The organism is Deinococcus multiflagellatus (assembly GCF_020166415.1).
Taxonomy (GTDB): Bacteria; Deinococcota; Deinococci; order Deinococcales; family Deinococcaceae; genus Deinococcus; species Deinococcus multiflagellatus.
This window is the reverse complement of sequence record NZ_JAIQXV010000001.1, coordinates 223,956-336,500: the sequence shown is the minus strand read 5'-3', so window position 1 is coordinate 336,500 and position 112,545 is coordinate 223,956. Positions and strand designations below refer to the sequence as shown.

At 68.9% G+C, this 112,545-nt stretch carries 103 protein-coding genes (2 of these 103 running past the window's edge); 48 read left to right on the top strand and 55 right to left on the bottom strand.

The features are described from left to right. The 3 genes from miaA to K7W41_RS01575 form a co-directional block, all read left to right on the top strand. A protein-coding gene (miaA, locus tag K7W41_RS01585; protein WP_224604021.1) for a tRNA (adenosine(37)-N6)-dimethylallyltransferase MiaA crosses the window boundary here: on the top strand, positions 1–629 show its 3' portion. It extends 271 nt beyond the left edge of the window; only the last 629 of its 900 coding nucleotides appear in the window; the start codon falls outside the window, past its left edge; it ends in the stop codon at positions 627–629. Between the two features lie 130 nt (positions 630–759). Then, positions 760–2,001, top strand: coding sequence for a glucose-1-phosphate adenylyltransferase (gene glgC, locus K7W41_RS01580; protein WP_224604018.1), 1,242 nt, complete (start codon positions 760–762; stop codon positions 1,999–2,001). Between the two features lie 143 nt (positions 2,002–2,144). Then, the gene (locus K7W41_RS01575) at positions 2,145–3,896 is read left to right on the top strand and encodes a YncE family protein (RefSeq protein ID WP_224604016.1); all 1,752 of its coding nucleotides are present in this window, start codon (positions 2,145–2,147) and stop codon (positions 3,894–3,896) included. A gap of 161 nt (positions 3,897–4,057) precedes the next feature. On the opposite strand, the gene K7W41_RS01570 is transcribed toward K7W41_RS01575, so the two are convergent. Next, on the bottom strand, positions 4,058–5,704 hold the full coding sequence (locus tag K7W41_RS01570; protein WP_224604012.1) for a methylmalonyl-CoA mutase family protein: 1,647 nt from the start codon (positions 5,702–5,704) through the stop codon (positions 4,058–4,060). Positions 5,705–6,144: 440 nt separating this feature from the next. Between K7W41_RS01570 and K7W41_RS01565 the strand changes: the two genes are divergently transcribed. From K7W41_RS01565 to recQ, 5 genes are all read left to right on the top strand, one after another. Further along, positions 6,145–7,443, top strand: a complete 1,299-nt coding sequence (locus K7W41_RS01565; RefSeq protein WP_224604010.1) for an AI-2E family transporter — start codon at positions 6,145–6,147, stop codon at positions 7,441–7,443. Positions 7,444–7,588: 145 nt separating this feature from the next. Then, a complete protein-coding gene (gene typA / locus K7W41_RS01560; RefSeq protein WP_224604008.1) occupies positions 7,589–9,370 on the top strand; it encodes a translational GTPase TypA in 1,782 nt (593 codons plus the stop codon). A gap of 103 nt (positions 9,371–9,473) precedes the next feature. Further along, positions 9,474–9,986: a GNAT family N-acetyltransferase gene (locus tag K7W41_RS01555; protein WP_224604004.1), complete on the top strand. Its 513-nt coding sequence runs from the start codon at positions 9,474–9,476 to the stop codon at positions 9,984–9,986. Positions 9,987–10,315: 329 nt separating this feature from the next. Further along, complete coding sequence (locus K7W41_RS01550; protein WP_224604002.1) at positions 10,316–11,245, top strand: hypothetical protein; 930 nt, start codon at positions 10,316–10,318, stop codon at positions 11,243–11,245. 259 nt (positions 11,246–11,504) lie between these two features. After that, on the top strand, positions 11,505–13,688 hold the full coding sequence (gene recQ, locus K7W41_RS01545; RefSeq protein ID WP_224603999.1) for a DNA helicase RecQ: 2,184 nt from the start codon (positions 11,505–11,507) through the stop codon (positions 13,686–13,688). A gap of 234 nt (positions 13,689–13,922) precedes the next feature. On the opposite strand, the gene K7W41_RS01540 is transcribed toward recQ, so the two are convergent. From K7W41_RS01540 to K7W41_RS01530, 3 genes are read right to left on the bottom strand one after another with little or no spacing between them, the layout of a single operon-like run. Further along, positions 13,923–14,270: a DUF1622 domain-containing protein gene (locus K7W41_RS01540; protein ID WP_263489483.1), complete on the bottom strand. Its 348-nt coding sequence runs from the start codon at positions 14,268–14,270 to the stop codon at positions 13,923–13,925. Positions 14,271–14,272: 2 nt separating this feature from the next. Beyond that, a complete protein-coding gene (locus K7W41_RS01535) occupies positions 14,273–15,067 on the bottom strand; it encodes a Cof-type HAD-IIB family hydrolase (RefSeq protein WP_224603995.1) in 795 nt (264 codons plus the stop codon). Positions 15,068–15,091: 24 nt separating this feature from the next. After that, on the bottom strand, positions 15,092–16,000 hold the full coding sequence (locus K7W41_RS01530; protein ID WP_221088846.1) for a PhzF family phenazine biosynthesis isomerase: 909 nt from the start codon (positions 15,998–16,000) through the stop codon (positions 15,092–15,094). A gap of 204 nt (positions 16,001–16,204) precedes the next feature. Here K7W41_RS01530 and K7W41_RS01525 point away from each other — a divergent pair, with 204 nt between their 5' ends. Both K7W41_RS01525 and K7W41_RS01520 read left to right on the top strand, forming a co-directional pair. Continuing rightward, positions 16,205–17,107: a PRC and DUF2382 domain-containing protein gene (locus K7W41_RS01525; protein WP_224603994.1), complete on the top strand. Its 903-nt coding sequence runs from the start codon at positions 16,205–16,207 to the stop codon at positions 17,105–17,107. 45 nt (positions 17,108–17,152) lie between these two features. Continuing rightward, on the top strand, positions 17,153–17,575 hold the full coding sequence (locus K7W41_RS01520) for a DUF2382 domain-containing protein (RefSeq protein ID WP_224603993.1): 423 nt from the start codon (positions 17,153–17,155) through the stop codon (positions 17,573–17,575). A 61-nt stretch (positions 17,576–17,636) separates the two neighbouring features. Here K7W41_RS01520 and asnS read toward each other — a convergent pair whose 3' ends face one another. The 8 genes from asnS to K7W41_RS01480 form a co-directional block, all read right to left on the bottom strand. After that, complete coding sequence (gene asnS, locus K7W41_RS01515) at positions 17,637–18,974, bottom strand: asparagine--tRNA ligase (protein ID WP_224604556.1); 1,338 nt, start codon at positions 18,972–18,974, stop codon at positions 17,637–17,639. 281 nt (positions 18,975–19,255) lie between these two features. After that, on the bottom strand, positions 19,256–21,040 hold the full coding sequence (locus K7W41_RS01510) for a chitinase (protein WP_224603992.1): 1,785 nt from the start codon (positions 21,038–21,040) through the stop codon (positions 19,256–19,258). Positions 21,041–21,339: 299 nt separating this feature from the next. Beyond that, a complete protein-coding gene (locus K7W41_RS01505; protein ID WP_224603991.1) occupies positions 21,340–21,963 on the bottom strand; it encodes a cyclodeaminase/cyclohydrolase family protein in 624 nt (207 codons plus the stop codon). 439 nt (positions 21,964–22,402) lie between these two features. Further along, on the bottom strand, positions 22,403–23,137 hold the full coding sequence (gene tpiA, locus K7W41_RS01500) for a triose-phosphate isomerase (protein WP_224603990.1): 735 nt from the start codon (positions 23,135–23,137) through the stop codon (positions 22,403–22,405). Positions 23,138–23,219: 82 nt separating this feature from the next. After that, entirely contained in the window at positions 23,220–24,392 is a 1,173-nt protein-coding gene (locus K7W41_RS01495) for a phosphoglycerate kinase (RefSeq protein ID WP_224603989.1), read from the bottom strand. An 88-nt stretch (positions 24,393–24,480) separates the two neighbouring features. After that, positions 24,481–25,473 carry a type I glyceraldehyde-3-phosphate dehydrogenase gene (gap, locus tag K7W41_RS01490; RefSeq protein ID WP_224603987.1) on the bottom strand — a complete coding sequence of 331 codons (993 nt, stop codon included), beginning with the start codon at positions 25,471–25,473 and terminating at the stop codon, positions 24,481–24,483. Between the two features lie 128 nt (positions 25,474–25,601). Beyond that, positions 25,602–26,051, bottom strand: a complete 450-nt coding sequence (locus K7W41_RS01485; protein ID WP_224603985.1) for a hypothetical protein — start codon at positions 26,049–26,051, stop codon at positions 25,602–25,604. A gap of 4 nt (positions 26,052–26,055) precedes the next feature. Continuing rightward, positions 26,056–26,595, bottom strand: a complete 540-nt coding sequence (locus tag K7W41_RS01480) for a YceI family protein (RefSeq protein WP_224603983.1) — start codon at positions 26,593–26,595, stop codon at positions 26,056–26,058. A 282-nt stretch (positions 26,596–26,877) separates the two neighbouring features. On the opposite strand from K7W41_RS01480, the gene K7W41_RS01475 reads away from it, so the two are divergent. Both K7W41_RS01475 and K7W41_RS01470 read left to right on the top strand, forming a co-directional pair. Then, positions 26,878–27,195, top strand: a complete 318-nt coding sequence (locus K7W41_RS01475) for a hypothetical protein (RefSeq protein ID WP_224603980.1) — start codon at positions 26,878–26,880, stop codon at positions 27,193–27,195. Positions 27,196–27,293: 98 nt separating this feature from the next. After that, positions 27,294–29,327: a hypothetical protein gene (locus K7W41_RS01470; RefSeq protein WP_224603978.1), complete on the top strand. Its 2,034-nt coding sequence runs from the start codon at positions 27,294–27,296 to the stop codon at positions 29,325–29,327. A 273-nt stretch (positions 29,328–29,600) separates the two neighbouring features. Here K7W41_RS01470 and chrA read toward each other — a convergent pair whose 3' ends face one another. Genes chrA through K7W41_RS01455 form a run of 3 tightly spaced genes read right to left on the bottom strand, consistent with a single transcriptional unit; the run spans position 29,601 to position 31,948 of the window. Beyond that, complete coding sequence (gene chrA, locus K7W41_RS01465; RefSeq protein WP_318010886.1) at positions 29,601–30,830, bottom strand: chromate efflux transporter; 1,230 nt, start codon at positions 30,828–30,830, stop codon at positions 29,601–29,603. Continuing rightward, positions 30,814–31,485 (bottom strand): MIP/aquaporin family protein, encoded by a 672-nt coding sequence (locus K7W41_RS01460; RefSeq protein WP_224603975.1) that lies wholly within the window; start codon positions 31,483–31,485, stop codon positions 30,814–30,816. Before K7W41_RS01460 ends, chrA begins: the two co-directional genes overlap by 17 nt. A gap of 1 nt (position 31,486) precedes the next feature. Further along, positions 31,487–31,948: an arsenate reductase ArsC gene (locus K7W41_RS01455; protein WP_224603972.1), complete on the bottom strand. Its 462-nt coding sequence runs from the start codon at positions 31,946–31,948 to the stop codon at positions 31,487–31,489. Positions 31,949–32,179: 231 nt separating this feature from the next. Between K7W41_RS01455 and K7W41_RS01450 the strand changes: the two genes are divergently transcribed. Continuing rightward, complete coding sequence (locus tag K7W41_RS01450) at positions 32,180–33,586, top strand: aspartate kinase (protein WP_224603970.1); 1,407 nt, start codon at positions 32,180–32,182, stop codon at positions 33,584–33,586. 318 nt (positions 33,587–33,904) lie between these two features. On the opposite strand, the gene K7W41_RS01445 is transcribed toward K7W41_RS01450, so the two are convergent. Further along, positions 33,905–34,612, bottom strand: a complete 708-nt coding sequence (locus tag K7W41_RS01445) for a phosphatase PAP2 family protein (protein WP_224603968.1) — start codon at positions 34,610–34,612, stop codon at positions 33,905–33,907. Positions 34,613–34,824: 212 nt separating this feature from the next. Between K7W41_RS01445 and K7W41_RS01440 the strand changes: the two genes are divergently transcribed. Then, the gene (locus tag K7W41_RS01440) at positions 34,825–34,986 is read left to right on the top strand and encodes a hypothetical protein (protein WP_224603967.1); all 162 of its coding nucleotides are present in this window, start codon (positions 34,825–34,827) and stop codon (positions 34,984–34,986) included. A 94-nt stretch (positions 34,987–35,080) separates the two neighbouring features. On the opposite strand, the gene K7W41_RS01435 is transcribed toward K7W41_RS01440, so the two are convergent. Continuing rightward, complete coding sequence (locus K7W41_RS01435) at positions 35,081–36,325, bottom strand: M12 family metallopeptidase (RefSeq protein WP_224603966.1); 1,245 nt, start codon at positions 36,323–36,325, stop codon at positions 35,081–35,083. Positions 36,326–36,964: 639 nt separating this feature from the next. Beyond that, positions 36,965–38,818 carry an excinuclease ABC subunit UvrC gene (gene uvrC, locus K7W41_RS01430; RefSeq protein WP_224603965.1) on the bottom strand — a complete coding sequence of 618 codons (1,854 nt, stop codon included), beginning with the start codon at positions 38,816–38,818 and terminating at the stop codon, positions 36,965–36,967. Between the two features lie 121 nt (positions 38,819–38,939). Here uvrC and K7W41_RS01425 point away from each other — a divergent pair, with 121 nt between their 5' ends. The 3 genes from K7W41_RS01425 (at position 38,940) to K7W41_RS01415 (ending at position 40,919) form a co-directional block, all read left to right on the top strand. Beyond that, positions 38,940–39,350 carry an Rrf2 family transcriptional regulator gene (locus tag K7W41_RS01425; RefSeq protein WP_224603964.1) on the top strand — a complete coding sequence of 137 codons (411 nt, stop codon included), beginning with the start codon at positions 38,940–38,942 and terminating at the stop codon, positions 39,348–39,350. Positions 39,351–39,413: 63 nt separating this feature from the next. After that, positions 39,414–40,274, top strand: a complete 861-nt coding sequence (locus K7W41_RS01420; protein WP_224603963.1) for an SDR family oxidoreductase — start codon at positions 39,414–39,416, stop codon at positions 40,272–40,274. A 60-nt stretch (positions 40,275–40,334) separates the two neighbouring features. After that, complete coding sequence (locus K7W41_RS01415) at positions 40,335–40,919, top strand: histidine phosphatase family protein (protein WP_224603962.1); 585 nt, start codon at positions 40,335–40,337, stop codon at positions 40,917–40,919. Between the two features lie 69 nt (positions 40,920–40,988). On the opposite strand, the gene K7W41_RS01410 is transcribed toward K7W41_RS01415, so the two are convergent. From K7W41_RS01410 to K7W41_RS01400, 3 genes are read right to left on the bottom strand one after another with little or no spacing between them, the layout of a single operon-like run. Further along, the gene (locus tag K7W41_RS01410; protein WP_224603961.1) at positions 40,989–42,197 is read right to left on the bottom strand and encodes a Gfo/Idh/MocA family protein; all 1,209 of its coding nucleotides are present in this window, start codon (positions 42,195–42,197) and stop codon (positions 40,989–40,991) included. Continuing rightward, positions 42,194–43,222: a dipeptide epimerase gene (locus K7W41_RS01405; protein ID WP_224603959.1), complete on the bottom strand. Its 1,029-nt coding sequence runs from the start codon at positions 43,220–43,222 to the stop codon at positions 42,194–42,196. Before K7W41_RS01405 ends, K7W41_RS01410 begins: the two co-directional genes overlap by 4 nt. Further along, entirely contained in the window at positions 43,210–44,085 is an 876-nt protein-coding gene (locus tag K7W41_RS01400) for a C40 family peptidase (protein WP_318010885.1), read from the bottom strand. Before K7W41_RS01400 ends, K7W41_RS01405 begins: the two co-directional genes overlap by 13 nt. 264 nt (positions 44,086–44,349) lie before the next feature. Here K7W41_RS01400 and K7W41_RS01395 point away from each other — a divergent pair, with 264 nt between their 5' ends. Further along, positions 44,350–45,408, top strand: coding sequence for an SGNH/GDSL hydrolase family protein (locus tag K7W41_RS01395; protein ID WP_224603957.1), 1,059 nt, complete (start codon positions 44,350–44,352; stop codon positions 45,406–45,408). Between the two features lie 7 nt (positions 45,409–45,415). On the opposite strand, the gene K7W41_RS01390 is transcribed toward K7W41_RS01395, so the two are convergent. Next, positions 45,416–46,399 carry a dipeptidase gene (locus K7W41_RS01390; protein WP_224604553.1) on the bottom strand — a complete coding sequence of 328 codons (984 nt, stop codon included), beginning with the start codon at positions 46,397–46,399 and terminating at the stop codon, positions 45,416–45,418. A 5-nt stretch (positions 46,400–46,404) separates the two neighbouring features. Next, the gene (locus tag K7W41_RS01385) at positions 46,405–47,091 is read right to left on the bottom strand and encodes an HAD family hydrolase (protein WP_224603955.1); all 687 of its coding nucleotides are present in this window, start codon (positions 47,089–47,091) and stop codon (positions 46,405–46,407) included. Between the two features lie 207 nt (positions 47,092–47,298). On the opposite strand from K7W41_RS01385, the gene K7W41_RS01380 reads away from it, so the two are divergent. Continuing rightward, on the top strand, positions 47,299–48,444 hold the full coding sequence (locus K7W41_RS01380) for an aminotransferase class V-fold PLP-dependent enzyme (protein WP_224603953.1): 1,146 nt from the start codon (positions 47,299–47,301) through the stop codon (positions 48,442–48,444). Positions 48,445–48,511: 67 nt separating this feature from the next. Here K7W41_RS01380 and K7W41_RS01375 read toward each other — a convergent pair whose 3' ends face one another. Continuing rightward, a complete protein-coding gene (locus tag K7W41_RS01375; RefSeq protein ID WP_224604552.1) occupies positions 48,512–49,216 on the bottom strand; it encodes a metallophosphoesterase family protein in 705 nt (234 codons plus the stop codon). A gap of 145 nt (positions 49,217–49,361) precedes the next feature. Between K7W41_RS01375 and lnt the strand changes: the two genes are divergently transcribed. Beyond that, positions 49,362–50,825 carry an apolipoprotein N-acyltransferase gene (lnt, locus tag K7W41_RS01370; RefSeq protein ID WP_224603952.1) on the top strand — a complete coding sequence of 488 codons (1,464 nt, stop codon included), beginning with the start codon at positions 49,362–49,364 and terminating at the stop codon, positions 50,823–50,825. Here the strand turns inward: lnt and K7W41_RS01365 are convergent. From K7W41_RS01365 to K7W41_RS01355, 3 genes are all read right to left on the bottom strand, one after another. Next, positions 50,822–51,868 carry a tyrosine-type recombinase/integrase gene (locus K7W41_RS01365; RefSeq protein WP_224603951.1) on the bottom strand — a complete coding sequence of 349 codons (1,047 nt, stop codon included), beginning with the start codon at positions 51,866–51,868 and terminating at the stop codon, positions 50,822–50,824. The genes lnt and K7W41_RS01365 overlap by 4 nt on opposite strands. A gap of 9 nt (positions 51,869–51,877) precedes the next feature. After that, on the bottom strand, positions 51,878–52,147 hold the full coding sequence (locus K7W41_RS23770) for an HNH endonuclease (protein WP_224603950.1): 270 nt from the start codon (positions 52,145–52,147) through the stop codon (positions 51,878–51,880). Positions 52,148–52,469: 322 nt separating this feature from the next. Next, the gene (locus tag K7W41_RS01355; RefSeq protein WP_224603949.1) at positions 52,470–53,426 is read right to left on the bottom strand and encodes a diacylglycerol/lipid kinase family protein; all 957 of its coding nucleotides are present in this window, start codon (positions 53,424–53,426) and stop codon (positions 52,470–52,472) included. A 35-nt stretch (positions 53,427–53,461) separates the two neighbouring features. Between K7W41_RS01355 and K7W41_RS01350 the strand changes: the two genes are divergently transcribed. The 4 genes from K7W41_RS01350 to aspS (K7W41_RS01335) all read left to right on the top strand — a co-directional run bounded on the left by K7W41_RS01350 (position 53,462) and on the right by aspS (K7W41_RS01335) (position 57,884). Continuing rightward, entirely contained in the window at positions 53,462–53,827 is a 366-nt protein-coding gene (locus K7W41_RS01350) for an IPT/TIG domain-containing protein (RefSeq protein ID WP_224603948.1), read from the top strand. A gap of 69 nt (positions 53,828–53,896) precedes the next feature. Continuing rightward, positions 53,897–54,763: a metallophosphoesterase gene (locus tag K7W41_RS01345; protein ID WP_224603947.1), complete on the top strand. Its 867-nt coding sequence runs from the start codon at positions 53,897–53,899 to the stop codon at positions 54,761–54,763. 71 nt (positions 54,764–54,834) lie between these two features. After that, the gene (gene hisS / locus K7W41_RS01340) at positions 54,835–56,154 is read left to right on the top strand and encodes a histidine--tRNA ligase (RefSeq protein WP_224603946.1); all 1,320 of its coding nucleotides are present in this window, start codon (positions 54,835–54,837) and stop codon (positions 56,152–56,154) included. Then, positions 56,151–57,884 (top strand): aspartate--tRNA ligase, encoded by a 1,734-nt coding sequence (aspS, locus tag K7W41_RS01335; RefSeq protein WP_224603945.1) that lies wholly within the window; start codon positions 56,151–56,153, stop codon positions 57,882–57,884. The genes hisS and aspS (K7W41_RS01335) overlap by 4 nt, the downstream gene beginning before the upstream one ends. Before the next feature lie 83 nt (positions 57,885–57,967). On the opposite strand, the gene K7W41_RS01330 is transcribed toward aspS (K7W41_RS01335), so the two are convergent. The 8 genes from K7W41_RS01330 to fsa form a co-directional block, all read right to left on the bottom strand. Next, positions 57,968–58,714 (bottom strand): alpha/beta fold hydrolase, encoded by a 747-nt coding sequence (locus tag K7W41_RS01330; protein ID WP_224603944.1) that lies wholly within the window; start codon positions 58,712–58,714, stop codon positions 57,968–57,970. Continuing rightward, positions 58,711–59,472, bottom strand: a complete 762-nt coding sequence (locus K7W41_RS01325) for an alpha/beta fold hydrolase (protein ID WP_224603943.1) — start codon at positions 59,470–59,472, stop codon at positions 58,711–58,713. The genes K7W41_RS01330 and K7W41_RS01325 overlap by 4 nt, the downstream gene beginning before the upstream one ends. Positions 59,473–59,746: 274 nt before the next feature. Then, the gene (gene pdxT / locus K7W41_RS01320; RefSeq protein WP_224603941.1) at positions 59,747–60,355 is read right to left on the bottom strand and encodes a pyridoxal 5'-phosphate synthase glutaminase subunit PdxT; all 609 of its coding nucleotides are present in this window, start codon (positions 60,353–60,355) and stop codon (positions 59,747–59,749) included. 2 nt (positions 60,356–60,357) lie between these two features. Further along, positions 60,358–61,248, bottom strand: coding sequence for a pyridoxal 5'-phosphate synthase lyase subunit PdxS (gene pdxS / locus K7W41_RS01315; RefSeq protein WP_224603939.1), 891 nt, complete (start codon positions 61,246–61,248; stop codon positions 60,358–60,360). Positions 61,249–61,333: 85 nt separating this feature from the next. After that, positions 61,334–61,738 carry a response regulator gene (locus K7W41_RS01310; protein ID WP_224603938.1) on the bottom strand — a complete coding sequence of 135 codons (405 nt, stop codon included), beginning with the start codon at positions 61,736–61,738 and terminating at the stop codon, positions 61,334–61,336. Beyond that, positions 61,735–63,084 (bottom strand): peptidoglycan DD-metalloendopeptidase family protein, encoded by a 1,350-nt coding sequence (locus tag K7W41_RS01305; protein ID WP_224603937.1) that lies wholly within the window; start codon positions 63,082–63,084, stop codon positions 61,735–61,737. The genes K7W41_RS01310 and K7W41_RS01305 overlap by 4 nt, the downstream gene beginning before the upstream one ends. A 34-nt stretch (positions 63,085–63,118) precedes the next feature. Next, a complete protein-coding gene (gene rho / locus K7W41_RS01300; RefSeq protein ID WP_449508524.1) occupies positions 63,119–64,393 on the bottom strand; it encodes a transcription termination factor Rho in 1,275 nt (424 codons plus the stop codon). After that, positions 64,390–65,115, bottom strand: a complete 726-nt coding sequence (fsa, locus tag K7W41_RS01295) for a fructose-6-phosphate aldolase (protein ID WP_224603936.1) — start codon at positions 65,113–65,115, stop codon at positions 64,390–64,392. Before fsa ends, rho begins: the two co-directional genes overlap by 4 nt. A gap of 578 nt (positions 65,116–65,693) precedes the next feature. On the opposite strand from fsa, the gene ileS reads away from it, so the two are divergent. After that, a complete protein-coding gene (gene ileS, locus K7W41_RS01290; protein WP_224603935.1) occupies positions 65,694–68,867 on the top strand; it encodes an isoleucine--tRNA ligase in 3,174 nt (1,057 codons plus the stop codon). Positions 68,868–69,151: 284 nt separating this feature from the next. Here the strand turns inward: ileS and K7W41_RS01285 are convergent, their stop codons facing one another. Beyond that, a complete protein-coding gene (locus tag K7W41_RS01285; RefSeq protein ID WP_224603933.1) occupies positions 69,152–69,994 on the bottom strand; it encodes a DegV family protein in 843 nt (280 codons plus the stop codon). Positions 69,995–70,236: 242 nt separating this feature from the next. Here K7W41_RS01285 and bshA point away from each other — a divergent pair, with 242 nt between their 5' ends. Beyond that, positions 70,237–71,355 (top strand): N-acetyl-alpha-D-glucosaminyl L-malate synthase BshA, encoded by a 1,119-nt coding sequence (gene bshA, locus K7W41_RS01280; protein WP_224603931.1) that lies wholly within the window; start codon positions 70,237–70,239, stop codon positions 71,353–71,355. 165 nt (positions 71,356–71,520) lie between these two features. Here the strand turns inward: bshA and K7W41_RS01275 are convergent, their stop codons facing one another. The 3 genes from K7W41_RS01275 to sucC all read right to left on the bottom strand — a co-directional run bounded on the left by K7W41_RS01275 (position 71,521) and on the right by sucC (position 74,264). Next, positions 71,521–72,087 (bottom strand): hypothetical protein, encoded by a 567-nt coding sequence (locus tag K7W41_RS01275; protein WP_224603930.1) that lies wholly within the window; start codon positions 72,085–72,087, stop codon positions 71,521–71,523. 126 nt (positions 72,088–72,213) lie between these two features. Continuing rightward, positions 72,214–73,119 carry a succinate--CoA ligase subunit alpha gene (gene sucD / locus K7W41_RS01270; RefSeq protein ID WP_224603929.1) on the bottom strand — a complete coding sequence of 302 codons (906 nt, stop codon included), beginning with the start codon at positions 73,117–73,119 and terminating at the stop codon, positions 72,214–72,216. Further along, entirely contained in the window at positions 73,119–74,264 is a 1,146-nt protein-coding gene (sucC, locus tag K7W41_RS01265; RefSeq protein ID WP_221088796.1) for an ADP-forming succinate--CoA ligase subunit beta, read from the bottom strand. The genes sucD and sucC overlap by 1 nt, the downstream gene beginning before the upstream one ends. A gap of 163 nt (positions 74,265–74,427) precedes the next feature. On the opposite strand from sucC, the gene K7W41_RS01260 reads away from it, so the two are divergent. From K7W41_RS01260 to K7W41_RS01245, 4 genes are all read left to right on the top strand, one after another. Next, positions 74,428–75,477, top strand: a complete 1,050-nt coding sequence (locus K7W41_RS01260) for a M24 family metallopeptidase (RefSeq protein ID WP_224603928.1) — start codon at positions 74,428–74,430, stop codon at positions 75,475–75,477. After that, the gene (locus K7W41_RS01255; RefSeq protein ID WP_224603927.1) at positions 75,474–76,004 is read left to right on the top strand and encodes an RlpA-like double-psi beta-barrel domain-containing protein; all 531 of its coding nucleotides are present in this window, start codon (positions 75,474–75,476) and stop codon (positions 76,002–76,004) included. The genes K7W41_RS01260 and K7W41_RS01255 overlap by 4 nt, the downstream gene beginning before the upstream one ends. Positions 76,005–76,103: 99 nt before the next feature. Further along, the gene (locus K7W41_RS01250) at positions 76,104–76,559 is read left to right on the top strand and encodes a YbjN domain-containing protein (protein WP_221088793.1); all 456 of its coding nucleotides are present in this window, start codon (positions 76,104–76,106) and stop codon (positions 76,557–76,559) included. Positions 76,560–76,760: 201 nt separating this feature from the next. Next, positions 76,761–77,897 carry an acyl-CoA dehydrogenase family protein gene (locus tag K7W41_RS01245; RefSeq protein ID WP_224603926.1) on the top strand — a complete coding sequence of 379 codons (1,137 nt, stop codon included), beginning with the start codon at positions 76,761–76,763 and terminating at the stop codon, positions 77,895–77,897. A gap of 203 nt (positions 77,898–78,100) precedes the next feature. Here K7W41_RS01245 and K7W41_RS01240 read toward each other — a convergent pair whose 3' ends face one another. Continuing rightward, entirely contained in the window at positions 78,101–78,574 is a 474-nt protein-coding gene (locus tag K7W41_RS01240; RefSeq protein ID WP_224603925.1) for a hypothetical protein, read from the bottom strand. A 132-nt stretch (positions 78,575–78,706) separates the two neighbouring features. Here K7W41_RS01240 and K7W41_RS01235 point away from each other — a divergent pair, with 132 nt between their 5' ends. From K7W41_RS01235 to argC, 3 genes are all read left to right on the top strand, one after another. Then, a complete protein-coding gene (locus tag K7W41_RS01235; protein ID WP_224603924.1) occupies positions 78,707–79,054 on the top strand; it encodes a hypothetical protein in 348 nt (115 codons plus the stop codon). Positions 79,055–79,180: 126 nt separating this feature from the next. Then, complete coding sequence (secD, locus tag K7W41_RS01230; protein ID WP_224603923.1) at positions 79,181–81,472, top strand: protein translocase subunit SecD; 2,292 nt, start codon at positions 79,181–79,183, stop codon at positions 81,470–81,472. A 114-nt stretch (positions 81,473–81,586) separates the two neighbouring features. Beyond that, positions 81,587–82,636: an N-acetyl-gamma-glutamyl-phosphate reductase gene (gene argC / locus K7W41_RS01225; RefSeq protein ID WP_224603921.1), complete on the top strand. Its 1,050-nt coding sequence runs from the start codon at positions 81,587–81,589 to the stop codon at positions 82,634–82,636. Positions 82,637–82,699: 63 nt separating this feature from the next. On the opposite strand, the gene K7W41_RS01220 is transcribed toward argC, so the two are convergent. Both K7W41_RS01220 and K7W41_RS01215 read right to left on the bottom strand, forming a co-directional pair. Then, a complete protein-coding gene (locus K7W41_RS01220) occupies positions 82,700–83,545 on the bottom strand; it encodes an MBL fold metallo-hydrolase (RefSeq protein WP_224603919.1) in 846 nt (281 codons plus the stop codon). Positions 83,546–83,606: 61 nt separating this feature from the next. After that, positions 83,607–84,041: a damage-inducible protein DinB gene (locus K7W41_RS01215; protein ID WP_224603917.1), complete on the bottom strand. Its 435-nt coding sequence runs from the start codon at positions 84,039–84,041 to the stop codon at positions 83,607–83,609. Positions 84,042–84,214: 173 nt separating this feature from the next. Between K7W41_RS01215 and K7W41_RS01210 the strand changes: the two genes are divergently transcribed. Further along, positions 84,215–84,682: a response regulator gene (locus K7W41_RS01210; RefSeq protein ID WP_224603915.1), complete on the top strand. Its 468-nt coding sequence runs from the start codon at positions 84,215–84,217 to the stop codon at positions 84,680–84,682. Positions 84,683–84,799: 117 nt separating this feature from the next. Here K7W41_RS01210 and K7W41_RS01205 read toward each other — a convergent pair whose 3' ends face one another. Further along, entirely contained in the window at positions 84,800–85,942 is a 1,143-nt protein-coding gene (locus tag K7W41_RS01205; protein WP_224603912.1) for a hypothetical protein, read from the bottom strand. Beyond that, a complete protein-coding gene (locus K7W41_RS01200) occupies positions 85,939–86,742 on the bottom strand; it encodes a TrmH family RNA methyltransferase (RefSeq protein WP_224603910.1) in 804 nt (267 codons plus the stop codon). The genes K7W41_RS01205 and K7W41_RS01200 overlap by 4 nt, the downstream gene beginning before the upstream one ends. A gap of 66 nt (positions 86,743–86,808) precedes the next feature. Here K7W41_RS01200 and K7W41_RS01195 point away from each other — a divergent pair, with 66 nt between their 5' ends. From K7W41_RS01195 to K7W41_RS01180, 4 genes are all read left to right on the top strand, one after another. Further along, complete coding sequence (locus K7W41_RS01195; RefSeq protein ID WP_224603909.1) at positions 86,809–87,219, top strand: YchJ family protein; 411 nt, start codon at positions 86,809–86,811, stop codon at positions 87,217–87,219. 8 nt (positions 87,220–87,227) lie between these two features. Further along, positions 87,228–88,160 (top strand): prohibitin family protein, encoded by a 933-nt coding sequence (locus K7W41_RS01190; protein ID WP_224603908.1) that lies wholly within the window; start codon positions 87,228–87,230, stop codon positions 88,158–88,160. Between the two features lie 3 nt (positions 88,161–88,163). Next, entirely contained in the window at positions 88,164–88,709 is a 546-nt protein-coding gene (locus K7W41_RS01185) for a hypothetical protein (protein ID WP_224603907.1), read from the top strand. A 227-nt stretch (positions 88,710–88,936) separates the two neighbouring features. Then, on the top strand, positions 88,937–89,821 hold the full coding sequence (locus K7W41_RS01180) for an NAD(P)-dependent oxidoreductase (RefSeq protein WP_224603906.1): 885 nt from the start codon (positions 88,937–88,939) through the stop codon (positions 89,819–89,821). A 48-nt stretch (positions 89,822–89,869) separates the two neighbouring features. On the opposite strand, the gene K7W41_RS01175 is transcribed toward K7W41_RS01180, so the two are convergent. Then, on the bottom strand, positions 89,870–90,079 hold the full coding sequence (locus K7W41_RS01175) for a hypothetical protein (RefSeq protein ID WP_221088779.1): 210 nt from the start codon (positions 90,077–90,079) through the stop codon (positions 89,870–89,872). 366 nt (positions 90,080–90,445) lie between these two features. After that, positions 90,446–91,906 carry a glycoside hydrolase family 3 protein gene (locus K7W41_RS01170; RefSeq protein WP_318010884.1) on the bottom strand — a complete coding sequence of 487 codons (1,461 nt, stop codon included), beginning with the start codon at positions 91,904–91,906 and terminating at the stop codon, positions 90,446–90,448. Positions 91,907–92,747: 841 nt separating this feature from the next. Between K7W41_RS01170 and K7W41_RS01165 the strand changes: the two genes are divergently transcribed. The 5 genes from K7W41_RS01165 (at position 92,748) to K7W41_RS01145 (ending at position 98,172) form a co-directional block, all read left to right on the top strand. Beyond that, positions 92,748–93,044 carry an extracellular solute-binding protein gene (locus tag K7W41_RS01165; protein ID WP_224603905.1) on the top strand — a complete coding sequence of 99 codons (297 nt, stop codon included), beginning with the start codon at positions 92,748–92,750 and terminating at the stop codon, positions 93,042–93,044. A gap of 74 nt (positions 93,045–93,118) precedes the next feature. Then, the gene (locus K7W41_RS01160) at positions 93,119–93,739 is read left to right on the top strand and encodes a hypothetical protein (protein ID WP_224603904.1); all 621 of its coding nucleotides are present in this window, start codon (positions 93,119–93,121) and stop codon (positions 93,737–93,739) included. A 626-nt stretch (positions 93,740–94,365) separates the two neighbouring features. Continuing rightward, complete coding sequence (locus tag K7W41_RS01155) at positions 94,366–95,943, top strand: ABC transporter substrate-binding protein (RefSeq protein WP_224603903.1); 1,578 nt, start codon at positions 94,366–94,368, stop codon at positions 95,941–95,943. Between the two features lie 181 nt (positions 95,944–96,124). Then, on the top strand, positions 96,125–97,153 hold the full coding sequence (locus tag K7W41_RS01150; protein ID WP_224603901.1) for an ABC transporter permease: 1,029 nt from the start codon (positions 96,125–96,127) through the stop codon (positions 97,151–97,153). 17 nt (positions 97,154–97,170) lie between these two features. Next, positions 97,171–98,172, top strand: coding sequence for an ABC transporter permease (locus K7W41_RS01145; protein WP_224603898.1), 1,002 nt, complete (start codon positions 97,171–97,173; stop codon positions 98,170–98,172). An 84-nt stretch (positions 98,173–98,256) separates the two neighbouring features. Here K7W41_RS01145 and K7W41_RS01140 read toward each other — a convergent pair whose 3' ends face one another. From K7W41_RS01140 to K7W41_RS01115, 6 genes are all read right to left on the bottom strand, one after another. Next, positions 98,257–99,006, bottom strand: a complete 750-nt coding sequence (locus tag K7W41_RS01140) for a shikimate dehydrogenase (protein WP_224603894.1) — start codon at positions 99,004–99,006, stop codon at positions 98,257–98,259. Positions 99,007–99,329: 323 nt separating this feature from the next. Then, positions 99,330–100,460 (bottom strand): non-hydrolyzing UDP-N-acetylglucosamine 2-epimerase, encoded by a 1,131-nt coding sequence (gene wecB, locus K7W41_RS01135; protein WP_224603891.1) that lies wholly within the window; start codon positions 100,458–100,460, stop codon positions 99,330–99,332. Beyond that, positions 100,457–101,593: an MraY family glycosyltransferase gene (locus K7W41_RS01130; protein ID WP_224603888.1), complete on the bottom strand. Its 1,137-nt coding sequence runs from the start codon at positions 101,591–101,593 to the stop codon at positions 100,457–100,459. The genes wecB and K7W41_RS01130 overlap by 4 nt, the downstream gene beginning before the upstream one ends. A gap of 89 nt (positions 101,594–101,682) precedes the next feature. Beyond that, entirely contained in the window at positions 101,683–102,306 is a 624-nt protein-coding gene (gene upp, locus K7W41_RS01125) for a uracil phosphoribosyltransferase (RefSeq protein WP_224603885.1), read from the bottom strand. A gap of 25 nt (positions 102,307–102,331) precedes the next feature. Further along, positions 102,332–103,171, bottom strand: a complete 840-nt coding sequence (locus K7W41_RS01120) for an aminoglycoside phosphotransferase family protein (RefSeq protein ID WP_224603883.1) — start codon at positions 103,169–103,171, stop codon at positions 102,332–102,334. A gap of 25 nt (positions 103,172–103,196) precedes the next feature. Further along, a complete protein-coding gene (locus K7W41_RS01115; RefSeq protein ID WP_224603882.1) occupies positions 103,197–104,204 on the bottom strand; it encodes an HD domain-containing phosphohydrolase in 1,008 nt (335 codons plus the stop codon). 35 nt (positions 104,205–104,239) lie between these two features. Between K7W41_RS01115 and K7W41_RS01110 the strand changes: the two genes are divergently transcribed. Then, complete coding sequence (locus K7W41_RS01110) at positions 104,240–104,986, top strand: YkgJ family cysteine cluster protein (protein WP_224603881.1); 747 nt, start codon at positions 104,240–104,242, stop codon at positions 104,984–104,986. Here the strand turns inward: K7W41_RS01110 and K7W41_RS01105 are convergent. After that, on the bottom strand, positions 104,976–105,365 hold the full coding sequence (locus tag K7W41_RS01105) for a hypothetical protein (RefSeq protein WP_224603880.1): 390 nt from the start codon (positions 105,363–105,365) through the stop codon (positions 104,976–104,978). The genes K7W41_RS01110 and K7W41_RS01105 overlap by 11 nt on opposite strands. A 98-nt stretch (positions 105,366–105,463) precedes the next feature. Here K7W41_RS01105 and K7W41_RS01100 point away from each other — a divergent pair, with 98 nt between their 5' ends. Next, positions 105,464–106,528 (top strand): GGDEF domain-containing protein, encoded by a 1,065-nt coding sequence (locus K7W41_RS01100; RefSeq protein WP_224603879.1) that lies wholly within the window; start codon positions 105,464–105,466, stop codon positions 106,526–106,528. Positions 106,529–106,763: 235 nt separating this feature from the next. Next, positions 106,764–107,804, top strand: coding sequence for an EAL domain-containing protein (locus tag K7W41_RS01095; protein ID WP_224603878.1), 1,041 nt, complete (start codon positions 106,764–106,766; stop codon positions 107,802–107,804). Between the two features lie 332 nt (positions 107,805–108,136). On the opposite strand, the gene K7W41_RS01090 is transcribed toward K7W41_RS01095, so the two are convergent. Both K7W41_RS01090 and aspS (K7W41_RS01085) read right to left on the bottom strand, forming a co-directional pair. Next, positions 108,137–108,877 carry an alpha/beta hydrolase gene (locus K7W41_RS01090; RefSeq protein ID WP_224603877.1) on the bottom strand — a complete coding sequence of 247 codons (741 nt, stop codon included), beginning with the start codon at positions 108,875–108,877 and terminating at the stop codon, positions 108,137–108,139. Positions 108,878–109,063: 186 nt separating this feature from the next. Next, positions 109,064–110,368 (bottom strand): aspartate--tRNA(Asn) ligase, encoded by a 1,305-nt coding sequence (aspS, locus tag K7W41_RS01085; RefSeq protein WP_224603876.1) that lies wholly within the window; start codon positions 110,366–110,368, stop codon positions 109,064–109,066. Positions 110,369–110,776: 408 nt separating this feature from the next. Here aspS (K7W41_RS01085) and K7W41_RS01080 point away from each other — a divergent pair, with 408 nt between their 5' ends. Together K7W41_RS01080 and K7W41_RS01075 are read left to right on the top strand one after the other, a co-directional pair. Further along, a complete protein-coding gene (locus K7W41_RS01080; RefSeq protein ID WP_224603874.1) occupies positions 110,777–111,328 on the top strand; it encodes a TetR/AcrR family transcriptional regulator in 552 nt (183 codons plus the stop codon). After that, positions 111,316–112,545, top strand: partial view of an MFS transporter gene (locus K7W41_RS01075; protein ID WP_224603872.1) — the 5' portion only. Its footprint extends 30 nt past the window's final position; only the first 1,230 of its 1,260 coding nucleotides appear in the window; its start codon is at positions 111,316–111,318; the stop codon falls past the right edge of the window. The genes K7W41_RS01080 and K7W41_RS01075 overlap by 13 nt, the downstream gene beginning before the upstream one ends.

The window sequence follows — 112,545 nt, the reverse complement described above, 5'->3', positions numbered from 1 at the left end:
GCCGCACGCCGCTGATCGTGGGGGGCAGCGGCTTTTACCTCTCGGCCCTGGTGCGCGGCCTGCCCCTGACCCCGCCCAGCGACCCCAGGGCGCGCGCCGAGGTGGAAGCCGAACTGGCCGAGCGGGGCCTGGACGCCCTGCTGGCCGACATTGAACGCCGCCACCCCGCCGAGGCCGCCCGCCTGGAGCGCAACCCCCGCCGCGTGGTGCGCGCCGAGGAGATCTACCGCCGCACCGGCCGTTACCCCGGCGACTTCGGGCACCGCCCGCCCGCCTTTCCCTACGAGGTGCTGGCCTTCACGCGCCCCCCGGAAGAACTCGAAGCCCGCATGCACGCCCGGGTGCTGGCGATGTTTGACGCGGGCTGGGCCCGTGAAGCCGCGTGGCTGGCCGCGCAGGTGTCCCCAGACACCCAGCCGCGCCCCACCGTCTGGCAGGCCCTGGGCTACCACGAGGCCCTGGCGGTGGCGGGCGGGACCCTGGCGGTGCCAGAGGCCGCCGCGCAGATTGCCCTGGCCACCCGCCAGTACGCCAAACGCCAGCAGACCTTCATCCGCACGCAGCTGGGCGCGCCGCTGTTAAGTGAGGGTGAAGCGCGCCGGCATCTCTTCACCGGGTGGCCTCGTTAGCGTGGGGCACCATGTGCCTTTCTTCTCTTTTTGTGCGTTGTCCTTCTGCCTGCCCAGCCGGGCCCTCGCCCGCCGCCGCGCGCCTGGGTAGAGTGAGCCCGGGGCGCCCGGCGCTCCCTGGGGGGAAGGCATGAAACCAAGGGTTCTCGGCATGATTCTGGCAGGGGGGCAGGGGTCCAGGCTGGCCCCGCTGACCCAGAAGCGCAGCAAACCAGCCGTGCCATTCGGCAGCAAGTACCGGATCATCGACTTCGCCATCAACAACTTCATCAACTCGGGCGTGTTCTCGATCTACGTGCTTACCCAGTACAAGGCCCAGAGCCTCACCGAACACATCCAGCGCGGCTGGCGCTTCGGCACCTTCCTCAGCGACTACTTCATCACGCTGGTGCCCGCGCAGATGTACCGCATTGAGGAACTGGGGCCGGTGTGGTACCGGGGCACCGCCGACGCCGTGTACCAGAACATGCACCTCATTGACAACTACGAGGCCGATTACGTGGCCATTTTCAGCGGCGACCACATCTACAAGATGAACGTGGAGCACATGCTGCAAAAGCACATGGAGACCCGCGCGGACGTGACCATCGCCGCCTACCCCATGCCGCAGGCGCAGGCGCACCAGTTCGGCGTGATGCATGTGGACAGCAACTGGCGCGTGACCCAGTTTCTGGAAAAGCCCAAAGACCCCCCCAGCATCCCGGGCCAGGAGGGCACCAGCCTGACCAGCATGGGCAACTACATCTTCTCGCGCCGCGCGCTGGACGAGCTGCTGGAAACCAACATGGGCGAGGGCGAATCCGGCTTTGACTTCGGCGGCGACGTGATTCCCCGCGCGCTGTCTGACGGCTACACCGTCATGGCCTACGACTTTCACCGCAACCCCATTCCCGGCCAGGGCGGCCCCAACACCTACTGGCGCGACGTGGGGACCCTGGACGCCTACTACGAGGCCAACATGGACCTCGTGAGCGTGAACCCGGAATTTGACTTCTACAACCCGCAGTGGCCGCTGCGCACCAGCAGCGAATTCTCGCCGCCGGCCAAGTTCGTGCACGAGTCGGACGGCCGCAAGGGACAGGCGTTCAACTCCATCATGGCCGGCGGCGTGATCATCAGCGGCGGCACCGTGCGCGACAGTGTGCTGGGCCGCAACGTGCGCACCCACTCGTACTCGCTGGTGGAAAGCTGTGTGCTCTTCGATGAGGTCGAGGTGGGCCGCCACGCCCACCTGCGCCGCGTGATCGTGGACAAGAACGTGGTGGTGCCCCCGGGCGCCAAAATTGGCCTGAACCCAGAAGAGGACCGCGCCCGTGGCTTTACCGTGACCGACAGCGGCGTGACCGTCGTGCCCAAGAGTTACACCTTCTGACGGACGCAGCAGGCGTGCAGCGAGCGGCGCCTGCAGCCCGCGTCCCACCCACCCACCCCCCCCCAGGGCGCCGTTCTCCTCCGAGCGGCGCCCTGCGGCCATGCCTACCGCTCCACTCATGCCCATGCTCTATCCTGCCGCGCGTGATCCGGCGTTTCTGGACTGTCCTGGCCTTCTCGGTGGCCTCCCTGCCCCTGGCCGCTGCGGTTTCGCTCTCGCCCCGGAGCCTGCTGACGGTTCCCGGCGCTGCGCCGCTGGCCCTGGCCCCGGTGCCCGGCGGCGTGGTGGCCTGCCTGGGCGAGCGCCTGCTGCTGCTGGGCCCCGGCGGCGAGGTGCGCCGCAGCCTGCCTGTGGGCGCCCCCTGCGCCGGCCTGAGTGTCAGCCCCGGCGGAGCCTACGCCCTCACGCGCACCGGCACCCAGGTCAGTGTGTGGCGCCTGGGCGACGGCGTGCGCTTGGCCCGGCTGGACACGCCCGGCGTGACCGGCGCCGGCTTCAGCGGGCCCCAGGACCTCCTGATTGGCAGCGCGCAGGGCATTGAACGTGTCTCGCTGGCCAGCCTGGCCCGCTCGGCGCCCGCTGGTGAAGCGGTGGGCGCCCTGGTCACGGCCCCCGACGGCCTGCGCGCCGTGGTCACCCGCGCCGGGCGTGTGCAACTGCTGGACACCGCCACACTGGGCGTGCAGAGCGCCATGACCTGCGCGGCCCCCTGCACCCTGGGCCCCGTCACCTTCAGCGCCGATGGCCGCTCGGTCGCTGTGCAGGCTGGCGGCGAGCTGTATGCCCTGCGGGCGGGCTACCCGGCCTCGGTGGTGGTGCGCCGCGCCGAAGCCGGGGGCGCGGCCCTCTCTGGCCTGCCCCGCCGCGACGGCAGCGTGCTGGTGCTGCGTGCCGGGCAGCTGGAGGTGCGCGACCTGCAGACCGGCCACCGCGAACAGGTGCGCCCGCTATCGGGCCTGCAGCCGGCCCCCGTGGCCCTCACGCCCGCCGAACGGGTGCTGAGCGTGCAGGGCGGCGTGCTGCAGGACAGTGCCGCTGATCTGAGCGCCCCCCGCGCCCTCCTGACCCTGCCGGCGGCCCTCACCGGCGGCGGCCTGGACCCCGCCACCGGCGAGCCCCTGACCCTGCTGCCCGGCGGCGCCCTGACAGGCGGCCCCCGCGCCCTGGCCCAGAACGTGTTCGCCGTGCAGACCATGAACCGCTTCACCTGGCTGCTGACCGCCGACGGCAGCGGCGGCCTGGCCCTCAGGACCCTGAGCGGCGGGCGCCAGGGGACGGCCGCCGGCCTGCGCACCGCCACCCGCCTGAGCGTGAACCACTGGGGCAACCACGCCGCTGTCTGGGACGACGCGCGGCTGGTGGTCGTGGCCCAGAAGACCGGCAAGGCCGTGGCCTCGCTGGCCGTCCCGGGCGCCGCCCGCGTGACGGTGTCGCCGGACGCCACCCGCGCCTATGTGTTTCCGCGCACTGGCGACCCGGCGGTGGTCCTGACCGCCAACGCCAAACGCTTTGCCCTGCCCGTGCTGGCCGGCGCGCGCTATGCGGACGTGCAGATCAGCGGCCAGGGCCAGTTTGCCTACGTGAAGGCGGGCGGCGGCCTGGATCTGTACCGCCCCGGCCAGCGCTCGCCCTTCGCCGCCCTGCCCACCGCCAGCGACCGCGAAGGCGCTGTGCGCTACAGCCCCGACAGCCGCCTGCTGGCCGCCGTCACCCGCGCTGACGACGGCTGGCACCTGAGCCTGCTGGACACTGACACCGGCCGCGTGACCGCTGCAGGGCCCGTCCTGGCCGACCACCCTGCCTTCCTGGCCTGGAGCCCGGACAGCCGCCGCCTGACGGTGGGGGCGGGGCTGGGGACAGCGGTGAACAATGTGACGGTGTTTGATGTGCAATAGGGGGTGCGGGAGGCAGGCAGCGGTGCGCGGGACAAGCTAAGGCCCGCCGCGCTGCTGGGGCGAGCCCTTCTGCTTGCCCTCCGTTGCCCATTTCAACCACCCCAAACAAACGCGGTGCGCCCCGGGTTTCCCCGCGCACCGCGTCCTGCTCCCCGCTTCCCTTACACCACCGCAGGCTCCACGTACTCCCCGTACACTGTCTTCAGCACATCCATCTGCTCGCCCAGTGTGCAGTAGGCGTGGGCGCATTCCAGGAAGGCGGGCATGGAGTTCGCACCCGTCACAGCGGTGTCGCGCAGCGCAGCCAGGGCCGCTTCAACCCGCACGGGGTCACGCTCGCGGCGCACCTGGGCCAGGCGGGCTTCCTGCACGCGCTCCACTTCCGGGTCAATCAGCTGAATGGGCACTTCCACCGCGTCCTGCACGAAGTCGTTCACGCCCACGATGACGCGCTCCCCGCGCTCCACTTCCAGCTGGTAGCGGTAGGCGGCTTCCGCCATTTCCATCTGGAAAAAGCCGCTCTCAATGCCCGCTTCCACGCCGCCCATCATGCGAATCTGCTCGATGTAGCCCATCGCGGCGGCCTCAACGTCGTTCGTCAGCTTTTCCACGTAGTAGCTGCCCGCCAGCGGGTCCACCACGCCGGCCACGCCGGTTTCATAGGCGATGATCTGCTGCGTGCGCAGGGCGATGGTGGCCGCCTCTTCCGTGGGCAGGGCCAGCGCTTCGTCAAAGGAATCGGTGTGCAGGCTCTGGGTGCCGCCCAGCACGGCGGCCAGCGCCTGAATCGCCACGCGCGCAATGTTGTTCAGCGGCTGCTGCGCGGGCAGGGACACCCCAGCCGTCTGCGAGTGCGTGCGCAGCATCCACGACCGGGGGTTCTTCGCGCCGTAGCGGTCGCGCATCTGCCGCGCCCAGATCCGCCGGGCGGCGCGCAGCTTGGCAATTTCCTCGAAGAAGTCGTTGTGAATGTCCCAGAAGAAGCTGATACGCGGCGCGAACTCGTCAATGTTCAGCCCGCGTTCGAGCGCCTTTTCCACGTAGTGAAAGCCGTCGGCCAGGGTAAAGGCCAGCTCCTGCACGCCCGTGGCCCCCGCCTCGCGGATGTGATACCCGCTGACCGAGATGAAGTTCCACTTGGGTACCACCCTGGGGCCCCACTCGAAGGTGTCAATGACCAGCTTCACGCTGGGCGCAGGGGGGTAAATGAACTCTTTCTGGGCAATGAACTCTTTGAGAATGTCGTTCTGAATGGTGCCGCCCACCTGCCCCAGATCCTTGCCCTGCTTCTGCGCGTTGGCAATGTACATGGCCCAGATGGCATTGGCCGGGGAGTTGATGGTCATGGAGGTGGTCACGGCTGTGGGATCAATCCCCCGGAACAGAATTTCCATGTCCGCAAGGCTGCTCACCGCCACGCCGCACTTGCCCACCTCGCCCTTGGAGAAGGGGTGGTCGGAGTCGTAGCCCATCAGCGTGGGCAGGTCAAAGGCGGTGCTCAGGCCCGTCTGGCCGGCTTTCAGCAGCGCGTGAAAGCGCTCGTTCGTCTGTTCGGCGCTGCCGAAGCCCGCGAACATGCGCATGGTCCACAGCTTGCCCCGGTACACGCTGGGCTGCACGCCGCGCGTGTAGGGGAATTCGCCGGGGTAACCCAGGTCGCGCTCCGCGTCCCAGTCTTTCAGGTCGTCGGCCGTGTAAATCGGCTCGGGGTCCATGTCGGACAGGTTTTTAAAGTTGTACTTGCGCTCCGGGAATTTCTGGGTGGCCGGGCCGTACACGCTCTGCATCCACTCGTTCTTGCTTTTCATGGGGGCCTCCGGGGTGGGGGAAGAAGGCGAGGCAAACGCTCGTTAGGTACGCACAGGGTAGCAGAGGGGGTCTGGGGGGTGTCCGGACTGAAGGGGCGAGGCGAGGGCATGCCTCCAGGGTCGGGGGGAAGGGCCGCTCGGCCTCTGGCTGGGCCGGGTGGAGGAGAAGCGCGCGCTGCGATGACAGAGCAGCGCCACCCAGTCGCCTTATTGACGGGGTCTCCGGCCCCCAAGGCACAGGACGAGCCGGGACGCCGCCTGGGTCACCTTGCCCTCTGGGCTTCCTACGCGTCTTGCTACAGGCGCTTGCACACGCCCCATGCGAACATCCACCCAGGAACCCCCCCCGCTGCCCCGGCCCCCTCTCCCCATGAACTAAAGGCTCCGCCAAGCGCGGCCGTGGCGGCAGGCCCTGTGGCCGCGCTTACACTAAACCTCTCATGAGCCCCACACCTTCTGCTTCCTCTGCCCAGCGTGCGCCGTCTGGGCCGGATGACCAGCCGCGCGTGACCGTGCAGGTGGTCAACCTGCTGCCGGTGGCGTTCGCCGTCATTGGCGTCCTGCTGGCCCTGAGTTTTTTCGGGCAGGTGGCGCCGTCGCTGCTGGCCGTCACCCTGGCCCTGATCCTGGCGACCGCCCTGAACCCTGTGGCCCGTTTCTTTGAACGCTGGATGGCCCGGGGCCTGGCCGGCACCCTGACCGTGCTGCTGGTGGTGGCGGTGCTGGGCGGCGCCGCTTTTCTGGCCCTGCCGCCCGCCATTGCCCAGCTGAGCACCCTGGGCAGCAGCACTGTGGATCTGGGGGCCCTGGAAACGCGCCTGAACAGCTGGCTGCGCAGCCAGCCCGGCGTGGACCGCATGATTCCCGATGACGCCCTGCAGCAACTGGAAGGGCAGCTGCGCCAGGTGGGCGCCCAGGCCATGAAAGCCCTGCCCAGTGTGGTGGGCCTGGTGCTGGGGGGCCTGTTTACCGCTGTCGTCACGCTGGTGATGCTGGTGTATGCCCTGGGCAACCCGGTGCCGCTGGTCAACGGCGTGCTGGGGGCCGTCCCGCCGCGCTGGCGCACGCCCGCCATGTACGCCCTGGCCCAGATTCTCAAGCACATGGGCGCCTGGGGCCGCGCCACGCTGCTGGTCATGCTGGTCACGGGCAGTTGCACGGCGGCGGGCTTCTACCTGCTGGGCGTGGACAACTGGCTGGTGTTCGGCTTGCTGGCGGCGCTGGGCGAACTGGTGCCCACCATCGGGCCCATCGTGGCGACCATTCCGCCCATTCTGTTCACCCTGGCCGATGATCCGCAGCGGGCGCTGTACGTGGCCCTCTTTGTGCTGGTGTTCCAGCAGGTGTCTGGCTTTGTGCTGGGGCCGCTGGTGGTGGGCGGGGCCGGCAACCTGCATCCGCTGTCGGTCATCGTGGGGGTGCTGCTGTTTGGCGGCGTCTTCGGACTGGTGGGCGCTTTCCTGACCGTGCCGTTCCTGATCGTGATCAAGGCGATCTACCAGCACTTCTACCTGCGCGAAGCCCCCGAGATCCCCGACGCCGTGGCGATGGCCCTGATTTCCGGCCGCGTGGAAGAGCAGCTGGAGCGGGAAGAAGAAGCCCGTGAGCAGGCCGTGCGCGCCGCCACCCAGGCGCGTGACGCCGACCTGACACGACAGGTGGAACGTGGCACCGTGAATCTGGATCAGCTGGAAGACGCCCTGGAAGACGCGCCCCCCGCTGGGCGCGAGCGGCCCTGAATCACGGCGGCGCGCGTGATCTGCTAAACTTTATTTTTGGGTGTCCCGCCCACATGACGTGCGGCGGGCTTTTTCATGCCTGTGCGAGCAGTGGTGGCCCCTTCCCGGGCCCCGGCCCCTGCTCCAGACCAAGGGAGCGGTACATATGGAATACAGAAACATTGCAATCATCGCCCACGTTGACCACGGCAAGACCACCCTGGTGGACGGCCTGCTCAAGCAGACCCTGAAACTGGGCCACGGCGAGGAAATCGCCGAGCGCGCCATGGACTCCAACGACCTGGAAAAGGAACGCGGCATCACCATCCTGGCGAAGAACACGGCCGTGGAGTACAAGGGCGTCAAGATCAACATCGTGGACACGCCCGGCCACGCCGACTTCGGCGGGGAAGTGGAGCGCGTGCTGGGCATGGTGGACGGCGCCCTGGTGCTGGTGGACGCCGCCGAAGGCCCCATGCCCCAGACCCGTTTCGTGCTGCGCAAGGCCATTGAGCTGGGCCTGAAGCCCATCGTGGTCATCAACAAGATTGACCGCAATGACGCCCGCCCCGAAGAGGTCGTGAACCTCACCTTCGACCTGATGGCCGAACTGGGCGCCAACGACGACCAGCTGGATTTCCCGATCCTGTACGCCATTGCCCGTGACGGCAAGGCCTACAAGGACCTGGACAAGCCCCAGGACGACATGCACGAGCTGTTCGACATGGTGCTGGAGCACATCCCCGCCCCCAAGGTCGACCTGGATGCCCCCTTCCAGATGCTGGTCACCAACCTCGACTACTCCGAGTACCTGGGCCGCATCGTGCTGGGCCGGGTGCAGCGCGGCACCGTGAAGAAGGGCGAATTTGTGCAGCTGATGCACAAAGACGGCACCATGACCAAAACCCGCGTGGTGCAGCCCTTCACCCACCTGGGCCTGCGCCGCATTGAGGTGGACAGCGTGGGCGCCGGGGACATTGTGGCGCTGGCCGGCATTGAGGACGCGCAGATCGGGGAAACCGTGGCTGACCTCGCCGACCCCGAGGCCCTGCCCATCATCACCGTGGACGAGCCGACGGTGAGCATGGTGTTCCAGCCCAACACCAGCCCCTTTGCCGGCAAGGAAGGCAAGTACGTCACCAGCCGTCACCTGAACGACCGCCTAAAGCGCGAGGTCATGACCAACGTGTCGCTGAAGGTGGAAGAAATCCGCCCCGACGAGTTCAAGGTCTCCGGGCGCGGCGAGCTGCACCTCTCGATCCTGCTGGAAACCATGCGCCGCGAGGGTTACGAAGTGCAGGTGGGCGCCCCGCAGGTGATCATCCGCGAAATTGACGGCGTGAAGCACGAGCCCGTGGAGCACCTCGTCATTGACGTGCCCGAGCAGCACGCCAGCACCGTGATCGGCGTGCTGGGCGCCCGCAAGGGCCAGATGGTGAACATGGAGCCCCAGGGCAGCCGCGTGCGCGTGGAATTCAAGATTCCCAGCCGCGCCCTGTTCGGCTTCCGCACCCAGTTCCTGTCCATGACCCAGGGCGAAGGCATCATGAGCCACATCTTCGACGGCTACGCGCCCTGGGCCGGCGACCTCAAGACTCGCCAGAACGGCTCGCTGGTCAGCATGGAAGACGGTGTGGCCTTCGCCTACTCCATCTTCAAGCTGCAGGACCGGGGTTCGTTCTTCATTGACGCCGGCCAGGACGTGTACGTGGGCATGATCGTGGGTGAAAACGCCCGCGAGCAGGACATGAACGTGAACGTGTGCAAGAACAAGAAGCTCACGAACGTGCGCTCGGCCGGTGCCGACGAGGCCCTGACCCTGATTCCCCCCAAGCGCCTGAGCCTGGAAGACGCCCTGGAGTACATCGCCGACGATGAACTCGTCGAGCTGACCCCCCAGAGCATCCGCCTGCGCAAGAAGATCCTGAACCCCAGCTTCCGCAAGTAATCCGCCCAATGGCCCTGGCCCCCGTCCCCTGTGGCGGGGGCTTTTGCTGGCCCAGCGCCCATTGCCCTTGCGGCCCGGTCGGCGCGCGCCCTACCGTGCGCCCATGCGCCCAGCCCCCGAGATCCGCCCCGCCACCCGGGCCGACCTGCCGGCCATCACCGAGATCTACAACCACGCGGTGCGGCACACCACCGCGTCCTATGACCTGGAGCCGGTCACGCTGGCGTCCCGCGAGCGGTGGTTTGACGAGAAGGCAGCGGGCAGCTGGCCCCTCTGGGTGGCCGTGCGCGGAGCAGAGGTCATCGCCTGGGCCACCTACGGCCCCTTTCGTGCCAAACCTGGCTACCGCTTCACCGCCGAGCATTCGGTCTATGTGGCCCTGCAGGCCCAGGGGAGCGGCGTGGGCCACGCCCTGATGACGACCCTGATCGCCGACGCCCAGCAGCGAGGCCTACACAGTCTGGTGGGGGCGGTGGACGCCGACAACGCTGGCAGTCTGGCCTTTCACGCGCGCCTGGGCTTTGCCCCAGTGGCCCACTTCCGGCAGGTAGGCCACAAGTTCGGCCGCTGGCTGGACCTGGTGTTTGTGCAGCGGCTGCTGGTGCCAGAGGGCTGAGGAGAGGGAAAGGGCAGGGGGAGAGGGTTTCCGAGACAGGCCGGCATGCGTGGGGGCACGTTTCAACGGCAGGGCCTCGCGCCGTGAGGGGTGAGGGGGGTCTTTCGTCAACCGCTCTAACGGTGGAGGGCTGGGGAGTGGCCTGGGAGGGCAGGGTTCCTCCAGGACTGTCCTGGCTGTGCCGGAGATGAACAGCTGTCCGTAGAACATGGCCCGCGATGAAGCGTTCCCACGCTGCAATCACTCACAGGTTCGACCCCCGCACAGGCATTTCCGGCCGGTCGGCGGGTGAGGTTGAACCACCCACAGCGCCCCTTCAACTTCCAGCCGTGCGCCTGTGTGTGCGGGTGTACGCTGTGCCCATGCAGGCGGCAATAGAAGGCGTGCGCACCCTGGTCGAACCCCTGGGTTGGATGGTCCATGTGGCGGGGGGGTTCGCCGTGGCGTTCTTTGCCTCGTCGGTCTTCTCGCCGGCGGGGCGCCGCGCCGCCGTGATTGCCCGCGCCACGGCCGTGGTGGCGCTGCTGACGGTGCTGGGCGCCACATGGCTGGTGCACCCGGCCGCCGGCATGTTGCTGGGTTACCTGGGTTCGCACGCCTTTGGCCGCTGGCGCCGGGCCAAGAGTGGCCTGATCGCCGCCCTGGTGGCCGCCGCTGTGTTGATCGCCCTGGGGGCGAACTGGCTGGTGTATCCCGTCTTCGTCATGTCACTCGTCTGGCTGGCCAGCGGCGCCTGGGGCCGCGAGGAGCGCCGGGCACCCAAGGCGCCCCCTGCACCAGAGCCCGCCGCCCTGCCAGCCCAGAACAGCGGCACGCCCCTGGTCACGGCCCCCGCCGATGGCCCCCTGGTGGCCCTGATACGCGACGAGCGCCTGCCCCCCGACGCCCGCGCGCAACTGGCCGCCCTGAACCTGCGCACGCAAGAAGCCCTGTCGCTGCTCAAAACCCAGGGCCTGGAAGGCAGTGAGGCCGGCTACCTCACCCGGGCCATCCGCGAGGAATACGCCCCCGGTGCGGTCAACGCCTACCTGAAACTGCCCCGCTCGTTGGCCGACACCGCGCCCATTCAGGAAGGCAAGACCGGCCGCGCCCTGCTGAACGAGCAATTAGAACTGCTGCTCTCGGGCGTGCAGGACGTGATCAGCGGCACCCTGCAAAGCGGCAGCCAGGAGCTACTAACCCACGGCCGGTTCCTGCGCGACCGTTTTGCGAAGGTAGAAGCCGACCTGCGCGTCCCTGTGGAAGTCAAGGCGAAATAGAGCGGTTGACCAAAGACCCCCCTCACCCCTCGCTGCGGCGCCGCTCTTCGAGTCCCACGAGGGGCGAGGGTCGAGACCCAACATCTTCTTGATGTCAACTGCTCTAGAACCGCAGGCCGGTCCGCTGGGGGCCTGCGCCGTTTCAGAGTGCCCCTTGACCGCGCTGGGGCGCTCCCGCCCACAGCGACTCCCGGCCTCTGCCCCTTCTCCGCTCAAGCTCGCATTACGTCCTGCACAGAACGCGCTATGCTGGGGGGCGATGTCTGCCGCGTCTCCTGCCACCGATCCTGCCCTGAATATTCTCAAGACCGTCTGGGGCTACGACGCCTTTCGCGGCGTGCAGGCCGAGATCGTGCGTACGGTGGCAGAGGGCGGTAACGCCCTGGTCCTGATGCCCACGGGCGGCGGCAAAAGCCTGTGTTATCAGGTGCCCAGCCTGCTGCGCCCTGGGGTGGGCATCATCGTCTCGCCCCTGATTGCCCTGATGAAGGACCAGGTGGACACCCTGCGGGCCCTGGGCGTGCGCGCCGCTTACCTAAATTCCACCCTCTCCCCAGAGGGCGCGCGCGAGGTGGAAGCCGCCCTGGTGGCCGGCGAGTTGGACCTGCTGTACGTGGCCCCCGAGCGCCTGCTGCTACCCCGCACCCTGGACCTGCTGGAGCGCGCCCCGGTGGCCCTGTTTGCGGTGGACGAGGCCCACTGCGTCTCCCAGTGGGGCCACGACTTCCGCCCCGAGTACCAGGGCCTGAGTGTGCTGCCCGCGCGCTTTGCCCACATTCCGCGCCTCGCCCTGACCGCCACCGCCGACGACCGCACCCGCGCTGACATTCTGCGGGTGCTGGACCTGCACGGCGCGCCGCAGTTCATCTCCAGCTTCGACCGCCCCAACATCCAGTACCGCGTGGCGGCCAAGGAGGGCCCCAAAACCCAGCTGCTGGACTTTATCCGCACCGAGCACGCTGGGGACGCGGGTATCGTCTACTGCCTCTCGCGCAAATCGGTAGAAGAGACGGCGCAGTGGCTCCAGGCGCAGGGCGTGGACGCCGTGGCCTACCACGCGGGCCTCTCGCCGCGCGAGCGCAACCACGCCCAGGAACGCTTTCTGAACGAAGAGGGGCTGGTGGTGGTGGCCACCGTGGCTTTCGGCATGGGCATTGACAAGCCCAACGTGCGCTTTGTGGCCCACCTGGACCTGCCCAAGAGCATGGAAGGCTACTACCAGGAAACCGGCCGCGCCGGGCGCGACGGCCTGCCGGGCACCGCCTGGATGGTCTACGGGCTGGCGGACGTGGTGAACGTGCGGCGCATGCTGGCCGCCAGCGACGCCCCCGAAGAGGTCAAGCGCGTAGAGGCTGGCAAGCTGGACGCCCTGCTGACCTTCTGCGAAACGGCCTCTTGCCGCCGCGAGGTGCTGCTGGCCTACTTTGGCGAGACCTTCCATGGCCCCTGCGGCAACTGCGACACCTGTCTGAACCCGCCGCAGGTGCGCGACATGACCCGCGAGGCCCAGATGGCCCTGTCGGCGGCCATCCGCACTGGCAACCGCTTTGGCGCCGCCCACCTGACCGATGTGCTGCTGGGGCGCGCCACCGAGAAGGTGGTGGGCATGGGCCACCACACCCTGCCGACCTTTGGCGTGGGCACCGCCCACGATGAAAAGACGTGGCGCGGTGTGCTGCGCCAGCTGGTCAGCCTGGGGTATCTGGCGGCCGGGGAATACCACGGCCTGTCGGCCACCGGCAAGGCCCGCACGCTACTGAAAGGGGAGACCCGCCTGACCCTGCGCGAGGATACCCTGCAGCCCCGGACCACCAAACGCGAGCGCCAGCGTGACCGGGGTGGCAGCCGCGCCCCCGTGGCCGCCGCCGACCAGCCCCTCTTTGAAGCCCTGCGCGCGTGGCGCCTGTCGCGCGCCCGCAGCCTGGGTGTCCCCCCCTACGTGATTTTCACCGACGCCACCCTGAAGGCCATTGCCGAATTCAAGCCCACCAGCCACGCCCTGCTGGGCACCGTGAGCGGCGTGGGGCAGCGCAAACTGGCCGACTACGGCGACGAGGTGGTGCAACTCGTGCGCGATTCACTGGACGGCGCAAGCCCCGCCCCCGTCAGCGCCCCCGAGCGCGGCGCCCGCGAAAACAGTGCCGTGCTGGGCATCCTGAAAGGTCGCCCAGTGGCCGCTCCGCCCCTGCCCAGCCTGCCCGCCGACCCCGCCAGGACCGAGCCGGTGGCCGAAGCCCTGCGCGAGTTGCGCAAGACCCTCAGCCGCGAGACGGGCCACAGCACATTCGTGGTGTTTCCCAACGCCACCTTGCAGGCCCTGGCCGAGCGCCAGCCGCGCACCCTGGCCGATTTGCAGGACATCCCCGGCTTTGGCCCCAAGCGCGTGGACGCCTACGGCGAGCAGGTCGTGGCCGCGGTCCGGGATGTGCTGGAGAACGGGTAAGGTCACCGGATTGCTCCAGAGGGAGTGGGAATGCGCAGGGGGCTGTGTTTGCCAGACGCGGCAGCGAAAGCGCCCGCCTCTCAGGTCCAGAGTGAAGCGGGCAGAAGCACTTCCCCGGGCTCGCAACCCATCCGCGCTGTTGTCGGCACTCCCGGATGTTGAAAGTCCCGCAGTCCTCGCCGTCGAGTGCAAGTCCTCGGTCAGCCCACATCCACTTCCGGGCGCCTTCCCCCCTTACCCTTCCTGCCGCGCCTTATGCCCGTCTATCTCGCGCTGCAGGAAGAAATTCAGCAGCGTGCGCAGCGCCGCGATGGCCGCCAGCTTGCCAATATCGTCCCACGAGGGCGCAATCGCCGTGCGCAGAATGTCGGCCGCCAGCGTGAACTCCAGGCCCACCGCCAGCCAGCGCCCCAGTTCCAGGCGCAGGCTTTCTTTCTGCACGTCCGGCTGGGCCGCTGGCCGGAACAGGGCCACAGCGGCGCGCCCCAGCGCCAGCACCACGGCGGCGACAATCACCAGCGCCGCCGCCACCTCCACGCCGGTGGCGGCCCACTCGGTCCAGACCTTGACCCGCTCCAGCAGGCTCACAGCTGCAGCGCCAGCTCCACGGCTTCGCGCAGGCCACCGTCGTCCACATGCCCCACGAAGTGCCGCGCCGCCCGCCGCGCTGGCTCGTCGGCGTTGCCCATCGCCACGGGGTGCCCCACCACCTGCAGGGCCGCCACATCGTTTTCGCCGTCGCCCACCATCATCACCCGGTCCAGCGGCACGCCGTACGCCTGCGCCACCCGCGTCACCGCGCTGCCCTTGCTGACTCCCTCCCGCGTGACCGAGATGAAAATGGCGTCGGGCATCACCGGGCTGCCGGCCGGATGCAGGCTCAGGCCATCGTGGGGGGCGGCCACCACCGCCTGTTCCTCGGCGCGGGCCACCACCCACTGCGTGCGCACCACCTCGCCCTGCAGGTCTTCCGGCGCCTGGGGTTCGTAGGGCAGGCCCAGCAGCCGGGCGTGGCGCTCGGCGTAGTCGCCGGGCTTGGTCACGGCGTACGCCAGATCGGTGTAGACCTCCAGCAGCCGGTCCTCGCGCCGCGCCCGGTCCAGCAACTCCGGCAGGCTGGCCTGCGGAAACGGCTCAGAGAGGCTCTGGCCGCTGCCCACATTCACCACGCTGGCCCCGTTCTGAAACACGTGCCAGCCGTCCGGGTCCAGCCGCTCGGCGTAGGCGCGGGCGTTACCAAAAGCGGGGCGCCCGCTGCACAGGGCGAGGCGCACCCCCCGGCGCCGCGCGCCTTCCAGCGCCGCCCACACGTCGTCCCGAATCACGTTCCCGGTGCCCACCAGGGTGCCGTCCACATCCACACAGATCAAACCCAGCATGGGCGCCAGTCTAGGCGCAGACGGTTAGCGGCGCGGCGCGGCACCCTGGACTGGCGACCAGACTCCCTCGCGCTCCACGGTGGCGCAGCCGCCCACATGCACCGCCACGATCTGTTCGCCCTGCAGTTCCAGCTCCACTTCCACCTCGCCGGGTGTGCCCAGGGCGTGCCCCTGGTACACCACGCCGCAGGCCCGCTCGCCGCGCACCGGCAGCCGCCCCTGCCGCGCCAGCAGCGCCATCAGCGCGCCCGCCGCGCTGCCGGTCACCGGGTCTTCGGGAATCCCCACCGCCGGGGCAAAATCGCGCGCCGCAAACCGGTTAACCCCCATGGGCGCGTAGGCGTACAGGCTGGCCACCTCCAGCGCTTCGGTCAGCGCCTGGATACGCGGCAGGTCCGGTTCCAGGCCGTCCAGAATCACGCTGTCCAGCAGCGGCAAAAACACGCTCCACAGGCCTGTGCTGGCCGCCGCCAGCGGTAGGCCCCGGTGCACCATGCGCGCGTCAATGCCCAGGGCCTCGGCCAATTCGGTGCGGATGCTGCGCGGCAGCTCGCGGTAGGCAGGCGATGGCTGCTGCATCCACACCCGCTGCGGCACGCCCGCCGCCGTGTCCAGGCGCAGCGGCACGCGCCCGGCCAGCGTATCCAGATACAGCGGCGAGCGGCCGTCCCACTCGCCCGCCTGCGCCAGCGTCAGGCCCAGGGCCACGGTGGCGTGCCCGCAGAAGTCCACCTCCTGCGTGGGGGTGAAGTAGCGCACCCGCGCAATCGGGCCCTCGCGCCGCGTGATGAACACCGTTTCCGGCGCGCCAATCAGGGCGGCGAGGGCCTGCATGTCCTGGCGGCTCAGGGTCTGGCCCTCCAGCACCACGCCGGCCCGGTTGCCGTGTCCCGGCGTGTCGGTAAAGGCGCTGACCTCGCTGTAGGCGATCATACCTGTACTGTAGCAAGCTGGCCTCGCTGACCGCCGCTGTCTGGGGCGCATCTTTACTGGAGCTTGACCTGCCCTGAAGCTGCCCTCCATGCAAAGGTGATCTTGTGCAGGGCTTTAGGTCTTTCGTAAAAAGTCTCGCATTTGGCCTGACAGACTCCGTCCAGTTCACCGCAACACATGGGTGACCCAACCAAGGAGGGTGTTATGGCGAGACTGATTCCGATGTCTGAGCTGGTACGTGACCGCAACTATGATCTGGGCGATACCTACAACGTGGTGGGACAGACCGCCTACGGCTACGGCGGCGAGAAGGTCGGCACTGTGCGCGAGGCCCTCACCGACGACGGCGGCCAGATCCGCTACCTGATCGTGGATGTGGGCGGCTGGTTCTCGGCCAAGGAAGTTATGGTGCCCGTGGGCATGGCGCGCATTGAAGACGACGGCGTGTACTTCGACAACCTCAGCAAGGACCAGGTCAAGGGCATGTCGGGCTATGTGGCCGGCCAGGACTATGAGTACGAGGCCCAGGTGGCCGACGAGCGCATCCTGCGCGGCGTGGACACCAGCACCCAGCACGCAGCCGGGAACTTCAACTACACCCAGCGCGACGACACCATGTTCCAGACCCCCCAGCGTCTGCAGCTGCTCGAAGAGCGTCTGCGCGTGAACAAGGACCGCTATGTGGCGGGCCAGGTGCAGATCGGCAAGCACGTCGAAACCCGCACCGAGAATGTCACCGTGCCGCTGGAGCGCGAAGAGATCGTCATCGAGCGCCATGTGGTGAGTGACGCCCGTCCGGTGTCTGGCAACGTGACGCTGGGCGCCGGCACCGAAACGGTGGAAGTGACGCTGGAAGCCGAACGCGCCAACGTGAGCAAGCAGGCGTATGTCACCGAAGAGGTGGAAATCGGCAAGCGCACGGTCACCGAGCAGCAGACCGTCACCGAAACCATTGGCCGCGAAGTGCTGGATGTCAACCAGAACGGTCAGGTGGCCGTGCAGGGCACCGAAGCCCACCTGCACGATGGACGCAACGTGGCCGAGCGGGCGGTGGACGCGGTCAAGGACGCCGTGGACCCCCTCGACGGCAAGATTGATCGCCGCTAAGCGGTCTGGGGAGGGTCTGGACACAGCCCTCCCCACTTCCTGCCTATGACCGAGGAACAAAGGGTCCGCCGCGCCCTGCAGGGCGTGATTGAGCTGCGTGAAGAACGCGCCGAGATTCAAAAGGTCCGTGAAGAGACGGGCCGCGTTGTCGTTCGCCGCGAGCGCCGCGTGCGCGAGGAAACCGTGCGCGTGGAGCTGGTGTCTGAAGTGCTGGTGGTGACCGCGCAGGAGGGTTCCCCTGCCGTGCAGATCGGCACCCGCACCCTGGCCCCCGGCGAAACGTACGAGGTCCTCCTCTACGACGAACGCGCCGTGCCCGGCAAGGAAACGGTGGTGGCCCAGGAGGTGCGCCTCTTCAAGGACACCTTCGTGCGCGAGGAGACCGTGCCCCTGCAGCTTGCCTACGAGGAACTGGTCGTGGACGAGCACATGGTGGACCAGGGCCGGCTAGACCCGCCCCGGTCCTGAGGCTCTGCATCAAAAAAGAGCCCCTGGCTGCACTTGCCAGGGGCCCTTTTCATGCTCCGAATCAGGGGCGCATGCGGGTCAGCATCCGGGGGAAGGGAATCGCCTCGCGGATGTGGTCAATGCCCGTGATCCAGGCAATCACGCGCTCCAGGCCCATGCCAAAGCCGGCGTGCGGCATGGAGCCAGTGCGGCGCAGGTCTAGGTACCATTCGAAAGCTTCCAGCGGCAGCCCTTCGTGCTCAATGCGGCTCTTCAGCAGCGCGTAGTCGTGGATGCGCTCGCTGCCGCCGATAATTTCGCCGTAGCCTTCCGGGGCAATCATGTCGTCGCACAGGGCTACGCGGGGGTCCCCCGGGTCGGGCTGCATGTAAAACGCCTTGATGGCCGCCGGGTAGCGCTCAATAATCACTGGGCGGTCAAAGTGGTGGCCCAGAATGGTCTCGTGCGGCGCACCCAGGTCGTCGCCCCATTCCACAGGCTGCACATCGGCCTGCACGTTGGTTGGCAAGTCGCCGCTCTCGATATGCGCCCGGATGATCTCCAGCGCCTCGGTGTAGGTCACGCGCGGGTAGTTCCCTTCGGCCGCCCCTGCCAGCTTGCTTACGTCGCGGCCCAGCAGCTTCAGCTCCTCTGGGCACTGTTCCAGCGCGCGGCGCACCAGGAAGCTCACGAAGCGCTCCTGCAGCGCCATGTTCTCGGTGTGGGTGCTGGGGGCCACTTCCGGCTCCACCATCCAGAACTCCAGCAGGTGGCGCCGGGTCTTGCTCTTCTCCGCGCGGAAGGTGGGGCCAAAGGTGTAGACCTTGCCAAAAGCGAATGCGCCCGCCTCGGCGTGCAGCTGCCCGGTCTGGCTCAGGTACGCCTTGTCTTCACCAAACAGGTCAATCTCGAACAGCTCGGTGGTGCCCTCAGCGGCATTGGGGGTAAAAAACGGCGCGTCAAAGCGGATGAAGCCCTCGCCGTGAAAAAAGTCCACGATGGCACGCTGCACACAGTCGCGCACCCGCATGATCGCCCAGGGGCGGCGGTGGCGCAGCCACAGGTGGCGGTGGTCCATCAGGAACTCAATGCCGTGTTCCTTGGGCGTGATGGGGTACTCGGCGTGGTTCTCACTGATCGGCGTCAGGCCACGCACGCTCAGTTCTACGCCACCTGGGGCCCGCTCGTCGGCGCGCACCTCGCCGGTGATGGTGACGGCCTGTTCCTGCGTCAGGCGCTTGGCCTGCTCGAACACGTCCTCGGTCACGTCGCCCTTGAAGACCGTGGCCTGCACAAAGCCGCTGCCGTCGCGCAGCTTCAGAAACTGAATCTTGCCCTTGCCGCTCTTGTCTTGCAGCCACGCGTGCACGGTGACCGTCTGGCCCACATGCTGGGGCAGCCCGTGAATGTTGGAAAACATGCTCATCGGCGCTCAGTATAGGCAGAGTGGGTTGTGGGGCCCCTTAGGAACGGCGAACCTGCGCGTCCGGGGTGGGCCCAAGAGGCAGCTTTCTTACCGCCCCGTGGCGGTTTTGCTCCGTCTGCCCGGCGTCCTCACACGGGTGCTCCCGTGTGGCGCCTTGCCTCGTGGCGGCCACACTTCGGGGTGGGGCACAGCTGATCAGGGCCACGTTCGCGGCCCTGTCACGCAGCGGCCGGCCACGCCGATGCTCCTGGCGTGACCGGTCCCCTTGCTCTGCCCTAGGGCAGTGAATTCAGGAAGGGCCGGTGTGCGCCCGAGAAGTTCAGGCCGTCGGCGCGGTCCCAGTTGATCGACCACGTCATCAGGCCGCGCAGGGCCGGGTAGGTGGTCCCCGGGCGGTACGTGTTGCACCCCGTGCCGCTGGTCAGGCAGGTCACAGCGCGCTGCACGTCGGCCGGGGTGGTGTACCCGCTGCCTGCCGAGCGTGTCCCCGAAGGCAGCCCAATCGCCACCTGATCGGTCCGCAGGCCCGGAAAACGTTTGGCCGGGTTGCCGCCCAGGTTGAAGCCGGTAAGCAGCATATCGGTCATCGCCACATGGAAATCCACGGTCCCGGGCGTGTAGGTGCGGCCATCGGTGCCCACCAGCGAACCGGTGTTGTAGTGCTGCACATGCAGCGTGGTCAGGTCGCTGCGCAGGTTATGAATGAGCGGCAGGTACGCGCCCCAGATGCCGCCGTAGCTGGACAGCCCGCCCTGCACGTAGGCTGTCTCTGGCGCCATGGTGAGGATAAAGTTCGAGCCAAATCGTGCCTTGAGGCTGCGCACCGCGCTGATCAGATTCACGACAGCGGGTGTGGTGGGGTTGTTCAGATCCGTGTCGCCCGGATTCAGAGCCAGCGACCCGCCTTCCAGATCAATGTCCAGGCCGTTCAGGCCGTAGCGGGCGATGATGTCGCCCATCGTGCGCACGAAGTTGTCGCGCGCCGCTGCCGTGTTCAGCTGAATATGCGCGTTGGCCCCGCCCAGGCTGATGAGGACCTTCTTCCCTTTGGCCTGCTGCGCGCGAATCCCGGCGATAAAGTCCGCCTCGGTTTCGGCATTGGCGCCGCAACTTTGTGGGGGGCACAGCTCAAAGGCCACCTCACCCTCCGCGCCGCCGGGCTTGTTCTCGGCAAACGACAGGTTGATCACGTCCCAGGCGGCATTCACATCCTTCATGCGGATGTAGCCGCTGCCGTTGTCGAAGTTGTGCCAGTACCCAAAGAGGGCGTGCTTGGGCAGGCCGCCCGTGGGCGGCGGGGGCGGGGTGGTGCCGGAGATATTGACGGTGACCGACGCCGAAGCCGACTTGGTGTTCCCCGCCGCATCAAATGCTTTGGCCGTATAGGTGCGGGTGCCATTGTTCGCACTGGTGACCGTCTCCGTGGCGGTATACGGCGCCGTCGTGTCGGTGCTCAGCAAGGTCGAGCCCTGATAGAACTCCACCTTCGTCACGCCGACGTTATCGCTCGCCGTCGCACTCAGACTGACTGTGCCAGCACTGGTGACCGTACTGGGGCTCGCGGTCAGGCTGACGGTCGGCGCGGTGGTGTCACCCGTCGGTGGAGGCGTGGTGCCGCCAGCGCAACTGGTGCCATTCAGGGTGCAGGTGTTGACGCCGGTGAGTTGACCCGTGCCGTCGTAGCCGATGGTGACACTGCCGCCAGCGGGAATCGTGGCGCCGCCCCAGCTGTTGGGGGTGATGGTGTACAGCCCACTGCTGTCCTTGGAGATGCTGCCCCCGGCACCCCAGACGGAGGCACCAGCGGCGGCGTTGCCATTGAACTTAAATTTCAAAGTCCAGCCGGTGATGGGGGTGGTGCCGGGGTTGCGCAGGGTGATGCGGCCGGTGAAGCCTGTGTCCCACGCCCCTGTGCTGTCAAACGTCGCTGTTGGGCCTGTCGCCTGCGCTTGCAGAACAGGTTGGCGCCCTGCCACCTGCGGCGTCTGAGAGCCACAGGCCCCCAGCACCAGGGCCAGCGAAACAAGAGCCGCCACACGGCCAGAACGGTACAGAGTCATAAAACCTCCTCCTGGGCCACGGCTGGCACAGGCAAAACAGAAAAGATGGGACCGTTATAGAAAATCACAACCGCGCAGCTTGTAAAGCGTGAAAATAATTTCCGATCTAGACAATTAGGCTCGGCTGACGAGGCGTTGACCCCGCTTGCGGTATGGCCTTCAATTGGTGACTTGACTTGGCGGAGGCGTACAGGAGCGTCTCTGTGCCAGGGCCTGTCTCAAAAGCGCCCGCTCAACTCTGCGGTCCCCCGTTGCCGCCCACGCTGGGCTGCTTCGGGGAACCGTGCTCTCTCGCTGACCTACCCTTCGCCCGCCGCTTGCCGCAGGCGCCCGGCACAGCTGTCCAGCGTGGCCTGAGCCTGCCCCATCCCCCGTGCCTTCAAACGGTCGTGTTCGGCCTGAATGGCGCCCCGCGCGTCAGCGGCGACATGGGGCAGATTGATCTCCACTGTCAGCAGCGCGGCCAGCAAGGCGCCTTGCAGCAGGCTGGCCCCGGCCCCCACGTCGCTCACCACTTCCGGGTGAACCTGCGGGGCCAGCGCCTGCGCCGCCTCCAGGCCCTCCACGATGGTCCGGGCGAGGGTCAGGGGCACCTGCATGGCCGTCTCGCCCGCCGCCTGCAGCGCCTCTGGCCTCCCAGGGTCGTCGCTGGGAAGGTGGCTGGCCTTCACATACTGCCCAAACGCCTGCACGTCCTCATCGGCCAGGGCCTGAAGGCGACGGCGCAGCGCCGTGACCTGCCTGCCCGCATTCTCCAATTCCGCCGAAGCCTCTCTCTTCTGCGAGATGCCCACGGCCATGCTCAGCAGCGCGGCGCCGAACGCTGCGGCCACGGCCGCCGTCGCCCCGCCGCCGGGCGTGGCCTCGGCACTGGCCGTGGCGTCCAGAAGTTCCGCTGCCGGGCGCGACCACAGAGACGACATGCCGACACTGTAGTGGAAGGTCAGCCGTCCCTGGCGTGTTCTGGGCACAGCTGAGTTGGGCCAGGATGCGGAGAGTAGGTGTCAACACCTCCGATCAGTTTCGCGTCCCTGGATCGTCAGAGCTTCCAAAAGTGGGCCTCCGGGAGCAGGAAGGACAGGGCAGGAGAGGCGTGCCCGCAATCACAACTCAAGCTGCGCCGTCGGTTGGCCCCTTGATTGCAGGCCTCCCGCTGCTCTGCAAACTTGTGGGCCCTGAAGGCGTGCCTAACTTTCGCTCAGCGGTACAAGCCCACTTGCCGCTCTAGATTGGGCCCTGGTTAGGAGAGAAATAGACAAAGTTCTGCTGGAAAACAAAAAATTCACGCACTGGCAGAATCGTGAATATAATCACTAATCATAGAGAAGATCTGGGCCTGGATATCGCCAGACCCAATTCCCCTTAGCCCTTCAAAGCGTCGTTCATGCCCAGCACGTCGGCCACCTTCAGGCTGGCGCCGCCCACCAGGGCACCGTTCACATTCGGCTTGGCACAGATGCTGGCGATGTTGTCCGGCTTGACACTGCCGCCGTACAGCACGCGAATCTCGTCGGCGTCGCTGCCGTAGCGGGTGGTCAGGGCCTCGCGGATGGCGGCGGCCAGTTCTTCGGCGTCGTCAGCGGTGGCGGTTTTGCCGGTGCCAATCGCCCAGACCGGTTCATAGGCGATCACCACGTCGGGGCCCACGCCGCTCAGGCTGCCGTCCAGCTGCGCCAGGGTGTAGGCCACATGCTCGCCGCGCTCGCGCACGTCCAGCCCTTCGCCCACGCAGACAATCGGAATCAGGCCGCTGAGCTGCGCCTGCTTGGCCTTGGCGGCCACGGCGGCGTCGGTTTCGCCGTGGTACTCGCGCCGCTCGCTGTGGCCCACGACCGCGTAGGTGGCGCCCACATCTTTCAGCATTGCCGCGCTGATTTCGCCGGTGTAGGCCCCGGCCTCATGCGCCGAGACATCCTGCCCGCCAAACGCCACGCCCGCCGGCAGGTTGGCTGCCAGCGTGCTGAGGGTAATCGCAGGGGCCATGACCGCCAGTTCGGCCGGGCCAGGGGAGAGCTTTCCCGCCAGTTCCTGGGCCCAGGCGCGGGCTTCGGTGGGGGTCTTGTTCATCTTCCAGTTCAGGGCCAGCAGGTTTTGCATAGGTGCTCCGTTCAGCAGGGAAAAGGGAGGGCGCGCCGGGGGGGCAGGGTCTGCACGGCCCACCGCGCGCCCCCTGGCGCTTCTAGCGCATGGCCTCCACGCCGGGCAGGGCCTTGCCTTCCAGCAGTTCCAGGCTGGCGCCGCCACCCGTGGAGATGTGGTCAATCTGGTCGGCCTTGCCGCTCTTGTTGATGGCACTCACCGAATCGCCGCCGCCCACCACGGTATAGGCCTGATCCTTCAGGCTGCCCACCGCCGCCGCCACCGCGTTGGTGCCGGCCGCAAACTTCTCGAATTCAAAGACGCCCATCGGTCCGTTCCAGAACACGGTTTTGGCGCCTTCCAGGGCCTGGGCATACGCCTGCTGGGTGTCCGGGCCAATGTCCAGGCCCATCCAGCCCTCGGGAATCTGGTCGGCGGGGACCACCCTGGTCTCGGCGTCGGCGGCAAAACGGTCGGCGGCCACGGCGTCGGTGGGCAGCATCAGCTTGTCGCCGTAGGTGTCCAGCAGGCCCCGGGCGTATTCCACCTGGTCGTCTTCCACGAGGCTCTTGCCGATCTGGCCGCCGCGCGCCTTGAGGAAGGTGAACATCATTCCGCCGCCGATCAGCATGCGGTCCACCTTGGGCAGCAGGTTTTCAATTACCTTGATCTTGTCGCTGACCTTGGCCCCGCCGATGATCACCACGTACGGCGACTGGGGCGACTCGATCAGGCGCGACAGGGCGTCCACCTCGGTCTGCAGCAGCAGGCCAGCGGCGTGCGGCAGTTGCCCCGCCACCCCGCTGACACTGGCGTGCGCCCGGTGCGCGCTGCCAAACGCGTCCAGCACAAAGGCGTCGCCCAGCTGCGCCAGCTTCCCGCTCAGGGCCGCGTCGTTTTTTTCCTCGCCTGCACTGAAGCGCACGTTCTCCAGCAGCGCCACCTCGCCCTCGGCCAGGGCCTGGACGGCGGCCAGGCTTTCGTCGCTGTCCGCCGTGCCCGCAATGAACTTCACCGGGCGCCCCAGGGCACTCTCCAGCACCGCGGCCACAGGCCTCAGCGAATACTTCTCCTCGGGGCCATTCTTCGGACGGCCAAAGTGGCTCATCAGAATCAGGTTGCGCGCGCCCGCGTTCAGCAGCGCCTTCAGCGTGGGCAGGCTGGCGGTCACACGGGTGTCGTCCTGCACCACACCGCCGCTGACCGGCACGTTGTAATCCACGCGCACCAGCACGCGCTTGCCGCGAACATCAAGTTGGTTCAGAGTCTGCATGTCTTCTCCGGTGAGGTTGATAGGAGAACGTTGATGGTAGATGGGAAGGAATCTTTTCCATTCACCATCTACCATCAACCATCGCCGTTTAGCCTTTTTGCTGAACGAGCTGCACCAGGTCCGCAATGCGGTTGCTGTAGCCCCACTCGTTGTCGTACCAGCTGAAGAACTTCACGAGGCTGCCCATCGCCATCGTCAGGCCGCCGTCAATGATCGCGCTGTGGGGATCGCCCACGATGTCGCTGAGCACGATGGGGTCTTCGGTGTAGGCGATGATGCCCTTGTGGCTGCCTTCCGCCGCCTGTCTGAAGACCGCGTTGACTTCCTCGGCGGTCACGTCGCGCTTCAGAATCACGACCACGTCACTGATAGAACCCGTGGGGGTGGGCACGCGCAGGCTGGTCCCGTCGAACTTGCCCTTCAGCGCGGGATACACCTGCGACACGGCCTTGGCCGCGCCCGTGGAGGTGGGGATGATGTTCACGGCGGCGGCGCGCGCGCGGCGCAGGTCGCTGTGCGGCAGGTCCAGTACGCGCTGGTCGTTGGTGTAGCTGTGCACCGTGGTCATGATGGCCTTTTCGATGCCAAAGGCCTCGTCCAGCAGCTTCATGGGCGCGCCCAGCGAGTTGGTGGTGCAGCTGGCGTTGGAGATGATGTGGTGCTGCGCGGCGTCGTAGTCGCCTTCGTTCACACCCAGCACCACGCTGATGTCCTCGCCCTTGGCGGGGGCCGTGATGATGACCTTCTTGGCGCCGCCCTGGATGTGCTTACCTGCGCCCTCGCGGCTGGTAAAGATCCCGGTGGATTCAATGACGATGTCCACGCCCATCTCGCCCCACTTGATATTCGCGGGGTCACGCTCGGCCAGCGCGTGAATCTTCTTGCCGTTGACCGTCAGGCTCTCTTCGTCGTACTCGACGGTGCCGTCGAATTTGCCGGCCGTGCTGTCGTACTTCAGGAGGGTGGCCAGCGTCTTGTTGTCGGTCAGGTCGTTGATGGCGACCACTTCGACACCGCGCGCTTCCAGAACACGAAACACCAGACGACCGATGCGGCCGAAGCCGTTAATCCCTACTTTCATGTTGTGCCTCCAGTCGTGAGGAGCCCCCCCAGATGGGGGAGGGGGTCACCTCGCATGTGGCAGTCTACCGCCTGATTTCAGACACGAAGTTCGTGTCCTCTGGACACCAAGGGATTTTTAGACGCAGTTCAAGGTGGGGTGGAGGGGGCCGGGGCCTCTTTCTGCACCACCACGGTCGTCCGGCGGATCAGGTGCCAGGGGCCATACTCGAAGGTGGTTTCCAAGACATAGCGCCCGTCTGGAAGATCGGTGACCTCTGGCGGAAAGCCGCTCAGCGGCGTGCCCCAGCGCGGCAGCAGCAGAACCTCCCGGACGCTGCCAGCGCACGCCACGTCCTCCCGGAAGGCCGACACGTCCTGTCCCCCGGCCGTCAACAGACGGTGGCGCACCGCCCCGCAGCCCAGTTCCAGCGTCACCGCGCCCGGCCGCAGGTTCACCACCCGCGCCTGAATGTTGTCCCAGGTCAGCGCCGGAACGGGCGACTTCACGAACACAAAGAGCGTGAGGTGCGCGGGAGCGGGCGTGGCCCCGGCCCACCCCAGGCCCAGCGCCAGCAGCGCGGCCCACAGGCGCCGCACCCGTTTACCCCTTATTCAGCGTGAACGACACGTCCACCGTCACCGAATCGCTGCTGCCCGGATAGCGCACGTCGTAGTCGTAGGGGTTGAACTTAAACTGGGTGCTCACGTTCACCTTGCCGCCCTGCAGCGTGGCTTTCACCGGCACGCTGATGGTTTTGGTGGTGCCCTTCACCGTGAGTTTGCCGGTGGCCGTGGTCGCCAGCGTCTGCCCCTCCACCAGCCGCCCGCCCGTCAATTTCTCCAGCGTAAACGTGGCATTGGGATACTTGGCGGTGTTCAGGGCATTCTCGCCCTTGGCATGGCTGTCGCGCAGGCCAATCCCGGTCTTGAGGTTCACCACCGGCACCCGCACCGAGCCGGTGGTGGCCGCCAGATTGGCCGGGTCCAGGTCCACGGCCGCACTGACCCCGGCGATGGTGCCGCGCACCGGAATAAAGCGCACCGTATGGGTAAAACTGGCGGTGCCGTCGTCGGCGCGGTATCCCACTGCGCCCACCGTGCCTGCCAGGACTGCCGCCCCCACCGCCCAGAATCGTTTCATATCGTCCATTGTGCCGTTCAGCCGTGAAGGCCGAGTGAAGCCCAGGGGCCGGGCACCAAGGGCCACTCAAAAGGCCCCGTCCAGCGCGGCTTCTTCGTCCCCTCACACCCTCTGCCGTACCTGCTTCACCTCCCCAGGCCCTCTGACTCCACGTATAAAACTTCATCTGAAGGTGCGCCGCTGACAGAACTCTGTGTCAGGGCCTTTTCTACGCTGGGGCCACTCCGCGTTGCCTGACCCCCTCACCCGGGGCCCAGACACGCACCCCTCACGGAGGCCCCTATGAAGCGTGCCCTGACTCTGTTTGCCCTGCTCCTGCCGTCCGTCGCCTCGGCGGGCAGCGGTTCGGTATCCCTGACCTTTCGCGTGACCGTGCAGGCCGTGTGCCAGCTGCACAGCCAGACCCCCGAGCAGATCACCCTGCGCTGCACCCGCGACTTTGTGCCCGCCGACCCCCACGCGCTGCCCGAACTGGCCGGCAAGCTGCCCCTGGCCACCCTGCGCCTGAGCACCACCAGCCCCTACAGCGGCGGCGGCACCCTGAACACCTACGCGCTGGAACGTCCCAGCGGCGAAAGCAGCGAACTGATCTTCTACTGAGGCCTCTGCCTCCCGGGCGCCGGTTCCCACGATTGGGGGCCGGCGCCCGCCCGTGGTTTGGGCGCCGCCCTGCCCAGGAACACGCTAGACTGTTCCGGTTGACGACGAGTTCCGACCACCGCGACGCACCCCTTGTGCTGAGTGTCCTGGGCAGCGTGCACCTTCTGCGCGGCGGCGAACGTCTCGCCGTGTCCCGCAAGGGCCTGACCCTGCTGGCCTACTTAAGCCTGGACGCGCAGCCGCTGCACCGCGAAACGGCGGCGGCGCTGCTGTGGCCCCAGAAGGGCGGCCTGCAGAACCTGCGCGTGGAACTCTCGGCCCTGCGCCGCGTGGGTGTCTCGCTGGGCCCGGCGCGCTCGGCCCTGCTGCAGTCGGCCCTGCCCACCGACCTGGACCTGTGGGAAGAGGCCCCGGCCCCCGAACTGGACCGCTGGCTAGGCGCCCTGGGGCCCGCGCCGCTCTCGGGCCTGGACGATTCGGGGCACCCCGCGCTGGCCGCGTGGCTGGAGCGCCAGCGCGCCGCCCTGCACACCCGGGTGCGCCGCGCCCTGCGCCGCCGCCTGGACCAGGAACCCCCCGCCCGCGCCGACGAGGCCCGGCGCCGCCTCGTCAGCCTGGGCTGGTCCCTGGACCCGGCCCCCGAACCCGCGCCGACGCCCCCCGCCCTGGACGCGGCCCTGGCCCCGGTGCTGGCCCGCGCCCGCCACGAGGTGCAGGCCCTGATCTACACCGGGCGCGCCGCCAGCGGCCGGGGCGACCTGCTGGGCAGCGCCCTGCGCGCGGCTGGCTGGCACGCGGTGGGTGTGACCGCCGTGCCCTCGGTGGCCCACCTGCTGGCCTCCCTGGTGCTGCAACTGCGCGAGCACCTGCCCGCCGCCCTGCAGGCCGAAGCCGACGCCCTGCTGAGCAGCGGCGCAGGCCCCGAGCGCGACCTGGTGGCCCTGTGCCAGTTGCTGCTGCGCCTGGGGCAGCCGGTGGCCTTTGTGCTGCGCGGCGCCGAGAGCCTGACCGAAGACACCGCCCGCGCCCTGGGCTTCATGCTCAACTGGCCCGCGCCGCTGCTGCTGGCCCTGATCACCACCCCACAGGGCGAGCGCCGCGTGCGCGCCCACCTGGGCAGCGCCGCCGCGCCGGGCCGCCTGATCACCGCCGAACACCCACCCCTCAGCCCCGCCGCCGTGGCCGCCCTGCTGCCCCCCGAATGCGCCCCGGCCGCCGTGGAGGTGCTGCGGCAGTCCGAAGGCTGGTGGCCCGCTGCCCGCGCGCTGGCCGCCACCCCCGACCTGGGGGTGCGCCGCCGCCTGGACCCGGCCCTGCGCACCCTGCTGTTCGCCGAGCTGCGCGCCGCCCTGCCCGACCCCGACCGGCTGGCCCCACTGGCGGCCCTCCCGGCGCCGTTTGCCCAGGCGCAGGCCCTGACGGTGCTGGTGCAGGAGGGGGCCACGCCCCCCGAAGCCGAAGCCGCCCTGCGCGAGGCCCTGAGGGGCGGCCTTCTGGAACGGGTGCCGGCGTCCTTTCAGGCGGCCCTGGCCCTGGACCGCCCGGTGCGGCCCCTGGACGGCGAGCAGCCGCTGGCGTTTGCCAGCGAACTGCAGCGCGCCACCCTGGCCGGGCTGCTGGACGCCTCGGCGCGCACCCGCCTGCGGGCCTCTGTGCCGCAGCCACTGGCCCTGGCTGGCCCGGCGCGGCCCTGGCCGGCTTACCCCCTCACGCCGGATCTGGCCGCCCCGCCACTGCCCCCCGAAGGCGGCCTGCGCCCCCTGGGCTTTGGCTACCACCTGCTGCCGGCGCCCGGCGGGTTTACCGTCCTGCGCTGCGGCCTCCCCGAGCACCATGCCCCGGAACTGGCCCTGCAGGTGGGCCCGCCCCCGGCGCCCCGCTGGCACTGGCAGCTGGCCGTCCGCGTTCTGCGCGGCGATCCCCAGGCCCACCACCGCCCCTTCGCCCTGCGGCTGCAGCGCCCCGGCGAGCCAGCCCCCGAGGTGCTGGTCCCCACCCTGCCCGAAGGCCAGTGGGTCCAGCTGTCCGGCACTGGCGAGGGCCCCCTGCTGGAGGTCCTGTGCGCCAGCGCCAACGTGACCCTGCAGGTCGCAGACCTGACCCTGAGTCCGGCCCCCGAAGGGTTGGCATAGGAGTTGCACTTCACTTTGAAGCATGGGCGGAGTGAGCCGCACCAGAGGGCCTTCAAAGTTCAGATCCCAGGCATTGGGTTTGGCTAATGCCACAGCCAGTAGACCTTCAGACCAGAACGGGTGATTCTGACCGTGGCGGCTCTTTCTACTTTGGGTCAACAGCACCCCTCAACGTCGTCCATGTTGCTGTCGCGCACTTTGTTCGCCCCAGAGCTGTTGATGGAAATCCTCTGGATACCACGATGACGGTGCACAGCGCTCCCGTACCCGCTTCTACAGCCTCCACCCCACCAGCGCCCCCAGCCCCACCACCAGCCACGGGGGCAGCCGGCCATGTTCCAGCGCCGCAAAGGCCACCAGCACCACGGCGAAGTCCAGCGGCGAGCCCACCGCCGCCGTGAATACTGGCGTGTAGAGCGCCGAAAGCAGCACCCCCACCACCGCCGCATTCACCCCCTGCAGCGCCGCCTGCGCCCCTGGGCACGTGCGCCAGCGGCCCCAGAACGGCAGGGCGCCCGCCACCAGCAGGAAGGCCGGCAGAAAGATGGCCCCCAGCGCCAGCCCCGCCGCCACCAGCGGCGACAGCCCCACATTCGCCACCGCGCCCAGGTACGCGCTGAAGGTAAACAGCGGCCCCGGCACCGCCTGCGCGGCCCCGTAGCCGGCCAGAAAGGCGTCGGGCGTCACCCAGCCGGGCGACACGACCTCGGCTTCCAGCAGGGGCAGCACCACATGGCCGCCCCCAAACACCAGCGCGCCCGCGCGGTAAAAGCTGTCCAGCATGCCCAGCACCGGACCGCCCACCACCTCTCGCAGCAGGGGCAGGCCCAGCAGCAGCGCCCCAAAGAGCCCCAGGCAGGCCGTCCCCACCCGCCGAGGCAGGGTAGACGGCCACGCCATCCCTGTAGTCGGGTCCTCCCGGGCCCCCCGGTTCAGAAACCGCCACCCGATCAGCCCAGCGGCGCCCATCAGCAGCACGGGTGTCAGGGTCCAGGGGGCCAGCAGCGTCACGGCGGCGGTCCCCAGCGCCAGCAGAGCCCGGGGCCGGTCGGGCGTGAGGCTGCGCGCCATGCCCAGCACCGCCTGCGCCACCACCGCCACCGCCACCAGCTTCAGGCCGTGCAGCCAACCCGCGCCCCCCAGGTCACCCGCCGCGCGCACCCCCAGCGCAAACAGCGCCAGCAGCGCCGCGCTGGGCAGCGTAAACCCCAGCCACGCCGCCAGCGCCCCCGGCAGCCCCGCGCGCTGAATCCCCAGGGCCATGCCCACCTGACTGCTGGCCGGCCCCGGCAAAAACTGGCACAGCGCCACCAGTTCGGCGTAGCTGCCCTCGTCCAGCCAGCGGCGGCGGCGCACGAACTCCTCGCGGAAGTACCCCAGGTGCGCCACCGGCCCGCCAAAACTGGTCAGGCCCAGCCGCCCAAAGACCAGCAGCACCTCCAGAAAGGTGCCCCTGGGCTGCTCCGGTGCCCCAGGGCCCAGCCCCTCAGCCGGCAGCGCCACGGTCCACCACCGCCGGGCCAGCAAGGGCCGCCCGGTGCTCCAGCCCCCGGTGTACCCCCGCTGCCAGCACCGCCCCCAGCGCGGGCGCCGCCCAGTACAGCCAGTGAGCGGTCCAGATACCGCTTACCAGCGCCGGCCCGAACGAGCGCGCTGGGTTCATGCTGGCCCCACTGACCGGTCCCCCGAGTGCCGCCGCCAGGGCCACCACCCCGCCCACCACCCAGGGCCGCCCCGAACGCAGCGCCGCCAGCAGCAGGCAGAAGCTCAGCCCCAGTTCCAGCGCAAACGACGGCCCCGCGTGCCCCGCCGGCACCGTCACCCCCAGGTCGCCCACGCGGCCCAGCAGGGCCAGCAGCGCCAGGGCGCCCAGCACCGCCCCCGTCAGCTGCGCCGCCACATACGGGGCCACCCACGCCCAGGGAAAGCGCCCTGCCAGCGTCAGGGCCAGGGTGGCCGCCGGGTTGATGTGCGCGCCGCTGACCGGCCCCAGCGTGGTCAGCACCCCCACCACGGTCAGGCCGAAGACCAGCGGCACCCCCAGGGGCCCCAGCACGCCCGTCTGCGCCTGCACCACGGCGGCCCCGGGCCCTAGCACGACCAGGGCAAAGGTGCCCACTCCCTCGGCCACCGCCGCGTGGGCCAGGGACCGCGCCACCTCAGGCCACCGGCACGGCGGGGCTGTCCACGTAGCTGGGCGGCGCCGCCTGCCCTGCGTGCAGGGCCTGCACAAACGCCTCGAACTGCAGCCCCAGCTGGTCGCGCACGGCCCGCCAGCGGGCGAGGCTCCCGCCGCTGGGGTCCATAAACGGATAGTGCCGCCGCTCGGTCTGCCCCGGATACACCGGGCACCCGGCCGCCGCGCTGTCGCACACCGTTACCACGTAATCAAAGCGCTGGGCGTCCGGCACGTCCCGCAGCGTCTTGCTGGTGTGGCCCGAGACATCCAGGCCCAGCTCGGCCAGCACCACGGCCGCTTCCGGTTTCACGCGCGTGGCCTCGGTGCCCGCCGAATGCACCTCCAGGGTCAGCCCCCAGCGCGCGGCGGCGGCGCGGACCAGGGCCTCGGCCATCTGGGACCGGGCAGAATTGTGGGTACACAGAATCAGGACGCGCGGCACGGCCGGCACCCTAACACACTGCTTTCCCCCGGTGTGTCAGCCCCAGGAGTGTTGAACACAGCTCTGGGAACCGTGACGCGCGGGTCTCATCGTCCCCGACCCCATGCCCGAAGAGGGAGGTCCAGCCGCACCTCCAGATCGCCCACGCACGGCTCACCCCCCAGGCCCTTCGCGCCGCGCTGCCCAGACGCCGCTCCACCCGCTGCCCCAGGCACGCGGCATACTCTGCGCATGGGTTACGAGCTTCTGGTCATGAAATTCGGCGGGACAAACATGCAAGACGCCCGCGCCGTGCGCCACAGCGCCTCGCTGGCCGCCCGCAGCATCCGCGAGGGCGTCAAGGTGGTGGTGGTGGTCTCTGCCATGGCGGGCGTGACCAACAGCCTGCTGAAACTGGCGGACGCCGCGCAGTCCGGCGACATTGCCAGCGCCAACGACGAGATTGCCCTGATGCGCACCCGGCATTTCACGGCCGCGCAGGAACTGGGCGCCGCCCCCGACAGCGCCGTGGTGCGCGAACTGCGCGAGATGCACGAAACCCTGCGCCAGGCCGTGTACGGCGTGTACCTGCTGCGCGAACTCACCCCCCGCTCGCGCGACCTGATCGTGGCCTTTGGCGAGCGCCTCTCGGCGCCCCTGATGAGCCTGGCCCTAGAACAGGGCGGCCTGCGCGCCCATCACCTCACGGGCGGCGAGGCCGGTATCCTCACCGACACGCACTTTGGCAACGCCAAGCCGCTGCCCGGCACCTACGAGCGCGTCAAGGACCGCCTCAGCGGTCTGCTGGCCGCCGGGGTCACGCCTGTGGTGGCGGGCTTCATGGGCGAAACCGACAAGGGCGCCATCACCACCCTGGGCCGGGGCGGCACCGACTTCAGCGCCACCATCGTGGGCAAGGCCCTGGGCGCCGACGAAGTGTGGGCCTGGAAGGACGTGGACGGCGTGATGAGCGCCGATCCCCGCGTGGTCAAAGACGCCCGCAACATCGAGGTCCTGAGCTATGGCGAGGTGATGGAGCTGGCCTACTTTGGCGCCAAGGTGCTGCACCCGCTGGCGGTCACGCCCCTGCAGGAGAGCGGCATTCCCCTGCGCGTGAAAAGCGCCGCCGACCCCGATTTCCCCGGCACCCTGGTGCAGGCCGAACCCCGCGACGAGGCCGGGCACCCAGTCAAGGCCGTGACCGCCATTCGCAACGTGAGCATCATCAACGTGAGCGGCGCCGGTGTGCTGGGCATCCCCGAAGTGATCGCCAGTGTCTTTGACGCCATTGCCCGCGAGAACGTGACCCTGCTGATGGTCTCGCAGAGTTCCTCCATGAGCAACGTCTCGCTGGCCGTGCAGACCGCCGACGCCGAGCGGACCCTCCTGGCCCTGCGCGCCGGGGTCAGTCTGGAGCTGCAGATTGAGGAGCAGCCCGGCGTGGCGGTGCTGGCGATTGTGGGCAGCGGCATGCGCGGCCAGCGCGGCGTGTCGGCCCGCATGTTCACGGCCCTGGCCGCGCAGGACGTGAACATCCTGATGATCTCCCAGGGCAGCTCCGAGTTGAACGTGTCGGTGGCCGTGGAGGGCGGGCATGTGGACACCGCCACGCGCGCCGTTCACACAGCGTTCGACCTGGGCCAGAAAGTCCAGGCTTGAGGGAAAAGGGGAGAGGGGGAGCTGTTTTGGAGGCCCCCTTTTCTTCTGGGGACCTCTCCGGGTGCGCGGTGGTACATGCTCCTGAAAGCAGCGCTGCGTTCCGGCCCCTTCGCACCGAAGACGGCCCCGTCCTCGCTGGTTGCCGGCTAGGCGCCGAAGTCACAACGCAGCCTGAAGCAATGTCAAATTTGGCGTAAGAAACAAAAAATTCACGCGCTGGCAAAATCGTGATACTTTTCACTTAGTATAGCTGAGAGGTAAGAAGCGCCCTCGCCGCGCCCGCACAGCAGGGGAGAAGCGCCCCCATCCAGCCCCCGTTTACTCCCGAGTATCGTGCCGCCCCGCTGGCGAGCGCCGCAGCGACGGCCAGCGCCGGGCCATCAGCAGGCGCAGGCCCACCACCCAGGCCACGCTGGCGGTCATCCCAGCCAGCACATCCGACGGGTAGTGCACCCCCAGGTAATTGCGGCTGGCGCCCACGGTCACGGCCCACAGCAGCCCAAAGGCCGCCACCGGCCACCCCGCCCGCGAGCGCCAGAACACCAGGGCCAGCGCCATGCCAAACGCCGCATTGGCCATGGCGTGCCCACTGGGAAAGCTGAACCCGGGTTCGGCCAGCACGGCAGTCAGTTCATCGGGGCGGGGGCGCTGGAACACCACCTTGGCGGCCACGTTCAGCAGGGTCGCGCCCAGCACACTGAGCAGCAGAAACCAGCCGTGCGCGCGCCCCCGCCCTTCATGCCAGCTGCCCAGCAGCCACGCAATAGCCAGCGTGATAAAGGGCAGCACCCGCACCCCGGCCACCTGCGCCAGCGTTTCGGCCGCGCGGGTCAGCCCCGGCGTCCGGTGCGCGGCGTACCAGTTCAGCACCGCCTGATCCCAGGCAAAGCCGCCCTCCACAAAGATTTCGTGGGCGAGGTGCGTAAAGAGCAGCAGCGGCGCCATGACGCCCAGCAAGAGCAGCAGCAGGGGGCGCCAGCGCTGCAGCAAGAAGGGCAGAAACTCGTGGCGCAGTCGGGCGAGCATCTGCCCATTACAGGCGCTGGGCACCCCCGCGTGCGTTGCCCGATGCTTAACCCAGCCCCGGTGGCTTAAGCCAGCTACGACCAATGGCGCACCCACTCCTGAGCCACCTGCGGCATGTGCCGCCACCATCCCGGGGCGCACCATAAGGGCCACAGACGCGCGCCACCACGGGCTGCCACCGGGGCAGCGGCGCCGCGACAGGACCCCCCACCATGCTGAACCAGCACCCCGACCTCTGGCGCGCGCAGTCGCTGCTCGATGAAGCCGCCCAGGACCGCCTCGCCCGCCAGGCCGCCCGCGCCCAGCCCAGGGCCCCCCGGCTGCGCCTGCCCCTGAACCTCCGCGCCCTGCTGCACCGCCTGAGCCCCGCGTGATGGGCTGCATGCCCACACCCACCAGCGCAGGCACACGGGCCGCCCCCCTTCCCAGTGAAGAGGGGCGGCCCGCCGTTGGGCCCCTGGGCGACCTTTACTTCGTCTCGGCCAGGCTGTACGTCCCGCTGCCGCTGTAGCTGTAGATGTACCAGCGGTAGGTGCCCGCCCCAGCCGCGAAGCTGACCGTCTCGGTGTTGCCGGGGCTGGTGCTCTGGGCCACCGTGCCCCACGCCGAGCCGGACCAGCGCTGCAGGTACAGGTCAAAGTCGCTGCCGGCCGGCCCAGTCAGCGAGCCCTTCAGCGTGCCCCCCGCATACGAGAAGCCCGAGGAACCCGGCTGCACCGTGCTGTAGCCGCTGTTCAAGGTCCCGGTGTAGGTGGTGCCGCCGCTGGGCGGCGGGGTGGTGCCGCCCGGGTAGATGGTCTGCAGCGCAAACAGGTCGCCCCGGCTGAGTTCCGAGACCTTGCCCAGGTTGGCCGGCGAGCCGTTGTAGGGCCCGACTGGCTGGCTGCGCGCGTAGATGTACGGCGGGAAGTAGTTCATCACCGAGTCGTAGTCGTAGGGGCCGTGGGTGTAGGCGTTGCAGGTCTTGCCAAAGTTGGTGGTGTCGCCCACGTAGGCGCTGCCCACCGTGATGTAATTGTCGCGGTCGCAGCGCTGGTGCTCGTGGTGAAAGCCCGCCGCGTGGCCCATCTCGTGAATGAGGGTGCTGTTGTTAAAGCAGTTGGCCGCGATGGTCAGCGGCTGCGTGCCCCCAATAGACCCCACGTACGACGACCCGCAGCCGCCGCCCCCCACCACGAACTCCACCTTGTTCGCCGCGTTCGGGTTCCAGACCCAGCGCAGAGTCGTGCCCGCCTGCGCGTTCCAGCGTTCCACCGCCGCGTTCACCGCTGCCGCCTGCGTGGCGCTCAGGGCGCCCTGTTTCCAGAAATACGGCACCGTCTTGTTCGCCCAGTTGCCCCCACCCGCCGCAAAGCGCGAGAGGCTCTGGGTGCCCAGGCTGCCGGCCGGCGCCTTGTCCAGGCGCGAGAGCACCTGCGCGGCGTCTTCCGAGCGGCCCAGCAACATGTCGCCGTCCACCACGATCTGGCCGCCCACATTGCGGTACATCAGGGTGGTGCCGCTGCGCAGCGTGACCTCCACGGCGGCGTCCTGCGACAGGCGGGTGCGCGCGGCGGCGTCCAGGGCTGCGAGCGGCGTTTCGCGCAGGTCCACGCGGAAGGTGGGTCCCCCCTGCAGGTTCAGGGCCGCGCCCCCGGGCAGCGGGGCCTGCCCGGCACAACCGGCCAGCAGGGCAAGGGTGGTGAGCGACAGGAGGGCGAAAGTGTGCTTCATAGAGATCTCCCAGAGACGGCAGGCCGTGAAGATCACCCAGCCAGCATGCGCCCCAGCCCCAGGCCGGGGCCTGGAGAAGCACGCGCATCAACTGTGGTGTCGCCCCGCATAGTGCCACGCCCGGTTCCCTGGGTGGTCTGACCTCTCGCCCGGCGTCCAGCAAACATGGCCCAAAGCCCCACCTTGAGCCACTCCATCTTGAAAGAAAGGGACCAGGCGACGCAGCGGCCCTCGCCCCTGCCCCGACGGGACCCAGCTGGGCAAAACCCCGCTGCGCCTCAGCACTGGTGCGGACAGGTTCAGCCCTCCACAGAGGACAGCCTGGCCAACACGCTGTTTTTCTCCTCGTGGGGGACCCGTAGAGCGGCGCAGCAGAGGAAGGGAAGCGAGTGGGGGATCCCAGACGGCGTTTCTTCCGTGTGCCACTCACCACGCTTGAACACTCTCCGCACCATGGCCCATACGGCCTGCCGGCCATTGCCGGAACATCCGGTTCTGCCCCGGAAGTTCCCCGCCTTCGGCGCTGCTCCAGCCCACTTCCCGGACATCCGTCTTTGTGCCCGCTCTGCCCCAACGCTCTGCGCGGCCCTTCGGTCGACACAATGCTGCGACACGTGACGGAACTTCCCGGAAGGCGGATCAGCCTGTCACCGGCGCCTGGTTCGCCGCCCGCTCCGTCAGAAAGGCCTTCACACTCTGCGCGGCCCGCATGGTCATCCCCGGGACCGCCGCAATCTGTTCCACCGGGGCGCCCGCCAGGTCCTCCAGGCTGGTGAAGTGTTCCAGCAGGGCGTCGCGGCGCTTTTGCCCAATGCCCGGCAGGTCGTCGAACACGCTGCGCAGCATGTCCTGGCCGCGCAGCTTGCGGTGATAGGTCACGGCGTAGTTGTGCACCTCGTCGCGCACCCCGATCAGCACCCGCAGCGCCGGGTGGGTGTGTGGCAGCAGCAACTCGCGCTCCACCCCCACCTCTGTGCCGCTCTCCAGCCACCACTGCGCCCCGTAGCGTCCCGGCAGAATTAGGCGCTCCTCGCGCTTGGCCAGCCCCACCACCGGAATCTGCAGATTCGCGTCCTTCAGGGCGTCCAGCGCCGCGTTCACCTGCCCGCGCCCGCCGTCAATGAGCAGCAGGTCTGGCAGGGGCAGCTTGTCGGCCAGACTGCCGGTAAAGCGCCGGGTGATCGTCTGGCGCATGGCGGTGTAGTCGTCGGGGTGGTCCAGGCCCTTGACCTTGAACCGGCGGTGCTCCCCCCGGCGCGCCCGCCCGCCCTCAAACACCACCATCCCCGAGACGATGTTGGTGCCAAACAGGTTCGAGTTGTCGTAGCCCTCGATGCGCCACGGCCGGTCCGGCAGCGCCAGCACCTCGCGCAGGGCGTCCAGGCCCGGGTGGTCGCCCCGGCGTTCCAGCAGCGCCAGTTCGGAGTCTAGGCCCGCCCCCGCGTTGCGCTGCGCCATCTCCACAAGGTCCACCTTGTCGCCGCGCTTGGGCGTGCGCATCTCGATCTTGCGCCCCGCCTTTTCCGAGAGAAACTCGCTCCACACCGGGGCGTCTTCAAAGTCGGCCGGCAGCAGGATCAGCCCCGGCACATGGGTGGCCTGGGTGTAGTAGTCCTGCACAAAGGCCTCCACGATCTCGCCCAGCGGCGCGTCCTCGGTGCCCGAGAGAAAGCGCTTGTCGCGCCCCACCACGCGCCCGCCGCGCATGCGAAACAGCTGCACCATCGCGTATTCCCCTGCCTGCGCCGCGCCCAGGAAATCCAGGTCCGTCTCGTCGCTCACAAAGGCGTGCTGCTCGGTGCCAAAGAGCTTTTCCACCGCCTGCACCCGGTCACGCACCCGGGCGGCCTGCTCGAAATCCTGGCCCTGGGCCGCCACCTTCATGTCGGCCTTCAGCCGGGCAATCACCGGCGCCGCGCGGCCTTCCAGCAGCGATTTCACGTCCTCCACCACCCGCGTGTACTCGGCGGGCTCGGCGCGGTCCACACACGGCCCCAGGCAGCGGCCCATGTGAAAGTTCAGGCAGGGGCGGGCCTTTTTTTGCAGCGGCAGCCCGGAGTTCTTGCGCAGCGGAAACATGGTGTCAATCAGGTGCTTGACCCGCCGCACCGCCGAGGAATCCGGATAGGGCCCGTAGTAGCTGCCCCCGTCCTTCAGCACCCGGCGCGTGACCACCAGCATGGGAAACTGTTCGTTCGTCAGCTTCAGGAACGGATAGTGCTTGTCGTCTTTCAGCGTGACGTTGTAGTGCGGCCGGTGCTGCTTGATGAGGTTGGCTTCCAGCACCAGCGCCTCGACCTCGTTGCGGGCCGTGATGAATTCCAGCGTGTCCGCCAGCGCCGTGAATTTGCCGCTTTTCCCGCCTGCCTTGAAGTGCTGCCCCACCCGGGCGCGGATGTTCTTGGCCTTGCCGATATAGATCGGCGTGCCCCCCTTGCGGAAGATGTACACGCCGGGCGTGGTGGGCAGCACGGGCAGGTCGTCTGGATGCACCTGCCCAGGATAGGGGAGGGGCGCGCGCCACTCCGTGAGGGAAGGCGCCCTGTCGCTGAAGACTTGACAACCGCCGACTTGTCAGTAAAACTGTGACACGTTGGAGAGGAGGTGAGGGCCTGTGAACAGTCAGTTTGCCGTGGCGGTGCATATCCTGGCCCTGGTTCACCAGTTCCCGGACGCCTCCAGTTCAGCCGAGATGGCCGGCAGCGTGGGCACCAACCCGGTGGTGATTCGCACCGTTTCGGGGCTGCTGCGCCGCGCCGGGCTGCTGCGCACCCGCCGGGGCGTGGCCGGCGCCGAACTGACCCGCCCGCCCACGCAGATCACCCTGCTGGACGTGTACCGCGCCGTGGGTCAGGGGTCGGTGTTTCGCCTGCACGAGCACCCGCACCCCAGTTGCCCGGTGGGCGCCAACATCCAGGCCACCCTGGAGGCGCACTTTGCCCAGGCCCAGGCCGCCCTGGAAGCCGAATTGGCCCGGACCACCCTGGCCGACGTGACGGCGGACCTGGCCCAGCGGGCCAGCTAAATTTTTTTCTCCAACATGTAAGTGAAACGCCGACACCTCGCCCCTCATCCCGAAGGAGTTCCCATGATTGCTGTAACTGGTGCCACTGGCCACCTTGGCCGCCTGACCCTTGACACCCTGCTGCGGCGCGGCGCGCCCGCCCAGACCCTGGTGGCCCTGGTGCGCTCCCCCGAAAAGGCCGCCGACCTGGCCGCCCAGGGTGTGCAGGTGCGCCGCGCCGACTACACCCAGCAGGAAACATGGCCCCCCGCCCTGGACGGGGTGAGCCGCCTGCTGCTGGTCTCCAGCAACGACCTGAACGACCGCCCCGGTCAACACCGCCGGGTGATCGAGGCCGCGCGTGAGGCCGGCGTGGCCCTCCTGGCCTACACCAGCCTGCTGAATGCCGGCACGGCGCAGATGGGGCTGGCCGCCGACCACCGGGCCACTGAAGACATCCTGCGCGCGTCCGGTGTGCCGTTCACCCTGCTGCGCAACGGCTGGTACACCGAGAATTACACCGGCAGCCTGGCACAGACCCTGGCCCAGGGCGTGCTGCTGGGCGCTGCCGGCGACGGTCAGGTGACCCCCGCCACCCGCGCCGACTATGCCGAAGCCGCCGCCGCTGTCCTGACCGGCGAGGGCCACGGGGGCGCCACCTACGAACTGGGCGGCGACGAGGCCCTGACCCTGTCCCAGATTGCCGCCGAATTCAGCCGCCAGGGCGGGCGCCCGGTGGCCTACCAGAACCTGCCCGTGACTGAGTTCGCCCAGACCCTGAACAGCTTTGGCCTGCCCGCCCCCCTGGCCGAGATGCTGGCCGATTCTGACGCCGGCCTGGCGCGCGGTGAACTGCAGACCGACAGTGGCGACCTGCGCCGCCTGATCGGCCGCCCCACCACGCCGCTGGCCGCCGCTGTGGCCGACGCCCTGCGCCCAGCCTGAGCGCCGGGGAGGGGAGACCGGTGCCCCGGCCTTCCCCCCCAATTCCGTAGACTGCGCCCCATGCACCTGTGGCTCATCCGGCACGGCGAAACCCACGGCAACCAGGCCGGCATCCTGCGCGGCGCGGCGAGTGCGGGCGACGAACTCAGCGAAAAGGGCCATGCCCAGGCGCAGGCGCTGGCCGGGCGCCTGGCCGCCGCCACCCCACGCCCCCAGGCCGTGTACGCCAGCACCTACCGCCGCGCCCAGCAAACGGCCGAGCCCCTGGCCCGCGCGCTGGGCGTGCCCGTGCAGGTGCGCCCCGACCTGCAGGAGGTGGACTGCGGCGACTGGGCCGGCCGCCCCTACGCCGACCTGAAAACCGCTGCCCACGACCTGCGCCTGCCCGGCGGCGGGCTGGGCTTTCGCGGCGGCGAGACGTTCGAGCAAATTGCCGCGCGCTTTGTGCACGCCCTGGAGGGGTTGCCCCAGGACCAGGATGCGGCTGTGGTCTCGCACGGCGGCATCCTGCGCATTGGCCTGGCCGCGCTGCTGGGCCGGGATATCGAGGAGGTCTGGATGCGCGGCGAACTGGTGCTGGGCAATACGGACTACGTGTTTCTGGAGAAAGCTAACGGCGAATGGAACCTTCAAAACAACCGATGAAACGAAAATTTCACGATCTGATATAATCGTGAATACTTTCACTTAGTACCCCATATACCGGCCACACCCTCACCCCAACGCCACCACGCGACCTTCTACCCTGGCCCGCTCGGCCGCAAACGCCATCCGGTGCGAATCCAGCGACTGCGCCAGCGGCGTTGGGGGAGGGGCTGCCCCGCGCAGGAAGGCCAGCCACGCCTGCACCAGCCCCAGGTCACCGCCGCCGTGGGTGCCTGCCGTGTCCACCGTCCAGCGGGTGACCGCGCCGCTGCGAAAATCGTGCAGTTCCAGCTCACCGCGCTCCATGTGGCCGCGCAGTTCGCCGTGGGTGCCCAGCAGCTTCAGCGTGCGCGTGTTGTTGTGGGTAAAGGCGCTCACTGTCAGCTGCGCGGTCACGCCACCCTCGAACACCACGGTCACGGCCTGGTGGTCCGGCTGGTTGTTGTGGCCCAGGTACACGCATTCGCCGTAGGGCCCCTGCGCCAGAGCGTCCTCCAGCGCTTGCCCCCCGGCCGTCAGCACAGTGACCGGCCAGATCCCTGGATCACGGTCCAGATAAATGCGCCGGGCATCCGATGGACAGTCCACCACCGGGCACACCACGCAGCGATCAGCGGCCCCGGGTGGCGCTTGATCTGGGCGGAAGTGGTGCAAACCGCCCTCGCTGCTCACCCGCAACGGCCGGGCACCCGCAAACGCACGCAGCAGGTCCAGGTCGTGGCTGCTTTTGGCCAGCAGGAAGGGTGCGGCGGGCGGCGTGGCGCGCCAGTTGCCCCGCACGTAGGAATGCGCGTAATGCCAGTGCGCCACGTTTTCCGCATGCTGAATGCCAATCAGGCGGCCCAGGCGACCAGCATCAATGACCCCCTGCACCGCCTGAAAAAACGGCGTGGCGCGCAGCACATGGCACACCGTGACCCGCCCAGCCGACGCCGCCTCGGCCTGAAGGAGCAACGCCAGTTCGTGCTCGTGCAGGCAGACCGGTTTTTCCAGCAGCACGTCGTAGCCCAGGGCCAGCGCCGCCAGACAGGGCCCCACATGCGCGTCGTCAGGGGTGGCGATCACCACCGCGTCGGCCACCCGCCCCAGGGCGAAGAAGGCGTCCCAGTGGGCAAACTGCGCCTCTGGTTCCACCCCATGCCGCGCCGCCACCTCGGCCAGGCGTGCGGCGCGCGGCTCGACCAGGTGGGTGATCTGCGCGCCCTGGGCCTGCAGTAAACGCCCATAAACGTCTGCACCCCGGTTGCCACAACCGATAAGAGCGATACTTGGGCTCACCGCCGCGCCACGCCCCAGCCGGCACTTGTAGGCCGCTGCAAATGCCCCGCCTGCCACACCAGTCCCTCAAATGGGTCGTCGGCCAAGAGCAAGGCGCCGTCCAGGTCGGCCCAGTCGCACGCGCCCGCCAGGGCCGCCGCCGCCGCAATGCCCAGGCTGCTTTCAATCATGCAGCCCATCATCACCTGCAGCCCCGCCGCGCGCGCCAGCCGCAGGGCGCGCAGGGCCTGCAGCGGCCCGCCCAGCTTAGCCAGCTTCAGGTTCACGCCGTCAAAGGCGCGCGCCAGGGCCAGCACGTCCCCCACATGGTGCAGGCTTTCATCCGCCACGAGGGGCACCGCCGAGACCCCCCGCAGGGCCGCGTGGCCCTCCAGATCGCCGGCCGCCAGGGGCTGCTCCACCAATTCGACGCGCGCGGCAGCGAGCACGTCCAGCATCCGCCGGGCCTGCGGGCGGGTCCAGGCAGCGTTGGCGTCCACCCGCAGGGCTGCGCCAGGCGCTTCCTCACGCAGGGCCTGAACAATCGCCTCGTCGTGGTCGGTGCCCAGCTTCACCTTCAGCACGCCGTGGCCCCGGCCCACCGCCTCGCGGGCCTGCCGGCGCATGTCGTCCAGCGGGGCGATACTGACTGTATAGCTGCTTTCCGGCAGCGGCAGCGGGCTCAGGCCCAGCAGTTGCCAGGCCGGGCGGCCGACGGCGCGCGCGCACCAGTCCACCGCCGCCATCTCCAGGGCGCACTTGGCGCTGGGGTGCCCCTGCGGCATCCGGGCCGCGAGGCGCGCGCCCAGCCCGTCCCAGTCCCAGGGGTCCTCCAGGGCCCCCGAGAGCAGCGGCAGCACGCCCTCCACCGTGGCGCGCGTCTCGCCGTAAAAGGCATTCGGGGCCGCCTCGCCCTGGCCCATGACGCCACCTTGCGTGAAGGTCACGAAGGTGCGCGGATACACGCTGTGCGTCCAGCGGGCAATGCCAAAGGGCTGCGCGGTGTGCAGCTCCAGCGTCTCCCAGCCCAGGCTCACCCGGGCCACCGCCCGAAGCCCTCCAGGCTCTCCTGCAGCCGCGTGCCGTACTCGCCCTCGCCCAGCGTCTCGATGCTCACCCGCATGTGGGTGGCGTTGGCATGCACCATGCGCCGCTCATCCAGCATCAGGCCCACGTGCCCCGGGAAGAAGGCGAGGTCGCCGCGCACTGGCGCCTCCACCGCCTGCAGCGCCGCCTGCTGCTGGTCGGCGTCGCGCGGCAGGGCCCGCCCATGCGCCGCGTACACAACCTGCGTGAGCCCCGAGCAGTCCAGCCCCCACGCGCTGCGCCCGCCCCACACATACGGCGCGTCCAGAAAGCGCAGCGCGAGGTCCGCCACGTCGCCCGGAATGGGGGAGAACACGGCCGCCTGCACCCAGGCCTCCGCACCGTCGCCCAACGTGACCGGCACCCAGCGGCGCCCCTGTTCCTCAACCACCTCGCCGGCCCGCGTGCCCACCTGGGCCCCCAGCGCCAGTTCGCCCACCAGCGGCTGCCGGAGACCCGGCCCTGCGTAGGCGTGGGCGCGCAGGGCGGTGACAGGCAGCAACTCGGCCGCCGGCGGCTGCGGCTGCGGCTCACGGACCCGCACCCAGCCCAGGTAGCCGTCATGCACCGTGCGCACCCGCGCCCAGCCCTCGCGGTTTTCCCACAGCAGCGCCAGGGCCTCACCGGGCAGGGCCTCGGTGACCTGCTCGGCGCCGTCCTCGGGGGCACCCAGCAGGCTCAGGCGGCCGGGGCCCGCCCACAGGGGGCGCGTGCCCAGGTAGCGCCAGCCTTCGCCGGGCAACTGCCCACGCAGGGCGCTTTCGGCCACCCGGGCCGCCGAATCAAAGGCGTGAATGCGGGGGTCCAGAGCGAAATCCGTCACGCGCCCCAGCCTACGCCGAAACGGGCGGGCGCACGGCCACAGCTGGGGCAGCAGGACAGGCTGAACATGAACGGCATCCGTCTCTTTTCCTTCGCTGCGGCGCTGCTCGGCGCGCCCTTTCGGTCGTAGACGGGCCGTCACGGGAAAAGCGGCATGGGTTCGGAAGTCGTAGCCAAACGCACCCAGACACGCAGGAAGGCTGTGGTATACCCACATTCGCTGGTGGCCGCCCCGCGCCGCCGCTGCGTCTGTGGAGGTGGTGCCATGAAAGCCGCCCTCGTCTGCCTCGCGCTCCTCACCGCCTGCACGCCCGCCCTGTCGCCCACCCCACGCGCCGCCGCTGTGCCCTTTGCCCGCTATGTGGCGATGGGCGACAGCATCACGGCCGGCTTTCAGTCTGGCGGCCTCACCGCCGAGTCCCAGAACGCCTCCTACGCCCACCTGCTGGGCCAACGGGGCGGCCTGGACACGCCTATGCCTGACGTCCTGGCCCCTGGCTGCCCCCCACCCATCGGCGTGAGCGGCGCCAAGACCTGCCAGCGGGCCCGTCCAGACGTGCAGGCCATGGTGGTGGCGGTGCCCGGCGCCAAGGTGGGCGACGTGCTGCGCAGCACCGACACCCAGGTGCAAGACCCCGACCCGCTGCTGTACGACCCGGACCTGTACCGCGCGATTCTGGGCCCCGGCACCACCCAGCTGCAGGCGGCGCTGCAGCGGCGGCCCCAGTTTGTGACCCTGTGGATTGGCAACAACGACGCGCTGCTGCCCACCCTGCGCGGGCAGCCGGACCAGGCCACCCCACTGGCCCAGTTCCGGGCCGACTACGCCGCGCTGCTGGCCCGCCTGCTGGACGGCGGCGTGCCGCATCTGGTCGTGATGACGCTGCCCGACATGACCCGGGTCCCCGCCCTGATCCCGGTGCGGGTGCTGCGCCTGGGCGGACTGGTGGACGCCAGTTGCCAGGGCCAGGAAGCCTATTTCGGCACGCTGACGGTGGCCAGGGCCAGCCGGGAGCAGCCGCTGTCCTGCACCAGCCCGGCCGCCCTAACCGCCGCCGAGTACACCCAGGCCCAGCAGATCGTGCGCGGCTATAACGACGCGATCCGCGAACTGGCCGCCGCCAATTCGGTGCCGGTGTTCGACGTGAATGCGGTGCTGGACCGTCTTCCGGGCCGGCCCCTGCTGCCCACAGCGGCGGCCCCCTTTGGGCGCAGCTTCAGCCTGGACGGCATTCACCCCAGCAGCTTTGCCCACCAGCGCTTCGCGCAGGCGCTGGCTGTCTTCCTGAACGAGCAGTTTGGGACTGCCCTGAACACCCGCTAGCCGGGCCTCACAACCGGGTGCTCAGCCAGCGCGCCCAATTGCCGCCCGCCACCCCGGCCCGCGCGGCTTCGGGCAGTTCGTCCAGCAGCCGCCAGATCTCACGGTGGCGCGTGACGCCGCCCGGCGCCTTCTCGGCCCCAAAGCCCCCGTCCAGATCGCTGCCCAGACCCACATGCTCCCAGCCGACCAGGTCGGCGTAATGCCGCGCGTGCGCCGCCAGCTCGGCCAGCGGCACCCGCTCCAGGCTGCCTTCGGGCAGCGGGCGAAGAAAGCGGTTCAGGTAGACCAGCCCAATCACCCCCCCCGCCTGCGCCACAGCGCGCGCCATCTCGTCACTCAGGTGGCGGTTGCCCGGCACCAGCGCGCGGGCATTGGCGTGCGAGGCGATCATGCCCACCCCCAGCTCCGCCGCGTCCCAGAAGGCCGCGTCGTCCAGGTGCGAGGCGTCCAGGGTCAGGCCCAGCTCACGCATGGCGGTGACCAACTCGCGCCCCGCCTCCGTCAGGGGCCCCGGCGCGTCGGTGCCGCCGGCATAGCGCGTGCGCCCCCAGGCCGGCCCAATGAGGCGCACACCCCTTTCGGCCCAGAAGGGAAGATCATCGGCACCGCGCACCGGGTCGGCCCCTTCCATCAGCAGCACCACCCCCAGCGGCGCGTGGTCATCCTGCAGGTGGGCGGCCACCCCGGCGCGGCTGGTCAGCACCCGCACCAGTCCGGCGTCTTCCCAGCGGCGATACACGGCCAGCTGGGCCAGGGCCTGCGCGCGGGCGCCCGCGTGGTCCACGTATCCGTGCGGACTGCCCGGGGTGCGCGGCAGGGCGAACAGCGTCCCCAGACACACCTGCACCCCCGAGGCCCGCAGTTCCGGCAGCGTGACGGCGGCCGTCTGGCCGTTCACCGGGTCGCGGGCCCGCAGCGCCTCCAGGCTCAGGGTGAGGTCGCGCCCATCCAGGGCATTCATGGCGAGATCGAGGTGGGCGTCAATCCGCACGGGCCTCACGGCGCGTGGGCGGGCCCCGGCACCCGGTCCAGCACGGCGCGCAGATCGTGCAGGGCGCCCGCCACCTCGCCGCGCAGGTCAATCTGCACCGCCTGCATGCCCAGCGCGCGGGCCGCCTCGACGTTCTCAGCCTTGTCGTCCACGAACAGCACCTCGGCAGGTTCCACCCCCAGGGCCTCAGCCGCGTGCAGATAGGCCCCGGCGTCCGGCTTGTGCACGCCCACCACGCAGGTGGCCACCGCCACGTCCACCAGATCGTCCAGGCCCACCGCCTTCAGGGTGCGGTCAATGCTGGGCAGGGTGTTGCTCAGCACCCCCACCTTCAAGCCCCGGGCGCGCAGTTCCAGCAGCACCTCGCGGGCATGCGGCACCGGCTTCATGTAGACCTCGTACGGATAGGCGGCCATCAGCTGCGGCGCGGCTTCGGGGGGCAGGCCCAGGCGGCCGGTCAGCTCGGTGCCGTAGTCGGCCCAGAAGGCGTCCTCCTGGGCCTGGGAGCGCAGGTCCCACCACGTCAGCGCCCGCGCCGCCCACTGCTCGCGCAGGGCCTGCAGCGCGGCGTCCGGGGTCACGCCGTAGGTGCGGGCCATCCAGACGGCGGCTTCGCGGTACACGCCCGGGTCGGTGTAGGCAATCGTGTCGTCCCGGTCAAACAGCACCGCGCGCAGGCTGGGGTCACTCATGCCCCCCATGCTAGTGGCTCAGCCCCGAAGGTGTCTGGACAGCCCCACAGGGCACCGCGCACTGCAGGATCATGGCCCTGTCCGTTTTGGGCAATTTACCGGATACAGATCGATCTTCGTGGCAATATTTCTCTCCCAAAGCCACCGCATCTTCAACCTTCCGCAATATCATTGCCAAAACCTGCCTGTTCCACTACCTTGTAGGCCATGCCCGCCCCAGCGCCCGAGCACACCCTCCTCACGCCCGGCCCCACCCCGATCCACCCCGACGCCCTGGCCGCGCTGACCCGCCCCATGCTGGGCCACATGGACCCCGAGGTCTTCGCCCTGAACCGCGAGATTCAGGCCGACCTGCGCGCCATGTACGGCGCGGCGCCGGACACCTTTACCGCCCTGCTGGCCGGCACCGGCAGCCTGGGCATGGAGGCCGGCTTCGCCAATCTGGTGGAGGCGGGCGACGACGTGCTGGTGTGTGTGAACGGTTCGTTTGGCGCGCGCATGGCCGAGATGGCGACCCGGTACGGCGCCCGCGTGCGCGTGGTGCAGGCCCTGCACGGCGAGCCCATTGACCCGGCAGCGGTGGCCGCGCAGCTGGACGGCGCGCGGCTGGTGGCGGTGGTGCACGGCGAAACCAGCACCGGCGTGCTGAACCCGGTGCCCGCCCTGGCCGCCCTGGTGCGCGACAGCGGCGCCCTGCTGACGGTGGACGCGGTGACCACGGCGGGCATGGAACCCTTCTTCATGAACGAGTGGGGCGTGGATTACGCCTACACCGGGGCGCAGAAGTGCCTCTCGGCCCCCCCCGGGCTGGCCCCGGTGGCGATCAGCACCCGGGCCTTTGAACGCTTTGCCGCCCGCCGGACCCTCACCCCGCTGTGGTACTGCGACTTTGAAGGCCTGCGCGACTACTGGGACCGCCAGAGCTACCACCACACCGTGCCGGTGAACCTCCACTACGCCCTGCACGCGGCGCTGCGGGCCGCCCTGGACGAAGGCCTGACCGTGCGCCAGGCGCGCGCGGCGCAGATTGGGCAGGCGGTGCAGCAGGCCCTGGCGCCCCTGGGCTTCACGCCGTACGTGGCCCGCCCCGAAGCCCGGCTGCCCACCGTGCTGGCCCTGCGCCTCCCCACGGGCTTTGATGACGCTGACGTGCGCCGCCGCCTGCGCGAGCGCGGCATCAGCGTGACGGGCGGCCTGGGCCCCACCGCCGGCCAGATCTGGCGCCTGGGCCTGATGGGCGAAACCGCCCGCCCCGCGCCGTACCTGACCCTGATGCGCGCGCTGGAAGACCTGCTGGGCGAACGCGGCCTGGCTGGGCGCTTTCTGGATGCGCTGGCCCCGGTGCCGGCCTGAAGACCAGAAAGCCCAGAACAGCGCGGCGGACCTTTGAGTGGGTCCGCCGCGCCTCTGCTTTTGTCCTTTACCCCATTCGCCCGGTGCGAATCACATCCGCAATCACCGGGGGCAGGTTCCAGGCCATGATGTCAAAGGCGCTGGAGGCAAAGTCGTAGGTCACCTTGTGCAGGGACACCTTGGGCTTGCGGCCCACGCAGTCCACAATTGCCACGTCGGCGCCGGGTTCATGGTTCAGGGTCAGGCCCACGCTGCCGGGGTCCACGAAGGTGGTGTCGCCCAGCACGCGCACGAAGGGGACGTGTGAGCCGCCCACCACGATCACGCGGGCGCCCAGCGAATCGGCCAGTTCTTCGAGTTCACGCTTGGGGGCCATCAGGTCCAGGCGCTGGTCCGGGGCGTGGGGGCTGCCGTGAAAGAAGCGCACGCGGCCAATCGGCGTGGTGATGCGCCCGCCCGGCGGCAGCCGGCGCAGGAAGTCCAGCTGCTCGGGGGTCAGGATCTTCTTCGTCCAGGTCAGCACCTGATCGGCCACGCCCTTGCGGTCGGCGCGCTCGCCCAGGTCAATGGCCACGCGCATGTCGCTGGACCCCAGGCCGGCCACCCAGCCCTCGCGCCGCACGAAGTCAATGACCGGCCCGGGGCTGGCGCCGTAGCCCACGAGGTCGCCCACCACGATCACCTGATTGACGATGTTCTCGCTCAGGAAGCGCTTCACCGCCGTCAGGGCGTGAATGTTGCCGTGTATGTCACTGATAAAGGCCACTCGCAAGGTGCACGTATCGTAGAACATTCTGCCCCGATCTGTGGTGCGTGGCCGCCGGTCCACCCACGGGGGGGCCCTGTGACACTCTTTAGCCTCCGCCCAGGGGCGCGGCCCGCACGGCGCCCAACCATCCGGCCCTATCATGGCCCCCATGCCTGTTCCCGTCACCGCCCTGCTGCTGGGCCTGGCCCTGGCCGCCTGCGGTCTGCCACTGCCCTGGAGTGCGCTGAGCGCCCTGCCGCTGGCGGCCATTCTGGCGTTCACCGCCCGCGCCGATACCCCCCGGCAGGCCGCCGGGCGGCTGTTCTGGGCGGGCTTTGGCTACATGGGGCTGCACCTGTGGTGGCTGGGCGCCTTTCTGGTGGACCTGCTGTTTGGCATGGTGCCGTTCGGCGCCCTGGCCGGGCTGCTGTTCGCCTTGGAGGGGGCCTTTCTGGCGGGCATGGCCCTGATTGCCACCCGCCTGACTCCTTCGCCCACCGGACGGGTCTGGACCCTGGCGGGCGGCTGGGTGCTGCTGGAATGGCTGCGCTTTCTGGGCCCGCTGGCCTTTCCCTGGCCCACCCTGGGGTACACCCTGCTGCCCACGCCCGCTATCCAGATTGCGGACCTGGGCGGTGTGCTGCTGGGCAGCGTGCTGGTGGCCTTCACTGCGGCGGCACTGGGCCAGGCGTGGTTGGAACGGCAGCAGGGGAGAGCGTCCTGGCGTCCCGTGGTGCTGGCGGCGCTGGCCTGGGGCGGGGCCCTGGGCTACGGCCTGACCCGCCTTCCCGGCGAAGGGCCTGAACAGCCCATGCGGGTGCTGCGGATGGCGTTTGCGGCGTTTGATCGGGCGTCCGGCACCCTCACGGCAGACGAGCAGTTCCGGGTGCAGCGGCAGGCCAGTCTGAACCGCCCGCCCGGCAGTGTGGTGGTCTGGAGCGAAACCGCCTTGACATTCGCCGGTCCACCGGCCCCAGTCACCGCTTTTCCGGGGCCGGGGATCAGTGGCGCAGGGGTATATGCGAATGTCAGCCCGGCCTACAACGCCGTCATCAGTCTTGATGCCAGTGGCCGGGTGATGTCCCGCAACGACAAGGCCAAGCTGGTGCCGTTTGGCGAGGAATTTCCTTTCCAGACTGTTCTGGGCCCGATTTACCGCCTGATTCTCACGCCGCTTGGCTTTGCGATTCCCGATACGGTGCCCAACCGCGATCTCGGTCCCTTAAGTCTTGGCGGTGTGGCTTACGGCACTTATGTCTGCTACGACAGCGTGTTTCCGTGGGTGGCGCGCACGCTGGCCAACCGGGGCGCGCAGGTGCTGGTCAACCCCAGCAACGACGGCTGGTACAAGGGCTGGGGCGTGCAGCAGCATTTCCAGATGGGCCGGGTGCGCGCCATCGAAACCCGGCGCTGGCTGGTGCGCAGCGTGAACCTGGGCGTGGCGGGTGCGGTGAACGACCTGGGCCAGCCGGTGCAGACCGTGAGCACGGGCCAAGAGGTGCAGGTGCTGGACGTGCGCCCCCGGCTGCTGAGCGGCACCACCGTGTTCATGCAGGTGGGTGACCTGCCGGCGCTGGGGCTGGCGCTGCTGATGGTGCTGTATGGCTGGCGGCGGCGGGTGGCGTGGCTTTAGGGTTTTGGCTTCTCCCGCAGTGCTTCCATGGCCTCCAGCGCTTCGCGCCGCAGCTCTGTGTCCATCTTGGCGTAAATCGCCGAGGTATTGACTGAGGCGTGACCCAGCACATCGGCGACCACATGCAGGTCACGGGTGGCGCGGTAGAGCTGGGTGCCGGCCGTCCGGCGCAGGGTGTGCAGGCCCCACATCTCCGCCGGGAGGCCCAGCGCCTGATAGTACTGGGCCGCGATATCCCGCCCGCCTTTGGTGGTCAGGCGTCCGCCCAGATTCCTGGGTGTCAGGGAGACCAGCAGCGGCGCGTCGGGCCCGCTGGGGGCTGCCACGGCGACCCGGTAGGTCAGCCACGCCTGCAGGGCCGCTTTCATGCCCGCCGTGAGGGGCACCCGGCGCAACTTGCTGCCCTTGCCCCGCACCTGGAGGGCACTGGTCGTCAGATCAGCGTCCCCGAGATTGAGCCCCACGATTTCAGCGGCCCGCAGGCCCAGATTGCCGCCCAGCAGCAGCAGCATGCGGTCGCGGGTGGCCCGTGTGGGGTGAGCGGGATGCAACGCTTCTGGCAGCTCCAGCAACTGGCGGTATTGCGCTCCTTCAATGGCGCGTTTGCGGGCGTGGGCGGGCGTGGCGTCGGCAGGCGGGCGAACCCCAGCGCTGGGGTCGTGGTCCAGCACGTTCGCCCACACCAGGGCCTTCATGAGATTGCGGACGCCGTAGAGGTGACGTTTCACACTGGCCGCCGCGAGCCCTTCGGCTTGCAGGTGCAGCAGCCATAGGTCGAACACCTCGCTGGACAACTGGTTCAGCGCGTGTGAGGGGGCTTCTGGGGGCCCTGTGAAGGTCAGGAAGCGCCGCACGCTCTCGGCGTAGTGCGACAGCGTGAGTTCGCTGATCCGCCCACCCCGACTGGATTTCAGGCGCATGTAGGTGTGCAGCAGCTCACTCAGGGCGGCGGCGTCCTGGCTATGGGCCGCCCGGAGGCCCTCGCGGCGGCGATTGGCGGCACTGGCCCAGCGGGAGGCCAGGACCAGGGCAGCGCCCGTCATCGCCATTCCTTATGTTTCATAAGTGGAATTATAGAACATTGGATTGGGGGCAGCCAGATGCTGGGCAGCTCGCGCCAGCCAGCGCTCAAACTCGTCTCGGGTGAGGTTCCATTTGGCCCGGTTGCATTGCGCGCAGGCGAGCGCGAGATTGTCCATCTCGTGGCGCCCACCCCGACTTAGAGGATGAGTGTGATCAATCTGGAAACCCAGACCACATCGATCATTCCGCAGGCCGCAATAGGTACAAGCTGGCGTTTCGCAGAGCAATGTCACCAACATCTCCGGCGCAAGAGGACTGAACTGGGAAAACGTTTGAGCACACTGCCATTCATACTGTAGGCCATCTGAAAAACGCGACGCCGATCATCTTGGGCATAGCGCTGACGGTAGGCCGCTGCCTGACAATTGAGGCAACGATAGTGCCGACTGCCATCGGGGCGGTTTTTGGGAAATGCCGCTATCGAAAGGGGCTGCTGACAAACACGGCAGGTGCGAAACTCGGCGCCCATGCCCAGTACTTTACCCCTCAGCCGCGCGCCGAGGCCCCTTCCTGGCCTTCCTGTGAGGCTGCCCATTTTTTGCTGTCCCAGACGGGCTTGGCTTAGGTCTCCAGGTCAGTGCGCTGGGCGGGGGTCAGAAAACGCACGGCGCCGGGGAGGATACGGGCCTCAAAGGGGGTGGTTTCCACGTGCAGTTCGCCGTCGTACTGCAGCGGGAAAGGATCGTCGGCGTCCACCTTGACCGTGCGGGCTTCCAGGGTTTCGAGGTTGCCGCTGAAGATGGGGTCGCCCAGGTTCAGCTTCACCCGCACCGAATCGATGATGTTGGGCAGCAGGCGCAGGATATTCCCGGCCTTCATCAGGATCACGGTAAAGCGGCCGTCGGCGGGGCTGATGGCGCTGGTGATGGGCAGGCGGTAGTTCGCCATGCCGAAGTTCGCCACCATCACGCCGATGCCTTCAAAGTCGCGTTTCTCGCCGTCAATCTCCAGGTGAAAGGTGGTCTTTTTGGGGTTCAGCTGCTTCATGGCGCTGATCACGTAGGCCAGTTCGCCGTAGCGGCCTTTCAGGTCCTCGCTGTCACGGATCATGCTGGCGTCGGCGCCGGCCCCGGCCAGCATGCAAAAGCCGCTGGTCTCGCCCTTGACGTCCACCTCGCCCATGTCCAGGCGCAGGGTGTGGCCCTGGGCCATGATCTCCACCAGGGCGGCGGCGTCGTGGGGCAGCTCCAGGTTCAGGGCGATCAGGTTGGCGGTGCCGGCGGGAAAGGCCAGCAGCGGAATATCGGTGTGCCGGGCGGCGTAGGCGAGGCTGCTCACGGTGCCGTCGCCGCCGGCGGCCACGACCACGTCAAAGTCTTTCAGGTCGCCCACGTACTCATGCATGGGGGTGTCTGGCTTCAGCTCGCGCTCGGTCACCTCGGCGCCCTCGGCGCGCAGCAGGGACAGAAACAGGGGCAACTGGCTGTCGCCGCTGCCGCTTCTGGGATTGAACACCACAAGCACGCGCTGGCCGCGCAGGGGGCCCTGGGGGGCAAGGGGGGGCACAGGGGCGGTCATCGCATGTATTACACTGCGGGCACGGAGGCTTAAGCATGCTGCGTTTCTTGGTTGCTTCTTTAGTGTTGACCGCGCCCCTGGTGGCCTGCGCGCCCGCGCAGCAGACCGCCATGGTGACGGTAACCCCCATGCTCATCAAGGTGTCCGAGGCGGCCACGCGCGGCGGGACCGTGACCATTCAGGGCCGCTACCTGGGCGGGCCCAGCACCGGCCGGGTGCGCCTGGGCGCCGACGAGCGCGGCCAGGGCGGCTACCTCTTCCCCGCCAGCGCGGTGCGCTCGTGGACCGACAGCGAGATCGTGCTGACCATTCCCGCCGACGCCCCGGTGGGCGGCAGCTGGCTGTTCGTGGAAGTGGCCGGCCGGCAGTCCACAGGGCTGCCCTTCAGCGTTCGGCAGTAAGGACCATTCGCGGGGACCGCTGGTGTACGCGCCGGCGGTCCCTGGCGCTTTGGGCATAAGCTCTGGGGCATGGCTGTCTTCCGTGTGCTGCGCGCCGCTGGCCTGGGGTCCCTGGCCCTGGGCGCCGCGTCCGTGTCCAATACCTACCGCTTCGTGATCAACCGGCAACAGGTGGCGTTGCCCGGCCTAACGCGCCCGGTGCGCGTGGCGCAGCTCAGCGACCTGCATTACGGCCTGTTCGTGGGGCACCGCTCGGTGCGGCGCTGGGTCTCGGCCGTTCTGGAGACGCAGCCAGACGTGATTGTCATTACCGGCGATTTTCTGGACAGCGGGGTGGGCACCCGGCGCCACCGCAAGTTGCTGGATGAACTCTCGCGCCTGCAGGCGCCGCTGGGTGTCTACGGGGTGTGGGGCAACCACGACTGGACCAGCCTGAACACCAACGCCGCGCGCACCACCTTTGCTGAGCGGCTGCGGCTGGCAGGCGTGCGCCTGATCAACAATGCGGGCGTGCAGCTGCGCGACGACCTGTATGTGGCGGGCGTGGACGACTGGTGGTTTGGCACCCAGGACCTGGACGCGGCGCTGCGGGGCAGGGCGGGCGGCGCGGTGGTGCTGCTGGCACACAACCCCGATTACCTCACCCAGGTGCCGGCCTGGGTGGGCCTGACCCTCAGTGGCCACACCCACGGCGGGCAGGTGCGGCTGCCGCTGTTCGGGGCGCTGAAGAAGCGCTCCACACTGCTGAACGTGCTGCGCGGCTGGGTGCGGGGCACCCGCATTGTGCAGTCGCCCGCCGAGGGCCAGCCCACCCAGGCCCCGGCGGGTGAGGCGCTGGGCTTTGTGTCGCAGGGGCTGGGGGTGACCGGCGTGCCGCTGCGCTGGGCCTGCCCGGCCGAGGTGGTGGTGTTCGAGCTGGAGCCGGCGCCGGCCTGAGTGGAAAGGGGCCCCCACCTCTCCCCTGGCCCCCATCTGCCCCGGCGCCCCGCGCTATGCTCCGCTCTGTTATGGCGATCAAACGCCCCAAGGGCACCGAAGACCACCTGCCAGCCGGCAGCCCGAAACTCACGCTTGATGTTTCGGCCCGTGACCATGCCTGGCTGGTGCAGACCGCGCGCGGCGTGCTGGAGCGCGCCGGCGCGCAGCGCATCGACACGCCGCTGTTTGAAGAAGCCGAACTGGTCAAGCGCGGCGTGGGCGGCTCCACCGACATCGTGCGCAAGGAGATGTTCACCGTCTATTACTTCGGGGACCACGGCGGGTACATCCTGCGCCCGGAAGGCACGGCGGGGATTGTCCGGGCGTATCTGCAGGGGGGGCTCAAGCAGCTGCCCAGTCCGCTGAAACTCTGGACCCACGGCCCCATGTTCCGCGCCGAGCGCCAGCAGCGCGGGCGCCTGCGCCAGTTTCATCAGGTGGATTACGAGGTGCTGGGCAGCGCGGACGCCCTGGTGGACGCCGAGGCGATTGCCCTGATGGTGCAGGTGGTGCAGGCCCTGGGCTTGAAGGGCGTGCGGGTCAAGCTGGGCAGCATTGGCGACCCGGAAGACCGCGAGGCCTACAACGCGTATCTGCGCGGGGTGTTCACGCCGCACCTGGAGGCCCTCTCAGACGATTCCAGAGACCGCCTGGGCCGCAATCCCATGCGCATTCTGGATTCCAAGAGCGAGGACGATCAGGCCCTGATCGCCCGGCTTGGTGTGCGGCCCATGCTGGATTTCCTAGGGCCCGAGGCAAAAACCCACTTTGAGGCGGTGCAGCGGTACCTGGACACCTGGGACGTGGCGTATGACCTCGACCCCAGCATCGTGCGGGGGCTGGACTACTACCGGCGCACGGCCTGGGAACTGCACCACGAAGGCGTGGGGGCCAAGTCCGCGCTGGGCGGCGGGGGCCGCTATGACGGCCTGGCGCAGGAACTGGGCAGCAAGGAGGCGGTTCCGGGCATCGGCTGGGCGTTTGGCGTGGAGCGGCTGCTGCTGGCGCTGGAGGCCGAAGGCCGCGCGCTGCCGGCCCCCGAAGGCCCGCTGCTGTACGTGGCCGCGCTGGACGAACAGAACGTGGGCTACGCCGCCACGGTGGCGTTAGGCGCCCGCCGGGTGGGCCGGGCGGAATTTGCCTACCGGGCGCTGAAGCCGGGCACGGCCTTCCGGGACGCCGAACGCCGGGGCGCGCGCCTCGTGGCCCTCATCGGCTCGCAGGAAGTCGAGGGGGACACTCTCAGTATCAAAAATCTGGTCACGGGCACGCAGACGAGCGTGCACACCCGCGACCTGCACACCTTCTTACAGGGGCAAATTGCCCAGCACCCGCAGGAGCACGCATGAAACGCACCGCCATGATGGGCCACCTCAACGACACGCACGCCGGGCAGACCGTCGTCCTGCAGGGCTGGGTCAGCCGCCGCCGCGACCTGGGCGGGCTGATTTTCGCCGAGCTGCGCGACCGCAGCGGCACCGTGCAGGTGCAAGTGGAGCCGGATTCCCCCGCGTTTGCCGACGCCGACCGCCTGCGCGCCGAGTATGTGGCCGAGGTGGAGGGCCGCTTTCAACTGCGCCCCGAAAGCCAGCGCAAGGGCGGCCTGGGCGACTACGAGGTGCTCGCCACGCGGGTGAAGGTGCTGAACGCGGCCAAAACCCCGCCGTTCGAGCTGGACAAGGGCGATCAGGTGTCAGAGGACATCCGCCTCAAGTACCGCTACCTGGACCTGCGGCGCCCGGAGATGCAGCGCGGCCTGCTGCTGCGCTCCAAGGCGGTGGCCGCCGTGACGGCCTTTCTGGACGCGGCCGGCTTCGTGCAGGTGGAAACGCCCATGCTCACCAAGTCCACGCCGGAGGGCGCGCGCGACTTTCTGGTGCCCAGCCGCCAGAACCCCGGCGAGTTCTACGCGCTGCCGCAGAGCCCGCAGCTGTTCAAGCAGATGCTGATGATCGCGGGCTTTGACCGCTACTACCAGCTGGCGCGCTGCTTCCGCGACGAGGACCTGCGCGCCGACCGCCAGCCGGACTTCACGCAGCTGGACATGGAAATGTCCTTTGTGGACCAGGACGACGTGCTCTCCACGCAAGAGGAGCTGCTGGCCCATGTGGTGCGCGAGACGGTGGGCGTGCAGTTGCCTCTCCCCTTCCCCCGCCTGCCGTACATGGACGCTATGAACCGCTTCGGCTCCGACAAGCCGGACCAGCGCTTTGGCCTGGAATTCGTGGACGTCACCGATCTGTTTCAGGGCGGTGAATTCAAGGCCTTTGCCGAGGCGCAGACCGTGAAGGTGCTCTCGGCCCCGGAACTCACCCGCAAGCAGATTGACGAACTGGAGCGCGTGGCCAAGCAGAACGGTGCCCGGGGGCTGGCGTGGCTCAAGCGCGACGGCGAGGGCTTTACGGGCGGCATCAGCAAGTTCGTGGGCGCGCAGGCGGCGGCGCTAGTCGAGCGCACGGGGGTCGAGCAGGGCGGCACGCTGCTGTTCGCGGCGGGCGAGTGGAAGAAGGCCGTCTCGGCGCTGGGGGCGGTGCGGCTGGCGCTGCGTGACCTGTTTGACCTTGCGGCGACGGGGCCCCAGTTCCATGTGAGCTGGGTGACCGACTTCCCGCAGCTGGAATTCGACGAGGAGGCCGGCACCTGGACCTACATGCACCACCCCTTCACCGCGCCGCACCCGGACGACCTGCCCCTGTTCGGCACCGAGCGACAGGGCGAGATCCGCGCCCAGGCGTATGACCTCGTGCTCAACGGCTTCGAGATCGGCGGCGGCAGCATCCGTATTCACGACCCGGCGGTGCAGGCGCAGATGTTCGCCGCCATCGGCCTGAGCGCCGAGCAGGCGCGCGAGAAGTTTGGCTTCTTCCTGGACGCCCTGGAGTACGGCACGCCCCCCCACGGCGGCATCGCCTGGGGCTTTGACCGCCTGGTGATGGTGCTCAGCGGCGCGGCGAGCATCCGCGAGGTGATCGCGTTTCCGAAGAACAACCGGGGCGTGGACCTGCTGGCCCTGGCGCCCTCCCCTGTTGAGGCCGCGCAGTTGGCGGAGGTAGGACTGCAGGTGGCGAAAGAAGAGTAAAGGAAGGGGGCGGAGAGGCCCTCTTTCTTATGGAGATGTAAGTGAAAGTATTCACGATTATATCAGATCGTGAAAGTTTCGTTTCATCGCTCCATGAGGTTCAGGAAGTCCAGCGTGTACTGGGCGACCGTACAGGGAAAACTATCGGCCATCGCGTGGGTGGCGCCGGGAATCTGGCGGATGACCGTGTGGGGAATGGCCTCGTGAATCTCCCACAGGGTCCACGACTGCACCACCGGGTCGGCCAGGCCGTCCAGCAGCAAGGTGGGGACCTCCACGCGGCCCAGAAGGGGGCCCGTCATGTGGGCTTCCTGGTCACGGGCCAGCCGGTACATGCGCCGGGGGCCGCAGCGGGTGTAGGCACGCAGGCCGGGCAGCAGCAGCCCCAGGCGCTCGCGGGGCAGGTCCAGCAGCAGGCGCAGGAACTGCACGCGCACGCTGGGGTTTTCTGGAATCCCCGTGGGGGCGCAGGCGATCAGGGCGCTGGGGAAAGTCGGGTAACGCGCGGCGAGGTCAAACATCACCTCTCCCCCCAGCGAGTGGCCAAACACGGGCATGCCGCGCAGATTCATGGCCGCCAGCCACGCAGCGAGGTGGTCGGTGAGGTGCTCAATGCACACGGGAAAGTCCGGGCGGCCCTCGCTGAGGCCGTGCCCAGGGGGGTCGTACAGGTACACCGTGCGCTCGCGGGCCAGTTCGTGGGCGACCCGGTGGTACATCCAGGCGGCACAGCCCAGGCCGGGGACCAGGACCAGCGGCGCGCCCTGGCCGAGGCGGCGCGCGTGGGTGCGCAGGCCATTGACGGTACAGAAGACGGGGGTTCCCCTCACGCAGGTCCAGGGGCGGCGGGTTGCGGGTTCAGCGGCTCGTCGAGAAAAGCGCGCAGCAGGCGGTTAAAGGCGCGGGGGGCGTCCACCATCACAATATGCCCCGCGCGGGGAATGACTTCCAGGCGCGAGCCGGGCAGGGCCTCGTGCAGCAACTGGCCCAGGGGCAGCGGCACCAGCACGTCGCGCTCGCCCCAGATGATCAGCGTGCGGGCGCGAATGCCGGGCAGGGCGTCCTGCACCGAGTCGTTCAGCAGGTTCACCGCGTTGCGCCAGAGGTTCACGGGCCCGGCCAGCGCGGCGTCCAGCAGGATGGTGGACAGGAACCGCCGGTTGCCCAGCAGCGCGGCGCGCGGCAGGTGCAGGGCGGTGCGGGCGGCATTGGCCCGCAGCAGGCCGCTGGCGCACACGAGGACCAGCCGGGTCACGCGATCCGGGCAGCGCGCCGCCACATGCATGCTCACGTGGCCGCCCATGGAATGGCCCACCAGGGCGACGTCCTGCAGGTTCTCGTGCTCCAGCCACGCGGCGACGAGGGCGGCGGCCTCGCGCACCCCCAGGGCCCGCTGGCGCCGGGCGCGGCCGTAACCGCTGAGTTCCAGGGTATAGACGTGGTGGTGCGCTTTGAGGGCATTCACATTGAAGCGCCACCAGCGCCCCGAGCCGCTGAGGCCGTGAATCAGGACCACGGGCCTCTCCCCTGCGCCGCTGTGCTCCACATGGAGTCGCGCGCCCTGATGCTCGAAAACGCTCTGCGCCATCGCTGCAGCATAGGGCAGGCCGGGTGGCTTCGCCCTGAGCGAAGGTTGAGGGAGGGGTTGAAGGAAGGATCAGCAAGTGATTCAATTCACGATTGTACTAGATCGTGAATTGATTATTTCATTGACCATTGGGAGAGAGGCTGGCGCTCAGAGAGGCACAGGCGGCGGCCAGGCACAAGAGGTCTGGAGGGCGCACCTGCCTCTGCTTTCCCGCAAGGCCGAAGGGCAAGAGCAGGTGCGGTTTTCCGCGACTCTTGCCCTTCGGCCTTGCTGTTCAGGCTGGGACCGGTGCCCGCATGCCACCAAGGAACAGCTCGTGCAGGCGCAGGTCGCCGGTCAGCTCGGGGTGGAAGGCGGTGGCCAGCACGCGACCCTGCCGCACGGCCACGGTCTGGCCCTCGTGGGTAGCGAGCACCTCGACACCCTCCCCCACCCGGGCAAAGGCGGGCGCGCGGATGAACACCGCCGGCAGCGGGGCGCTTAGGCCCTCAAGCAACAGGTCGGTGGTGAAGGAATCAATCTGGCGGCCAAAGGCGTTGCGCTGCACGGTGACGTCCAGCAGGGCGAGGCTGTCCTGGTGGCCGAACTGGGGGGGTGCGCCCTGCACCTCGCGGGCCAGCAGGATGGCGCCGGCACAGGTGCCCCAGAGGTGGCCGCCGGCCGCGTGGAAGTCACGCACGGGGGCCCAAAGGCCGAACTCCCCCATCAGGCGGGCCATGGTGGTGCTCTCGCCGCCGGGCAGGATCAGGCCGGAGAGCCCGGCGAGGTCGGCCGGCAGGCGCACCTCGGTCACGGCGGCGCCCAGGGCTTCCAGGCGCGCGCGGTGTTCGCGGAACGCACCCTGCAGGGCCAGGACGCCCACGCGGGGACCAGCGGCACCCATGCTTACCAGCCCCGGGTGGCCAGCCGCTCGGCGGGAATCAGGTCGTCGATGTTGATGCCGGTCATGGGGGCGCCCAGGTCCTCGCTGATCTCGGCCAGCACCTCGGGGTTCTGGAAGTGGGTCACGGCCTTCACGATGGCCTGCGCGCGGCGCTCGGGGTTGTCGCTCTTGAAGATGCCGCTGCCCACGAACACGCCGTCCAGGCCCAGCGCCATCATCAGCGCGGCGTCGGCGGGGGTGGCCACGCCGCCGGCGGCGAAGTTCACGACCGGCAGCTTGCCGTTGGCGTGCACGTACTTCACCAGTTCGTAGGGGGCCTGCAGGTCGCGGGCCACGGTCATCAGTTCCTCGGCGGGGCGGGCCTGAATGGCGCGGATCTCGCCCAGCACGGTGCGGGCGTGGCGCACGGCCTCAATGACGTTGCCGGTGCCGGCCTCGCCCTTGGTGCGGATCATGCTGGCGCCCTCACCCACCCGGCGCAGGGCTTCGCCCAGGTTCTTGGCGCCGCACACGAAGGGCACCTTGAAGTCGCTTTTCAGGATGTGGTACTGGTCGTCGGCGGGGGTCAGCACCTCGGACTCGTCAATGAAGTCCACGCCGATGGCCTGCAGAATCTGGGCTTCCACGATGTGCCCGATGCGCACCTTGGCCATCACGGGGATGGACACGGCGGCGATGATCTCCTTGATCATCTTGGGGTCGCTCATGCGGGCCACGCCGCCGTCTTTGCGGATGTCGGCAGGCACGCGCTCCAGGGCCATCACGGCGGTGGCGCCAGCGGCCTCGGCAATGCGGGCCTGATCGGCGGTGACCACGTCCATAATCACGCCGCCCTTGAACATCTCGGCAAAGCCCTGCTTCAGGGCGGGGGTTCCAGTCTGCACGTCGCTCATGGGGTCAGTATGGCGAACAACTGACCCCACCACCAGGGTCAAGAGGCTCTGGGTGATGGGGTCAGTTGGACCGATTGTCTGGAGGTCAAGGTGGGCGCCAGTCGGCGCCGTCGGCGTGTGCGCGGCGGATGGCCTCGACCAGTTGCGAGGGCCGGAAGGGCTTGAGGAGGTAATGCTCCTGAATGCGTGGGCCCAGCTCCGGCGGGGTGGGGCGGGCCAGCCCGGAGAGAAACACCACCGGCGGCAGGCCCGCGCCCACCTGGGCCAGCATGCGGCGCACCGTTTCAAAGCCGTCCCAGGGGGTCATCAGCACGTCCATCACGATCACGTCGGGGGCGCAACCGGGCAGGGCGTCCAGGGCCGCCGGGCCGTTGGGGGCGGTGGTGACCTCAAAGCCCTGCAGGCTCAGGGTCAACTCCAGCAACTCCAGAATCTGCGCCTCGTCGTCCACGACCAGCAGGCGCAGGGGAGTTGCTCCGGGAGCCGTCATGGCAGCAGGGCCAGGGGGTCCACGGTCTGCCCGGACAACCGCACCTCAAAGTGCAGGTGGGGCCCCGTGCAGATGCCGGTGCAGCCGATATACCCCAGGAGGTCGCCCTGGCGCACCTGCTGCCCGGCCACCACCGCCGTGCGGCTCATATGGCCGTAAATCAGCAGGCTGTTGCCGCTGCGGGTGTACACATTCAGGCCGTAGTCACCGTAGCCGCTTTCGGAGACGGTGCCGTCGGCCGCCGCGTAGATGGGCGTGCCGTAGGGGGCGGCAAGGTCAATGCCGCCGTGGAACACTTCGCGGTGAAAATCGATGTCGCGCTCGCCGTAACGGCTGGTCAGGCGGTAGTTGCGCATGGGCCACACCAGGGAGCGGCTGCCGGTCGCCGCGGCGCGCGCGGTGGGCGCGGCCGCCACCGCGCGCTGGGCCGCAGCGGCGCGGGCGCGGGCCTGGGCCGCGGCCTGCGCCGCCTCGTACTGGGCCTGGCGCTCGTAGGCCTGGATGCGGGCCTGCCGCTCGGGGCTGTTTTTCCAGGCGAGGTACTCTTCATATTTGGCCTGGGCGGCGTACTTGGATTCCAGGCGGGCGCGCTCACGGCCTTTTTTCCAGGCCAGGAAGCGCTCGTACTGGGCCTGACGCTGCGCGACCAGGGCGGCGCGGCGCTCGGCCTCCCGGCGGTCGGCGAGTTGCTGGGCGAAGCCAGTGGCGCGGATGCCCGGCAGCAGCAGGTCGTCGCCCACTTGCAGCTCGGTGGGCAGCACGTCGTTGGCGCGGGCGGTCTGCACGAGGTCGGCGCCGTAGCCCGCGATCAGGGACAGGGCACTCTGGCCGGGCTTGATACGCACCAGCAGGCCCCGGGGGCCGGTGGGAATGTTCAAACGGCTGCCCGGCTGGAGGCGGTCCAGGCTGGTGCGGTCCAGGTTCATGCCCAGCAGGTCCACCAGCGGCAGGCCAAAGCGGGCGGCCACGCCCGCCATGGTGTCGCCGGGCCGCACGCGGTAGGACAGCACTGACCGGGGCCGGGCCGGGGCCCGCTCGGTGACGGCGGCGGGCAGGGCCAGCTGCCACGTGCGGGCGCCGGGGCGGCGCTCCAGCAGGGTCAGGTGGGCCGGGGGCACGCCGTAGCGGCGTGCCAGCTCGGCCGGCGGCGTGCGGCCGTCGGTGACCAGCTGCAGGGCGCGCCCGCCCGTGTCGCGGGTCAGCACGACGTCGGGGCCGGGGGCCAGCGCCTGGGGCGAGGGCTCGGTAAGCCAGGACAGCACAGGCGTGGTCTGTGCGAACGCGGCGCCCAGCAGGGCGCAGAGGGCGGCCAGACGGGACAGGCCGCGAATGCGGGATCGAGACAAGAGCAGGCTCCGGAAAAAAAGAGGGCGCGCCGGCTTACCCGCCGGCGAGGCCCTGCAGGAATTCGACGTTGTTGCGGGTTTTGCCCATGCGCGAGAGCAACATTTCCATGGCGTCGGCCGGGTCCATGTCGCTGATCACCTTGCGCAGCAGCCACATTTTCTTCAGGACTTCGGGCTGCAGCAGCAGTTCCTCGCGGCGGGTGCCGGATTTCAGGATGTCCAGTGCCGGGAAGATGCGGCGCTCTTCCAGGCGGCGCGACAGCACCAGTTCGGCGTTGCCGGTGCCCTTGAACTCCTCGAAGATCACGTCGTCCATGCGGCTGCCGGTTTCCACCAGCGCCGTGGCCAGGATGGTGAGGCTGCCGCCCTCGCGGATGTTGCGCGCCGCGCCCAGAAAGCGCTTGGGCCAGTGCAGCGCGTTGGAATCCAGACCGCCGGACAGGGTGCGCCCGGTCGGGGGGGTCACGAGGTTGTTCGCGCGGGCCAGACGGGTGATCGAGTCGAGCAGAATCACCACATGGCCGCCCTCTTCCACGATGCGGCGGGCGCGCTCGTGCACAAATTCGGCCACGCGGACGTGGTGCTGCGGGGGCTCGTCGAAGGTGCTGGCAATCACCTGCGCGCCCTGCACGCTTTCGCGAAAGTCCGTGACTTCCTCGGGGCGCTCGTCCACCAGCAGCACCATCACCGTCACGTCGGGGTAGTTCTTGACGATGGAGTTGGCGATCTTCTTGAGCAGGGTGGTTTTCCCGGCCTTGGGCGGCGCCACGATCAGCGCGCGCTGCCCGCGTCCGATAGGCACCAGCAGGTCCACCACACGCAGCGAGAGCCCGCCTTCCATCCCCGGGTCTTCCAGCACCAGCTGGGCTTCGGGGAAGGTGGGGGTCAGGTCGTCGAAGCGGGGGCGGCGCCGGGCAGTGTCGGGGTCCAGGCCGTTGACGGCTTCAACCTGCACCAGCGAGCCGTAGCGTTCGTTCTCGCGCGGCTTGCGGGCCCGGCCAATGATCTCGTCGCCGGTGCGCAGGTGAAACTGCTTGATGATGCCGGCCGTGACCAGCACCGTGCGGCTCTGCGGGTCCAGCAGGTCGGCCTGCAGAAAGCCGTAGCCGTCGGCGCTGATGTCGAGATAGCCGCGCGCCAGCAGCTGGCCCTCGGCGTCGGCCTGGCGCTCCATGATGGCGAAGGCCAGGGCGTCTTTTTTCAGCTTGCGGTAGTTTTCAATGCCGTACCCGGCCGCCAGAAGGTGCAGCTCGGGCAGAATTTTCTGCTGCAGTTCGTGAAAGGGCAGGGCGCCGCTCGGCTCCGTCACTGCTTGCTGCCTCCCTGCTCGGTCACGCCCCCACCCGTGGGGTTCGTGCCGGCTTCGCTGGCCGGGGTTTCCGGGCTGGCACCGGCGCGCTTGGCCCAGTCCTTCATGAAGCCGTCCAGGCCCGCCTGGGTCAGGGGGTGCTTGATCATCTGGGTAAAGACTTTGTACGGAATGGTCGCCACGTCGGCGCCGGCCAGGGCGGCCTGCACCACGTGCATGGGGTGGCGGATGCTGGCGGCCAGCACCTTGGTGTCAATGCCGCCCAGGACGTAGGCTTCCTTGATCTGGCGGATCAGTTCGGTGCCGTCCCAGCCGATGTCGTCCACGCGCCCGGCGAAGGGGCTGATGTAGGTGGCGCCCGCGCGGGCGGCCAGCAGGGCCTGCGGCACGCTGAAGCACAGGGTGACGTTGGTGCGGATGCCCTCGCCCGTCAGCACCTTGCAGGCTTTCAGGCCAGCGGGCGTGAGGGGCAGCTTCACCACGACGTGCTCGCTCCACTGGGCGACCTCGCGGCCTTCCTTGACCATGCCCTCGGCGTCCAGGGCGGTGACTTCGGCGCTGATGGCGCCGCCCACCAGGGCCGCGATTTCCTGCACCACTTCGCGGAAGTCGCGCCCGGAGGCCACGATCAGGCTGGGGTTGGTGGTGACGCCCGCCAGGACGCCCCATTCATTGATTTCGCGGATCTCGTCCGTGATGGCCGTATCGATAAAGAATTCCATAAACCGTTCTCCCTGAAAGCGATTGTATACACCTGCGGGCGAAAAACACATGCGCGGGGTGAGAAAGGTGGCCGGGTCAGAAGGAGCGCAGGCCCCGAGCATACCCTGTCCAGGCCCGGCGGGCGGATCAGATTGACCGCTCGGCCCCGGGCGTCCTACCATGAGAAGCCACCCCAGTGTGGGGTGGAGACAATACACAGGCGACCGCGAGGACAGTACGGGGCGCAGGGCAGCACGGAGCGAGTCAGGGACGGTGGGAGCCTGGCCAGCCAGCCGCACCCACGGAAGATCACCTCCCGCGCCGGCGGAAGAAAGGGCCAGAGCGCCTGACTAGACCCGCCCGGACACCCCCCGGCAGAGGGCCGCAACGAGGCCGCGTGCACGCGGCGAAGTTGGGTGGTACCACGCACACGCTTCCAGGCGGCGCGTCCCAGCAGATCAGCTGAGACGCGCCGCTTTTTGTTGTTCTGGAGGTGAAGGCATGAGCACCGTGCACCGTTGGGGGCAGATTCGGACGCGGGTGATCCCCGCTCCCCTGGTTTTTTCCCTTTCACCTCTTCCCTGCTTCTGGAGTCCCTATGACCACCTTTAAACCTGTGCCGCAAAACCCCAACTTTCCTGCCCTGGAGGGGGACATCCTGGCCTTCTGGAAGGAAAAGGGCATCTTCGAGCGCTCACTGGCGCAGACCAAGGATGGACCGGTCTTCACCTTCTACGAGGGGCCGCCCACCGCCAACGGACAGCCGGGCGTGCACCACGTTCAGGCGCGCAGCTTCAAGGATCTGTTTCCGCGCTTCCGCACCATGCAGGGCTACCATGTGCCGCGCAAGGCGGGCTGGGACACCCACGGCCTGCCGGTGGAACTGGGCGTGGAAAAGAAGCTGGGCCTGAATTCCAAGCGCGAGGTCGAGGCGTACGGCATTGACCGCTTCAATGCCGAGTGCCGCGCCAGCGTCTTCGAGTACGAGGCCGAGTGGCGGCGCTTTACCGAGCGCATGGGCTACTGGGTGGACCTGGACGACGCCTACCTGACGCTGCACAAGGATTACATCGAGAGCATCTGGTGGAGCGTCAAGGGACTGGATGAAAAGGGGCTGCTGTACAAGGGCTTCCGGGTGGCGCCGTACTGCCCCAAGGACGGCACCACGCTCTCCAACGCCGAAGTCAGCGAGGGGTACAAGGATATTCAGGACCCCAGCGTGTATGTGCCGTTCCGGCTGAAGGACCCGGGGGCACTGGGGCTGCCGGAAGGCGCGGCGTTCCTGGTGTGGACGACCACGCCGTGGACGCTGCCCTACAACGTGGGCGTGGCGATCCACCCGGAGTTCACGTACGTGGCCGCCCGGGACAAGGACGGGCAGGTGATGATCCTGGCCCAGAGCCTGAAGGGCGCTGTGCTGGGTGAAGAGGCCGAGGTGGTCAGGACGTTCAGGGGCGCCGAGCTGGAGCGCGTGGCCTACGAGCCGCTGTTCACCGAGGCGTACGAGGCCGAGGGCGAGGGCAAGCCGGTGTGGCTGTCGGGGCTGGACACCTACGTGAGCGATTCCGACGGCACGGGCATCGTGCACACGGCGCCGGCCTTCGGTGAGGACGACATGCGGCTGGCGCGGAACTACGGCTTTCCGGTGATCGTGGGCGTGGACAGCGAGGGCAAGCACCGCTTTGGACCGTGGCAGGGCGTGTTCTTCCGCGACGCGAACACCGAGATCGTGCGTGACCTGCGCGCGCGGGGGCTGATGTGGCGCGAGAAGAACTTCCTGCACGCCTACCCGCACTGCTGGCGCTGCGGCACGCCGCTGATGTACTACGCCACCGAGAGCTGGTACCTGAACAACACCCGCCTCAAGGCGCGCCTGATCGAACTGAACCAGACCATCGGCTGGCACCCGCCCCACATCAAGAATGGGCGCTACGGGGGCTGGCTGGAAAACCTGATTGACTGGAACATCAGCCGCAGCCGCTACTGGGGCACGCCGCTGCCGATCTGGGAGGCCGAGGACGGCGAGTACCGCGTGGTGGGCAGCTACGCCGAGTTGGCCGAGCTGAGCGGGCGCCCGGAACTCACGGGGCCGGACTTTGATCCGCACCGCCCGTTCGTGGACGACATCACCTTTGAGGTAGGCGGCAAGACCTTCCGGCGCGTGCCGTACGTGATGGACGTGTGGTACGACTCGGGCGCCATGCCCTTTGCGCAGCACCACTACCCATTCGAGAACAAGGACAGGTTCGAGGCAGGCGGCTTTCCCGCCGACTTCATCGCTGAGGCCATTGACCAGACGCGCGGGTGGTTCAACTCGCTGCACCAGATCGGCACGATGGTCTTTGACTCGGTGGCGTACAAGTCCGTGATCTGCTCGGGGCACATCCTGGACGAGAAGGGCGCGAAGATGTCCAAGAGCAAGGGGAACGTGGTGAACCCCTGGGACGTGTTCGAGCAGTACGGCGCCGACGCCGCGCGCTGGTACATGTACGTTTCGGCGCCGCCGGAACTCAGCCGCCGCTTTGGCATGAATCTGGTGGGCGAGGCCTTCCGCTCGTACTTCCTGACGCTGTGGAACACCTATTCCTTCTTCGTGCTGTACGCCAACCTGGACCGGCCGGACCTCCAGGCCGCCGCCCCGGTGGCCCAGCGCCCGGAGGTGGACCGCTGGCTGGTGGCCAAGGTGCAGGCCCTGATCGGCACGGTCACCGAGCGCCTGGAAAACTACGATCCCACCGGCGCCAGCCGTGCGCTGCAGGACTTTGTGGTGGAGGACCTGAGCAACTGGTACGTGCGGCGTAACCGCCGCCGGTTCTGGGGCGAGGGCGGGCAGGTGGACCACAACGCCTACGCCACGCTGCACTTTGCGCTGGTGACGGTCACCAAGCTCACGGCGCCGTTCACGCCGTTTCTGGCTGAAACGCTGTACGGGAACCTCGTGCGGTCCCTGGACCCGGGCGCCCCGGAGAGCGTGCACCTGACCGCCTGGCCAGTGGTGGACGAGGCCCTGGCGGCCCCCACCCTGGTGGGCGAGATGGACGCGGTGCTGCGCGTGGTCAGCCTGGGGCGCGCGGTGCGGGGGCAAACAGGGCTGCGCCAGCGTCAGCCGCTGCCCAAGGTGATGGTGCGGGCGCGCACCGCCGAGCAGACCCAGGCGCTGGGCCGCTTTGCCGAGCAGCTCAAAGAAGAGCTGAACGTCAAGGAGGTGGAGCTGATGGACCAGTTCACTGAACTGGTGCGCTACCAGCTGCGCCCGAATCTGCCGGTGCTGGGCAAGAAGTTTGGCCGGGGCGTGCCGCAGGTGCGCGCGGCCCTGGGGGCGGCCGACGCCAGTGAGGTGGCCCGCTTCGTGCGCGACGGCAAGCAGTTTGAGGTGGTGGCCCCCACGGGCGAGCGCTTTGAGCTGGGGCCCGACGAGGTGCTGGTGGACGCCCAGTCGCCCGAGGGCTTTGCCGCCCAGGAGGAGGCCGGCTATCTGGTGGCCTTTGACACCACGCTGACGCGCGAGCTGGAACTGGAGGGCCTGGCCCGTGACCTCGTGCGCGGGGTGCAGGACGCGCGCAAGAAGGCGGGCTTTGAGGTGCAAGACCGCATCGCCCTGCACCTGGACCTGAGCGGCGACGCGCGGGAAGCCGCCGAGGCGTGGCAGGAATACCTGATGAGTGAAACGCTGGCCGAGACGCTGGTGTTTGGCCCGGCGGACGGCTTTGCGGCCGAACTGGAAGGCGGCACCGCGTATCTGGAACGGCTGGAGGTCGTCAGCCACAACTGAGGCGTGACGGTGCAGTGAGGCAGGTCGGGGTGACCCGGCCTGCCTCTTTTGTGGGCAGCGGGGGGTGGCTGCGGCCGAGTTGGCCCCCTCCTGCAGGCAGGCACAGGCAGGATGCTGGGGGCGGTTGACCTTCTCCTGCCTGCCTTGCAGGGTTGGCCACCAAGCTCTGCGATACCTGCGACCACCACCGTTTCCACGTGAGGCCAGTCACCTCGCCCACCGCACCAACACAGAGCGCCGCGCGGGCTATCCCCAGCGCGGCGCCACCGTCTCCTCCCCTCTCTTTATTCCAGTGGCACGGCCGAGAAGCCGAAGGTGCCGGGCCCCACGTGGGCGCCGATCACCGGGCCCATCAGCTGCACGCGGCCCTTCTGCACATTCAGGCCGCTGGCGGTCATGGCGCTGTGCAGGGCGCTGATGCGGGCAGCGTCGCGCCCGGCGTGCATGATGGTGGCGCTCACCGGGGTGGTGCCGAAGCGGGCCTTGAGGCTGGCGAGCATGTCCCCGGCCGCCTGGTCCACCTTGGCGCGCCGGGCAGGCTTCAGGCGGCCCCCCTCAAACTGCAGGATGGGCCGCACCCCCAGCATGTTGCCAAAAAAAGCCTGCGTGCGGCTGATCCGGCCGCCGCGGCGCAGGTATTCCAGCGAGGCCACACTCATCTCGGCGTACTGGGCCTGCCCGGTGGACTGCGCCCGCGCGGCGGCTGTCTTGAGGTCGGCGCCCTGCTGGGCCGCGGCGCTGGCGGCCATGGCGATCTCGGCCAGGGGGGCGCCCGCGACCTCGCTGTCCATCACCAGCACGCGCCCGCCTTCGCCCAGGCTGGCGGCGGCCTGCTGGGCATGCTTGAACGTTTCAGACAGCTGCCCCGAGAGGTGAACGCTCAGCACCGAATCATGGGTCTTGAGCAGCGAGCGGTACAGGTCGGCAAAGGTGGCGGCGGGAACAGGGGTGGTGGTGGCTTCACCACCCGCGCGCATGTGGTCGTACACGGCGTCCGGGTCCACCTCCTGCCAGTCGAGCAGGGTGCGGCCCTGCATGGTGATTTGCAGCGGCACCACATGCAGCCCAAGCTGCCTGGCCTGGTCCGGGTGCAAGTCGCAGGTGGAATCGGTGACGACGGCGATCATGAACCCCGTTTTAGGCGTTTCACACCCAGGCCGTTGTGAAGTATCTCCCTTTGCCCCTGATTGCCCCCCGCGTCTTAACGCCCCGCACCAACTCTGTCAGAGTTGTGTCAGAGGGCATTTTTCATGTCGGCCGGCTGTCCGGATGGGATGACCTCAGACGATTGCCGGGCCAGCAGGCGACTATACTTCGCACTCATGAACGCGTCCGCTCTCCCCTGCCCCTGCCTGCTTCCGGAGCGCCCATGAAAGTGGCCGTGTTGTGCCACGCCAGTGCCGGTGGGTCTGGGGTGGTCGCCACCGAACTGGGCCTGCAGGTGGCGCGCGCCGGCCACGAGGTGCATTTCGTGGGCTCGGCGCAACCCTTCCGGCTGGCAGGGGCGGGGGGCATGCGTGGGCCTTATTTTCACCAGGTCAGCGGCTACGCTTACGCGCTGTTTGATCAGCCTTACCCCGAGCTGGCGGCCGCCAACACGCTCACCGAGGTGATTCTGGAACACGGCGTGGAACTGGCCCACGCCCACTACGCCATTCCACACGCCACGGCGGCCATTCACGCCCGCGGCATCACGGGGCGCTCGCGGGTGATGACCACCCTGCACGGCACCGATGTCACGCTGGTGGGTCTGGAACCGGCGTTCCGGCACACCACCCGGCACGCCATTGAGTGCAGCAACCATGTCACGGCGGTGTCGCACTACCTCGCCCAGCACACCCGCGAAGTCTTCGGCGTGGAGCGCGAGATTGAGGTGATTCACAACTTTGTGGACAGCGACCGCTTTGTGCGCGTGACTGACCCGGCGGTGCGCGCCCGCTTCGCCCACCCGGACGAGGCGCTGCTGGTGCATGTCAGCAACTTCCGCCCGGTGAAACGCGCGGCGGATGTGGTGCAGGTGTTTGCCCGCGTGGCCAGCGAGATACCGGCCCGCCTGCTGATGATCGGGGACGGCCCGGAGCGCCCGCGCGCCTTCGAGCTGGCCCAGCAGTTGGGGGTTATTGGCCGCACCCACTTCCTGGGCTCCTTTCCGGATGTGGAGACCGTGCTGGGCATCAGCGACCTCTTTGTGCTGCCCAGCCAGCAGGAGAGCTTCGGGCTGGCGGCCCTGGAGGCCATGAGTTGCGAGGTGCCGGTGGTGGCCGCGCGGGCCGGCGGGATTCCTGAGGTGGTGGAAGAAGGTGTGACCGGCTTCCTGGCCGAGGTGGGCGACGTGGACCACATGGCCGACGCGGCGCTGCGCGTGCTGCGCAACCAGGAGCTGTACCGGCAGATGGGCGCGGCTGGGCGAGAGGCCGCCGTGAACCGCTTTCACCCCCGCCTGATCGTGCCGCAGTATCTGAGGGCCTACGAGCGCACGGTGGCGTGAGCGAAGGGCGAGCAAGGGTGGGTGTTCTTTCGCCTGCCCTGTCTCCTGGACATTCACACATCTAGTGAATATATTCACGATTACACTAGGTTGTGAAGATTTTGTTCCCCCTATCGCAAATGAAAAGAAGGCAGCCTTGACTTGGCCGCCTGCTTTCCAGTCGGTTTACCGCGCCAAGCGCACCGTGACCACAGTGGCATCGGCAAAGGGCTGCACCTTGACGGCGCGGCCCACATCCACCAGGAAGGCATTCCAGCCGCGCTTGAAGGCCGCCTCATAGCCGCGGTTCGCCTTCACCGTCACGTCGGTGTTGACCCACGCGACGAAGAGGGTGCCGCGGTCCGTTTCGGGCTGCACATCGCGCAGGGCTTCGTTCTCGTCGCGGCGGCCGTTGTTGTTCAGGTCGCGGTAGGTGAAGAACTTGAGCTCGGCGACCTGGGCCTGGGAGCTGACCTGAATGGGGTCAATCACGCCGGGCCAGTTGACGTTCTGCGGGGTGAGAGTCACCTGGGCGCGGGCGGTGGGCGCTGTGGTGGGCAGTTCCAGGCGGAAACGGCCACCGTCAACGGGCACGCTGGAGACCTCCTGCACGGCCTGGCCAAAGGGGTTGACCACCACCGCCGCGACGCGCAGGTCGCTGCTGGCGGCGCCCTCCACGGTGCCCTGAATGGTCAGGGCCGAGGCCTGGGCCGCGAGCAGAAGGGTGAGGGGCAAAAGAGCACGCGGGGTCATGCCTTCAGTCTACGCGCCGCGCTGACGGGTGGGTGACGCAAGCTGACGGGGTCTTCACGGGTGGGCGGGGGGAAGAAGGGGGCGAGCCTGGCATGGAACCAGGCTCGCCCCCTTCAGAAGGTGCGCTTACTTGTTCAGCGCCTGCTTGACCAGGTCCACGATCTCGGGCATGGTGTCGGCCACCGGCACGTTCGCGGCCTTGAAGGCGGCGAGCTTGCTCTCGGGGGTGCCCACGTTGCCCATGATGATGGCGCCGGCGTGGCCCATGCGCTTGCCGGCAGGCGCGCTGCGGCCAGAAATAAAGGCCACGACGGGCTTTCTCATGTTGGCGGCGATGTACTCGGCGGCGGCTTCCTCGTCGGCGCCGCCGATTTCACCGATGACCACCACGGCGTCGGTGCCTTCGTCGGCCTCGAACAGGGGCAGTACGTCGGCGAAGGTGGTGCCGATCACGGGGTCGCCACCGATGCCCACGGTGGTGCTGGTGCCCATACCGGCGTCGTTCAGCAGCTTGGCCGCTTCGTAGGTCAGCGTGCCGGAGCGGCTGATCAGGCCAATGCGGCCGGGGTTGGCGTAGATCTTGTTGGGCATGATGCCCACCTTGGCTTCGCCGTTGGTCACGAGACCGGGGCAATTGCCGCCGATCAGGCGAATGCCTTCGCCGCCAGCGGCGCGGCTCTGGGCGTCCAGGGCCTTGACTTCCTGCACAGCGCGCATCATGTCCACGGTGGGCACGCCCTCGGTGATCAGCACGATCAGGGGCATGCCGGCGTGGGCGGCTTCCAGCACGGCGTCAGCGGCGCCGGCCGGGGGCACGAAGATGATGGACACGTTGGCGCCGTGCTTTTCCTTGGCCTCGGCCACCGAGTTGTAGATGGGCCAGCCTTCGAAGTCGGTGCCGCCCTTGCCGGGGGTCACGCCCGCCACGACCTGGGTGCCGAAATCGCGCATGGCGCGGGAGTGGCTCGCGCCTTCGCGGCCGGTCATGCCCTGCACGATGACCTTGCTGTCTTTATTGACGAGGATACCCATTACTTGTTCGCCTCCTTGGCGGCCTCGTCGGCGGCCTCAAACATGGTGGGGTACATCTGGATCAGGGGGCTGTTGACTTCGGCCAGCAGCGCCTTGGCTTCGTCTTCGGCGGTGCCGGCAATGCGCATGCGCACGGGCTTGGTCAGAATGCCCTCGTTCAGCGCCTGGATCACGCCCTTGGCCACCTCGTCGGCGCGGGTGATGCCGCCGAAGATGTTGATGAAAATGGCCTTCACGTCGCTGTCCTTGCTGACCAGCTTGACCGCGTTGTACACGACCTCGGCCTTGGCGCCGCCGCCGATGTCCAGGAAGTTGGCGGGCTTGGCCCCGGCGCGGTTGACCACGTCCAGCGAGGTCATCACGATGCCGGCGCCGTTGCCCAGCACGCCCACGTTGCCGTCGAGCTTCACGTAGGCAAAGCCGTACTTGCTGGCTTCGATTTCCAGGGGGTGCTCGGCTTCCAGTTCGCGCCAGTCGGCCAGGTCCTTGTGGCGGTACATGGCGTTGTCGTCAATCTCGAACTTGGTGTCGAGCGCCAGCGGGGTGCCGTCAGGGCCCACGAACAGGGGGTTGATCTCGACCAGCACGGCGTCGCGCTTCAGCGCGGCCTCGCTCATCTTGACCATCATGTCGGCAATCTTGTTGAGGTTGCCCTTGAAGCCGGCCTTGAGGGCCACTTCGCGCGCCTCGTAGGGGCGCAGGCCGGTCACGGGGTCCACGCGGTGCTTGATGATCTTTTCCGGGGTGGCTTCGGCCACTTCCTCAATTTCCATGCCGCCCTCGGCGCTGGCCATCAGGGTGTAGCTCTGGACATTGCGGTCCACGATCATGCCCACGTAGTACTCGGTGCCGGCGTCAATGTCCACGGCCTTGGTGACCAGAACCTTGTTGACGGTCAGGCCCTTGATGTCCATGCCCAGGATCTTCTCGCCGTTTTCATAGGCCTTGTCTTCGGTGGGGCTGAACTTCACGCCGCCCGCCTTGCCGCGCCCGCCCACGTGCACCTGGGCCTTGACGACCACCGGCTGACCGTATTCGCGCGCGATCTGGCGCACCTCGTCGGGGGTGCGGGCGACTTTGCCTTCCTGAACGTTCACGCCGAACTGGCGCAGGATTTCCTTACCCTGGTATTCGTGAAGTTTCACGACTGATCCCTCCTTGGGGGAGTGGGGCCCCAGACTGTGAGGCCGTTTTCGTTTGTCCCAAGAGATGAGTATAAGCGCACCGGGGATTGCCCCGTCCCGGCTGTCCCCAGACCGGGGACAAGAGGAGGGGCGCAGCGGCAGGCCGTGTTACCGTGGGCCGGTCATGACTCAACTGGAACAGATGCGCTCGGCGCTGAGCAGGGCTGGCCTGGGCGGCGCGTGGATCAGCGAGCCGGCCCATATCCGGCTGCTCAGCGGCTTCACCAGCGGCGCCGACGCCAAGCTGCTGCTCACCCCGGGCGGCGTGACGCTGTACACCGACGCCCGCTACGAGGTGCAGGCGCAGGAAGAAACGCGCGTGCCCACCTTTATTGCGCGCCCGCCGGAAACCCTGGAGCACGCCGCCGCGCAGGTGGCGGGACTGCGGATCGGCTTTGAGGCCGAGCACCTCACGGTGGCGGCGCTCGACGAACTACGCGAATACTGGCCCGGCGCCGCGCTGGAGCCGCTGGGGCCGGTGCTGCGCGAGCTGCGCATGGTCAAGACGGCGGTGGAAATTGAGGCCATCCGCGACGCGCAGACGCTGGCCGATCAGGTGTTTGCCGAGGTGCGCCCGCTCATCCGGGCGGGGGTGCGCGAGCTGGACATTGCCATTGAGATCGAAACGCGCCTGCGCCGGGCGGGGGCGACGGTGGCGTTTGACGTGATCGTGGCCAGCGGGCCGCGCGGGGCGATGCCGCACGGGGTGGCCTCGGCGCGGGTGATTGAGGACGGCGAACTGGTGACCGTGGACATGGGCGCGCGGCTGCGCGGCTACCACAGCGACATGACGCGCACGGTGGCCGTGGGCGAGCCCGGCGAGGAGCTGCGCCGGGTGTACCGCGCGGTGCTGGAGGCCGAAGAAGCGGCGGTGGCGGCGGTGCGGCCCGGCGTGCGGGCGGCCGACCTGGACAAACTGGCGCGCGACCTGCTCACCGGGCACGGGCTGGGCGAGGCTTTTGCGCACTCGCTGGGGCACGGCATTGGCCTGAACGTGCATGAGGGCCCGGGGCTGCGCAAGGTCAGCGAGGATGTGCTCCAGGCGGGCATGGTCATCACCATTGAGCCCGGCGCGTATCTGCCCGGCGTGGGCGGCGTGCGCATTGAGGATCTGGTGCTGGTCACGGATGACGGCCATGAGGTCCTGAGCCACAGCGAGAAGGAGCGCCTTTGAGGGCGGCGCTGCTGCTGGCCTGTGCGCTGCTGGGGGCCGCGGGCGCCACGCCCTACCGGGTGCAGCCGGGTGACACATGGTGGAGCCTCGCGCGGCGCAGCGGGGTGAGCGTGGCGGCCCTGCAGGCCCTGAACGGGGGCGGCGGGCTGCTGCGCGCTGGGGCCACGGTGCAGCTGCCGGCCAGCGGGGGCGGGGCGGTAGCGGCCATTCCGGCCCGGCCCGCCACGGTGCGGGCCATGAGTGCGCCGGCGCCCAGCGTGTTTCAGCGCGGGCAGGCGGTGTACTACGGCGGCCGGCGCGACAGCCGCACGGTGATGACGGCTGCGCACCTCACGCTGCCCTTTGGGACCTGGGTGCGGGTGACGCACGCGCGCACCGGGCGCAGTGTGGACGTGCTGATCAACGACCGGGGGCCTTTTGGCAACGGCGCGCGGATCATTGACCTGTCGAACGAGGCCGCCGCCGCGCTGGGGATGCTCAGCGAAGGGGTGGCGCCCGTGACCCTGACGGTCCTGAGCCGGCCCTGAGCCCCAGCCTGACCCGGGCGGGTGTTAGAATCGCGCCGGGTTTCAACCACAGACAGACGATTTGCTGATGTGCTTCACCCACCGAGGAGGATGGTTTCAATGACGATGGAAACGGCGCTGCTGACCCTGGACACCCTGGCGAAGTACCTGAAGGACAAGGAAGTCCAGCTGGACATGGAAGAGAACAACGGTCAGCGCTTCATCCGCATGGGCTGGCGCTTCGAGATGGGCGACGCGGCCGTGCTGGTCAGCGTGAACGACGGCCCGAACAACACCAGCCGCCTGGAGATCACCTGCGTGACCCAGAAGCAGTACGGTGACCGCCGCGTGGAAGTCGTGAACATGCTCAACGACCGCAACCGCGAGCGCGCCTTTGCCCGCAGCATTGACGCCGACGGCAACGTGTGGCTGGAATACGTGGGCTTCTACCCCACCCTGGCCGAAATGCCCCAGGAAACCTTCGACACGCTGTTTGGCGGCGTGCTGATGCACTTCCAGGACGACTACGCCGCGCTGGAGGGCTTCGTGCCCCAGGCGCAGCAGCCCCAGGCGTAAGCGGGCTCATGGGCGGGACTTCCCCGCCCTTTGTCTTGCGCTACTAAGTGAATAGATTCACGATTTTGCCAGATCGTGAAGTTTTTGTTTCTTGGTCAGTTGCTGGGCTGCTGTGGAAGGCCCAGCTGCCTGATAGATTGAACCCAGTTCAAACCTCTGGTCTCGCCCGCCTGTGGGCGGCCACCCTTCAAGGAGTCTCGCATGGATTTCACCCTGTCCGATGAACAGCGCCAGTTGCAGCAGCTGGCCCGCGATTTTGCCCGCAAGGAAATCATTCCGATTGCCGCCGAATACGACCAGAAGGAAGAACTGCCCTGGCAGGTCGTGGAAAAGGCCTTTGAAGTGGGCCTGCTCAATCCCAGCATTCCCGAGCACGCGGGCGGCCTGGGGCTGGGCATGTTCGACGAGTGCCTGATTGGCGAGGAACTGGCCTACGGCTGCATGGGCATCTACACGGTGCTGATGGCCTCTGAGCTGGGGATTGCCCCGGTCTTGATCGGCGGCACCGAGGAGCAGCAGAAGCGCTTCCTGGGCCCGCTGACCGCGAAGGCGGGGCTGGCGGCCTTTGCGCTGAGCGAGCCCAACAACGGCTCGGACGCGGCGGCGATGGGCACCACTGCGGTGCTGGACGGCGACGAGTGGGTGATCAACGGCACCAAGATGTGGATTTCCAACGGCGGGCTGGCCGAATTCACCGTGGTGTTCGCCACCACCGACAAGCAGGGCGGGCACAAGGCCACGGTGGCGCTGGTGGTGCCCAAGGACGCGCCCGGCTTTTCCTGGAACAAAATTAAGCACAAGATGGGGCAGCGCGCCTCGCTGACCAGCGAACTGGTGTTCGAGAACGTGCGGGTGCCGCGCGAGAACCAGCTGGGCGGCCTGGGCGACGGCTTCAAGATTGCCATGAAGACGCTGGACAAGACCCGTATTCCGGTGGCGGCGGGCTCGGTGGGCATTGCCCGGCGGGCCATGGAAGAGAGCATCAAGTACGCCAAGGACCGCGAGGCCTTTGGCAAGCCGATTGCCACCTTCCAGGCCATTCAGTTCAAGCTGGCCGAAATGGCGATGGGCATTGAGACGGGCCGCCTGATGTACCAGAAGGCCGCGTGGCTGGTGGACCAGGGCCTGCCGCACGGCTTTGAAAGCGCCATTGCCAAGGCGTACTGCAGCGAGATGGCGTTCAACGCCGCCAACGAGGGCATTCAGGTTCACGGCGGCTACGGCTACGTGGGCGAGTACCCGGTGGAAAAGCTGCTGCGCGACGTGAAACTGAACCAGATTTACGAGGGCACCAACGAGATTCAGCGCGTGGTGATCAGCCGGCAACTGCTGAAGTAAGGGCGACAGGAAAGCGGCGGAGGGAACAGTCCTCCGCCGCTTTGCCGTTGGGTGTAGGTGGATCTGGGGGTACTTCTTATTCCCTCAGCTGGGGGGACAGGGGCCACCCTGGGAAGGCTGAGGACGATGGGCGGCCCCTCTGGCCCCTCTCCTCTGCTGGGCCGCGCCTGAGCTGGCCTGAGGGGAGAAGGGCTTTTAAAGCCTCAAGTGCCGCTCGGGGTGCCAGACGCCGGGGCCGCCTGCCCCTGGCTGCCCGGCAGGGCGCCGCGCGGGCCGTGGTCGTAGTCATGGCCCGGCCCGCCCCGGCCACCAGGGCCGCCAAAGCCGCGCCGGCCGAAGCCCAGGGGGTGGTCTTGCAGGTGGGCTTTCATCTCGGCGGCGCGGTCGCTGGGCACGTCGCCGGCCTTCACCGCCTGGTCAATGGTGGCGTTGCCGGCCGAGACCGCAGCGGCGCGCAGTTTGTCCACGGTGACGCCCAGTGTGGCGGCCAGCTTTTGCAGGTACACGTCGCCGTAGTTGGTGCCAGACGGAGTGCGGGGGCCCGGCTGGGGGGTCTGGGGCTGTGCCTGGGCGGCGGGGGCGCTGCGGGCGGGGGCGCCAGCGGTCACGGTGCCGGCCAGCACCACGCCAGCGGTAAGGGGCAGGGCAGCGAGGGCAATCAAGGGCAGTCGTTTCATGGGGAACACTCCTGGAAAGAGGGCGCGGACGCGGGGCGGGCGGGGTGGGAAGGGCCCTTTCCCACAGGCGGCAGTGTGCGGGCACGCCGTTAAGTCGCGGCTAAAGCGCCGGGTGCGCTATGCTGGGTCGCCTTGCGAGACCGGAGTGGCTTTTTTCTAACGTGGCGGCCTGTGGCCCGCGCGTGGCCTGGGCTGGTCTCGCTGATTTCGCTGCTGGCGGTGCTGCTGGGCACGGCGCCCACGCTGCCGCCCGACAGCGGGGGCCTAAGCGCCGCCGGGCGCCTGACCCCCGCGCTGCCGGAGTTGCGCCCGGCCTCACCGCCTGGGGCGCCGGTGCCCATGACGGCCGGCACCCCGCCCGAGCCGCTGGTGCTGCCCACGGTGCGCCTGGGGGCGCCCGCCGCGCCGCTGGCGTGGCAGGCCCCGCTGCGGCGCCCCCGCCTGAGCGAGCTGGGCCGCCGGCAGACAGACGGGGGCTAGGCCGGAGGGTTGACCGCCGGGCGACGCCCGGCGCACAGGGGGGCCTGCTGGTCCCCGGAACACGCGCCCAGGGCGCTTCCTGCCCTCTTAATCCCCATTTCATTCTGAACCTCTGGAGTTTTTCCTGTGACTTACGGCAACAACCGAAACAAAGACGGGCGCCGCACCCCGACCAAACGCGCGGCCCCCACCGCCAGCCGACCCAATCCCTGGACCGGCCTGCTGCTGGTGCTGACCCTGCTCGCCAGCCTGCTGTACATCTGGCGCCCCTGGGAACACCGCGACAACCTGTGGTCCCTGTGGGGCGACAAGTTCCAGTTCATGACGCTGGGCCTGGACCTCAAGGGCGGGCTGCGTATTGAGCTGGCCCCCGAAAGCGGCACCGCCACCCGTGAAGAGCTGGACCGGGTGAAGACGGTGATCGAAAACCGCATCAACGCGCTGGGCGTGGCCGAACCCACGGTGACCATTGCCGGCGGCAAGCGCGTGGTCGTGGAGATCCCTGGCGCCACCCCGGCGGTGCAGGACCGGGCGCGCAACATCATCAAGCAGACCGCGCGCCTGGAATTCCGCGTGGTGCAGGACGGCGCGCAGCCGGATCAGGCCCTGCAGGCCCGCAACCCGCGCACCGGGGGCTACACCCTGGCGCAGCTGGGACCGGTGGCCGCCACCGGTGAAGTGATCAAGGACGCCCGGGCCGCCACCGATCCGCAGACCGGGCGCTGGCTGGTGACCTTCCAGAACACTGACAAGGGCGCGCAGACCTTTGGCGACTTCACCGGCAAGAACGTGGGCAAGCTGATGGCCGTGGTGCTGGACGACCAGATCCAGTCGGTGGCCACCATTCAGCAGCGCCTCTTCCGTGACGTGCAGATCACCGGCAATTTCGATGCCACCGAGTCGCAGCAGTTGGCGCTGGTGCTCAAATCGGGCGCGCTGCCCATCAAGATCAAGACGGAGGCCGAGCAGGCCATCGGGCCGACGCTGGGCGCCGACGCCATTCGCAGCGGGGCCATTGCCGCGCTGGTGGGCATCGGCATGGTCTTCGTGCTGCTGTTCGTGTACTACGGCTTCTGGTTCGGCCTGGTGGGCGCGCTGGGCCTGCTGTTTTCCAGCATCGTGATTATCGGCCTGCTGGCGGGCCTGGGCGCCACGCTGACGCTGCCGGGCATCGCGGGTCTGGTGCTGACCATCGGCGCGGCCGTGGACGGCAACGTGATTTCCTTTGAGCGCATCAAGGAAGAGCTGCGCAGGGGCAAGGGCATCAAGAACGCCATCGGGGCAGGCTACGACCACTCCACCGCGGCCATTCTGGACGTGAACGCCTCGCACCTGCTCTCGGCGCTGGCGCTATACACCTACTCCACGGGCGCCGTCAAAGGCTTCGCCGTGACCCTGATGATCGGCGTGGTGGCCTCCACCTTCTCGAACCTCGTGTTCGCCAAGTGGTTCATTCAGTGGCTGGCGCAGCGCAGGCCCAACATGAGCGCGCCGCAGTGGATCACCAACCCGCGCATTGACTTTATTCGCCCGGCGCCGATCATCACGAGCCTCAGCGTGCTGCTGGCGATTGTGGGCGGCGGCATTCTGGCCACACGCGGCCTGAACTTCGGCGTGGACTTCACCAGCGGCACCACCATCTCGGTCAAGACCAGCGCGGCCACCTCCACCGAGCAGGTGCGCGCCGCCGCCACCGGGGCGGGCGTGCAGAAGGTGAACCCGCAGAGCACGGTGATTCAGCGCACCGTGACCCCGGGCCTGGAAGGGGCGTCGTACACCATCAAGGTGCCCGAACTGAACCGCGACGAGATCAACCGCGTTTCGGCCGCCATCACCAAACTGCCGCAGGGCGAGAAACTGTCGGATGAAACGGTGGGCCCGGCGGTGGGCCAGGAACTCACCCAGAAGACCCTCTACGCCGTGCTGGTGGGCATGGGCCTGATTCTGGTGTACGTGGGCTTCCGCTTTGACTTCGTGATGGGCCTGGGCAGCATTCTGGCGGTGCTGCACGACGTGGGCATCGTGATGGGGCTGTATTCGCTGCTGGGGCTGGAATTTACGATTGCCAGCGTGGCGGCCCTGCTGACCCTGATCGGCTACTCGCTGAACGACTCGATCATCGTCTCTGACCGTATCCGCGAGAACATCCGCGAGATGCGCGGGCGGCCCTACCGCGAGATCGTGAATGCCTCGATCAACCAGACGCTCTCGCGCACGGTCATGACCTCGGTGGCCACCATGCTGCCGCTGCTGAGCCTGCTGATTTTCGGCGGCCCGGTGCTGCGCGACTTTTCACTCGTGCTGCTGGTGGGCATCCTGGTGGGCACGTACTCCAGCATCTACATCGTGGCGCCGCTGGTGGTGTACTTCGAGGAATGGAAGGTCCGCCGCAAGACGGGTACCCCGGCCAAAGCGTAAACCCAACCTCCTCTTTGCCGCCCCTCCCCCGGGGCGGCTTTTCGTTTGGCAGATAAAGACAGGGGATAGCTGTCACTCTACAGGTCACCCTCCCCCGGGCTATGCTGCGGGGCGATGAGCCTACACGAGCAGAAGACGGTCGCCATTGTGGGGGGCAGCGGATACGCAGGCGGGGAATTCCTGCGGCTGGCGCTGGGGCACCCGCACCTGCAGGTCACGCAGGTAACCAGTGAGCGTAGCGCCGGCACGCCGGTCAGTCTGGTGCATCCCAACCTGCGCGGGCGCACCAACCTTAAGTTCCGCAAGGCGGCCGAGTTAGATGAAGCCGACATTCTGGTGCTGGCGCTGCCGCACGGGCACGCCGCCAAACGGCTGGCGGAATTCGAGGGCAAGGCGCGGGTGATCGTGGACCTGTCGGCCGATTTCCGGCTGAAGGACCCGGCTGTGTATCAGGCCACCTACGGCGAGCCGCACCCCACGCCGGAGCGGCTGGATGAATGGGTGTACGGCAACCCGGAGCTGCGCCGCGAGGCGTTGCGCGGCGCAACCCGGATTGCCTGCGCGGGCTGCTTTGCCACCAGCGTGATTCTGGCCCTATACCCGCTGCTGAAGCTGGGCGTGCTGCTGCCGAGGGACATCATTGCCACCGGGCTGGTAGGGTCCAGCGCGGCGGGGGCCAGCGCCACGGACGGCAGCCACCACCCGGAGCGGGCGGGCAGTCTGCGGGTGTACAAGCCGGTGGGCCACCGCCACACCGCCGAGGCGCAGCAGGAACTCCCCGGGCACTTTCCGCTGCACCTGACGGCCATCTCCACGCCGCGCGTGCGCGGCATCCTGACCACCGCCCACGCCTGGATTCCCGACGGCTACAGCGACCGCGACGTGTGGAGCGCCTACCGCGAGGTCTATGGCCAGGAGCCGTTTATCCGCATCGTGAAGGTGGCCCGGGGCATTCACCGCTACCCGGACCCCATGCTGCTGGACGGCACGAACTACTGCGACCTGGGCTTCGAGATGGACATGGACACCGGCCGCGTGGTCCTGATGAGCGCCATTGACAATCTGGTCAAGGGCACGGCCGGCCACGCCATTCAGAGCCTGAACGTGGCCCTGGGGTGGCCAGAGACGACGGGGCTGGAGTTCGCGGGGCTGCACCCGGCGTAGGGTGTGAGTAGAGCGTGGTGAGTGGAAAAGGCCAGGGTGGTCCCACTTCCCACTTTCCACTGCCTACTCACCGCCTTTCAGCACAAAACCGCCCTTCGGATTCGCCTGCAACTGGGCAAAGGCAACCTCGGGGTCGTGGGGGGTGCAGATGACGGCGCCTTCTTCAAACCACTGGCCCAGGTAGCGCTTGCGGGTTTCCAGGGTGGTCACCGGGTACAGGTCGTAGCCCATGATGTACGGCACCGGTGCGTGGGCCAGGGTGGGGATCAGGTCGGCCACGTACACCAGCATCTGCCCGCCGGCGCGCAGCACCACGCCCTGCTGGCCCAGGTTGTGGCCGGGCAGGGGCAGAACGCTGAGGCCAGGGCGCAACTCGTGTTCGCCGTCCACCACCTCGAACAGCCCCGCGTCGGCAATGGGGTCAATGGTGGCCGGCACATAGCTGGCGCGGTTGCGTTCGTGGGTGTGGCGGGCGTCATGCAACTCCTGCTGCTGCACCACATAGCGGGCGTTGGGGAAGGTGGGCTCGCCGCTCAGGGTCACGTTGCGCCCGGCGTGGTCAAAGTGCAGGTGGGTGTTGATCACGAGGTGAATGTCCTCGGGGCGTAGGCCCACGGCGCCTAAGCCGCGAAAAACGCTTTCGTCGCGCTCAAGGGCGTACATGGCCTCGAACTTCTCGCCGCCCTGGTCCCAGAAGCCGGTTTCCACGAGGATGTTCTCGCCGCCCAGCTGAATCAGCAAAGGGTTGATGCGCAGGCGGATGCGGTTGAGTTCATCGGCGGGGGCCACCCGTTCCCACAGCACCTTGGGCACGCTGCCGAACATGGCGCCGCCGTCGAGGCGAAACTGCCCATCGGTGAGGGAATGCACGCGCACGTCGCCAAACTGCCGCTGCTTGAGCCAGGTCATGGATTGCAGGCTAACAGACGTTTGTTGGGGTCGGGGAAGGTGGGAGAGCGAGTACGGCTGTTCACCCGGGCTCAGGCAGGGTGCCGTACAGGCGGCGCAGCAGGGCCACCTGACCCCAGTGGTAGGCGCTGTGGGCGGCCAGATCGGTCAGGATGTCGCGGGCGCGCTGGGAGGGGTCCTGGGCCAGCAGCTGCGCTTCGGGCAGGGCCACCTGCAACTCGGTCAGGGCGTGGTTGAACTGAGCTTCATTGACGGGTTCCTCGGGCCAGACTGCCAAACCTTCGGGCCACCCCTGCGCGCGCCCTGAGGCAAGGTCCAGACTGGCGCGGGTGGTCACGGCAAGATGCACCAGCAGCCCGGCCAGGGTGTAGGGCACGCCCGGCACAGGGCGCTGGGCGTCGGCCCAGGTGAGGCCAGCGAGCAACTCGGCCGGGGCGCGGAAGGCGGCGCCGCCCACCAGGGCGTACTGCAAGACGTTCAGCGGAGGCGTGCTCATGGCCCCCAGCCTACGGCCCAGGCCCCAAGCTGACGAAGGCTTCAAGGGAGCCTCAAGAGCACCTCGTCGGACCCTAAAGTCGAGCTGGGGTCAGGGCTCAGTCAGCGCTGCCACACTACAGATCAGGGCGGCGCACCGTCAGCCCGCCAACGTTCTTTTTAGAGGTTTGACCGATGACGCACGACACCCCGCCCCCCACCGCCATTCAGATTCTTCTGGTCGAGGACAGCGAGCCGGACATCCTGCTGACCCAGGAGGCGTTTGCCGAAGCGGGCATCACCAATGAGCTGTCTGTGGCGCGTGATGGGGTCGAGGCGCTGGAGCGCCTGCGCACCCCCGGCGCCATGCCCCGGCCAGATGTGATTCTGCTGGACATCAACATGCCGCGCATGAACGGCCTGGAGTTTCTGCGCGAGATCAAGCGCGACCCCCAGCTGATGACCATTCCCGTCATCATGCTGACCACCAGCGAGGCCGAAGAGGACATTCTGCGCTCCTACGAGGCTTTTGCTGCCAGTTACGTGGTCAAGCCGGTGGACTTTGACCGGTTCTACTCGGCTATTCAGGCCCTCGGGCGCTACATGGTCACCATCGTGCGGGTGCCAGGGCCCGGTGAGGCCACGGGGCGGCGCTCGGCCTAAGGACGACCGGTGGTTCCCACACAAGTGTCCTGCCCAAGCGACGGCCAGCACTTGCTCTGTTCATACTGGAGGGCCCCAGGCACTGTCCCTGGGGCCCTACCGATTTTGCCCTGAACGCTAGCCCTCGCTGACCAGGGCTTCGAGCAGGCGCAGGGCTTCTTCCAGGCGGTGGGCCTGCACGCGCGCAGCCGTGCGGGTCTGGCGCCACTCCAGGCGCACGCGGGCGAGGCTCAGGGCGTCGGCACCCAGACTTGAAACCTGCAGGGCGCGCCGCTCCAGGGTCTCCACCTTGGCGGCGAGGTCGCGCAGCGCGGCCTGGTGGGCGCGGGCCGCGCCCAGGGTGGCGTCCAGTTGGGCCTGGGCTTCCTGCTGGGCGGCGTGCAGGGCGCGCTGCGCCTGGGCCACCTGCGGGGCCCCCTCGCCGGCCTCGCCCGCCTGCCACTGCGCGTAGTTCAGGGCGTGGCGGGCGCGCAGCACGTTGGGGTGCAGCGGCACGCCCAGGGAAAAGCGCGCGGTATTCAGGTCAAGGTCCAGCATCGTCAGGGGCGTGTCGGCGTCGCTCAGGTCAATGAGGGGGGTAAAGGCTTCCAGAAAGGCGGCGGTCTGGCTGGCCATCAGGCGGGTGTGGGCCAGTTGCCCGGCCACCGGCTGCCCGGCGCGGGCGGCTTCGTCCAGTTCGGCCACGTTCAGCTGCAGCAGTTCGCTCTGGGCCGCGGCGGCGGCCACCTGATCGGCCACCTCAATGCGGGCGTGGTCGGCGCGCAGCTTGCTCAGCATTTCCTCGGTTTCCCAGCGTCTCACTTCGGCCTGGGTCGCCTGCACGTCCCACTCGGCGGCGCGCTCCAGGGCGCGCAGGTCCGGGTTCTGGCGAATGGCGGCGAGGCTGCGCCCGGCGATCTCGGCGTGCGAGCGGGCCAGCAGCAGCGGCAGGTCGTGGGCCCGGCGGCCCCACTTGATCGGGCCTGGGGCCGGGGCAATCGGCCCGGGGGTGGGCTGCGCGGGCACCGGCACGGTTTCGGCAAACCGCGCGAGGTCCAGGGTGGTGCTCTCCAGCCACTTGTCGGCGCGGGCGTCGCCGTAGGTGCTCTGCATCAGGGTGTAGACGTCCTGCAGCACGGCCACCACGTCACGGGGACCCAGGGCGCGCAGGGCGGGCCAGCCCCGGCGCTGAATGGCGCCCTGCACGGCCTGCTCGGCTTCGCGCACGCCCAGTTCCACACTCAGGCGGGCCTTGAGCCAGTCGCGGTAGGGATCACTCATACGGCCTCCTGTTGCGGGGTGCGGCGCTGGCGGGCGCATTCGTACAGCATCAGGGCGGCGGCGGTGGCGACATTCAGGGAATCGGCGCCCCGGCCCTGCATGGGAATGCTCAGGGCGTGGTCGGCGCGGCGCCACTCGCCGGGCAGGCCCTCGTGCTCGGTGCCCAGCAGCAGGGCCACGCGGCCCGTCAGGGGCGCGTCCCAGTAGGTGCGCGGGGCGTCGGGGGTACAGGCAAAGGTGGTAAAGCCGCGCGCCGAGAGCCACGCCAGGGCCTCTGCCTCGTCCAGCACCGCCACCGGCAGGGCAAACACGCTGCCCTGCGAGGCGCGGATCACATTGGGGCCGTAGGGGTCGGCGCCCCGGCCCAGCACCAGCACGCTGTGGGCCCCGGCGGCGTCGGCGCTGCGCAGGATGGCGCCCACGTTGCCGGGTTTTTCCAGGCCGTGCAGGACCACCGTGACCGCCTGGGGCCCGGGTTCGGGCAGCGTGGGGTGCGGTGTGGGGGCCAGGGCCAGCAGGCCGTCGGGGTGCTCACGGCCACTGACCTTGTCAAAGGCGGCGCGGCTCAGTTCGGTGACCGGGCCCAGGGTGGGGGCCAGCGCGGCGGCTTCGGGGCTGTGCAGGGCGGGGCAGGAAAACACGCTTTCGGGGCGCACGCCGGCTTGCAGGGCGCGGGACAGTTCGCGCGCGCCTTCGATCAGGATGGTGCCGCTGCGCTCGCGTTCGCGCCGCTCGCGCAGGCGCACGAGCCGCTTGATCTGCGGATTTTGCAGGGAGGTGATGGGGGCGGGCGCGGTCATGGGTTCTGATTATGCCGCGCGGCGCGCCGGGCCGCAGGCGGGGGGCAAATGCTCTAGGGTGGGCGCATGGCGCTGGCCTTTCCCCCGTTCAAATCGTGCCCGTGTGGGTCTGGGCGCAGTTACGCCCACTGCTGCTCGCCGCTGCACGCGGGCGCGGCGGCCCAGAGCCCGGAAGCGCTGATGCGCTCGCGCTACTGCGCCTACGCGCTGGGGGACGCCGGGTACGTGCTGCGCACATGGCACCCGGACACGCGCCCGGCGGAGCTCACGCTGCAGCCAGGCACGCGCTACGTGGGCCTGCGCGTTCACCGCGCGGCGGGCGAAGAGGTGGAATTCACCGCGCAGCTGAAACTGCCCGGCGGCGAGCGCTACAGCTTCCGCGAGCGCAGCGTGTTCCGGCAGGAGGGCGGGCAGTGGTTCTACCTGCGCGAGGCCGAAACGGCCGAGGTGGGAACGGGCGCCCGCGCCGCCCCGTAGCATGGGGCATGACGGACAATGGGGTGAAGGGAAAGGTGGGCGCAGGCACGCCGCTGGGGCTGAAGCCGCCCGGGCGAGGGGTGGCGCTGGCGGTGGGTGGGCTCGTGGTGGCCGCGCTGCTGGTGGGCCAGAGCGTGAAGGTCATTCCGGCGGGCTACGTGGGCGTGGTGTTCAGTGCGCTGAGCGGGGTCAAGGGTGGCGTGCTGCAAGAAGGCATTCACTTTCTGGTGCCGTTCGTGGACCGGGTGAACCTTTACGACGCCCGCCTGCAGGAAGTGACGCTGGCCCACAACGTCAACGACGGGGATGAGGGGGCCATCCGGGCGCGCAGCAAGGAGGGGCTGGACATCACGGCGGACGTGACGGTGCAGTTCCGCATTGACCGGGCCAAGGCGGCCATTTTGCACAAGGAACTGGGGCGCAACTACCTGCAGACCGTGATTCGGCCCCAGGTGCGCAGCAAGGTGCGCGACGCCATCGGGCAGTTCAGCGCCGCCGACATCATCAGCACGCAGCGGCAAGCGGTGGAGGCCAGCATCACGGCGGCGCTGCGGCAGGTCTTCGAGCGCAACAATCTGGTGCTCGACAGCGTGTTGCTGCGCGAACTGCGCATTCCCGACAGCATCGCCAAGGCCATTGAGCAGAAGCAGACGGCCGAGCAGCAGGTGGCCGTGGAAAGAAACCGGCTGCAGCAGGCCAACATCAGCGCCCAGCGCGCGGTGGTGGAGGCCGAGGGCGCGGCCAAGGCGTCGGTGGCCAAGGCGCGCGGCGAGGCCGAGGCGCTGTCGCTGCGCGGGCGGGCCCTGCGCGAGAATCCGCAGCTGATTCAGCTGACGGTGGCCGAGAAGCTGGCCCCTGGCATTCAGACCGTGATGCTGCCCAGCGACGGCAACTTCCTGCTGGACGTGGGAAACCTGACCAAACCCAAGAGCGGCAACTGAGCCGTGAGCGCCATTCTGGTTCTGATCGTCATTTTTGCCGGGATCGCGGGCATCGTGTACGTGGACAACACCACCAAGCGCGGCCGGGCGCTGCCAGCGGGCCGGCGAGCGGCCCTGCCCGAGCCGGCGGCGGCCCCCGCTCTGCCCGCCCCCATCCCCGACGCCGCCGAGACGCTGGCGCTGCGGCTGCCTGAGCCGGCCCGCACCCAGGCGTGGGCGCTGCTGTGCCGCGTGGCTGACGCCCTGGCCCATGAGGGAAACGACGCCCGCACCACGTTCCTGCTGACGCAAACGCGCGCGGAGTACCTGCCCGAAACCCTGCGCGCCTACCTGCAGCTGACCCCGGAGGCCCGGGGGGTGCTGCTGCGCCAGGGCCAGCCGGCCGAGGTGCTGTTGCAGGAGCAACTGACCCTGCTGGACGACGGCGTGCGCGAGGCCGTCCGGCGCGACCATGCCGCCGCCGACCGCCTGCTCACCCAGGGCCGCTTTCTGCGCGAGCGCTTTGGCGCGGGGGCCAGCGAGTGGCAGTTGCCCAACGAGAAGGGGTGAGCCGACTTCGGGGACATTCCGAAACGGGCCACGGAATGTCTTCGGCCAAAGGGAAAAAACAGCGGATTCCCAGGAAGTGAATCTGGAAAACGCCGCAGGAAAGAAACATCCGGTGCTGTTCCAGATGGTCCGGAGTTGAACGGCAGTCTGGAAGCGCCTCCCGGGTGCAGCACAGGGGGCTGGGCAACGGTGAAGCCCGCCACGGGTTCATGCACTAGCCTGCGGGCATGACCACCACGGCATTTCTGGGACTGGGCGCGATGGGTTTTCCCATGGCGGCGCATCTGGCACAGCGGGCGGCGGCGCAGGGGGGCCGCGCGCTGGTGTGGAACCGCACGGCCGCGCGGGCGGCGGCGCACGCGGCGCAGCACGGCAGCGAGGCGGTGAATCTGAGCGGGGCCGCCCAGGCCGACATGGTGCTCACCTGCCTGCCCACCAGCGCCGAGGTGGACGAGGTGCTGACCACACTGGCCCCCAGGTTGCGGCCCGGCACCGTGTGGGTGGACTGCACCAGCGGGCACCCGGAGGCCGCGCGGCGGCAGGCGGCGGCCCTGGCCGAACGCGGCGTGACCTTTCTGGACGCCCCGGTGAGCGGCGGCACGAACGGCGCCCAGGCCGGCACCCTGACGGTCATGGTGGGTGGGGACGAAGTGGCCCTGCAGCGCGTGGCGCCGGAACTGGCCTTTGCAGGCAAGGTGGTGCATGTGGGCGGCAGCGGCGCGGGCTTCGCGGTGAAGGCGGTGAACAACGCCCTGCTGGCCGTGAACCTGTGGGCGGCGGGCGAGGGGCTGGCGGTGCTGGGGCGCGCGGGGGTGGACCTGGGCGCGGCCCTGGGCGTGATCAACGCCAGCAGCGGGCGCAGCAACGCCACCGAGAACCTGATCGGCCAGCGGGTGCTGACGCGCGAGTTTCCCGCCACCTTTGCCCTGGGGCTGCTGGCCAAGGATGCCGGGATTGCCGCCGAATTGACGGGCGCCGTGAAGGGCAGCGCGCCTGTGCTGGCGCAGGTGGCGGCCCTGGTGCGCGGCGCAGCCGGCGTGGTGGGCCCAGACGCCGACCACACGGCCGCGCTGAAGCTGATTGAGGCGATGAACGGCCTGGAATTGAAGTAAGGGTGGTAGAGAACCAACTCTGCCGCCCCCTCCGTTACTTTTCCACCGTTAGCGCATTCCGGGGTCGGCCTGGAGCTTGCGCTGCTCCATCAGGCCCATCAGGCGCAGCCACTCCTCTTCGGGCAGGTCGTCCAGGGCGTGGCCGTCGTGGGCATCGCTCAGGAGGTCGCGCATGATCAGGGCCTCGCGGTCGGTGGTGGTCTGGGCGCCCATGCGGGCCAGAATGGGCTCCAGGGGCATAAACCGTGAAATCTTCATGGGGCGAGGGTAGGTGAGAGGTGGGAGCGGGACGTGAACGGGGCAGAAGGGCGCCTTCACGTCGGGCGCGGCTCAGGGACACTCGGCAAGGGTTCGGGCGGTTTGCAAAGCCAGTGAGGTTGCAGCCGGGAAAATGTCGTCTGGGGCACAGGGCCTGCTCGCCTTCCTCAACCTCTGCAGCACATTCCTGCGCGTCCTTCTCAAGGGAACCCGGGGAAGCGCCGCGTTCACCGGATCATCCCAGCTGACCTGTTGGGCCTGGCCGCACCGTTACAAGCCTTGAGGCTTGAGCCAGTGGAAAACGAACGAACTCAGGAACCGCGTGGGCGGTTGATCTCCAGACCGGGCACGCCACTCTTTTCCCGGTCAGAACGGTGCCTTTCCGTCAGCGGTCTGCTCGCCGCGCAGCCACGCCAGCACGGCCCGGCGGGCTTCCGGACGAAAGCCGTAGGTGATCAGGGCCGGGGCGTCCACATCCAGAGCGGCGTAGGGGTTGTACAGGGCGAGGTGCAGGTCCGGCTGGGCGCCCTGAAGGGCCGGGGCGCGGTGACGGGCGGTCGTCGCCAGAATGATGGGCTTTCCGTGGGCGCGCAGGGCCGGCCAGTCCAGCTCTTCCGGGCGTTCGAAGGGGTGGAGGTGCACGTCGTAGACGGTGCCCAGTTCGCGGGCCAGGGTCTCGGCGTCGGCGCCGGCCTCGCTGACGTTGTGGCGTTCAGGAGTGCGGTGAGCCACCAACAGGATGCGCGAGCCGGGCGGGGGGGCCTGGGGCGTGCGGTAGGCGGTCAGGCCAGCGGCCCAGGCGCGGGCAAACAGGGCTTCATCGGCCCCGGGGTCGGGGGTGGGGGCCACCTGGGCGGGAAACGTCTGGGCCAGGGCGCGCAGGCGGCCCAGGCTGGCGGTCATCTGCGCGGGGTCCAGGCGGCCCGTGGCCAGGGCCTCGGCCACAGCGGCCAGGGTGGCGTCCTGCGCCTCGCGGCGGCCCAGGGCCATCACCAGATCAGCACCGGCCCCCAGGGCCAGCACCGCCGCCTCGCCGCGCCCGTAGTGGCCGTCGATGGCCTGCATGCCCATAGAGTCGGTGACGATCACGCCCTCGTAGCCCCAGTCGCGGCGCAGCAGGTCAGTCAGAATCGCCCGCGACAGGGTGGCGGGGTGCTGGGGGTCCAGGGCGGGATACACGATGTGGGCGGTCATCACCGCCGGGGCTTCGGGCAGCAGGGCGCGGAAGGGGGCCAGTTCGGTGGCGTCCAGCGCGGCGCGGGGTTTGGGCACGGTAGGCAGGGCAAGATGGCTGTCCAGCACCGTATCGCCGTGGCCGGGAAAATGCTTGACGCAGGCGGCCACCCCGGCCCCGGCGTGGCCCCGCAGCGCCGCGCGGCCGTGCCGGATCACGGCGGCGGGGTCGGCCCCGAAGGCCCGCTCGCCAATCACCGGGTTGGCAGGGTTCACGTTCACGTCCAGCACCGGGGCGAAGTTCCAGTTCACGCCCACCCGGCGCAGCTGCCGGGCCAGGGCGGCGCTCACGGCCCCGGTCAGTGCGGGGTCGTCGGCGGCGCCCAGCGTCATGGCCCCCGGGGCAAAGGGCCAGAACGTCGGGCGCAGGATCGCGCCGCCTTCGTGGTCCATGGCGATCAGGGCGCCGGCGCCCAGCACGGCGCGCAGGTCCGCGCACAGGGCGCGCAACTGGGGCTCGCTCTGCACGTTCTTGCCAAACAGGCACACGCTGCGGATGCCGCAGCGCTGCAGGTGGTCGGCGGTGTCGTCGTCCAGGGTGGGGCCAGGAATATCCACCATCAGCAGTTCGCCGGGCTGGGGCAGGGAGGTCACGGTGTGCAGCGTACGGCAGCCGGGGGCCGGGCGTGTGCACGGCGCGCTGGTGGTGGGTGTGCAGGCCGACGAGGGCCGCCCGCTGCGTGGCCACGGCCCAGATCGTGGCGCTGGGCGGGGCTGCGGACAGGAACGGCTGTGCCCACCACTGGCCTGACCAAGCAGGCCCACCCGGGCTCGCTGGTGTCTATGACGGCCACGCCGGAGGAGGCAGCCGCTGTGGGGGCCGACCTTGCAGGGACCACCATGAGCGGTCACACGCCCCACAGCCTGACCGGAGCCGAACCCCGATGTTGCGCTGAGCTGGGCGCTGGCGGCGGCCGACCTTCCCTCTGTGACCGAGGGGCGACTTCATAGCGTTGGGGTGGAAAGAGCGCAGGGGTGCTGTTCCATCGCCGGAGCCCCGTATATCGGCGCATTCGCTCTCCCGCGGAGCTTCACGAGGCCGTTCACCCCTCGTCTGCGGCTCACCTGAGTTCCGTATGGGGTAGCCACCGCACGGCGGAAGGGCGAGCAGGGGACAACCGAGCCTTCGGGCCGGGTGAGAGGTGCCCTGGACGGGGCCGTCTGCCGGAGGACCTCGCCACGTCCGAATGGCAGGGCCCGCGCTGGGCGCTGCAGTCTGGGTACGCCACAACGAAGCCGTTCCCTCTTCTGCGCCGCGCAAGGAGTCCTTATGGGTTCTGGACCATCAGCCGCGCGCCGCTGTACAACGACAAGATGAACCGCTTGATCGCGCCGTTCGAGAAGGAGAGCCCCTGTGGGGAACTCAAGTGGCTGGACATGCCCGCCACGGCCACGGAGCAGAAGCTGTCCCCGGCGGTGGCGGCCCCTGGCGGCGGTGAACCTCAGCAGCGCGGTGGCGGTCAAGCTGGCGCAGAAGAAGCCGCACTTCGCCTTGCCGCTCAGCCCCTTTCCCTTGAAGGGCAAGGTGTTGGGCGTGCCCTGGGACTGGGCGCCCAGGGTGGTGGCCCACACCACCGCCCTCTTCCGCATGGCGAGGCTGGCCCCCAATGTCCCCCCGCGCACCATCCAGACCCTGATGGCGGGGGCCAAGCAGATCAAGGACGAAACCGGGCTGCCCGGCTGGATGCCGAACATTCACGGCCTCAAAGGAGGCCAGGCGCGTGCCCAGTAGGCCCTGCAGGGCAGCGTGAAGGCAGAGAACGCCAGTCTGGAGGACGTGGGCTGCGGCGCGCGGCCACCCTGCTGGTGGCCCTGGGCGCGCTGGCCGGGGGTGGGGGCGCCCTCGCGGGTGGCGGCGGGCCCCCACCCGTGGACCTCTTCCGGGCCTACGAGATGCCCACCGACCGGCCCGCCATGCGCCCGGACGACCAGCCCGAGTTCCCGCTGGACGGCGCCCCGGATGACCCGGCGGTGATTGTGCCGGGCCTCTGGGACCAGAGCCCACGTGTGCTGCCGGGTACCCGGGTGGCGGTGCTGGTGACGGGCGAGGACCGCTTTGCCTACGTGGCCCCGCTGGAATCGCGCATTGGCGAGGCGTATCTACTGGTGGCCTGCCTGCCGGGCGGCGGGGCGCGGGTGGGGCTGAACTGGCCGCCCGCGCGGGGGCAGGGCGCAGCGGTGCGGTACGCGGCGCAGGTGGGCGGCGCGTGGCGAGCCCTGAACGTGACGGCGCCGCGAGCCGACCTGCCTGAATTCGTTCCCCTGGCCCCGGCAGACGGCGCCGCGCTGCTGGGGGCGCTGCGTCAGGGGCAGACGGTCAAGGTGCGGCGCACCGGGGCTGGCCAGACAGCCGTGCTGACCCTCCCCGGGCGCGGCATGGCGGCGGCGTGGCGCGAACTGGGCGCCTGCCGACCGGCGGCCCCCTGAGCGCGGCGCTGTGGGCGCTGGTCCTGTGCGCCCCAGCGCTGGCGGTGCCCGTTCCCCTCTCCCCTGATCCCGGAGGCGCGGGGGCAGCCGGGCCAGACGCTCCTTCCGGCGCCGCAGCAGGCCACCTTTCCGGCGGGTGTGCCGGCGCGGCCCCCGAACTGGGCTGGGACAGGTGCTGCCCGACGCGGCCGGGGCGTGGTGCGCCCGGTGGCCGAACCTGAACGGGCGGCGGGGCTTGTGCCCACAGGCCCGGCAGGCGACGCGCTGTGGGTCGGCCGCGCGGGCGCCACACCCCGCAGGACCCAAACGCTGCGGCAGCGGCGAGCCCCGGGGCGCCTGCACTGGGCCTGAAACGGCGTGACCGGTGGTGATCTGGCAGTGACTGTGCCGGTGCTGGAATGGATAAATCCGAAGCTGAACCTGACCATTCGCCGCGTGACCCTGGTGAGCGCCGGGGGCAACTGCTCGGCCTGACGGTCCTGGACCCGGAGCCTCGGGCGGGCGGCGCGCTTGACACCCTACAGGGCGGCCCCTACCCTGAACGCACGTTTGACTCTCTTTTCATCACGGTGGGGGCGCGGGGATGCCAGGAGCACCCGCAGACCCCTGCCCGTGACGGAGGTTCCATGAAGAAACTGCTTCTGACCGCCCTGCTCTCCACCCTCAGCGGCGCTTCGGCCGCCACCCTGGTGTTTGGCGGCAACGGCGAGCCCGTCAGCCTGGAGTCGGGGAACATCACCGACGGGATTTCCATTCTGGTGCAGCGCCAGATTTACGACACCCTGATTGACTTCAAAGACGGCACCACCGACCTCGTGCCCGGGCTGGCGACCAAGTGGACGCCCAACGCCAACAACACCTCCTGGACCTTCACGCTGCGCAAGGGCGTGCGCTTCCACGACGGCACCCCCTTCAACGCCGACGCTGTGGTGTTCAACCTGGGCCGCTGGTGGGACAAGGCGCACCCCTACGGCTTCCGTGACCAGGGCCGCACCTTCGAGATCATGGGTGAGCTGCTCGGCGGCTACAAGGGCGACGCCACGGCCGTCATCAAGAACATCGTCAAGGTGAACGACTCCACCGTGCGCGTGGACCTGAACAAGCCCTCCAGCGTGCTGCCCAACGTGCTGGCCGCCGGGTACTTCGGCATTGCCAGCCCCACAGCCATCAAGAAAGAGGGCGCCAAGTACGGCACGCCCGCCAGCAAGCCCGTGGGCACGGGGCCCTTCATCTTCCAGAGCTGGCGCACCGGGGACCGCGTGACCCTGCTGCCCAACAAGCTGTACTGGGGGGAAAAGGCCAAGGTGGACCAGCTGGTCATCCGCTCCATCAAGGACGCGTCGCAGCGCCTGAACGAGCTCAAGGCCGGCACGATTGATTTCGCCAACGACCTCACCCCCGACAGCCTCAAGAGCGTGCAGGCCGACAAGAACCTCGTGGCGGTCAAGCGCCCCAGCTTCAACGTGGGCTTCGTGTCGCTGAACAACCGCAACCAGTACCTGAAAAACGACAAGGTGCGCCAGGCCATCTCCATGGCGATCAACAAGAAGGAAATCGTGGACGCCTTCTGGAACGGCCTGGGGGTCAGCAACGCCAGCTTCCTGCCGCCCGTGATGAGCTGGGCCAACAGCCCCAAGGTGCCCGCCGACTACAAGTTTGATCCGCAGGCCGCCAAGAAGATGTTGGCCGACGCCGGCTACCCCAACGGCTTTACCCTGGACCTGTGGTACATGCCGGTGAGCCGCCCGTACTTCCCCACGCCCAAGCCGATTGCCGAAGCGATTGCCGCTGACCTGAGCGCCATTGGCATCAAGGTGAACCTGAAGACCGAGGACTGGGCCAAGTACCTGGAAGACCGCAACAAGGAACCCGGCTTCGACATGTACATGATCGGCTGGACCGGCGACTACGGCGACCCGGACAACTTCTACGGGGCGTACTACGGCGCCAACGCCAGCGACGACATCAACTGGAACCCCCCGGGCGTCGAGACGCTGCTGCAGCAGGGCCGCGCCGCTGCCACCCAGGCCGCCAAGGCCAAGGTATACCAGCAGCTGCACGAGCTGACCTACAACGCCGCGTACCGTATTCCCATGGTGCACTCCAACCCGCTGGCCGCCGCGCGCACCTACGTCAAGGGCTGGATTCCCAGCCCCCTGGGCAGCGAGGCGTTTAACACCATTTCCGTCTCTGGCAAGAAGTAAGTCTTGCCTGCACGGCCGCGCCTCCTTGCTGGGGCGCGGTCTTTGCTGGTGGGACAGGGCGTGCCAGAGCCGTGAGACCCGCTACACTGTGCGCCAATACTGATTTCCTGTTTGCCTGCGCTGGCTTTCCCCCGGCGCGGTCCGGTTTCCCGCTTCTTTCCTGTTTGTCTGGAGGTCTGCTTTGGGCAGTTACCTGATTCGCCGCCTGCTGCGGACCGTGCTGGTCATGCTGGGCATCAGTTTGGTGGTGTTTGTCTTTGTGCGCTCTATTCCCGGCGACCCGGCCGTGGCCATGCTGGGCGAACGCGCCACGCCCGAAGCGGCGGCGGCCCTGCGAGAGCAGCTGGGGCTGAACAAGCCCTGGTTTTTCAATCCGGCCAACCCCCTGGACGCCCAGTACCCCAGGTATATGGGTGCACTACTTCAAGGCGACTTGGGCGCGGGCATCAAAAGCAATATTCCGGTGCTGGATGACCTGAAGGCCCGCTTTCCTGCCACCGCCGAGCTGAGCGTCGCGGCGCTGCTCTTCGCCCTGCTGATCGGCATGCCCGCCGGCATTCTGGCGGCGCTGCGGCGCAACAGCATCTGGGACAACCTCGCCACCACCATTTCCCTGCTGGGCGTCAGCATGCCGGTGTTCTGGCTGGGCCTGCTGCTGTCGTACTTCTTTGCCGTGAAGCTGGGCTGGCTGCCGCCCAGTGGCCGCCTGGGGGCGGACTACGATATTCAGCCCATCACTGGGTTCTACATCCTGGACGCCCTGCTCCGTGGGCAGACAGCGGCTGCCTGGGACGCCCTGCGCCACCTTATTCTGCCGGCCATTGCGCTGGGCAGTATTCCGCTGGCGATCATCGCGCGGATTACCCGCTCCTCTATGCTCGACGTGCTGGGGCAGGATTACGTGCGCACGGCGCGGGCCAAAGGCCTGCCACCGCGCAGCGTCACCCTCAAGCACGCGCTGCGCACAGCGCTGCTGCCGGTGGTGACGGTCATTGGCCTGCAAGCAGGCGCGCTGCTGGGCGGCGCGGTCCTGACCGAAACCATTTTCTCCTGGCCCGGCATCGGCTCGTGGGTGTACGACGCCATCAGCCAGCGTGACTATCCCATTATTCAGGGCGGCGTGATTTTTGCCGCCCTGGTGGTCAGCCTCGCCAACCTGATTGTGGACCTGAGCTACGCGGCCCTGGACCCCCGCATTCAGTACAACTGAAAGGAACTGGTAAAGACATGACAACCGCAACCGTTCCTGTCACCAAACGCAAGCAAGAGAGCATTTTCTGGCGCCGCTTCCGGCGCTCCACCCCTGGTAAGGTCGGCGCGATCATCGTGGCCCTGTTCGTGCTCCTGGCTGTGTTCGCCAACGTCATCAAACCCTATGACCCGTTCACCGAGCAAAATCGTTACCGGCTGAACAACAAACCTCCCTCGGTCGCTGCGCTGTGGAACAAAGAAGTGGCCGAAATCTACAAAGACCCGGTCTCCGGCAAGGTCAATCTCTGGGCCGCACCTTTCGGCACCGCTGATCGCGGCGTCGATGTCATGACGCGGGTGCTGCACGGCACGCAGATCAGCTTAAAGGTGGGGGTGGTCAGCACCGTGCTCGCCTTGATTCTGGGTTCGCTACTGGGCGTGCTGGCGGGGTATTTTGGTGGCTGGCTGGATTCGGTGCTGGGCTACCTCACGGACGTGATGCTGGCTTTTCCCAGCATTCTGCTGGCCATCGGGTTTGCCAGTATTTTCTCCAGTGACAATCCACCGCTGCTGATTGCCGGCCTGGACCGCCTCTTTGCCCTGAAAAGCCCGCAACTCGTCACGGCCATGCTCGCCGTCTCTCTGGTGCAGGTGCCGGTGTATCTGCGGCTGGCGCGCGGGGTGGTGCTCTCGGTGCGTGAACGAGAGTTCGTGCAGGCGGCGGGCGCCCTGGGCGCCACCCAGGGCCGCATGATCTTTCGCCACGTGTTGCCCAACAGCCTCTCGCCATTGATTGTGCAGTCTGCCCTGAGCATTGCTACGGCCACCATTGAGGTGGCGGCCCTGGGCTTCCTGGGCATTGGCGCGCAGCCGCCCCTGCCGGAATGGGGGACCATGATTAGTGACAGCCGCCGTCTCTACTTGGACGCGCCGTGGACCATGGTGTTCCCGGGGCTGGCGATTTTCCTGACCGTGCTGGGCTTTAACCTGCTGGGCGACGGCCTGCGCGACGTGCTGGACCCCAGAAGCACCCAGTAGACGCTCTTTAAGTTTTCGCCCCCTCCGCGTAGTCAGGAGGGGGCTTCTGCTTTGCCTACATCCCACAACCCACGGCCCACATCCCTAGTCCAGCGCGTGCAGAGCCCCTTCCAGTTCCTGGGGATGAAAGCGCTGCCCGGTGGCGTGGGCCAGCTGGCGGGCCAGCCGGCGCAGGGGGAGGGGCCGCAGGTCCAGGCTGCTGGCGCCTGTGCCGCTCACGTTCGCGTGGCCGGTCAGGTCAATCACCGTGTGGTAGGGCTGCACGAGCCCGTGGGGCAGGTCGCCGCCGGTCAGCACGATCAGGTCGGCGCGGCCGGCCAGGTCCGTTACGCTGGGGTCACGGCGGCTGAGGGGATAGACGCGCACCCCGGCGGGGACGTCGCGGGCGGCGCGTTCGGCGTCCGGGGCGCTGGCGGCCACCACGCCCAGTTCGGTAAAGCCCAGCCGGGCCAGGGGCAAGGCCAGGGCCAGATCTGGCGCGTGCTGGCCCAGCAGCACGGCGCTGGCCCCGCGCGAGGCGTAGCCGCTGTCGTGCAGCACATCCGTCAGGGCGTCGGCCTCGGCAAAGGTGCCGTGCAGGCCGGCGGTAAAGGCCACGGCGTCCACCCGGCCCACCCGCCGGGCCGCGCTGTCGGGGGTCACCTTCTCAAAGGTGCTGGCCTGCTGGCTGGCGTGCACCAGCGCGCCGGTAAAGCGCAGGGCGCGGCAGGCCTCCAGCACGCTGGCGGGGTCGTCGGTGGGCACCGACACGGCCACCAGCCCCAGGTCGCGCAGGGCGCGCGCTGCCTGGGGGGCGTAACCGACGAGGGCCAGGGGCGTATCGAACGCGGGCATGGAGCACCAGTGTAGCCCAGGGGCCGCGCAGGCTGGCGCTGGGCGCCCTGCCTTTAGATGGGTCCTCTCTAGCGCACCGATCCCTCAGAGCGGACCCCAGGGCCGAGCTTCTCGGTGATTCTGGAGCGGATGAGGTGAGTCTCCTAGAAAAACAGCCTCATGCTGGCGCAAGGGTGGCACCGCACGCCGCGCTCACCCTGCGACGCCGCTGGACCCGCTGCCCCCCTCCCAACCTCCCCCGCCAGGGGGGAGGAGTAAGCACACGAGCAGCGCCGTACAGCATGTTGAGACTGTCCGCACCTTTGGTCCAATCGGATTTGGTTTCAGCGCCAGTCGGCGGGGCGCTCTTGCAGGCCAAAGTGCCACGCGATGGCCGAGGCGATGCGCGCTCCAGCGTGGCCGTCGCCGTAGGGATTGCGGGCCATTTTCATGGCGGTCAGGGTGGCCTCGCTGTCCAGCAGGCCGCTCAGCACCGCTTCCAGGCGCGCGGGGTCGTTGCCCGCCAGGGTCAGCACGCCGGCTTCCAGCCCCTCCGGGCGCTCGGTGACGTTGCGCAGCACGGCCACGGGCACGCCCAGGGCCGCCCCCTCTTCCTGCAGGCCGCCGCTGTCGGTGGCCAGCAGTTTGGAGGCGGCCATCAGGGGGGCCATGTCGCTGTAGTCCAGGGGCTCGGTCAATTCAAAGTTGGGCACGCCGGACAGCACCGGGCGCACCGCCTCCTGTACAGCGGGCGAGAGGTGCACGGGGTAGATGAAGTGGTGGTCCGGGTGGGCCTGCGCCACGCGGGCCAGGGCCTGGGCCATCTCGCGCATCATGGGCTGGTTCTCGCGGCGGTGCATGGTGACGGTCACCAGTGGCTGCCCGGCCTGCACCCGCGCGCGCCACTCTGGGCGCAGGGGCACGCGCCCGGCCACCTCGCGCACGGCGTCCACGGCGGTCTGGCCGGTAACAAAAATGCCCGTATCGGCCTTCCCCTCGCGCTGCAGGTTGGCGCGGCTGCCGGGGGTGGGGGCAAAGTCCAGGGTGGACAGCACCCCGGTCAGGCGGCGGTTGGCTTCCTCGGGAAAGGGTTCTTTCAGGCTGCCGCTGCGCAGGCCCGCTTCCACGTGCCCCACCGGAATGCCCTCGTAAAAGGCCGCCAGCGCCACGCAGAACGAGGTGGTGGTGTCGCCGTGGACCAGCACCATATCCGCGCCCATCTCGCGCAGCACCCGGCCCGCCTGGGGCACGATGCGGGCGGTCAGGTCGGCTAGGGTCTGGCGCTCGGTCATCACGTTTAGGTCGCGGTCGGGGGTCAACCCGAAGACCGCCAGGGCGCCGTCGAGCATCTGGCGCTGCTGGCCGGTCGAGAGAATCTGGGGGTGCAGGCCACTCTGGGCCTGGACCGCCGTGTACACCGGGGCCATTTTCGTGGCTTCGGGGCGGGTGCCGAAGGCCAAGACGATCTGCTTCATGCGTTTCCTTCCCGCGCGTCTTCCAGGTTCTGCGCGCGAATGCGGCGGTAGGCCACGAAAAATAGGCACAGGGCGGCGGCCAGCACGGTGCCGCCAATGGCCTCGGGGCGCAGGCCCTGCAGGGACATGCCGGCCGCGCCGCAGGCCAACGCCACCAGCCACAGAATCACCGCGGTGCGCCGGGCGCTGGCGGTGCGGGCCAGCACGCGGTGGTGGATGTGGGTCTTGTCCGGGTGGCGCAGCGGGTTGCGGATACCGCGTGCCAGGCGGCCAATGACCACCTGCGTGGTGTCCAGCAGGGGCAGTGCCAGCACAATCAGCGGCACCAGCAGGCTGGCCCCGGCGCTGACCTTCAGGGTGCCCAGCAGGCTCACGGCAGCCAGGGTATAGCCAAAGAGGGTGCTGCCCGCGTCGCCCATGATGATGCGGCTGGGGTTGAAGTTGTGGCGCAGGTAGCCCAGGGCCGCGCCCGAGAGACCGGCCAGCAGCACCACCGCCGCCGCGCGGTCCGGAAACTGGGCGGCGGTGGCCAGCAGCACGAAACTGGCCACAAAAGCCACGCCGCCCACCACGCCGTCCACACCGTCCAGCAGGTTCACGGCGTTGGTCAGGCCCACCACCCACAGAATGGTGACCAGGGTGCTGAGCGGCTGGTTGATCAGGGCCGGCAGGTCCGGCATGAACGGAATGGCGTTCAGGTCCACCCGCAGGTCGTTGACCAGCAGCAGCACGGCCGCCAAGGTCTGCACCACCAGCCGGGACAGCGGCGAGAGGCCGTATTGGTCGTCAATAAAGCCCACCAGCACCAGCAGCGTGGCCCCCAGCAAAATCGCCAGCACCTGAATGTTCACGAGGTCCACGGCGATGGGCCGCAGCGCCCAGGCCACGATGATGCTGACCAGAAAGCCGCCGTAGATCGCCAGCCCGCCGGCATTGGGCAGCGGGGTCTTGTTCAGGCGCCGCTCGTTGGGCTGGTCGGCCCAGCCCACCTGCATGGCAAAGGCGCGCAGACGCGGAATAAAGAACCAGGTAAACAGCCCGGCCGTGACAAAAGTGATCAGTACGCTGAGAAAGCCCCGCCCCCGAAGGTCGGCGATTCCCAGCTGTGCGGCCAGCGCCTGCAATGCGTCCATAAACGGCCCCAAGTGTAACGGCTCAGGTGCCGCTGGGCGTCACCCGGAAGGTGGGGGGCAGGCCGTGAGGGTGCTGACCTGCCCCGAGCTTACTTTGTGCCGTAGATCCGGTCCCCGGCGTCGCCCAGCCCGGGGACGATGTACCCGTGGTCGTTGAGGTGGCTGTCCACCGCCGCCACCACGATTTCCACGTCCGGGTGGTCGCGCTCAATCACGGCAATGCCTTCGGGGGCGGCCAGGATGCACATGAGCTTGATGGTGGTGGCCCCGGCCTCCTTCAGAAAGGCGATGGCGGCGCTGGCACTGCCGCCGGTGGCCAGCATGGGGTCGGTGAGAAACACACGGCGCTCGGCAATGTCGGCGGGCAGCTTGTTGTAGTAGGCCACGGGCGCCAGCGTTTCGGGGTCGCGGTACAGGCCAATGTGGCCCACCTTGGCGGCCGGCACCAGCTGGGTAATGGCGTCGGTCATCACGAGCCCGGCGCGCAGGATGGCCACCAGGGCCAGCTTCTTGCCGCTCAGCATGGGAAAGTCGGCATCCGTGATGGGCGTGCTCAGGCGCTCGGGGGCCAGTTCGAGGTCGCGCATGGCTTCATAGGCCAGCAGCAGGCTCAGTTCGCCGGCCAGTTCGCGAAATTCCTTGACGCCGGTGCGCACGTCGCGCATGACCGACAGCTTGTGTTGCACCAGGGGATGGGAAACAACCGTAACCATGCCCACACCATACCGGGCACGCACGCTATGCGGGCAGCCGGGCCAGGGCGTGGCGGGCCCGGGGCACCTTGGCATCGCGCTGGCCTTCGAACTCGTAGGGCTCGTTCATCAGGAACCAGTACAGGTCGTGCAGGGTGGTCATGGCGAGGTAGGCGCGGTAGCGCGTCAGGGTGGCGGGCGCGTGGTCCGGCAGAAAGGACAGGGCGGCCTGCAGGCTCTCGTCGGGGGGCAGCAGGTCCAGGGTGCCGGTTTTCAGCAGCGCGAGGTCGCGCAGCGGATCATCGGGGCCCGCTTTGGTCCAGTCGATGATCAGCACCTCGCCCTGTTCGGGGTGAAACAGGATGTTGTCGTGCCACAGGTCCAGGTGGCAGAAGGCCGCCGGGCCCGCCAGCAGGCCGCGTTCCAGCGGGATTTCCACGGCGTCGAACAGGTCGCCCAGCGGGTAAGCGGCCAGGGCGCTGCGGAAGCGGCGCAGGCGCTCGTGCACCCGGCCCAGGTTCACGGTGCCCACCGGCTCGCGGTGCAGGGCCGCCAGCTGCGCGCGCAGGGGCCCCAGGGCGCGGGGCAGGTCCGGGCGGCGCAGGGGGCGGCCCGGAAAGCGGCGCAGCACCAGGACCTCAACGCCGTCGGCCTCGGTGGCGTCCAGCACCCAGGCGCCCAGCCCGGCGCGGCGCATATTGGCGGCCTCGGTGCAGTGGTCGCCCTGGTGGTTGCGGTAGACCTTGACCACCGTCTGGCCATCGGCGGTGGCGTACACGCGGCTTTGCATGCCCGAGTCCATGGGGCTCAGCGGCCCGTAGCGGGCTTCGAGCACCGGAAAGCGCGACGGGGGCGCGTCGCCAGTGGGAGCAGGCCGCAGGGTCAAGGGCCCCCCCCGCGCCGGGCGCGTTTCACTGTGGCAGCTTCTCCAGCAGGCCCACCAGCCGGGGGTCCAGTGCCTTGCCCGCTTGACCCTTCACCCGGTCCGGCCCGCCCATGCGCACGGCAGAGTTGGCCACCGCCAGAATACGGGCGTACAGCGGAATGTCCTCGCCGGCCAGCCGGTCGGGTTCGCCCTGGCCGTCCCAGCGTTCGTGGTGGTGGCGCACGGCCTTCATGGCCTCGGCCAGGTGCGGCACGCCGTGCAGAAAGTTGGCCCCCACCTGCGCGTGGCCCTGCTCGCCGTGAATCTTGCCGATGTCGTGCAGCATAGCGGCGTACCACAGCTCTTCCTGTTCACGTTCGGTCAGGCCCACCAGCCTGCCCAGTTTCAGGCTCAGGTCAGTCACCGACTGCGCGTGGCCCAGGGCGTCGAACTCGCCGCTTTCCACGGCTTCCACCAGGGCGCCGGTCAGCTGGCGCGAGGCCGCGCGCCACTCCTCGCGGCCTTCCAGCACGCCCATCAGGGGCGCCACGGCCGCCGCCCACTTGGTCACCGCCTCCTGGGCTGCGGGGGGCAAGCCGCCCTCGCTGGTGCGGTCCAGCACCAGGGCGCCCAGGTTGCGCCCGCGCACGGTCAGCGGCACCACCAGGGACAGGGTGACGGCTTTCATGCCGGCCTCGTCCAGCAGCGGCGCAGCCTCGGGGGGGCTGCCCTCGTACAGTTCGCGGGCGCCGTCGGTCAGCACGCGCGGGCGCATGGAGGCCCAGGGCCCGCCCAGGGCCACCCCCAGCAGCGTCTTGGGGTAGCCCAGCACCGCCGCCACCCGGTCCTGGCCCCGGCGCACGATGGCAAAGCCCTGCACGCTGCCCCCCATCAGGGTCGCGGCGTACGCCAGCGCGCCTTCCAGAATGCCCTCCTGGGTGGGGCGGGCCAGCAGATCGGCAATAACCCGCGTGACATCGGGGCTTTCACTGGGCACCGAAGCGCGCGCTTCGGCGGAACCAGGCGGCTGGGGGGTTCTGGGGCGTCGGAACACGTTGGCCGTAGTATACCCGCGCTACCCTGCGCCGCATGACCTCTTCCGCTTCCTTTCCCGACCCCGTCGCCGCGGCGGTGCAGCAGGCCTACGCGCGCTACGGGCAGCAGGCCCGCACCTGGCTGTCGGGCTATACCCAGCGCGGCGGTCAGGTGTACTGCGGCGCGGGCTGCACCGCCTGCTGCACCATGCCCATTCGCGTCAGCCTGGCCGAGGCGCGGATCATGGCCGGGACGCTGGACGCAGAACTCGCCCGCGCCGTGGAGGCCCACGCCCGCGCGGCGGTGGCCAACGCCCGCACCGCCCCGAACGAGGACGAATATGTGCGCCGCCACCGCCTGCACATTGGCTTTTGTCCCATTCTGGACCGCGCCACGGGCGGCTGCAGCCGCTACGACGCCCGCCCCACGCGCTGCCGCGACACCTTCAGCGCGCTGCCGGCCCGCTACTGCGCCGCCGAGACCTGGGAAAGCATGGGCCAGCGCGAGCGGGCCGAGTACCAGCGCGTGGTGGCGCGCACCCCCGGCACCGACGGCGAACTGCACTTCATTGCGCCGCTGGAGCACCTTTCGGAGCCGGTGTGGGAGGCGGCGTCGCGCGCCATGCGCCGCGCCTGGGGCCTGGAGGTCTGGGGCGACTTCTGGCTGCTGACCACGCTGGCGCAAGACGAGCGCTTCATGGCGGCGGTGCAGGCGGGCGATGGGCGGCGCGCGTGGCAACTGGCGTCCGGGCGGGGGCTGGCCCACCGCATGCTGCTGGAACTTGCGCCCGCTACGCGCTGAAGGTCATCAGCTTCAGGAGCTGCACGAAGAACCAGACAACCACGGCCACCAGCGGCAGCGCCAGGACGGACAGCACCGTCACGCCGCCCCACAGTTGCCCCAGGGAAGCGGCGCAGGCAGCGCGCGCCGCAGCCAGCCCGGCGGCCCGGACGTCCTCAATGGGTACCCCGGACAACTGGCAGGCGGAGAAGGTGACGTAGGTGCCCGGCGCAACGGCGGCGAGGTCAGCGTCCCTCAGCGTGTCGCCGGACACGTGCGGCGAGGCGGCCGCCACCACGTTGCCCACCACCCGCACTGGGCCGGTTCCGGTCTGAATGGTGGGTGCACAGGAGGACAGCAGCAGCAGGCTCAGCAGCGGGGCGCAGGCAGGGCGGGGCATGGGTGGGCCCAGCCTACCCCCTGTGGGCCGGCGCATGTCTGGAAAACGCTCACCTGTTTCCCGTCCGGGCGCGGCGGCCCATGCTTTACAGTGCCGCAATGCAGCGTGAGGCCAGCGGCGGGGTCAGCCTGAGCGAGCGCCAGCAGCGCGACTTCATGTCGGCGCTGGCGCTTCTGGCAGTGCTGATGCAGGCAGCGACCTCGCTGCACCTGCACGCGCAGCCGGACCAGTGGCCGCGCGCCCTGCAGGCCGACCTGGGCCTGGGGTTTGCCCTGACCCTGCTGGTGCTGACCCGCGTGCGCGCCCTGGCGCTGGGCACCCTGCAAAAGCTGGTGGTGGGGGCCGTGGCGCTGTGGCTGGTGCTGAACCTGGCCAGCGTGATTCGCACCGCGCGGCCCATCACCTCGGGCGTGCTGATTCACATGGTGCTGCTGGCGCTCTTTGCCTACACCTGGCTGCCCGCGCGCGGCGCCGCGCTATTGGTGGGGCCGGCCTACGTGCTGCTGGTGCTGGCCGCCACGTTCAGCCGCGCGCCGGATGTGCCGGGACTGCTGCTGACCGGCCTGGTGCTGCCGCTGACGTGGTACCTGACGGTGCACGGGCGCGTGGTGTCGGGCGAGCGGGCGCGGGGCGTGCGCCTCGCGGCCCTGGCGGCCACCGATCCCCTGACCGGGTGCCTGAACCGCCGCGCCGGGCACAGCGAGCTGCTGGCCCTGGCCGAGCAGTGGGCGGCGCGCCCCGAGCGCCTGAGCGTGGCGCTGTGCGACCTGGACCATTTCAAGCGCATCAACGACACGCGCGGCCACGAGCAGGGCGACGAGGCGCTGGCGCAGGTGGCCCAGACCCTGCGGGCCCACCTGCGCGCAGGTGACGTGGTGGTGCGCTGGGGGGGCGAGGAGTTTCTGCTGGTGCTGGCCGACCTGAGCCCCAGCGAGGCCCGGGCGGTGCTGGAACGCGCGCTGCGCGGTGTGCGCGCCCTGCAACTGGCCCCGGGGCTGGGCGTGACCCTCAGCGCGGGGCACGCCACCCTGGCCGAAGCCCCCGAGATCACTGCGCTGCTGCGCTTGGCCGACCAGCGCCTCTTCGCGGCCAAGGGGGCCGGGCGCGACCAATTGCACAGCGGGCAGACGACGGTCACGCACGCGGCCCACCCACCGGGATAAGCGCGAGGGCTCCCCAGACCGCGCGCACACCGGGAGCCACCGTAGCCCTCGCCTGGCGCCTCCACAGCGCGCTCCATTTAGGCTTCCCCAAGACAGCAGCGGCGGGGGTGGCGGCCCCAGTATGCTCAGGGAGACCGCCTCTGCCCACCACGCTTCATGCCCCTTCGCCAGCCGTGCGCCGGGTCAGTTTCTGAAAGAATTCTTACAGAGCTTCCATGACACCCTGAGGCCGACTATGTCTGTTTCCACTCATGCTTGCGATTGTCTGGCCGCCGCGCCCCCGGTGGGTGAGGTCGCCAGCGGCCTGTGGGTCCGGGGCCAGACCCGATATGTGCAGCGCTTTCTGGGGGGCCAGGAGGCGCGGCTCTTTCCGGCTTCGGCGGTGGCCGAGTTGCGGGCGCTGCTGGCCCAGGCGGGGCCCTCGGGGCAGGCCGAGCTGCTGGCCACGCCCGCCCTGGCGACGGGCGAGCCCGACGCGTGGCAGGTGCGTCCGCTGGCCGAGTGGCTGGTGTGCCTGGAAACGCCGTGGTACCCGGACGCCCTGCAGCACCTGACGTTTGACGTGCAGCCCATCGTGGCACTGGGCAGCGGCACCGTGGGCGCCTACGAGGCCCTGGTGCGCGCGCAGCTGGGCGAGCGGCGCGTGGGCGCCGGCGAACTGCTGCGCGCCGCCGAGGGCCACCGCCACCTGCGCAGCTTTGACGCCCAGGCGCGTCGCGAGGCGATCCGGCAGGCGGCGCCGCTACTCCCGGCCGGGCAGCAGCTGTTTATCAACTTCGCGCCGGGCGTGGTGTACAACCCAGACGTCTGCCTGCAGACCACCTTCGCCGCCTGCCGCGAGGCCGACATTGACTTTCAGTGCCTCGTGTTCGAGGTCACCGAAAGCGAGCGCTTTCCCGATCTGGACATGCTGCGCCGCATTCTGGCCCGCTACCGCGCCGAGGGCGCGCGCGTGGCCCTGGACGACCTAGGCGCAGGCTACACCAGCCTCAGTTACCTGGACGAACTGCGCCCGGACATCGTGAAGCTGGACCGGGCCCTGAGCCAGAACCTCACGCCCAACGACCCGCGCGTGGGCCTGCTGGCCGCCCTGATCGCCTACGCCCACGACCTGGAGATTCAGGTGGTGGCCGAGGGCGTTGAAGACCTGGATTCGCTGCGCCTGCTGCGCGAGCTGGGCGCCGACTACGCGCAGGGCTATGTGCTGGGCCGCCCTGCCCCGACATTGCTGCCCATCCGCGAAGAAGCGGCGGCGCTGTGGAGCACGAAAACCTGAGCAAGCAGGCAAAGGCCTTGGGGCGCCGGCTGGCCTCCCAGGGCCTTTTTTCGTGCTTACTGATGGAATTGGCTCTGCGCAGGGGTCTGCACTGTCTCGAAAGGTGGCCCAGGTTGGCTGCCCGTTCCCCATGCAGGTAAGGCTGGCCCAGAGGTGGCGTGAGAAGCTGACGGCGCTTCACAGCAGACCAGGGGGCAGGCCCCGCGGCACCAACGCCCTTTGCCGGCCGTGCCACCTGACCTCGTCCCAGTGCCCACGAACCACTTCATCTGGTCGAGGCGAGCGGCCACTGGGCCCCCAGGCCGTGGCGAACGCTCCAGCCGGCACCCGTCTTACTGCCCTGTGAGGAAGCGCGCGGTTTCGCGGTACAGCAACTCCACGGCGTCCAGGGAATCAAAGGTGTGACCGGCGCCAGGAATCGCCACGGCGTCGCAGCCCAGGGCGCGGGCGTAGCGCACACCAAATTCGGGCGGGCAGGTCTGGTCGGCATCGCCGTGGAACACGCGGGCCTCGCCGCCCCAGGCCTGCGCGGCGTCCAGGGGGCGCAGGCGCACCATCTCCTGCAGAAACTCGCGGCCCAGCGGCCAGCCGTTGTAATCGGTGACCGTGGGGGGCAGCAGGCCGCCACGCAAAAAGGGCAGCCACAGTTCCGGCAGGGCGGGCGCCCACAGGGCCAGGCGGTGCGGGCGCACCTGCGGGGCACTCAAGGCCGCCACAAGGCCGCCCATCGAAAAACCCAGCAGCATCACCCGCTCGGGGTCCAGGCCCGGCTGGCGGCGGATGTACTCGAACGCCGCTTCGGTGTCCTGCACCTCGCGCGAGACGGTCATCTCGCTGAAGTCTCCCTGCGACTCGCCGCTGCCCCGGAAATCAAAGCGCAGGCTGGCCACGCCGCGCGCCGCCAGAAACCGCGACAGCAGCGGCAGCAGGCGGTGGTCCCCGCCCCGGTTGCCGGTAAAGCCGTGCAGGATAACCACGCTGGGCCAGCCCTGGGCGGGCGCCTGACCTTCCGGGCGGTGCACCATGCCGTACAGCCGCTGGCCGTCCACGCTGAACTGGGCGAATTCTTCCATGTAGGGGGAGTCTAAGGGGGTGAAGGTCTAAGAGTCGAAGGGTCAAAGGGTCTAAGGGGGTCGAGAACCCATTGCCCTCGCCCTGCGTGCACCCCATTGCCTGAGGCCGCTCCGACCCACCCCATCCTTAGACCCTTCGACCTCTTGACCCTTAGACCGGGCGGCCCTGGCCGCCCCAGGCCGCTCTCACGGCGTCAGGCGGTGGCGGTCACGGGGAAATGCGCGGGCGTAGCGCACGTTGGCAATGCCCAGCAGCTTGGCGGTCAGGCGTTCGGCGCCGATGGCGAAGCCGCCGTGGGGGGGCATGCCGTACTTGAAGACCTCGGTGTAGCCGGCCAGCGATTCGGGGTTCAGCTTGTAGGCGGCAATCGAGTCCATCAGCATAGCGTGGTCGTGGATGCGCTGGCCGCCGCTGGTGATCTCGATGCCCCGGAACAGCAGGTCGAAGCCCCGGGTCAGGTCGCCCTCGTCGGGGTGGGCGTAGAAGGGGCGGGCGGCGCGCGGGTACTTGGTCACGAACACGAAATCGCTGCCTTCGGTGTCGGCGTAGTGCTGCGAGAGCAGGCGCTCGGCTTCGGGGTCCAGGTCCTTGCCGCCCACGGCGTGACCGTACTTTTCGGTCACCAGGGCGCGCGCCTCCATCAGCGGAATGCGGGGAATGTGGGCGGGCACCTCGGGAATGGTGGCCCCCAGCAGGGCGAACTCGGCGGCGCAGCGTTCCTTCAGGCGGGCCATGATGCTGGCGAGCAGGCGGTTTTCCAGCGCCATCACGTCCTCCTCGTCCTGAATAAAGCCCATTTCCACGTCCAGGGACAGGTACTCGTTCAGGTGGCGGCTGGTGGCGTGTTCCTCGGCGCGGTAGACGGGCGCCACCTCGAACACGCGCTCAAAGACGCCCACCATGATCTGTTTGTACAGCTGCGGGCTCTGGGCGAGGTAGGCCGGATGCCCGAAGTAGTCAATGGGAAAGAGGTTCGCGCCGCCCTCGGCCCCTGCCGAGACAATCTTGGGCGTGCTGATCTCGGTAAAGCCCTCGGTCGAGAGGTGGTCGCGGAAGGCCGCCACCAGTTCGGCCTGCACCTTCAGCGCCGCTCGCTCCTTCAGGCCGCGCACGGTGACCACGCGGTAGTCCAGCATGGTTTCCGGGTTCACGTTCCATTCCATCTTGGGAATCTCGACGGGCGCGGGTTCTACAGCGGCGCTGATCACCTGGAAGACCTCGATCTGCACCTCAAAGCCACCCGGCGCTTTGGGGTGGGCCTTCACCGTGCCCACGACCTCCACGCTGCTTTCGGCCAGAGGCAGGCTCAGGCCGCTGCCCACGCACTGGGTCAGGCCCGAAACGTCGCGCAGCACCACGAACTGCACGCCGCCCAGGTCGCGCCGGGCATGCACGAAGCCTTGCAGGCGCACCTGCTGGCCCTCGTGCTGGGCGAGGTCACGGGTCAGGGTCCGGGGAAGGTGGGTGGGCTGGGCTTCGGTCTGGGTCATGGGGGTGGCCTCCTGTGGGCTATAGGAAAGCCCCCGACTCCGTGTGCTGGGGTCGGGGGCGCGGTATGCGGCAAAGACGTCCCCTAACAGGGATCATCATTCACGTTGTTGCTCGCCGCAAACATGGCGCAACTGTAGCGGGGCGCGGCGGGATGGGTCAACGCTGAAACTAGGCAGGGCGGTGGGGGGGGTTTGGGGAAGTGGGGAGTGGGGTGTAGGGAGTGGGAAGAGCATTGTGGATGAGGGACGCGAACCAACTGCCGTTTGAATGAATCGCGGACCGTGGGCGCAGCCTGCACCCGTCACCTCCACACCCACACAGAGATAGTCGGGGGCGGCGCCACACCACCCCCATTGCCCCCAGCACTCTCTCTTTCTTACCGACCGTCTGGACGGTATGTTGTAGTCATGGTCAGAACCCGTCAGCCGGAACTCACGCGCGCCGCTCTGCTGCAAGCTGCCCGGCAGGTGGTACGAGAGCAAGGCGCCGCCCTGTCACTGGACGCCGTGGCGCGCGCCGCTGGGGTTAGCAAGGGGGGGCTGCTGCACCACTTTCCCAGCCGCGACGCCCTGCTGCAGGCGCTGGCGCTGGCGCTGGTGGAGCAGTTCCGCGAGGAGCTGGAAGCCGCGTACGCCCGCGAATGTGAGGCGCACGGCGCGCACCCGGGCGCGTGGCTGCGGGCGTACATCGCCCTGACGTTCTGCGAGGGCGAGGAGGACACGGCCCTCCACCGCGCGCTGGTGCCGCTGGCCGGGCAACCCGCGCTGCTGGAAGCCTTGGCCCAGGCCCAGGTGTTTCTGCTGGAACGCGCTGAGGCCGACGGCGTGCCCGCAGGCGCCGCCCACGCCGTGCGCCTGGCCTGCGACGGCTTCTGGCTGGCCGAGCTGACCGGGCAGCCGCGCCTGAGCGCCGCCCAGACCCAGACTCTGCGCGAGGCGCTGACCGCATGGACCCGCTGACCCCGGCCCGGCCCGGCACCCCGCACCCTGGTCCAGGCTGGGCCACACGTTACTGGGCCATCTTTACCGGACAGGCACTGTCGCTGATTGGCTCGGCCATGACGCAGTTTGTGCTGCTGTGGTGGATCACCGACACCACAGGCAGCGCCGCCGCCCTGGGCACAGCGGGCGTGGCCGCGCTGCTGCCCCAGGCGCTGCTGGGGCCCCTGGGCGGCACCTTTGCCGACCGCTACAGCCGCCGCACCATCATGATCATGGCCGACACGATCAGCGCCGCGTGCATGCTGGTGCTGATCTGGCTGTTTGCCAGCGGGGGCGTGGAGCTGTGGCACGTCTACACCATGATGTTCATTCGCAGCGCCATGCAGGCGTTTCAGGGACCGGCCGCCGCTGCCAGCACCGCCATGCTGGTGCCGCCCGAGTTCCTGCCGCGCGCCGCCGGGTTTAACCAGACCCTGCAGGGCCTCATGACGGTGGCCGCCGCGCCGTTGGGGGCCTTGGCCATCAGCGTGCTGCCGCTGGGCGAGGCGCTGGGCATTGATGTCGTGACCGCCCTGCTGGGGATTGTGCCGCTGCTGCTGTTCCGTATTCCGCAACACACCGTCGCCCGCGAGGACCGCCGGGGTGTCTGGACCGAATTCCGCGAGGGCCTGAGCGTGGTGTGGCACAACCCCGGCCTGCGGCGGCTGTACGGTCTGCTGGGTGTGGTGGTGCTGGTCGTGATGCCCACGTTCACCCTGACCCCGCTGCTGGTGAAAGCGCACTTTGGCGGCGGGGCCGGGCAGGTGGCCCTGATGGAAGGGCTGTCGGGCGTGGGCATGATTGCGGGCGGGCTGCTGGTGGCGGCCCTGAACCCAAAACGGCCCATTGTGACGGTGCTGCTGGCCCTGGCGGCCTCGTGCCTGACGGTGGCCCTGACCGCCCTGGCCCCGGCGGACTGGTTCTGGCTGGCAGTGGTGTGGTGGGTAGTGAGCGGCGCGACCTTCGCGTTTGGCAACGCGCCCCTGACCGCCACCCTGCAAACCACCGTGCCCAACCACCTGCAAGGGCGGGTGCTGTCGCTGCTGAACACCGTGATGGGGCTGGCCGGACCGGTGGGGCTGGCCCTGGCGGCGCCGCTGGGCGAGTGGATCGGCGTGCGCGGCGTGTTCGTGGTGGGCGGCGTGCTGAGTGCCGCCGCGTGTCTGGCGGGCTTCCTCTCGCCTGCCCTGCTGCGT

Excerpts from the sequence above, each read along its gene's own strand:
- glgC (WP_224604018.1), top strand. The coding sequence starts at position 760 with ATGAAACCAAGGGTTCTCGGCATGATTCTGGCAGGGGGGCAGGGGTCC.
- K7W41_RS01570 (WP_224604012.1), bottom strand. The coding sequence starts at position 5,704 with ATGAAAAGCAAGAACGAGTGGATGCAGAGCGTGTACGGCCCGGCCACC.
- K7W41_RS01565 (WP_224604010.1), top strand. The coding sequence starts at position 6,145 with ATGAGCCCCACACCTTCTGCTTCCTCTGCCCAGCGTGCGCCGTCTGGG.
- typA (WP_224604008.1), top strand. The coding sequence starts at position 7,589 with ATGGAATACAGAAACATTGCAATCATCGCCCACGTTGACCACGGCAAG.
- K7W41_RS01555 (WP_224604004.1), top strand. The coding sequence starts at position 9,474 with ATGCGCCCAGCCCCCGAGATCCGCCCCGCCACCCGGGCCGACCTGCCG.
- recQ (WP_224603999.1), top strand. The coding sequence starts at position 11,505 with ATGTCTGCCGCGTCTCCTGCCACCGATCCTGCCCTGAATATTCTCAAG.
- K7W41_RS01535 (WP_224603995.1), bottom strand. The coding sequence starts at position 15,067 with ATGCTGGGTTTGATCTGTGTGGATGTGGACGGCACCCTGGTGGGCACC.
- K7W41_RS01530 (WP_221088846.1), bottom strand. The coding sequence starts at position 16,000 with ATGATCGCCTACAGCGAGGTCAGCGCCTTTACCGACACGCCGGGACAC.
- K7W41_RS01525 (WP_224603994.1), top strand. The coding sequence starts at position 16,205 with ATGGCGAGACTGATTCCGATGTCTGAGCTGGTACGTGACCGCAACTAT.
- K7W41_RS01520 (WP_224603993.1), top strand. The coding sequence starts at position 17,153 with ATGACCGAGGAACAAAGGGTCCGCCGCGCCCTGCAGGGCGTGATTGAG.
- asnS (WP_224604556.1), bottom strand. The coding sequence starts at position 18,974 with ATGTTTTCCAACATTCACGGGCTGCCCCAGCATGTGGGCCAGACGGTC.
- K7W41_RS01510 (WP_224603992.1), bottom strand. The coding sequence starts at position 21,040 with ATGACTCTGTACCGTTCTGGCCGTGTGGCGGCTCTTGTTTCGCTGGCC.
- K7W41_RS01505 (WP_224603991.1), bottom strand. The coding sequence starts at position 21,963 with ATGTCGTCTCTGTGGTCGCGCCCGGCAGCGGAACTTCTGGACGCCACG.
- tpiA (WP_224603990.1), bottom strand. The coding sequence starts at position 23,137 with ATGCAAAACCTGCTGGCCCTGAACTGGAAGATGAACAAGACCCCCACC.
- K7W41_RS01495 (WP_224603989.1), bottom strand. The coding sequence starts at position 24,392 with ATGCAGACTCTGAACCAACTTGATGTTCGCGGCAAGCGCGTGCTGGTG.
- gap (WP_224603987.1), bottom strand. The coding sequence starts at position 25,473 with ATGAAAGTAGGGATTAACGGCTTCGGCCGCATCGGTCGTCTGGTGTTT.
- K7W41_RS01480 (WP_224603983.1), bottom strand. The coding sequence starts at position 26,595 with ATGAAACGATTCTGGGCGGTGGGGGCGGCAGTCCTGGCAGGCACGGTG.
- K7W41_RS01475 (WP_224603980.1), top strand. The coding sequence starts at position 26,878 with ATGAAGCGTGCCCTGACTCTGTTTGCCCTGCTCCTGCCGTCCGTCGCC.
- K7W41_RS01450 (WP_224603970.1), top strand. The coding sequence starts at position 32,180 with ATGGGTTACGAGCTTCTGGTCATGAAATTCGGCGGGACAAACATGCAA.
- K7W41_RS01445 (WP_224603968.1), bottom strand. The coding sequence starts at position 34,612 with ATGCTCGCCCGACTGCGCCACGAGTTTCTGCCCTTCTTGCTGCAGCGC.
- K7W41_RS01440 (WP_224603967.1), top strand. The coding sequence starts at position 34,825 with ATGCTGAACCAGCACCCCGACCTCTGGCGCGCGCAGTCGCTGCTCGAT.
- K7W41_RS01435 (WP_224603966.1), bottom strand. The coding sequence starts at position 36,325 with ATGAAGCACACTTTCGCCCTCCTGTCGCTCACCACCCTTGCCCTGCTG.
- K7W41_RS01420 (WP_224603963.1), top strand. The coding sequence starts at position 39,414 with ATGATTGCTGTAACTGGTGCCACTGGCCACCTTGGCCGCCTGACCCTT.
- K7W41_RS01415 (WP_224603962.1), top strand. The coding sequence starts at position 40,335 with ATGCACCTGTGGCTCATCCGGCACGGCGAAACCCACGGCAACCAGGCC.
- K7W41_RS01395 (WP_224603957.1), top strand. The coding sequence starts at position 44,350 with ATGAAAGCCGCCCTCGTCTGCCTCGCGCTCCTCACCGCCTGCACGCCC.
- K7W41_RS01385 (WP_224603955.1), bottom strand. The coding sequence starts at position 47,091 with ATGAGTGACCCCAGCCTGCGCGCGGTGCTGTTTGACCGGGACGACACG.
- K7W41_RS01380 (WP_224603953.1), top strand. The coding sequence starts at position 47,299 with ATGCCCGCCCCAGCGCCCGAGCACACCCTCCTCACGCCCGGCCCCACC.
- lnt (WP_224603952.1), top strand. The coding sequence starts at position 49,362 with ATGCCTGTTCCCGTCACCGCCCTGCTGCTGGGCCTGGCCCTGGCCGCC.
- K7W41_RS01365 (WP_224603951.1), bottom strand. The coding sequence starts at position 51,868 with ATGACGGGCGCTGCCCTGGTCCTGGCCTCCCGCTGGGCCAGTGCCGCC.
- K7W41_RS23770 (WP_224603950.1), bottom strand. The coding sequence starts at position 52,147 with ATGTTGGTGACATTGCTCTGCGAAACGCCAGCTTGTACCTATTGCGGC.
- K7W41_RS01355 (WP_224603949.1), bottom strand. The coding sequence starts at position 53,426 with ATGACCGCCCCTGTGCCCCCCCTTGCCCCCCAGGGCCCCCTGCGCGGC.
- K7W41_RS01350 (WP_224603948.1), top strand. The coding sequence starts at position 53,462 with ATGCTGCGTTTCTTGGTTGCTTCTTTAGTGTTGACCGCGCCCCTGGTG.
- K7W41_RS01345 (WP_224603947.1), top strand. The coding sequence starts at position 53,897 with ATGGCTGTCTTCCGTGTGCTGCGCGCCGCTGGCCTGGGGTCCCTGGCC.
- hisS (WP_224603946.1), top strand. The coding sequence starts at position 54,835 with ATGGCGATCAAACGCCCCAAGGGCACCGAAGACCACCTGCCAGCCGGC.
- aspS (WP_224603945.1), top strand. The coding sequence starts at position 56,151 with ATGAAACGCACCGCCATGATGGGCCACCTCAACGACACGCACGCCGGG.
- K7W41_RS01325 (WP_224603943.1), bottom strand. The coding sequence starts at position 59,472 with ATGGCGCAGAGCGTTTTCGAGCATCAGGGCGCGCGACTCCATGTGGAG.
- pdxT (WP_224603941.1), bottom strand. The coding sequence starts at position 60,355 with ATGGGTGCCGCTGGTCCCCGCGTGGGCGTCCTGGCCCTGCAGGGTGCG.
- pdxS (WP_224603939.1), bottom strand. The coding sequence starts at position 61,248 with ATGAGCGACGTGCAGACTGGAACCCCCGCCCTGAAGCAGGGCTTTGCC.
- K7W41_RS01310 (WP_224603938.1), bottom strand. The coding sequence starts at position 61,738 with ATGACGGCTCCCGGAGCAACTCCCCTGCGCCTGCTGGTCGTGGACGAC.
- fsa (WP_224603936.1), bottom strand. The coding sequence starts at position 65,115 with ATGGAATTCTTTATCGATACGGCCATCACGGACGAGATCCGCGAAATC.
- ileS (WP_224603935.1), top strand. The coding sequence starts at position 65,694 with ATGACCACCTTTAAACCTGTGCCGCAAAACCCCAACTTTCCTGCCCTG.
- K7W41_RS01285 (WP_224603933.1), bottom strand. The coding sequence starts at position 69,994 with ATGATCGCCGTCGTCACCGATTCCACCTGCGACTTGCACCCGGACCAG.
- bshA (WP_224603931.1), top strand. The coding sequence starts at position 70,237 with ATGAAAGTGGCCGTGTTGTGCCACGCCAGTGCCGGTGGGTCTGGGGTG.
- K7W41_RS01275 (WP_224603930.1), bottom strand. The coding sequence starts at position 72,087 with ATGACCCCGCGTGCTCTTTTGCCCCTCACCCTTCTGCTCGCGGCCCAG.
- sucD (WP_224603929.1), bottom strand. The coding sequence starts at position 73,119 with ATGGGTATCCTCGTCAATAAAGACAGCAAGGTCATCGTGCAGGGCATG.
- K7W41_RS01260 (WP_224603928.1), top strand. The coding sequence starts at position 74,428 with ATGACTCAACTGGAACAGATGCGCTCGGCGCTGAGCAGGGCTGGCCTG.
- K7W41_RS01250 (WP_221088793.1), top strand. The coding sequence starts at position 76,104 with ATGACGATGGAAACGGCGCTGCTGACCCTGGACACCCTGGCGAAGTAC.
- K7W41_RS01245 (WP_224603926.1), top strand. The coding sequence starts at position 76,761 with ATGGATTTCACCCTGTCCGATGAACAGCGCCAGTTGCAGCAGCTGGCC.
- K7W41_RS01240 (WP_224603925.1), bottom strand. The coding sequence starts at position 78,574 with ATGAAACGACTGCCCTTGATTGCCCTCGCTGCCCTGCCCCTTACCGCT.
- argC (WP_224603921.1), top strand. The coding sequence starts at position 81,587 with ATGAGCCTACACGAGCAGAAGACGGTCGCCATTGTGGGGGGCAGCGGA.
- K7W41_RS01220 (WP_224603919.1), bottom strand. The coding sequence starts at position 83,545 with ATGACCTGGCTCAAGCAGCGGCAGTTTGGCGACGTGCGCGTGCATTCC.
- K7W41_RS01215 (WP_224603917.1), bottom strand. The coding sequence starts at position 84,041 with ATGAGCACGCCTCCGCTGAACGTCTTGCAGTACGCCCTGGTGGGCGGC.
- K7W41_RS01210 (WP_224603915.1), top strand. The coding sequence starts at position 84,215 with ATGACGCACGACACCCCGCCCCCCACCGCCATTCAGATTCTTCTGGTC.
- K7W41_RS01205 (WP_224603912.1), bottom strand. The coding sequence starts at position 85,942 with ATGAGTGATCCCTACCGCGACTGGCTCAAGGCCCGCCTGAGTGTGGAA.
- K7W41_RS01200 (WP_224603910.1), bottom strand. The coding sequence starts at position 86,742 with ATGACCGCGCCCGCCCCCATCACCTCCCTGCAAAATCCGCAGATCAAG.
- K7W41_RS01195 (WP_224603909.1), top strand. The coding sequence starts at position 86,809 with ATGGCGCTGGCCTTTCCCCCGTTCAAATCGTGCCCGTGTGGGTCTGGG.
- K7W41_RS01190 (WP_224603908.1), top strand. The coding sequence starts at position 87,228 with ATGACGGACAATGGGGTGAAGGGAAAGGTGGGCGCAGGCACGCCGCTG.
- K7W41_RS01180 (WP_224603906.1), top strand. The coding sequence starts at position 88,937 with ATGACCACCACGGCATTTCTGGGACTGGGCGCGATGGGTTTTCCCATG.
- K7W41_RS01175 (WP_221088779.1), bottom strand. The coding sequence starts at position 90,079 with ATGAAGATTTCACGGTTTATGCCCCTGGAGCCCATTCTGGCCCGCATG.
- K7W41_RS01155 (WP_224603903.1), top strand. The coding sequence starts at position 94,366 with ATGAAGAAACTGCTTCTGACCGCCCTGCTCTCCACCCTCAGCGGCGCT.
- K7W41_RS01145 (WP_224603898.1), top strand. The coding sequence starts at position 97,171 with ATGACAACCGCAACCGTTCCTGTCACCAAACGCAAGCAAGAGAGCATT.
- K7W41_RS01140 (WP_224603894.1), bottom strand. The coding sequence starts at position 99,006 with ATGCCCGCGTTCGATACGCCCCTGGCCCTCGTCGGTTACGCCCCCCAG.
- wecB (WP_224603891.1), bottom strand. The coding sequence starts at position 100,460 with ATGAAGCAGATCGTCTTGGCCTTCGGCACCCGCCCCGAAGCCACGAAA.
- K7W41_RS01130 (WP_224603888.1), bottom strand. The coding sequence starts at position 101,593 with ATGGACGCATTGCAGGCGCTGGCCGCACAGCTGGGAATCGCCGACCTT.
- upp (WP_224603885.1), bottom strand. The coding sequence starts at position 102,306 with ATGGTTACGGTTGTTTCCCATCCCCTGGTGCAACACAAGCTGTCGGTC.
- K7W41_RS01110 (WP_224603881.1), top strand. The coding sequence starts at position 104,240 with ATGACCTCTTCCGCTTCCTTTCCCGACCCCGTCGCCGCGGCGGTGCAG.
- K7W41_RS01105 (WP_224603880.1), bottom strand. The coding sequence starts at position 105,365 with ATGCCCCGCCCTGCCTGCGCCCCGCTGCTGAGCCTGCTGCTGCTGTCC.
- K7W41_RS01100 (WP_224603879.1), top strand. The coding sequence starts at position 105,464 with ATGCAGCGTGAGGCCAGCGGCGGGGTCAGCCTGAGCGAGCGCCAGCAG.
- K7W41_RS01095 (WP_224603878.1), top strand. The coding sequence starts at position 106,764 with ATGTCTGTTTCCACTCATGCTTGCGATTGTCTGGCCGCCGCGCCCCCG.
- K7W41_RS01090 (WP_224603877.1), bottom strand. The coding sequence starts at position 108,877 with ATGGAAGAATTCGCCCAGTTCAGCGTGGACGGCCAGCGGCTGTACGGC.
- aspS (WP_224603876.1), bottom strand. The coding sequence starts at position 110,368 with ATGACCCAGACCGAAGCCCAGCCCACCCACCTTCCCCGGACCCTGACC.
- K7W41_RS01080 (WP_224603874.1), top strand. The coding sequence starts at position 110,777 with ATGGTCAGAACCCGTCAGCCGGAACTCACGCGCGCCGCTCTGCTGCAA.